Source organism: Sphaerisporangium flaviroseum (genome assembly GCF_039537005.1).
In the GTDB taxonomy this organism is placed as follows: Bacteria; Actinomycetota; Actinomycetes; order Streptosporangiales; family Streptosporangiaceae; genus Sphaerisporangium; species Sphaerisporangium flaviroseum.
Window position 1 is genome coordinate 1 of the sequence record NZ_BAAAZR010000040.1, and the last position, 115,343, is coordinate 115,343.

Consider the following 115,343-nt stretch of genomic DNA (forward strand, 5'->3'; position numbering starts at 1 on the left):
ACGGCTACGGGCGCAACTGGGCCCAGGCCACCTCCAGCGGCTGGGTCTACTGGATCTTCAGCTCGTTACGGTCGTGGCTGGACTACCAGTTCCAGGTGCTCGGATTCCACACCGGTCTCGACTCCACGCATCCCTACCAGTCGTGGCCCTGGCAGTGGCCACTGCTCATCCGGCCGGTCTTGTTCCACTACCCGGCGGAGGTCAAGGGATGCGGGTCCGACCGCTGCTCGGAGGCCGTGCTGGGGGTGGGCACGCCGGTGATCTGGTACGGCGCGGTGATCGCGCTGATCGCCCTGATCGCCTGGTACGTGGCCACCCGCGACTGGCGAGCCGGAGCGGTGCTGCTGGCCTACGCGGTGGGATGGCTGCCCTGGTTCTACTACGCCGTGGCCGACCACCGCACCATGTTCCTGTTCTACGCCGCCCCCATGCTGCCCTTCATGATCCTGGCGATCACCCTCGCGGCCGGGCTCCTCATCGGACCCGCGAAGGAGAACATGACACGCAGGGCGGTGGGCGCCGCGGTCGTGGGAGCGTTCATGCTGCTGGCCGTGGTCAACTTCGGCTGGCTGCACCCGGTGCTCTCGGCCGAGCTCATCCCGTTCGACGAGTGGAACCGGCGGATGCTCTTCCGCAGCTGGATCTAGGCGTCCCAGGCTCCGAACCGGCTCAGACGGCCGCCTTCTCGGCGGGCGCGGCGGCCGGCCGCCCGCGGCGCGGCGGCCGCACCCCGTGACGCAGGGCGATGGCGGCGGCGAGGAAGGCCAGCGGCGCGGCGGGCAGCAGGTAGCGGTAGTCGAACTCCGCGGTGGCCGCGGGGGCGACCACCAGGGCCGCCGCGGCCACCAGGGGCAGCAGCAGGGGGCCGCCCAGCCGGCGCCAGCGGACCACCGCGCCCACGATGCCCACCAGCAGGGCGATGCCCACGCCCAGGCCGGGCAGGTAGAAGATGCGCTGGTAGCGCTCCATGAAGGTGGCCCAGGGCCAGTAGATCTTGGTGCTGGCGCGCCCCTGCTCGTAGGTGACCAGGTCACGGTCGGTCGTGCCCTGGTAACTCGGCCACTTGGGCAGCGACGCGTACAGCCTTTCCGGATCGTTCTTGGTGACCCTTCCCTGGTTGTAGAACTGGTACTGCATCCAGGTGTCCGGGTTGGGGAAGACGGGCCGATCCCAGCGGAAGCTGCGCAGAAGGTCGCCGGTGACCGCCGACAGATAGTCGCCGGGCTGCGCCAGGATCGCCCGCTTGGCGAACCTGCCGGCCAGGTCGTTGATCGAGCTGTCGAACTTGTCGGTGCCCCAGCGGTGCAGGACCTCTCCCTCGCCCCTCCACCACAGGTAGAGCTGCGAGAACGGGTGGCGTTCGATGCTCGGGTTGTTGCAGAGCGGGATCAGGTCCTGCTCGCGCTGGAGGTCGGGTTTGATCTTCTTGCAGTCGGCGAACTTCGCGACGCGCATGTAGAGGATGAGCCCGTCGCTCTGGGTCATCGCGAACTGGCCGTTGGTGCCGGCGAACCACGCCATGTATGCCACGACCGGCACCGCACAGGCGGTCACGACCGCGCAGATCGGCTTCCACCCGGTCCTTTTGACCAGCAGGAAGGCCACGACCACGGCGAGGATGGGCAGGCCGATGCTGCGGGTGAGCGCCGTCAGGGCCAGCAGCAGGCCGATGACCGCGCCCGTCTTCCACGACATCCTCCTGTGCCAGAGGATCAGCGTGACCACGCCCACGATGAGCAGGGTGAACATGCTGTCCGACATGATCAGCTGCTCCAGCTGGATCTGGTAGGCGTCGAACAGCACGGGCAGGGCCGCCAGGGTCGCGCCCCAGTCGGGCAGGCCAAATTTGCGTCTCAGAAGCACATAGATCAGCACCGCCGTGGCCAGGCCCATGAGGTGCTGCGTAAAGACCACCAGCGCGAAGCTGTGAAAAGGCTTGAGGATCAGCAGCCAGAATCCGTACCCGTCGGGACGGATGGGGTGGGGGCGGGGGTGCAGCGCGACCGAGACGTACTCGTAGGAGTCGTTGAACCACATCGCCGGCCGGAAGCCGAGCATCGCGATCACTCGGAGCACCGCGCCGAGCACAAAGGCGATCACGAAGAGGCGGCGCCGCTTGAGGAACCCGAGAAGGCGCGCACCCTTACTGGGCGCGGGCACATCGGCCTGCGCCGGTTCGGCAACGGTCACCATGGTTTACAGGATGCCAGCCCTTTCGTGGACTTGACCCGAGCACCTGGGGGCAGAGGGCATCATGGTCTACCTACGCACCGGATGATCGAGGCGCAAACGAGGGGTTCGACGTGGAACTGACCGTGGTCATGCCATGCCTGAACGAGGCGGAGACGGTCGAAACGTGTGTCCGCAAGGCGCTGGCCTGCATGACGGAGCACGGCATCGAGGGCGAAGTGGTGATCGCCGACAACGGCAGCACCGACGGATCCCAGCAGCTCGCCCGTGACGCCGGCGCCCGGGTGGTCCATGTCGACGCGAAGGGGTACGGCAACGCCCTCATCGGCGGCATCCGCGCCGCGCGCGGCCGTTATGTGATCATGGGCGACGCCGACGACTCGTATGACTTCACCGCGCTGCTGCCCTTCGTCGAGGAGCTGCGTTCGGGCGCCGACCTGGTCATGGGCAACCGCTTCCGCGGCGGCATCAAGCCCGGCGCCATGCCGCCGCTGCACAGATACCTCGGCAACCCGGTGCTCTCCTTCATCGGCCGGTTGTTCTTCCCCAGCGCCATCCGCGACTTCCACTGCGGCCTGCGCGGGTTCCGCCGCGACTCGATCCTCAACCTGGGCCTGCAGACCGGTGGCATGGAGTTCGCCAGCGAGATGGTCGTCAAGGCCACGCTGCAGGGTCTCGACGTGCGCGAGGTGCCCACGGTCCTGAGCCCCGACGGCCGTTCCCGCCCGCCGCACCTCCGCTCGTGGAGGGACGGCTGGCGCCACCTGCGCTTCCTGCTGCTCTACAGCCCGCGCTGGCTGTTCATCATCCCCGGCATGGCGCTGATGATCCTCGGCCTGATAGCGGGCACCGCGCTGACCTTCGGCCCGGTCTACATCGGCAAGCTGGCCTTCGACGTCGACACGCTGGTGGGCGCCTCGGCCATGGTCGTGATCGGCTTCCAGGCGGTGCTGTTCGGCCTGTTCACCAAGGTTTACGCGGCCGAGGAGGGCTTCCTCCCCGAGGACAGGCGCATCGCCCGCCTCGTCGACGTGGTCACGCTGGAGAAGGGCCTGGTCGCCGGAGGCCTGCTCGCGGTCGCCGGTCTGGTCGGTCTGGTGGCGTCGCTGGCCCACTGGCAGGTGCGCAACTTCGGCGCGCTGATCCCCGCCGAGTCGCTGCGCCTGGTCGTGCCGTCCGCGACCGCCTTCATCATGAGCTTCCAGACCATCTTCGCGGCGCTGTTCATCAGCATCCTCGGCATCCGCCGCACCAAGGAGACTCCGGTCGACGTGGCCGCCTCGGCCGCGGAGGAGGCCGCCGAGGCCGTCAAGCGGCAGTCCACGGCCGCCTGACCCGCCGCCGGGCACTCGCGCAAGGGGCTGGGACGCGCCGCCGTCACGAGGCGCACCGGCCCGTGCGAGATCCGCGCAACCTTCGTAATGGGTTCGATACGCTGTGCCCGGCCCTCTAGGCTTGAGCCATGTCCCAGCACATTTTGACCGCCGTCGCCTGGCCCTATGCCAACGGCCCTCGCCACATCGGCCACGTCTCCGGGTTCGGCGTGCCGTCCGATGTCTTCAGCCGCTACCAGCGGATGGCGGGCAACAAGGTGCTGATGGTCAGCGGGACCGACGAGCACGGCACCCCGATCCAGGTGCAGGCCGACAAGGAGGGCGTGAGCGCCCGCGAGCTCGCCGACCGCTACAACCGGGTGATCGCGGAGGATCTCACCGCCCTCGGCCTGTCGTACGACCTGTTCACCCGGACCACGACGAACAACCACTACGCCGTCGCGCAGGAGATCTTCAAGGGTCTCTACGACAACGGCTACATCTTCCCGAAGACCACGCTGGGCGCGGTCTCGCCCACCACGGGCCGCACACTGCCCGACCGCTACATCGAGGGCACCTGTCCCATCTGCGGGTACGACGGCGCCCGGGGCGACCAGTGCGACAACTGCGGCAACCAGCTCGACCCGATCGACCTGATCAACCCCAAGAGCCGGGTCAACGGGGAGACGCCGAAGTTCATCGAGACCGAGCACTTCATGCTCGACCTGCCGGCCTTCACCGAGGCGCTGGGAAGCTGGTTGCAGTCCAAGCACGGCGAGTGGCGGCCCAACGTCCTGAAGTTCTCGCTCAACCTCCTCGGCGACATGCAGCCCCGGGCGATCAGCCGCGACCTCGACTGGGGCGTGCCGATCCCGCTCGACGGCTGGCGTGACCGCGGTGACAAGCGGCTCTACGTCTGGTTCGACGCGGTCATCGGCTACCTCAGCGCCTCCATCGAGTGGGCGCGCAGGTCAGGCGACCCCGACGCCTGGCGGCAGTGGTGGCAGAACCCCGACGCCCGCGGTCACTACTTCATGGGCAAGGACAACATCGTCTTCCACTCCGAGATCTGGCCCGCGATGCTGCTCGGCTACAACGGCGAGGGCGCGCGGGGCGGCAGGCCCGGGTCGCTCGGCAAGCTGGCGCTGCCGTCCGAGGTGGTCTCCAGCGAGTTCCTGACCATGGAGGGGCGCAAGTTCTCCTCCAGTCGCCAGGTGGTCATCTACGTGCGCGACTTCCTCCAGCGCTACGACGCCGACGCCCTGCGCTACTACATCTCGGTGGCCGGTCCGGAGAACCAGGACACCGACTTCACCTGGTCGGAGTTCGTCAACCGGAACAACGGCGAGCTGGTCGCCGCCTGGGGCAACCTGGTGAACCGGTCGATCTCCATGGCCGCGAAGAACTTCGGCGTGGTGCCCGCCGCGGGCGACCTGACCGACGCCGACCGGGCGCTCCTGCGGCGCAGCAGCGGCGCGTTCCCGGCCGTCGGCGCCGAGCTGGGCAGGTCCCGGTTCAAGAACGCCGTCACGGAGGCCTTCGACGTCGTGCGGGACGCCAACCGCTACCTCGCCGAGCAGGAGCCGTGGAAGCTCAAGGACGACCCCGAGCGGGTGAAGTCGATCCTGCACGTCGCCCTCCAGGTCGTCGACGACGCCAAGACGTTGCTCACCCCCTTCCTGCCGAGCTCCTCGAACAAGGTCTATTCCATGCTCGGCGGGAAGGGCGTCTGGTCGGGCATGCCGGAGATCCGCGAGGTCGACGAGGGCGGTGGCGCCCCCTACCCCGTGATCACCGGCGAGTACGACGGCGAGGCCACCTGGGAGTCCCGGCCCATCCAGGCGGGCACTCCCCTCGCGCCGCCGACGCCGCTGTTCGTCAAGCTCGACCCCAAGATGGTCGACGAGGAGCTCGCCCGCCTGGCCGACTGAGCCACTTCCACGGGCCGGCGGGCCGAGCCGCTCGCACACGTCATCGATAGGGGAAGCATCCAGTGACCACCGTTCCCGCCGCCCCGCCGCCGCTGGGCGCGGAGGTGTTCGACAGCCACTGCCATCTGGACATCATGGTCGGCGACCGCAAGGCGTCGTCCGGGGATCCGGTCGCGCTGGCCGCGCAGGCCGCCGCGGGCGGCGTCGAGCGCATCCTCGCCGAGGCGCGGGCGGTGGGCGTGACCCGGCTGGTCACGATCGGTTACGACCTGCGTTCCTCCCGGTGGAACGCCGAGACCGCCCGTGATCACGAGGGCATCTACGCAGGCGTGGCGATCCACCCCAACGAGGCGCACGCGGCGACGCCGGAGGTACTCGCCGAGATCGAGAAGCTCGCGCGGGAGCCGCACGTGCGGGCCGTGGGGGAGACCGGCCTCGACTACTACCGCGACTGGGCGTCCCGGGCCGACCAGGACGCCTCCTTCCGCGCGCACATCGAGATCGCGAAGCGCACGGGCAAGGCGCTGGTGATCCACGACCGGGAGGCCCACGACGACGTGCTCCGCGTCCTGGCCGAGGAGGGCGCGCCCGACGTGGTGGTGTTCCACAGCTTCTCCGGCGATGCCGGCATGGCCCGCCGCTGCGTCGACGCCGGATACTTCCTGTCGTTCTCCGGGCCCGTCACCTACAAGAACGCCGCCGATCTCCGCGAGGCGGCCCGGGTGACGCCGCCTGAGCTGGTCCTGGTCGAGACCGACGCCCCCTACCTGCCGCCCGTGCCCCACCGCGGCAAGCCCAACGCGCCCTACCTGATCCCGCTGACGATGCGCTGCCTCGCCCAGGTCAAGGACATGGACGTGGACGAGTTGTCCCGTGCCGTCAGCGCCAACGGCGAGCGCGTCTTCGGCGCCTGGTGACCATCGGCACGTGCCTTTCCCCTCCCCTCGCGGTCGTCACGCCGGTTACGCCAAGTGACCGTCAAGTGACAGGCTGGATTGGGTGATCCGGTTGAGGGGTCCGGAGGGCGGCGCTAGCGTCGGCAGCCGGTCTACCCCGAAGGACGCGTTGTGGACTCATCATCGGCATCCAGACCGGCCGCCCGGCGTGCCGGGTCGCGCCGTGCCCCGCGCCGCCCGACCTGGCTGGGCTCCGGCATTCGCTCCCCCTGGACGGGGGTGGGGTGCGCCGCCTTGGCGGGGGTCTCGCTCGGCGTGCTCACCGGCGTCGTGCTGACCAAGGAGGTGCGGCTGGCCGTCGACGGCGGCGAGACGACGGTACGCAGCTTCGGCGCGACCGTGGGCGACGTGCTCGCCGCCGTGAAGGTGGAGGTCGGCCCGCACGACGAGGTCCATCCCGCCCGGACCGACCAGGTGCGTGACGGCACCTCGATCGTCGTACGGCATGCCAGGCCGCTGGTCCTCACGCTGGACGGCAGGAAGAGCACGCACACCGTCACCGCGCTCAACGTGGGCGAGGCGCTCCAGCAGCTCAATCTGAGCGGGCGCATGGCGACGCTGTCGGCCTCCCGGATGCGGCAGATCCCGGTGTCCGGGTTCGCGCTCGACGTCCGCACCCACCGCCGGGTGACCGTCGTCCGGGGCGGGGTGCGGCTGGACGCGTTGACCACCGGGCGCACGGTGCGCGCCGTGCTCACCCAGCAGAAGATCACTCTGGCCAAGGGCGATCGGGTGCGCCCGCCGATGAGCACGTTCCCGGAGGACAGCGAGGTGATCCGCATCATCCCGGCGGCGCCACCGGCTCCGGTGCACACCGTGGCGGTCAGCCCGTCGGTGTCCTCGCTCAACTGGGCGGCCCTGGCGCGCTGCGAGACCTTCGCCAACCCCAAGTCGTTCAACCCGGACGGGCCGTACTACGGCATGTACCAGTTCAGCCTTCCGATGTGGCAGGCGGTCGGCGGCACGAGGACACCGCTCGACTGGCCGGCCACCGAGCAGACCTACCGTGCCCGGTTGCTCTACCAGCGGGTCGCGGGCCGGTGGCGCGCCCAGTGGCCGAACTGCGGCGCGCGCCTGTTCATCCGCTGACGGAGGCGCCGAAGTCGGCCGAGGAACCACCGGACACGACCGGCACGCCCTGGCGTCCGGGGGTGAGCAGGCGGGTCGGGTCCCCCTCCCGGATGAGGGCGACGGCGCCGCCCGGCGCGGAGGTCTCGTCCGGGACTCCGGCGAGCAGGCCCGTGCCGGCGCTGAACGAGTCGGCCGCGCCGAAGGTGGCGAGGGACCATCCGAGGTGGTCGTAGGCGTGCGGCTTCTCCAGCGTCAGCGACCGCCCGGCCTCGTCACCGCTCAGGGGCACCGCCCTGATCACCCCTGCCTCCACCGCGTTCCGGGAGTCGAACGGGCTGCCGATGGCCAGGTAGAGGGTCTTCTCCGTGCCGACCATGGCGAGCGACCAGCCGAGTGCGGCCTTCGGCTCGGCGGACTGGTCCTCCAGGCCGCCGGCCCCGAGCTGGATGGTCCTGACCGGCCGCAGGGTTCCCGACTTGTCCGGCTGGAACGTCTGCACCAGGCCGGAATCGGTCACGCTTCCCACGTCGGCGAGCGGGGCGCTCGACGCGAGGTAGGGTGTGCCGCCGAACTCCGCATAGGCGAGGGCGTATCCGTACCGGTCCCCGGCGTGTTCGGTGACGTTCTTCACCGATTCGGGGATGCCCCACTTCACGCTGGTGTAGGTCTTCCCCGCCTCGGCGGCGTCGAAGATCACCTCCACCGCTCCGGTGTCGGCCTTCCCCGCGTTCCCTCCTTGCTTGCCCACGCCGTCGTCGTTCTCGTAAGGGGTGCCGATCGCGAGGTCGACCGAGCCGGCCCGCCCGCCCATGCGTCCGAGCACGAGCGACCAGCCGAACATGTCCCCCTCCTCGCTGTTGCCCACGACCCCCTCGGACTGCTGGGTGATCCGGTGGGCGGCACCCGGCTCGCCGTCCGGCTTCGCGGCGTACACATAGACCGCGCCGGAGTCGGTGACACGGGTGTCGTCCTCGTACGGCGCCCCGACCGCGATCACTCCTGCCGGGCTGCCCGGGACTCTGGCGGCGGCCAGCGCCCAGCCGAAGTGGGCGTTGCGCTCCGGACGCGGCGGCGTGATCTTCCTGACCGCCTCGAGAGGGACCCGGCCGTCGTAGGCGCCGCCACGCACGACGTACACCGCTCCCGCGTCCGCGCCACCCTCGGCGTCGGCGTACGGGGCTCCCACGACGACGTCGAGGCATTTGTCCCCGTCGACGTGGGCCGTCCGCACCGTCCACCCGAAGGCGTCGCCCGCGCGGGCGTCCGCGGCGGTGACGGCCAGGCCGTTGCCGGTGCCGGTCCCGCCGGCAGGCAGGATGTGGACGGATCCCGCCCCTCGCACCCCCGCGGCGTCCGCGAGCGGATCGCCCACGGCCAGGTCGTCACGCCCGTCGCCGTCGAAGTCGTTCGCGCTCGCCTTGGAGCAGTCCGCCGCGGCCGCCTCGGCGGGTGCGGTGGCCACCGTCGCCAGGGACGCCAAGAGGAGACCGGCGAGCAGCGGGGTCATGAAGGAAGAACGCCGGGTCACAGCCGTACCTCGATCGTTTTGGTGTCGGAGACCCGCACCTTCAGCGTGGCCGCGCCGCGCGTGGGGGGAAGATCGTAGACGAAGACGCCGTCGGCCCGCTCGCCTGGCGCGATCGTGCCGGGCAACGGCGTGGAGCCCTGCGCGGTCTCGTGCTCGGCGCCGCGGTCGTCCACCAACGTCGGTGGCGTGGTGGCGGTCGAGGCCGGCGTGCCGCCGGGGTTGATCAGCGTCCATCCGATCACGCAGAATCGGCCGCGCTGCGATGTCGCGCCCTCGTACGAGCCGAGGTTGCACTGGGCCCGGCGCGGGATGACGAACTGCGGGTCCTCGAGATAGGAACCCATCGTGAACCGCCGTCCCACGTCGGTCGAGGGCGTGGCCGAGGGCGGCGCCGAGACGGCGGCCACGCCCGTCGCGCGGACCGGCGTGCGGTCGGGGAGCACCATCACCAGCACCCCGCCCGTGACGAGGAGCCCGGCGAGCACCGTCAGCGCCGGCACCAGCCACTTGCGAGAGCGTCGCGTTCGCTCCGCTTCCGGAGCGGGGGAGACGGACGGGATCGTGTGGGAGGCGGTGCCGGTCGGCGGCTGGGTGTCGTCCGTCCGCACCCTGGCGTGGCCGAGAGCGGGAACGGCGGCGGCCGGGTTGGCGGGAACGGGGTCGGGGGCGACCGGGTCCGGAACGGGCGCGGCGGTGGCCGGGACGGGAGCCGCGGGTGCCGGAGCCGCGGGTGCCGCGGGTGCCGGAGCCGCGGGTGCCGCGGGGGGCGGAGCGGCGGAGGCCGGAAGGGGCGCGGGCGGGGTGGAGGCCAGGCCGCCGATGGGGAAGGGGGTCCTCGGGAGTGACGCGCCCGGCTGGGTGTCGTCGGTGTCCGGATCGGTGGGGGCACTGGTTGCGGGGACGGCCGCGGCGACGTTGGCCGGGGGCTCCCAGGACTCGCTGAGCATCTCGGTGGCCACGAGCGTCGGAGGGTCGACCGGCACCAGTGCCGGCGTCCCCGCCGGCGCGGGCGCGGGCCTCGCGATGTCGCCGCCCACCAGCGCGATCAGCAGGTCCTGGGCGGAGGGCCTGCGCTGGGGATCGGCCTCGGTGGCCAGCCGTACGAGCCTGTCGAGCGGCGTGGGCAGCGTCCCCAGGTCGGGCTTGCCGGTCAGCACGCGGCCCGCCAGCGTCATCATGTCGCCGCGCCCGTACGGGTGCCGCCCGTTGCCCGCATAGGCGACCAGGCATCCCCAGGCGAAGACGTCGGCGGCGGGGGTGATCTCCTCGCCGCGCACCTGCTCCGGCGCCCACCAGCCCGGGCTGCCGAGCAGCTCGCCCGACTTCGTCACCCCTTGGGTCGCGTCGAGGGCGCGGGCGATGCCGAAGTCGATCACGCGCGGACCGGACATCGACAGGATCACGTTGGCGGGCTTGAGGTCGCGATGCACCAGGCCGGCGACGTGGATGGCCGCCAGGGCGGCGGCCACGCCAAGCGCGACACCGTGCAGCGTCCCGGCCTCCAGCGCTCCGTACCGGGTGATCTGCCGGGACAGCGGGGTACCGGGGATGTATTCGGTGACCATGTACGGCCGGCCGTCGTCGGCGTTGCCGTTGTCGAGCACCTGCGCGGTGCAGAACGACGCCACCCGGCGGGCGTTGGACACCTCGGCGTGGAAGCGTACGGCGAAGCCCTCGTCCACGGTGAACTCGGTCTTGACGACCTTGACGGCGACGGGCCTGCCGGTGGGGGCCTCGGCCAGGTACACCGTGCCCATGCCGCCCTGGCCGATCCGGCCGAGCAATCTGTAGGGCCCGATCCGCGGAGGGTCGTTCGGATGTAACGGCTCCGTACCGGCACGGTCCATTGACGACGCCTCCTCGCTTCCGGGCGCGGCCACGTTACCCATGCCCACTTTCCTCCCGCTTGAAGATCAGTTACCACTGCTAAAACGGTTGAGGTGTTTTGTCACCTTCCTCTGGAGACTGTTCGGTGCGGGACACTGGGTGGATGGGGAGTTCAATTGTTAACCTGCTTGGCCCGGTAGAAATACGTAATTTGGCGGACAAGCTCGATCTTCGCCCGACCAAACGGCTCGGGCAGAACTTCGTCATCGACGGCGGTACGGTCCGGCGCATCACCAGGGTGGCCGAGATATCACCCGACGACGTGGTGATCGAGGTCGGGCCGGGACTCGGATCGCTCACGCTCGCCCTGCTCCCCGAGGCGCGACGGGTGATCGCGGTCGAGATCGATCCGGTCCTCGCCGCCCAGCTCCCGCTGACGGTCGCCGACCGCGCTCCGTCCCTGGCCGACAGGCTCACCGTCGTCCAGGCGGACGCGATGCGCGTACGGCCGGAGGAGCTCGGCGAGGCGCCCACGGCACTGGTGGCGAACCTGCCCTACAACGTGGCCGTGCCCGTCGTGCTCCACCTGCTGGAGGTGCTTCCCTCGCTGCGCAAGGGGCTGGTGATGGTCCAGTCCGAGGTGGCCGACCGCATGGCCGCGGGCCCGGGTTCCAAGGTGTACGGAGTGCCGTCGGTCAAGGCGGCCTGGTACGCCGACGTGCGCCGCGCGGGACCGGTCGGCCGCACGGTCTTCTGGCCGGCGCCCAACGTCGACTCCGGGCTGGTGGCCATGTCCCGGCGCGACCATCCGGAGACCACGGCGACCCGCGAGGAGGTCTTCGCGGTCATCGACGCCGCGTTCGCCCAGCGCCGCAAGACCCTGAGGGCCGCGCTCGCCTCCTGGGCGGGCACGGCGGCCGCGGCCGAGACGGCGCTCCGGGCGGCGGGCATCGCCCCCTCCGAGCGGGGGGAGCAGCTCCGCGTCGAGGACTTCGCCAGGATCGCGGAGAACCGCCCCTGACCCCGCGCTACCCCGCGACGGTCGCGCCGAAGTCGATTCCCTGCACCGTGTTGTGACGGCTCTGGTTGAACAGGGCGACGCTCCCGTCGCCGGGGTGGAGCATCTGGGCGGCGCCACGTTCCGGCGGGGCGAGCGCGACCGCGCCGATCTTCTCGCGATCGGGCACGCCGATGACCAGCCATCCACCGCCCGCGCCGCTGACCGACCAGCCGAAGTGGTCGTACGTCTGCGGTGTCGCGGCCCTGATCAGGCGCCCGGGCCGCCAGGCGCGCATGTCGAGGCCGGCGGCCCCGCCCGTGCCGCCTCCCGGGCCGAAGACCGAGATCACGTGTACCGCGCCCGTCTCGGGGTGCGGGCCTTCGCCGTCGAACGGAGCGCCCACCACCAGGTCCGTACCGGAGAAGGCGAGCGAGAACCCGAACGCGTCGCGCGGCTCGGAGACATCCGCGACGGCGGCCGACCCCTGCCAGAGGGTCCCGCCCGCCACCGGCTGCGTGGCGGTTCGGCCACCCCGGATGAGCTGGACCACCCCGGCGTCGTCCACCTCGCCGGGGTCGGCGTGCGGAGCGCCGGCCGCGAGGTAGCTCGACTCGCCGCTCTCGCCGTAGGCCAGGGAGTGGCCGAACAGATCGCCCGCCTGGGACCGCACTGTGGTGGTGAGCTGGGAAAGGTTCCATCCAGTGCCGCGATAGGCGGTCGCCGGTCCCACCTTCGCCTCGTACAGGACCGTCACGGCTCCCGCGTCGAGCATGGGTGTGCCGGCGTCATCCCTGTCCTCGTACGGTGCGCCGACGGCGAGGTCCTGGCCCGGCCCGCCACCTATCGTGCCGAGGGCGACGGACCAGCCGAACAGGTCGCCGGCCTCGCCGCTGCCGGGGACGCCGGGCGTCTGCTGGGTGATCCGGCGGGGGGCGCCCGGCCGGCGCCCGTCGGGGCCGCCCAGGTCGTAGAGGTAGACCGCTCCGGAGTCGGGGATCCCGTCCGCGTCCTCATACGGCGCGCCGATCGCGATGGTGCCCGGCGAGACGGCCAGCGACCAGCCGAAGTGCGCGCCGTTGCGCTGCTCGGGGGCCCGTAGCTCGATGCGGCCGGCGTTCGAACCGCCGAAGTCGCTGCCGCCGAAGTAGACGTAGACGTTCCCGGCGCCGGGGACCGAGGTGACGCGGCCGTCGGCGCCCTGTGTCACGTGGCCCCACCAGTACGGGCTCCCGACCACGAGGTCGAGGCAGCGGTCGCCGTCGATGTGACCCGCACGGGCGATCCAGCCGCTCAGCCCGCCGTTGCGGATGAAGGGCACGCCCCGCACCTTGGGGAACCCCTCGCCGGTACCGCGAAGGAAGAACAGGTGCCCTCCTCCGGACCACCTGTCGGGGGGCTCCCCGAACGGATCGCCGACGACGACGTCGTTGAGGCCGTCCCCGTCGAAGTCGGCGGTGCCGGCGCGGGAGCAGTCGTCCGGGGCCGAGCCGTGGGCGGGAACGGCGCCGAGGGCGCAGCACAACACGATCAACGCGAGCAGGAGCCGTCTCACAGCCGTACCTCGATGCTCTCTCCGCCGCTGATGACCTGCCCGGCCAGCGCGACGGGGACCTGTCCCGCGGGCATGGCGTACTCGCCGCCGAAGGAGAGCACCTGGCCCGGCTGGATGTCGACGGCCCCGCTTCGCGCGACCGAGCCGGTGCCGGGGGGAAGGGCGTCGTCGGCGCGGATGACGCGGCTCACCTTGTACCGCCTGGACCGGTCGTCGACGAGGTCGAGGAATCCGGCGAGCCTGATCGGGGTCCCGCCCATGTTGAGGACGAACCAGTAGGCGTGACAGGACTGCTGGTCCGGGACCTCCTCGCCGTTCACCTGGCGCGGCCGGCCGCAGTCGGGCGGCTCGTGCAGGACGATCTGCAGGCCCTGGTCGCCGACGAGGATGTGCCGTCCGATGTCGTTCACCCGGGTCGGGCCGTCCGCCTCACGCGTCCACGTCCCGCCGTTGGCCGTGTAGACCCACCAGGCCGTCCCCACCAGGGCGGCGCCCACGGCCAGCGCGGAGACGAGCGCGAGGAGCGCCCGGGTCCTGCGCCGCCGGCTCCGGCCCGGCCCTCGTCCCGGCGGATCCGTGGCCTCGGGGGCGCGCAGATTGTCCGGGGGCTCCCACATCGCCTCCAGAACGCGCGTGGAGGGGCCGTCCGATACGGCGTCGCCCCCGATCAGGGCGAGCAGGAGTTCCTGTGCGGTGGGACGGGAGGCGGGGTCACGGTCGAGGGCACGGCGCACCAGATGGTCGAGCGGCTCGGGCAGGCCCCGGACGTCGGGTTTCTCGTTCAGGGTGCGGTAGGCGACCGTCATCGGGTCGCCGTCGCCGAAGGGATGGTGCCCGGTGCTCGCGAAGGTGACCAGGCATCCCCACGCGAAGACGTCCGTCGCGGGGGTGACCGGCCGCCCGTCGAGCTGCTCGGGGGCCCACCATCCAGGGGTGCCGACCACCTCGCCGGTCAGGGTCGGGCCGGTGCGCCCGTCCAGCGCACGGGCGATGCCGAAGTCGATGACCCGGGGCCCGGTCGTGGACAGGATCACGTTGCCGGGCTTGAGGTCGCGGTGGACCAGCCCGGCGGCGTGGATGGCGGCGAGAGCGGCGCAGACCCCGAAGGCCAGGCCGACCAGCGGGGACTCGTCCAGGGGGCCGTACTCGGCGATCTGCGTGGAGAGCGGAGTGCCCGCGATGTAGGCGGTGGCCATGTACGGCCGCCCGTCCTCGGCCACGCCGTCGTCGAGGACCCTGGCCGTGCAGAACGAGGCGACCTTGCGCGCGCTCGCGACCTCGGAACGGAACCGCTCGGCGAACCCCGCGTCCTCGGTGAACCGCCGCTTCACCACTTTGATCGCGACCTGCCGCCCGCTCGCGGAGGTGCCCAGGTAGACGGTGCCCATGCCGCCTTCGCCGAGCCTGCCGACCAGTTTGTACGGCCCGATCTCGGCGGGATCGCCCTTCTGCAGCGGGGAGGCGATGCTCTGGCCGTCGATGGATGTCTCCTTCACCGTCACCCCGTGGCCCCCGAATGGTCACCGTACAGACATTCAAACTCAGCTGCCCGATCGTTTGTCCCAGCGTTACGTACATGTCGTATATCGGAGGCATGTATCGCCGGAGCTGGGGAGTCGTTCGTGTGAGCCCGTGCGCCGGAGCGTTACCATCGGGTCCCGTGACTTCCGTGACCGTTCGGGTGCCGGCCAAGGTGAACCTCCAGCTCTCGGTGGGGCCGCCGCGCGACGACGGCTACCACGACCTGGTGAACGTCTTCCACGCCGTCTCCCTGTTCGACGAGGTCACCGCCTCCGATGCGCCCGCCGGCTCCGGTGGGGCGGCGGTCACGGTGAGCGTCGAGGGACAGTACGCCGGGCAGGTGCCCCTCGACGGGGAGAACCTCGCGGTCAAGGCCGCCCTCGCCCTCGCCGAGCGTGCGGGACGTCCGCTGGGCGCGCGCCTGCTGATCCGCAAGGCGATCCCGGTCGCCGGGGGCATGGCCGGCGGCAGCGCCGACGCCGCGGCCACGCTGGTGGCCTGTGACGAGCTCTGGGGGCTCGGCCTGCCGCGGCAGGAGCTTATGGAGATCGCCGCGGCCCTCGGGAGCGACGTGCCCTTCGCCCTGCTCGGCGGCACGGCTGTGGGCACCGGGCGGGGGGAGAAGCTGACCACGGTCTCGGTCACCGGTGACTTCCACTGGGTCTTCGCGCTCGCCGCAGGCGGCCTGTCGACCGCCGAGGTCTACGCCGAGTGCGACCGGATGCGCGAGGCTTCGGGGGAGCGGGCGGCCTGGCCACAGGCCTCACAGACCCTGATGACCGCGCTAGAGGCGGGAGACGCCGAGACGCTGGGCAAGGCGCTGCTGAACGACCTGCAGCCCGCCGCGCTGATGCTGTGCCGCCCGCTCGTCCGCACTCTGGAGGCGGGCCGGAACCACGGTGCCCTCGGTGCGCTGGTCTCCGGATCCGGCCCCACCTGTGCCTTCCTCGCCGGGTCCGAGGCCAAGGCGACCGCCCTGGCGGCGGCGCTGGACGCCGCGGGCGTCTGCCGGTCGGCCGTCACGGCCCGCGGCCCGGTGCCCGGGGCGACGATCGTGCGCGCCGATCGGTGAGTCGCCGTGTGGCACGGCGCCCATGGGCTGCGGATAGGCTTTGACAGCGATGAACCTCGTAAACCTCGAATCGGTGTTCCATGCCTACGGGCCGAATCCTCTGCTCGGTGAGGTGTCCCTCGGCATCGAGGCAGGCGACCGCATCGGCGTCGTCGGGCGCAACGGCGACGGCAAGACCACGCTCATCTCCGTGATCGCCGGCACGGTCAAACCCCATGGCGGCCGGGTCACGCACAACCGCGGCCTGCGCATCGGCTTCCTGTCCCAGCGCGACGACCTCGATCCTGAGCTGACCGTGCGCGAGGTGGTGCTCGGAGACCGGGCCGAGCACGAGTGGGCCGGCGACCAGGCGGTCAGGGAGATCCTGGCCAACCTCCTCGGCGACATCGAGCTGCCGGCCAAGATCGGTGAGCTGTCGGGCGGTGAGCGCCGCCGCACCGCCCTGGCCCGGTTGCTGATCGAGGAGCACGACCTCGTCATCCTCGACGAGCCCACCAACCACCTCGACATCGAGGCCATCGCCTGGCTGGCGGGCCACCTCTCCACGCGCAGGTCGGCTCTGCTCGTGGTCACCCACGACCGGTGGTTCCTCGACGCGGTGTCCACGCGCACCTGGGAGGTCGTGGACGGCACCGTCCAGCGCTACGAGGGCGGATACGCCGCGTATGTGCTGGCCAAGGCCGAGCGGGCCCGTATCGCCCAGGCCACCGAGGACCGCCGCCAGAACCTCATGCGCAAGGAGATCGCCTGGCTGCGCCGTGGCCCGCCCGCACGCACGTCCAAGCCCAAGTTCCGCATCGACGCGGCCCAGGCGCTGATCGCCAACGAGCCGCCCGCGCGGAACACCGTCGAGCTGGTCAAGTTCGCCTCCGCGCGGCTCGGCAAGACGGTCTACGACCTCGACCAGATCACCCTGCACGCCGGCGGCCCCGGCGAGGGGCCGCTGGTGCTCGACCGCTGCACATGGCAGTTCGGCCCCGGCGACCGCGTCGGGCTGATCGGGGTGAACGGCTCGGGCAAGTCGTCGGTACTGCGGCTGCTCGCCGACGCGGTCCGGCCCGACTCCGGAAAGATCGTCCGTGGCAAGACCGTGCGCCTGGCACACCTCTCCCAGGAGCTGGCGGAGCTCGATCCCACGCGGCGCGTCCTCGAGACCGTCGAGGAGATCCGCAAGTTCATCCAGGTCGGCAAGCGTGAGTGGACCGCCTCGCAGTTGCTGGAGCGTCTCGGTTTCCGTGGCGACGCCCAGTGGAAGGTCATCGGCGACCTGTCGGGCGGGGAGCGGCGGCGCCTGCAGCTTCTGCGGTTGCTGATGGACGACCCCAACGTGCTGCTGCTGGACGAGCCGACCAACGACCTCGACATCGAGACGCTGAACGAGCTGGAGGATCTGCTCGACGCCTGGCCGGGCACGCTGATCCTGGTCAGTCACGACCGCTACTTCCTCGAGCGGGTGACCGACCGCTGCGTGGCCCTGCTGGGCGACGGCAGCCTGTCTCTCCTGCCCGGCGGCGTCGACGAGTACCTCCAGCGCCGCTCCTCGGGCACCGCCCTCACCGCCCGCGCCGGCTCCTCGCCTTCTGGCGGGGCCCCCTCGGGGGAGGCGCCGCGACCCGAGCCGTCGGGGATGTCGACCAAGGAGCTCCGCGAGGCCCAGAAGGAGCTGTCGAAGCTGGAGCGTCAGCTCGACAAGATCAGCGGACGTGAGACGGTGCTGCACGCGGCCATGGCCGACGCGGCCTCCGACTACGCGAAGCTGGCCTCCCTCGACGCCGAGCTGAAGGAGCTGCGGTCGCAGAAGGAGTCCATTGAGGTCGAATGGATGGAGCTCGCCGAGAGGCTCGGCGAGTAGTCAGGCGCCGTTCTGGCCCGAGTCGAAGGGCACCAGGATCGTGCGCAGCAGGGCGGCCAGCGTCTGCTGGTCGCCCGCGCCGAGGCCCGCGAGCAGGTCGTGCTCGCGCCTGAGCAGGTCGGCGAAGGCCTCGTCCACCCGCGCCCGCCCGAGCTCGGTCAGCGACACCAGCACGCCGCGCCGGTCTTCCGGGTCGGGGCGCCGGCGCACCAGCCGGGCGGCGGCGAGCCGGTCGATGCGGTTGGTCATGGTGCCGGAGGTGACCAGGGTGGCGCGCAGGAGGGCTCCGGGGCTCAGCTCGTAAGGCTCGCCGGACCGGCGCAGCGTGGTGAGCACGTCGAACTCCCAGGGCTCCAGACCGTGCTCGGCGAACGCCGCCCGGCGGGCGCGGTCGAGATGCCGCGCGAGCCGGGAGACCCGGCTCAGCACCTGAAGGGGGGACACGTCGAGGTCGGGCCGCTCCTGCCGCCAGGACAGGACGAGCTGATCCACCTCGTCCCGCACGGACTCCTCGGCGGCCCCATCACTTCGGCGCGTCGTCATGCGGCCGAGTCTATCTCTCTTGACATCGAGACATCTCTCCCGATATGAGTTATCTCGATGTCAAGAGATATGTGGGACCCCACCGTGTACGGCCGGTACGCCGATGAGCGTGCCCGCCCGTTCTTCGAGCTGGTCGGACGGATACACGCCGAGGACCCCGGCCACGTCGTCGACCTCGGCTGCGGCACCGGGGAGCTGACCGCCGAGCTGAGCCGTCGCTGGCCGCGGGCCGACGTCCACGGCGTCGACTCCTCACCCGCGATGATCGCCAAGGCGCCGGAAGGCCCCACGTTCAGCGTGGGCGACGTCCGTTCCTGGAGCCCCGGCCGCCCGGTCGACGTGATCGTCTCCAACGCCCTCCTGCAGTGGGTCCCCGAGCACCGCGAGCTGCTGCCGCGCTGGGTGGCGGCCCTGCGCCCCGGGGGGTGGCTGGCCTTCCAGGTGCCGGGCAACTTCGACGCCCCGAGCCACGCGGTCGTCAGGCGGCTGTGCCGCACGGATCCCTGGAAGGACGACCTCGGCGACCTGGCCCGTTCCGAGCCCGTGGACGGCCCTGAGGGCTACCTGGCGCTGCTGGCCGGGCTGGGGTGCGAGGTCGACGCCTGGGAGACGACCTACATCCACCTGTTGCATGGGGAGGACGCGGTGCTCAATTGGATCTCGGGTACGGCCCTGCGGCCGATGCTCGACCGGCTCGGCGCGGGTGAGAGGCGCGAGGCGTTCCTCGCCGCCGTCGCCCGGGAACTGGACGAGGTCTATCCCCGCGAGCCGTATGGCACGCCCTTCCCGTTCCGCCGGATCTTCGTGGTCGCGCGGAAGCCGTCGTAGAAACCGCGTCCGTCCGGCTCGTGGAGAGGAGAACATCGATGATCACCGGACTGCACCACGTGCAGCTCGCCGCGCCGCCGGGCAGTGAGCCTCGCCTGCGCGGGTTCTACTCGGGAGCGCTGGGGCTCGACGAGGTGCCGAAACCGGCCGACCTGGCGAGGCGCGGAGGCGTGTGGTTCCGCGGCCCGGGGGTCGAGCTGCACCTCGGCATCGAGGAGGACTTCAGGCCCGCGCGCAAGGCGCACCCCGGCCTGCTGGTCGACGACCTTCCCGGCCTGGTGGCGCGGCTCGGCGAGGCCGGCGTCGACGCGCGTCCCGACGACCTGCTGCCCGGCTTCCTGCGCTGTTACGTGGACGATCCGGTGGGCAACCGCATCGAGCTCCTGGAACCCCTGGAGAGCCGGGAGCCCAACGGTTCCGGCTCCGGAAACGTCCCGTACACCTCTTGATCGTCTCGCGTTCCGCTGAAATTGACATAATGGTCGAAAGTCGCCTAGTAGCGGGGTGACCATGGCGATCGAGGTAGAAGACAAGTTCGATGTGCCGCCCGACTTCGAGATTCCCGACTTCGCCGATGTACGGGGATGCGCGGAGGCGGTCAGCCTGGTGAGCGACCGGCTGGTCGCCCTGTACTTCGACACGCCCGACCTGCGCCTGGCCGCCCATGGGATCACCCTGCGCAGGCGGCGTGGCGGCGCGGACGCCGGTTGGCATCTGAAGCTGCCGAAGGCCAAGGGCGTCCGCGAGGAGATCACCCATCCGCTGACCCGGAGCGCCAAGATCGTCCCACCCGTTCTGGCCGGTCTGGTCCACGCCTACACCCGGGGGCGGCAGCTCGTCCAGGTGGCGGAGCTGGAGACCGTCCGCACGGTGACGAGCCTGCGCGGCGCCGACGGGCGGCCACTGCTGGAGGTCGCCGACGATCGGGTCAAGGGCACGGTGTTCGCCACGGTGCCCTCCGGGGAGGACCGGCAGGTCACCCGCTGGCGCGAGGTCGAGGCCGAACTGGTCGGCGGGGACGCCGACCTGCTCAGGCGCGTGGGCAAGGTGCTGGGCAAGGCCGGCGCCACCCCGGCGGGCACCCAGAGCAAGCTCGCCCGCCTCCTTGGTTCCCGGATCCCGGTCCCCGAGCCCGCGGAAGCGGACGACAGCACCGCGGGGCGGGTCGTGGTCGACTACGTGAAGTCCCAGGTCGCCGCCCTGGTAGCCCAGGATCCCCAGGTGCGGCGGGGCGGGGAGGACGCCGTCCACCAGATGCGGGTGGCCGGCCGCCGCCTGCGCAGCGCGCTGAAGTCCTTCTCCGGAGTGGTCGCCGAGACCTCCGGGCTCCAGGACGAGCTGCGGTGGATCGCCGGCGTGCTCGGCGAGGTACGCGACCTGGAGGTCATCCGGGAGCGGTTCGCCGCCCATCTGGACACGCTCGATCCCGCCTCGATCGTCGGACCCGTGCGCACCCGCCTCGGCGACGACCTGGCGGCCCGCGAGCGGGAGGCGCTCGCGCGTGTCAACGAGGCGATGAGCGGCGAGCGCTACTTCGCCCTGCTCGACAGGCTCGACGCCCTGGTGGCGAGCCCGCCGCTCACCCCGCTGGCCATCAAGAAGGCGGCCAAGACGCTGGCGCCGGTCGCCGACAAGGGATGGCGGCGCGTGGTCAAGGCCTACGACAGGGCCCGGGCCATCGAGGACGACGAGCAGCGCGAGATCGCCATGCACGATGTGCGCAAGGCGGCCAAGCGCGCCCGCTACACCGCCGAAGCGCTGAAGCCCCTGCTCGGGGATTCCGCCGCCGACCTGGCGAAGCGGGCGAAGGTCGTGCAGGAGGCCCTCGGGCTGTACCAGGACGGCGTCGTCGCGCAGCAGATCCTGTTCGACGAGGCCGAGAGGGCACGCGAGGCGGGAGAGGACACCTTCACCTACGGGGTGCTCGCCGGCATCGAACGCGCCGCGGCCAAGCGCGCCCACGCCGAGTTCCCGGCGGTGTGGGCCGGCCTCGCCTCGGAGGGCCGGCCCTGACGACGCCCGCCGGTCAGGTGAGGTAACGGCTCCACGGCCACGACGCGCTGCCGGTCAGGTGGCTCCACGGCCGCGAAGCGCCGCCGGTCAGGTGAGGTAACGCTCCACGGCCACGATGCGCCCGCCGGTGTGGTGCAGGACCGCGACCGCGCCCTTGCGCAGGTGGGTGTCCTCCGCGTGGCCGTCGAAGCGATGCTCGCACAGGCCCGTGACCAGCTCGGGCAGTACCTTGCCGTGGCTGCAGAGCGCTGTGGGGCCACCCTGGTCCATCAGGGACAGCGCCAGCGCCGGCGACATCGAGGTGTCGTAGTGGGTCTCGGTCAGCAGCCGCTCCGTGCGGATCCTGAGCGCTTCCCTGGCCGCATACGGCAGCAGTGTCTGCACGCACCGCCTGCTCGGCGAGCTGACGAGCGACTCCGGCCGGTAGCCGCACAGGATGTCGGCGACGGTCCTGGCCTGCGTCTCGCCGTCCTCGTCCAGGGGCCGCAGGTCGTCGTCGCCTGACCAGTCCTGCCGCGAGCCCGCGAAACCATGCCTGACCAGGACGAACGGCGTCGTCTCCAGGGGCGCGGCGAGCAGGGCGCGGAGCAGCCCGGTGTCCCATTCGTAGGTCAGCCGGGCCCTGGCCTCGTCGATCGGCAGCCACTCCAGCACGTCCACCTCGTCGGAGGGCTCCTGGGCCACCTCCTCGATCACCCGCGCCGCCCAGTAGTCGACCCGCTTGAGCCGCCCGCCCTTCATGTAGTGGACGGGGGGCAGGTGGCGGCCGAGCGCGACGCTCAGCCCGGTCTCCTCGGCCACCTCCCGCATCGCGCCCGCGATGACGTGCTCGCCGGGCTTGAGCTTGCCCTTGGGGAAGGACCAGTCGTCGTACTTGGGCCGGTGGACCACCGCGACCTCGGGGCTCTCGGCGTCACCTCGCCACACGACCGCCCCGGCCGCCCGGATCGTGTCGGTTGGCAGGACATGGCATTCAGTCATCGATGGTCCTCCACCGTCGGGTTCCCACCAGGTGGTTTTGGAGGTCGAGGAACGGTTCGCCGTTCTCGCCGCGATGATGGCGCACCCAGGTGCCGTCGCCGTGCAGCCACCAACTGGCGGTGGTGTCGGCCATGGAGAGGTCGAGAATCTCCGAGAGGTACGCGCGGTGTTGCGCGCTGTTGACCTTCACCAGAGACTCCACGCGGCGCTCGATGTTACGACGCATCAGGTCGGCGCTCCCGATCCAGATCTCCGGCCGGCGGCCCGCGCCGAACTCGTAGATCCGCGAGTGCTCCAGGAAGCGTCCCAGGATGCTCCTGACCCTGATGTTCTCCGACAAACCCGGAATGCCAGGACGGAGGGTGCAGACGCCTCGGACGACGAGATCCACGGGGACCCCGGCCCTGGACGCGGTGTAGAGCGCGTCGATCAGTGGCTCGTCCACGAGCGAGTTGGTCTTGATCCGGATCCGGGCCGGGCGGCCCGCCACGTGGTGGGAGATCTCCCTGTCGATCCTGGCGAGCAGCCCGCTCCGCATCGAGTGCGGGGCGACCAGCAGCCGCCGGTAGGCCGAGTGGTGGGAGTAGCCGGTCAGGTGGACGAACAGGTCGGTGAGGTCCTCGCCCACCAGCGGGTCGGCGGTGAGCAGGCCGAAGTCCTCGTACTGCCGGGCGGTCTTGGGGTTGTAGTTGCCCGTGCCGATGTGGCAGTACTGGCGCAGCTCGCCGGACGGCTCCTGCCGTACGACCAGCGCGAGCTTGGCGTGGGTCTTCAGCCCGAGTACGCCGTAGACCACGTGGCAGCCGGCCCGCTCCAGCTTGCGCGCCCACGTGATGTTGGCGTGCTCGTCGAACCTCGCCTTGATCTCGACGACGACCACCACCTGTTTGCCCGCCTCGGCGGCGTCGATCAGCGCGTCGACGATCGGGGAGTCGCCGCTGGTGCGGTAGAGCGTCTGCTTGATGGCCAGCACGTTGGGGTCGGCCGCCGCCTGCTCGATGAACCGCTGCACGCTGGTCGAGAACGAGTCGTACGGATGGTGGACCAGCAGGTCGCGCTCCCGCAGGACCGAGAAGATGTCGTCCTCGGCGTGGACGGCCTCGGCGGGGACGAAGGGCGGGTAGCTCAGGTCGCCCCGGTCCAGGTCGGCGATCGCGTGCAGCCCCGTCAGGTCGAGCGGGCCGGGCAACCGGTAGATCTCGTGGTCGGAGACGTCGAGCTCGTCGACGAGCAGGTCCAGGACCGCCGGGCTGATCGTGTCCTCCACCTCGAGCCGGACCGGCGGCCCGAAGCGCCTCATCAGCAGTTCCTTCTCCAGCGCCTGCATGAGGTTCTCGGTGACGTCCTCGTCCACGTCGAGGTCCTCGTTGCGCGTCACGCGGAAGACGTGGTGCTCGACGATCTCCATGCCCTTGAACAGCTGGCCGAGATGGGCGGCGATGACGTCTTCCAGCGGGACGAAGCGGTCCTTGGAGGCGGCGACGAAGCGCGGGAGCTGGGAGGGCACCTTGACCCGCGCGAAGACGGTGTGCCCCGTGCTCGGGTTGCGCACGGTGACGGCGAGGTTGAGCGACAAGCCCGAAATGTACGGGAAGGGGTGGGCCGGGTCCACGGCCAGCGGGGTCAGCACCGGCCGGACCCGCTCGCGGAACAGCTTGCGCATCGCCGTGCGCTCGTCCCTGTCGAGATCCTCCCAGCGCACGATGTCGATCCCGGCGTTGGCGAGCTGGGGGCAGATCTGCTTGTGGTACGCGGTCGAGTGGCGCAGGGCGAGGTCGTCGGCGATGGCGGCGATCCGGGCCAGCTCCTCACGGGGTTTCAGTCCGCTCTTGGTGCGAAGCAGCAGTCCGGTCGCCATACGGCGTTTCAGCCCGGCGACGCGAACCCGGAAGAACTCGTCGAGGTTGCTGGCGAAGATGGCGAGGAAGCGCACCCGTTCCAGCAGCGGCAGGGAAGGGTCTTCGGCAAGCTCGAGCACCCGTTCGTTGAAGTGGAGCCAGCTCTCCTCCCGATTGAGGAAGCGCTCCTGGCTGGTGAGCAGGTCGGCGTGTCCTTCAGGGGTCGGCGGCACGATCTCGGCGGACATATGTCCAAAATGCCCTACTTAATTGAACGGCACGTTAACTTTCCAGCAACGAGGGTTTTACTTCCGCGCGGAGATGGATGTGCGCGGGTACCTACTGGCCTGGCGGGTGCCGAGTTACCGCTGTCCCGCCTCGCCGCCTTCCCCGCGCTCCGTGCCCTGGGCCAGTTCCGCGCGCTCCACGATGGGAACACGCTCCACGATGAGCTCCACATGGTCGGCCGCCGGCCGGGACTGCTTCTCGGCCAGCCTGGCCTGCTGCTCCGCCAGCTTGGCCTCCTGCACCCGCAGCCTCTCCTGGTCGCGCAGCTCCTGTGCCCGGAGCTTCTCCTGCTCCCTGAGCTGCTGTGCCAGCAGCCTCTCGTGCTCCCGCAGCTCGCGAATCCGGATCTTCTCCTGCTCGCGAAGGAGCTTCTCCTGCTCCCGCAGCTCGCGCGCGCGAAGCTTCTCCTGCTCCTTGAGGTCCTTCTCGCGGGCCTTCTCCTGCTCCTTGAGCTCCTTCTCGCGAGCCTTCTCCAGCTCCTTGAGCTCCTTCTCGGTGGGCCGGGTCAAGCTCCGGATCTCGATGACGGCCGGCACCTCGAAGCGGCCGCGCGTGGAGGCGGCGGTGAGGCCGGGGTGCGGCTCCAGCCCGGTCAGGCCGTTCCACGCGAGGTTGACCAGATGGGCGGCCACCTCTTCGCGGTCGGGCTTGCGGGCGTCCAGCCACCACTGGCCGGTGAGGGCCACCATGCCGACGAGCATCTGGGCGTACATCGGGGCGAGGGTCGGAGCGTAGCCGCGGTCGGCGAACTGGTCGGCGAGCACGTCCTCGACCTGGCTGGCGATGTCGCTGATGAGGCTGCCGAACGTGCCGGTGCCCGAGGCGGCGTGGGAGTCGCGCACAAGAATGCGGAAGCCCTCGCTGGACTCCTCGACGTACTGCAGCAGTGCCAGAGCGGCGCGTTCGAGCCGGATCCTCGGATGGCCCGCGTTGAGCGCGACGGCCACCAGGGCGAGCAGCCGCTGCATCTCTCTGTCGACGACGACGGCGTAGATGCCCTCTTTGCCGCCGAAGTGTTCGTACACGACCGGCTTGGAGACCTGGGCGGTGGCCGCGATCTCCTCGATGGAGGTGCCGTCGAACCCTTTCTCGGCGAACAGAGTGCGGCTGACGCGGATGAGTTGTTCCCTGCGCTCCTTACCGGTCATGCGTACGCGCGAGCGGGGTTCGGTCATGGGTCTAATAATGGCTGGCCCCGCCGACACAGCAACCGCCAACGTCCCAGTTTGGGCAGTTATACCGGGATTTAAACGTTCAACCTCGGCGGGGCCGGGGATTCGGGCCGCCAGCTGGCGGCCCGACAGAGGGGCTGAGTCAGCCAAGCCGCTTCGCCGCCAGACGCTCAGGGGTCGGCCACCGGACGTCGGTCGCCCAACCGGCCTGCTCGAACCAGCGGATCACTCGGGCGCTCGGGTCGAGTTGCCCCTTGAGGGCGCCGTGACGGGCCGAGGTGGGGTCGCAGTGGTGCAGGTTGTGCCAGGACTCGCCGAAGGACGGGATGGCCAGCCACCACACGTTGCGGGACTTGTCGCGCACTTCGAAGGCCTCGTCGCCGAACACGTGGCACACCGAGTTGATCGACCAGGTGACGTGGTGGAGCAGGGCGATGCGCACCAGGCTGCCCCAGAAGAACGCGGTCAGAGCGCCGGTGAAGGACCAGGTCACGAGGCCACCGATCACGGCGGGCAGCACCAGGGACGCGAACACGAGCCACGGGAAGGCCTTGTGGATGCGGTAGACGTCCTTGTCGTTCATGAGGTCCTTGGCGAAACGCTCCTGGTTGGTGCGCTCGGAGGAGAACATCCAGCCGATGTGGGCGAAGATGAGGCCCTTGGTCAGCGCCTTCCAGTCGTTGCCGAAGCGCCACGGGGAGTGCGGGTCGCCCTCCTTGTCGGAGTACTTGTGGTGGCGGCGGTGCGTGGCCACCCAGTCGATGACGCCCATCTCCAGCGACATGCTTCCGGCGATGGCGAGCACGATCTTCAGCGGGCGGTTCGCCTTGAACGAACCGTGAGTGAAGTAACGGTGCAGCCCGACGGTGACGCCGAGTCCGGTGAACACGTAGAAGAACGAGGCGATCGCCACGTCGCTCCAGCTGAGGAAGCTTCCCCAGGCCATGGGCACGGCGGCGACCAGGGCGAGGAACGGGAGCGTGACGAAGATGACCAGCAGGACGCGCTCGAAGTTGCTCTTGGGCTCGGGCTCGAGATCGGGCCGGGGGGGCGGCGGAGTCGATCGGTCTACGACGACGGTCATTGGCTACCTCACGTGATTGTTGAAGAAGTACGGACGATCTGGAGCTACGTAACCGTAACCTACGCCATCGTAAGTTAGGAATCCCTAAGTTAGTAATGTGGAGAAGATGACGCTTCGGCCGCCATCCGGTGGCGCATCCGCGCCTTGCGCATTCATGCCCGTATCTGTTATGGGAACGCCTCTCGCAGACCAAAAGGGGCGCCCGAGATGCCCCAAGGATGCGCCCTCTCGTTGCCGTGCCACGCCTGTGATCAGCGGAAATGACCTCAGTGACCCGTAGGACGGATGTCCGTGAGACATGCGGCCCCTCCGCCGTGCCGGGGTGTCCGTAAGCGCGGTCCTCGGCGGGGCGGCCCTAGTGGGAGCGCGGTAATGCGTTGAGCGGTGGGGGGCTCTGGTGGGTATCCTTGTCACCGCGGTTTGCGGAAGGCCGCGAATCCATCCGGCGTGGGGTAATTGGCAGCCCACCTGCCTTTGGAGCAGGGTTGTCCTGGTTCGAGTCCAGGCGCCGGAACTTTTCCTGTCTTGGCCGAGACAGGCCAACCACTTCGCCGAGGGGGCTGGATCCCGCCCCGGAGGTGCCAGGTATTCTCACGGTGTCGAGTGGGTGGCCGTGGGGTGCCTGTGGGGTAGCCGTGCGTCATCCCGCTCCGTCATGTCTCAGCCGCGATGCCGAGGGAGCCTCAGTCCGTGAGTGTGCCGCGCCCGGCAGCCGTCATCGTCCTCGCCGCCGGCGAGGGCACCCGGATGAAGTCCAGCAAACCCAAAGTCCTGCATGAGCTATGCGGTCGCGCACTGGTCGACCACATGCTCACCGCGGCCAGGGGCCTCACGCCCGAGCGGCTGATCATCGTGATCGGCCATGCTCGCGAGCGGGTCCAGGCCCACCTCGCCACCAGCGGTCCCGACGCCCATGCGGTCGTGCAGACCGAGCAGAACGGCACGGGCCACGCCGTCCGCACCGTCCTCGAATCGGTCGGCACGATCAACGGCACGATCCTGGTGACCTACGGCGACACCCCGCTGCTGCGCACCGAGACCCTGGCCGAACTGCTCGCCACCCACGGGGCCGAGGGCAACGCCGTCACCGTGCTCACCGCCGAGGTGCCCGACCCAACGGGGTACGGCCGCATCATCCGTGACACGACCGGCGCCGTCCTCGAGATCGTCGAGGAGAAGGACGCCTCACCCGAGCAGCGGGTGATCAGGGAGATGAACTCCGGCGTCTACGCCTTCGACGGGCTGCTGCTCGGCGACGCCGTCAAGCGGGTCTCGACCGCCAACTCCCAGGGTGAGGAGTACCTCACCGACGTGCTGTCCATCCTCAGGGAGGACGGCCACCGCGTCGGCGCGTACGTCGCCGCCGACCACGTCGAGGTCGAGGGCGTCAACGACAGGGTCCAGCTCGCCTTCGCCCGCACGGTCCTCAACGCCCGCATCCTCGAGCGCCACATGCGCGCCGGGGTCACGATCATCGACCCCGCCACCACCTGGATCGATGTGAGCGTGACCATCGAGCCCGACGTGGTGATCCATCCAGGCACGCAGCTCCACGGACGTACATCGATCGCCACCGAGGCGGAGGTCGGTCCCGCGACCACGCTCACCGACACGGTGGTGGGCGCGGGAGCCGTGGTGCGCAACGCCGTGTGCGAGGGCGCCGAGGTCGGCTCCGGCGCCTCGGTGGGCCCGTTCGCCTACCTCAGACCCGGCACCGTGCTCGGCCGCAAGGCCAAGGCGGGCAGCTACGTCGAGATGAAGAACGCCAGGGTCGGCGACGGCTCCAAGGTGCCGCACCTCACCTACGTGGGCGACGCGACCATCGGCGAGGGCACCAACATCGGCGCCGCCAGCGTCTTCGTCAACTACGACGGCGTCGAGAAGCACCACACCACGGTCGGCGACCACGTCCGTGTCGGCAGCGACAACATGCTGGTGGCGCCGCTCACGATCGGAGACGGCGCGTACACCGCGGCGGGCTCGGTCATCACCAACGACGTTCCGCCGGGGGCGATGGCCGTGGGCCGGGCACGCCAGCGCAATATCGAAGGGTGGGTCGAGCGCAGACGCGCGGACACCGCTTCGGCGGAGGCCGCGCGGCAGGCGACGGCCGAACGGGCGGGCCGGGACGGCCAGGTCGATCATGGCGAGCGGGGCAAGCAGGCCGATCAGGTCGCGCAGGCCGGAGAACAACATCGGGGGAGCACCAAATGAACCAGCGCGGCGAGCGAACCGAAAGGCACGACGGTTCCGCATCGGCGTGTCCGGCGAACCCCCCGGTGAGGAGGGGAGCATGAGCGGCAAGAAGACCACCGGTGAGAAGCATCTGATGTTCATCTCCGGCCGGGCGTATCCCGAGCTCGCGGAGGAGGTGGCGCAGCACCTCGGCATGGACATCACCCCGACGAAGTTGCACGACTTCGCCAACGGTGAGATCTACGCCCGCTACCTCGAATCCGTCCGCGGCAGCGACGCGTTCGTCATGCAGAGCCACACCGAGCCGATCAACAAGTGGATCATGGAGCAGCTGATCATGGTGGACGCCCTGAAGCGGGCGTCGGCCAAGCGCATCACCGTGGTCCTGCCGTTCTTCGGCTACTCCCGCCAGGACAAGAAGGGCCGGGGCCGCGAGCCGATCACCGCACGGCTGATGGCCGACCTGTTCAAGACCGCGGGCGCCGACCGGCTGATGTCGGTCGACCTGCACACGCCGCAGATCCAGGGCTTCTTCGACGGGCCCGTCGACCACCTGTTCGCCCTGCCGGTGCTCCACCGCTACCTCAGCGGCAAGCTCGACCCGGCGAACACCACGATCGTGTCGCCCGACACCGGCCGGGTGCGCCTGGCGGAGCGCTGGGCCGACCAGCTCGGCACGGCGGTGGCGTTCATCCACAAGCGCCGCGATCTCGACGTCGCCAACCAGGTCAAGGTGCACGAGGTGGTCGGCCAGGTCAAGGGCCGCACCTGTGTGCTGATCGACGACATGATCGACACCGGTGGCTCGATCTGCAAGGCGGCCGACGCGCTGTACGAGCAGGGCGCCACCAACATCATCGTGGCGGCCACTCACGCGATCTTCTCCGAACCCGCCGTCGACCGGTTGAAGAACTCGCGCATCTCCGAGGTGGTCGTCACCAACACGCTGCCGATCCCCGAGGAGAAGCGGTTCGACAAGCTGACCGTGCTGTCGATCGCCCCGCTGATCGCCCGCGCCATCACCGAGGTGTTCAGCGACGGCTCCGTCACCAGCCTCTTCGAGGGCGACAGCTGAGGAGTTTCATCGGCGTCACAGGTGCCTCACCGGAGGGGCCCGCGACGCCGATGCGCCACTCCGGCCAGGTTCGGGTAGTCTCTGAGGGTTGTCCGCGCTCGTAACGCCTCCCGCTAGGGCGGACGAGGGAGAGCGCCTCCAGCACCCGATTCCCTAGGAGATACGCCGTGTCCGAGGTACGCATCGCCGCCGAGCCCCGCTCCGAGTTCGGCAAGGGCGCCGCACGCAAGATCCGCCGCGTCGGCAAGGTTCCCGCCGTCCTATACGGCCACGGCACCGACACCAAGCACCTGACCCTTCCCGGTCACGAGCTGATGATCGCGCTGCGCACGCCGAACGTGCTCATCCGCCTCGAGGGCGAGGGCATCAACGAGCTCGCGCTGCCGAAGGGCGTCCAGCGGGACCCGATCAAGGGGTTCTACGAGCACGTCGACCTCCTGCTCGTGAAGAGCGGCGAGAAGGTCACCGTCGACATCCCGGTCACCACGACCGGTGACATCGCCCCGGGCGGCCTGCTCGACCAGCAGCTCATCACCGTCTCCGTCGAGTCGGAGGCCACGCACATCCCCACGGGCGTCGAGGTCGACATCGAGGGCCTGGAGATCGGCGCCGTCGTCACCGCCGGCGACCTCAAGCTGCCCAAGGGCACCTCCCTGGTGGCCGAGCCCGAGACCGTCGTGCTGCAGGTCATCAACGTCCCGACCGCCCCCGCCGAGGGCGAAGAGGGCGGCGTCGAGGGCGAGCCCACCGAGTCCGCGGAGTAGATTCCGTATCGTCGGCAGGGCAGCCAGGAGGCCGGTCACCGGTCGCCCGGCTGCCCTGTTCGGTATGTGACGGTGTAGAGATGTGGCGGCGCTTCAGGCGCCGAGTGGAACGGAGAGGCCTGTCGTGGACCGCTGGTTGATCGTCGGACTGGGCAACCCCGGCCCCGACTACGCCGGTAACCGGCACAACGCCGGCTTCATGGTGCTGGACGAGCTCGCCGCCCGAGTCGGCGGCCGTTTCAAGACGCACAGAGCCCATGCCGAGGTCGTGGAAGGCCGGCTCGTGGGCGCGCCGGTCGTGCTCGCCAAGCCGCGGTCCTTCATGAACCTCTCCGGCGGGCCGGTCAAGGCCCTGGCCGACTTCTACAAGGTCGCCCCGGCGAACGTCATCGTGGTCCACGACGAGCTCGACATTCCGTACGGCGCGCTGCGCGTCAAGCTCGGCGGTGGCGACAACGGGCACAACGGCCTGCGGTCGATCACCAAATCGCTCGCCACCAAGGACTACCTGCGGGTGCGCTTCGGCGTCGGCCGTCCCCCCGGGCGCATGGACGCGGCCGACTACGTGCTGCGCGACTTCGCCACGGCCGAGCGCAAGGAGCTGCCGCTGCTGGTCGACCGGGCGGCGGATGTCGCGGAGTCGCTGATGGTGTCGGGCCTGGAGGCCACCCAGAACACCTTCCACCCCTCCGACCTGAAGCCCGTCAAGCCGCCGCGCTAGACGCCCGGCCGGCACGGCGCGCCGGTCAAGGGACTTTCCCGATTCCCCCAAGAGCCGCCCACGTCGGCGCTAGCATCCCTCACGGACAGTGTCCAATCGGTTACGTGGAGGATGTGTGGGGGTGGGCGAGATGTCGGGGGTCACCGTCCAGAGCGCGTCGGAGGCTCGCTTACCGGCCTTCTCCCGCGCTCGTCCGTGCCTGCCGGGATGGGCGCGGCGCTACCGCCTCCAAGCCATGGCGGGCGATCTGTTGTGCGGCTTCCTCGCCGGGGCCGCCGCCGTCGTCGTGCGCTTCGGCGAGGTCACGCCGTACGTCACGCCGTATCTCGTGCTGAGCTCGGTGCTTCCGGTGGTGTGGGTCGGCATGGTCGGCCTCAACCGGGCGTACGAGGCCCGCCTGGTGGGGGTCGGATCCGAGGAGTTCCGCCGCATCACCCAGTGCGGGTTCCTGCTCACCGCCGGAGTGGCGATCACCGCGTATGTGACCAAGACCGACCTCGCCCGTGGATACGTCGTGCTCGCCCTGCCGCTGATGACGGTCCTCACCCTCTCCTGCCGCTACGGCCTGCGCTGGAGGCTCCACGTGATGCGGGCCAGGGGCAGGTGCATGCGTCGCGTGGTCGCCGTCGGTCACCGGGCGGCGATCGCCGACCTGATCCACCGCTTCCGTCGCCAGCCGTACCACGGCATGGAGATCGTCGGCGTGTGCCTGCCGCGTGAGGACGCCGCGGGCGATGTGGAGGGAGTGCCGGTCCTGGGGGACTTCACCGACGTCCCTCTGGTGGTCGGCCAGGCCGCGGCCGACACCGTGGCCGTGCTCGCCTGCCCCGAGCTCGACGGCACCGCACTGCGCCGCCTGGCCTGGCGGCTGGAGAAGACCCGCACCGATCTCGTCGTCGCCCCGGCGCTGATGGAGGTCGCCGGGCCGCGCACGACGATCAGGCCGGTCGCGGGGCTGCCGCTGCTGCATGTGGAGCATCCCGAGCTGTCCGGGGTGCGCCAGCTCCTCAAGAACCTCTTCGACCGCACGCTCGCCGCCCTCGCGCTCGCGGCCCTGGCCCCCGTCCTCGCCGCACTGGCGGTCGCCGTACGGACCACCAGCCCCGGGCCGGCGCTGTTCCGCCAGACGCGGGTCGGCAGGGACGGGGTGGAGTTCACGATCCTGAAGCTTCGGACCATGCGATCGGACGCCGAGCAGTGCAAGATCGCCCTCGTCAGCGACGGGGACGGCGTGCTGTTCAAGATCAAGGACGACCCGCGGATCACCCCGCTGGGCGGCTGGTTGCGCCGCCATTCCCTCGACGAGCTGCCGCAGTTGTTCAACGTCCTGCTCGGGCACATGTCCCTGGTCGGGCCGAGACCCCCGCTTGCGGATGAGGTCGCCGGGTATGGTGACGACGTCCGGCGGCGGCTCGTGGTGCGCCCCGGCATGACCGGACTGTGGCAGGTGAACGGCAGATCCGACCTCTCATGGGAGGAATCGGTACGGTTGGACCTGCGTTATGTCGAGAACTGGTCTCTCACACTCGATCTTCAGATTTTGTGGAAGACCTGGTCCGCGGTGGCACGCGGCTCGGGTGCTTACTAGCCCGAGGACTCGGGCGCGGCTTCAGGAAGGGCATCGTGACGATACGCGACGACCACGCACTGGCGAGGGACCTCGCGGCCGAGGCGGGCGAGAGGCTCCTGGCATTGCGCTCCCGCGAGGGGTTCGGCGATCCGGTGGCCTTGCGCCAGATCGGTGACCAGGAGTCCCATGCCTACCTCACCGAGTCCCTGTCGCGTCTGCGGCCCAGTGACTGCGTGCTGTCCGAGGAGGGCACGCGCGAGGAGCGCCTCGACCCGCGCCGCCAGTCCGCCGACCGCGTATGGATCATCGACCCGCTCGACGGCACGCGTGAGTTCGGCGACGAGGGCCGGTCCGACTGGGCCGTCCACGTGGCCCTGTGGCAGCGAGCACCCCGCTCGCCTTCCAGCGGTGGCCGGGCAGAGGGTGGGAGGGCGCCGGGGGCCGGCTCCGCGCGGGGAGAGCTGATCGCGGGCGCCGTGGCACTGCCCGCCCAGGGCCTGACGCTCAGCACCGCCTCGCCTCCCACGCTCGCGGCTCCGGCCAGACCGCCCGCTCAGGGTGCGGCGCCCACTGCGTCGCCCGCTCAGGGTCCGGTGGCGTCGCCCGCCGCCCGTGAGGGCAGGATCCGCATCGCCGTCAGCCGCACCCGGCCGCCCGAGTTCGTCAGGAAGCTGGCCTACCTGGTCGGCGCCGACCTGGTGCCGATCGGCTCGGCCGGTGCGAAGATCGCGGCGGTGCTCACCGGCCAGGTCGAGGCGTACGTCCACGCCGGCGGCCAGTACGAGTGGGACTCGGCCGCTCCCGTGGCCGTCGCGCAGGCCGCCGGCGCCCACGCGAGCAGGATCGACGGCACCCCACTGATCTACAACCAGGAGAACCCCTCACTGCCGGATATCCTGGTCTCCCTACCGGATCTGGCGCCAACGTTGCTCGCCGGCATCCGCGACGTGCACCGTTAGGGCAACACTCCCGGAGGAAGACCCGATGCTTCAGAGCGACTACACGACGTCGCAGCTCGACGTCCTGGAAGCCGAGGCGATCCACATCATGCGTGAGGTCGCGGCCGAGTTCGAGCGCCCCTGTCTTCTGTTCTCCGGTGGCAAGGACTCGATCGTCATGTTGCGGATCGCCGAGAAGGCCTTCTGGCCCGCTCCGATCCCCTTTCCCCTCATGCATGTCGACACCGGCCACAACTTCGCCGAGGTCATCGAGTTCCGCGACCGGCGGGCCGCCGAGCTGAGCGCCCGCCTCGTCGTCGCCTCCGTCCAGGACTCGATCGACGCGGGGCGCGTCGCCGAGGAGACCGGCCGGCGTGCCAGCCGCAACCGCCTCCAGACCACGACGCTGCTCGACGCCATCGAGGAGCACGAGTTCGACGCCGTGTTCGGCGGCGCACGCCGCGACGAGGAGAAGGCCCGCGCCAAGGAGCGGGTCTTCTCGTTCCGCGACGACTTCGGCCAGTGGGACCCGAAGAACCAGCGGCCCGAGCTGTGGAACGTCTACAACGCGCGCATCCGCAAGGGCGAGCACATCCGGGTCTTCCCGCTGTCCAACTGGACCGAGCTCGACATCTGGGACTACATCCGGCGCGAGGGCATCGAGATCCCGTCCATCTACTTCGCGCACACCCGCAAGGTGTTCGAGCGCGACGGCATGCTGCTCGCCGACGCCGACGTGGTCAACCGCGACGAGGACGAGCCGGTCTTCGAGACGGTGGTGCGCTACCGCACCGTGGGCGACATGACCTGCACCGGCGCCGTGCAGTCCAACGCCGCAACGGTGGAGGAGATCATCGCCGAGATCGCCGTCACCCGCATCACCGAGCGCGGCGCCACCCGGGCCGACGACCGCTCCTCGGAGGCCGCCATGGAAGACCGCAAGAAGGAGGGGTACTTCTGATGCCCCTCGCCGTCATGCCCTGGGGTCCGCATCCTCGCCGCGCCGGTCGTACAACTCATGGAGAGCAGTTCTGATGGACATCCTGCGTTTCGCCACGGCGGGCTCGGTCGACGACGGCAAGTCGACCCTCATCGGACGCCTGCTCTTCGACTCCAAGGCGATCTTCGAGGACCAGCTTGAGGCCGTCGAGCGTACGAGCCGTGACCGCGGCACGGAGTACACCGACCTGTCGCTGCTGACCGACGGCCTCCGGGCCGAGCGCGAGCAGGGCATCACCATCGACGTGGCCTACCGCTACTTCGCCACGCCCAAGCGCAAGTTCATCATCGCCGACACCCCCGGCCACATCCAGTACACCCGGAACATGGTCACCGGCGCGTCCACGGCCGATCTGGCGATCGTGCTCATCGACGCGCGCAAGGGCGTGGTGGAGCAGTCGCGCCGCCACGCGTTCCTCACCACGCTGCTGCGGGTGCCCCACCTGGTGCTCGCGGTCAACAAGATGGACCTGGTCGACTACTCCAAGGACCGGTTCGAGGAGATCCGCGAGGAGTTCACGGCCTTCGCGGCGAAGCTGAACGTCGCCGACCTGACGTTCATCCCCATCTCGGCGCTGCACGGCGACAACGTCGTGTCCCGGTCGGAGAACATGCCGTGGTACCAGGGCACCTCGCTGCTGCACCACCTGGAGAACCTCCACATCGCCTCCGACCGCAACCTCGTCGACGTGCGCTTTCCCGTGCAGTACGTCATCCGTCCCCAGCGGGCCACCGATCCGGCCTTCCACGACTACCGGGGGTACGCCGGGCAGGTGGCGGGCGGGGTGCTCAAGCCCGGCGACGAGGTGATGCACCTGCCGTCCGGGCTGACCACTCGCGTGGCCGCGATCGACACCTTCAACGGGCCGGTCGAGGAGGCGTTCGCGCCGATGTCGGTCACGCTCCGCCTGGAGGACGACATCGACATCTCGCGCGGTGACATGATCTGCCGTCCCAACAACAGGCCGCAGGTCGCCCAGGACCTCCAGGCGATGGTCTGCTGGATGACCGACGGCCTGAAGCTCGGCCCCCGCTCGAAGCTGGTCATCAAGCACACCACCCGCACGGCTCGCGCGCTCGTACGCGACCTGCACTACCGGCTCGACGTGAACACCCTGCACCGCGACGAGTCGGCGGTGTCCCTCGGCCTGAACGAGATCGGCCGGGTCTCGCTGCGGGTCACCCAACCGCTGTTCGTCGACGACTACTCAAGGAACCGCCTCACCGGCGGTTTCATTCTGATCGACGAGTCCACCAACGGCACCGTCGGCGCCGGCATGATCGTCGACGCCCGCTGACATGCTCCTCGCCTTCGGCCACGGATGACCTGACCTGGTGGTCAGATTTCAGCCGCCGCTACGGGGTCAGGATTCAGCGTCGTTGAGACCTGTCGACGACGCGTTGAATGTTGACCCCCTGGCGACGTGACGACTTTGGTTGGCCGGGCCGCCTTCCCGTCCCGGTCGAGGTCGACGACGCGTGAATGTTGGCTCTGGCACTGATTTCGTGAGGTTGACTCTCGTCAGTCGGCGAGGAGGATGCGTTTGCGCAGGAGGTCGGGGTTGGCTCGGCCGTACATCTGACGTTTGAGCATCTTGATGCGGTTGACGTGGCCTTCGACCTTTCCTGAGCTGTGGGGCAGGGTCAGGCCGGCTTTGGCAGCGTAGAAGTCGCGGCGTAAGCCGGTGACGAAGGAGTGCAGTTCCGGTAGGTCATCGGCCTGAACCCGGTTCATCCACTGCTCAAGGTGGCCGCCACGAAGGTTCATCATCATGTCAGCGAAGGCCCGGACGTGGTCGCGGACGGCGGCGAGGGCTGGGCAGGTCGCGGTCAGCGTCCGCAGGTACTGTTGCTCGTCGGTGTCGAGGTCATCGGGATTGCGAAGGAACCAGCCGGTGGCTTGGCGGACGGTGGGCGGCGGAGAGGGTGGCAGGTTCACCGTGGCCTGAGCCCTCCACGGCTGCAGATACTGGCGCACCGTGGTGCCCTTGCCGCGATAGCCCATGGCTTTGATCTCGTGGTAGAGCTGTTCGGCGTTGGTGCAGCCCTGCTCCCAGCGGTGTCGCAGGTGGTCGGCGAACTCCTCCACCGCCCGAGGACGCTTGCCGGTGCCGTCGTTCACCAGCAACTCCTCCGGGCTGCTCGCGCGGGCGAAACGCCGGACGGTATTGCGGGCCAGCCCTAGGTCGCGGGCGATCGTTCGCAGGTCATGGCCTTGGGCGATCAGCTGGTGGACCAGGGTGTGCCGGTGCCGGGTCCGTTCAGCCAGACGGCCGGCCCGCGGCTCGGTGCGATCGGCCTTGGCCGGCAGTTGCACGGCGGTCAATGCGGGTGAGGAAATACCAGCGGGCCGGACTGCGGGGGTGAGGTCCCGTAGGTGGGTGCGGTGCCTGGTGATGGTGCGCTCGACGGCGTCGCCGAGGTTGCGCCACATGTGCCAGCGGTCGGCGACCTGGATTGCTTGCGGTGCACCGCGGGTGGCGCCGTCGGCGTAGCAGCCGGCGCGGTCCCGGCAGACGACCTGGACACCGGGCCGTTGGCCGAGCCAGGTGGCCAGCGCGTCCGATGATCGTTCCGGGAGCATGTCGATCGGTCGGCTGGTGGTGATGTCGATCAGGATCGTGCCGTAGGTGTGGCCGCGACGCAGGGCGAAGTCATCCACTCCGAGCACCTCCGGGCCGTCTGCCGGTTGGGGGTCGGGCAGGGATCGGATCAGTCTGATCAGCGTCATGCGGTTCACCGCTGCGGCCAGGTGGTGGGTGAGCCGGGCACCGGCCCTGCCGCCCAGCGCCAAGCCGATTGTTTGCAGCAGGCTACGCAGCGGGACGCTATAACGTCCGTAGCGGATGGTCAGCCCGGATATCTGCTCGGCGAAGGTTCGCTTGCCGCAGTCGTCGTTGCCGCACCGAAACCGTTGCACCCGCAGGTGCAGCACCGTCTCCTGGCCGCTGACCGCGGTGTCGCACACTCGCCGCTCATAGCTGCTGTGCACGCGCTGGGAAACCATCCCGCACTGCGGGCAAGCGGCCTGAGACGTCCGGGTCCTGGCCCGGATCCGTACCGATCTCCCCGACCGGCCCACCTGGTCGATCTGCAGGCAGGCCAGATGAGGGAATAGGACCTTCAGCAACCCCGAGATCATCACCCAGCATGATCAGCAAGACAGGGCGCCGGCCGTCGGAAGATCACGAAATTAGTGCCAGAGCCTGAATGTTGACCCCCTGGCGACGTGACGACTTTGGTTGGCGGGGCTGCCTTCCCGTCCCGGTCGAGGTGGTGCTGTATGTTCGGCGCCGTGACGGCGGGACGAGGTATGGCGAGGTCGGCGCCGCCGTACGGCGTCCGGCCGGGATCTCGTGTCGTCAAATATCGCGGCCAAGGACGACGGAGGCCTCATCGCGCGATCCGTCGAGGGCCGAGGGTACGGCCCGGATCTCACACCACACGGTCCGGCCGGGGCCGTCGCAGTTCGGATGGAAGCCCCAGTGTCCGGCTGAGAGCATGTCGACGATGGCCAATCCCCGGCCGCCCTCCGGGAGGACGATGGCCAGCTCTCGGCCGTCCTGCGCCACCAGGAATGCGGGATCCGGCAGCACGTGCGGGCCTTCCACGGCCGATCCCGTGTCGGTGACCTCGATGCGCAGGCGGTCGTCACGTGCTGACAACCTAAGGATCAGCGACTCCTCGGCGGCACCTCCACCGGCCCCGACGGCTGGGACGGTCGCCGTGGCGGCGGTTGCGGTGGCTCCAACGGTCTCGAGGGAGGCTCCGGTGACGCCGTGCCGGACCGCGTTGGTGACCAGCTCGGAGACGGCGAGCCGTACGGGTTCGTAGGCCGGGTGGTCTTCGCCGAGCCAGTCGCGGACCTCGATGCGGGCCCGTACCGCGGATTCGGGGCTGCTGGGCAGACAGAGCTCTCTGAGCGTATCCGGCGCCATTGATATGCCTTCCCAGTCGGTTCCCGCTGAATCGCTGTTTCACTCGGCTCGTCGGCCGAGGCGCCGCCGTGACATCGGCGTGGCTCTCAATACGGTCGCAAAGAACCCGGGACAGGAATGGCGATTGGCGTTCGCTGTGCGTTCACAATCGTGTGAACCCTCTCGCGCGACTTCGCGAACGCCCAGGATAATCGGCCGAACAAGAAGTCAGGCGGCGAGAGAGGAGCCGGGAGATGACCGTCCCCCTGGAGCCGGATCCATCCATTTCCCCGCGTATTCAGTTCGGTACGGAACTACGCAAATTCCGACTTTCTGCGGGATTCAGTCAGCGGAAACTCTGTGCCGCAATCCACATGTCGATCAGCCAGCTCAGCATGATCGAGAATGGCCACCGGGCGCCGACCATGGACCTGGCACGCCGGGTGGACGAAGCCCTGGGGCTCGGGACGACGCTCACCGGCCTGCTCGACCGTCTCAACCGCGCCGCGGCCCAGCTTCCCCGCTGGTTCCGCCCCTGGCTCGACTTCGAACGCGAAGCCGAAGCGTTGCGCATGTGGGAGCCCTTGATGGTTCCCGGACTCCTCCAGACCGAGGATTACGCGCGGGCCATCCTGAGTCGTAAACCGGGTATCACCGTCGAGCAGGCGGAGCAGCACGTAGCGGCCAGAATGGACCGCCAGAGCATTCTGAAACGGCCGATGCCGCCGATGCTCTGGATCATCCTGGATGAAGGCATACTCCACCGTCCGATCGCTGGACCCGAGGTGATGCAGGGCCAATTCAAGCGCCTTCTTGAGATCGGGGAAAATCCCCGTATATCCCTTCAGATGCTTCCCTACCGGTCATGCAGCGTGGTTGGGTTGATGGGTGGGTTCGTTGTCGCGGACATGCCCAAAGGTGCACCACCGGCCGCCTACATCGAATCCCAGACTACGGAAGACCGAGTGAGCGATCGATCGGAAGAGGTCAAAGGCCTGGTGCTCAGGTACGACATGATTCGGGTGGACTCCCTACCACGATATGAATCATTGAACATGATCAAGGAGACGATGCAGAGATGGACGGCGTGACCCAGGAACTCGCCAACGCCCAGTGGCGCAAGTCCACGCTCTCCGGCGACGACGGAAGCAACTGCGTCGAGGTCGCTCACCTGTCCGGCAGGCGCCGGGCCGTACGCGACAGCAAGGACCGCGACCGCCCCGCCCTGGTCTTTCCCCTCACCGAGTGGACCACCTTCCTCGACCACGTGAAGACCGATCACCCCGCTTGACCCCGACATCCCGTGGATGTCCACCAGAGCCCTCCAGCCACGCCACCTGGAGGGCTCCTCATTTCGCACGGATCACCAGGCTAGATGCCGACGCCGGTCGGCGAACCGGAGAGGTGATGGACACGTACGGCGTTGCGGACGGTGTTCTCGCCTTGGTCGTCGTCGTATTCCGCCACCTTGACGTAGCCCCGCCTGTCGTAGACGCGGGCCAGTTCAGAGCTTCCCGCCCAGTGGTCCAGGGCCAGCGCCGGAGCCTTCAGCGTCCTGGCACGGTGCTCGGCTTCGTCCAGGAGCGTCGAACCGACGTCCCGGCCGTCGGGACCACGGTCGGACATGACGGTATGGACGAACATCGATCCCTCCGGAACCAGGCCGGTGGGGATGCGTGGCGGGACCAACGGCGCCAGGGCGAGAAGCCCTACACACTTGCCGTTCCGCTCGGCGAGTGTGATGACGCCCTGGGACGCCCAGTCGGTGACCCGCTCGGGGAAGCCCGGAATCTGGGAGAACGGGACTGTTCCCCACTGTTCTGGTCGGCCACACGCGACGAGCCATTCGAGAACCGAGTCCATGAGTGCGAGCAGGGCCGGAGTGTCGGCGGCTGTCGCTGGGCGCAGGGTGATGTGGCGGTGTGGCACGATCGCCTCCGTAGGTCTAAACTTCACGAGTCGAAATAATCTAATTTTCTAAGGGTTAGATTGTCAAAGGAAATGAAGATCCGCGCCCTGACCGGGGCCGTGCAGGATCTCCAGGACGCCACCGATCTCATCGACGAGCTGGCGGCCCGGCGCCTGGGCATCAACCGCACCGACATGCGGTGTCTGAGCCGGTTGAGCGCACGAGGCGCGCTGACCGCAAGCGAGTTGGCGGCGGCCGCCGGGCTGACCGGGGGTGCCACGACGACCGTCATCGACCGGTTGGAGCGGGCCGGCCTGGCCCAACGGGTCCGCGACGGCGGCGACCGGCGCCGCGTCCTCGTCCACCTGACCGAACGCGCCGAGCAGCTCAGCACGGAAATCTGGGGACCTATCGTCGACGATGCCCAGGCCGAACTACGCCAGTTCAGCTTGCCTGAGTTGGAACTGATCGAAAGGTTCCTGTCGTGCGCCCTGGACAACCAGAAGCGTCACGCGAGCCGGCTGCGGAGCGGGCCAGCGTGACGGGCCGGATTCGTGGACATCGACCATGCTTGTCGGTCAACCGGATCCCACAGCATGATCTTGCCACGCGGAACTGTCGGTGCCTGGTGCCAGACTCGTTCGTCATGAGCAGCGATGTGCGGCTGAGGAACGTCGAGCAAGCCGATCTGGAGGTGTTCCTCGAGCAGGAGCACGACCCCGAGGCGGTCCGGCGGTCCAAGTTCACTCCCCGTGATCGAGAAGCCTTCATGACCCACTGGCAGACGAAGATCCTTGGAAATCCCACCGGCCTGGTGCAGACGGTCGTCGTGGACGGCGAGCCGGCGGGCCACCTCCTGTCCTGGTGGAAGGAGGAAAGGCGCTTCATCGGATACTGGTTCGGTCGCCGGTTCTGGGGCCGAGGCATCGGCACCGAGGCGCTGACGCTCTTCCTGCGGCAGGAGAAGACTCGCCCGCTCTACGCCGATCCCTACATCGGGAACACCGGCTCCGTGCGACTGCTGGAGAAATGCGGCTTCCAGCGCACCGGGGAGATCGAGCACGACGAACACGACTACGTCCTGCTCAGGCTGTCCGGTGACTCTGCAACGGCCTCTGACTAGCTTCTTCCCCTTTTGTGGCCATTCAGGAGATCGCCGTGATACGACCTGGATTCGGAGCTGATCGCCGAGTCCAGAGGGCGACCGCGAGGTCCTGCTGCTGATCGCCTGGGGCGACCTTTCGTACGAGGAGGAGCATGTGTGCCCACTCGCCTGTCCACAGGCTGTGGACAGCTCAGGCCGGAGGTTCGAAGAGTTCGTGGAACTCCCGCGCTCCGAGGTCTTGGAAGGTCTTGCGCGCCTCCGCATCGGCGGCCTCCGCCCGCTCGTGTTCCCCGCGGCGCCGGTACAGTAGCGCCAGATCATGAAGCGTGCGTGCCCGCCACAGCGGCGTCTGCATGGTGTCCCACAGAGCCAGAGACTCCAGCAGGCAGCTTTCGGCCTCGCAGAGACGACCGCAGACCAGGTGCGCCTGACCGAGCACACGCAACGTCAAGGCCTCTCCCCACCGGTCCCGTGCCGCGCGAACCACGCCCAGCGACCAGGACAGCCGCTCCAACGCTTCGGCGTGCCGGCCCAGGCGCAGTTCCGTCTTGGCCAGCGCCCGGACCGCGTACGAGTGCATCACAACGTCACCGAGCTTGCGGAAGGTGTCGGCGGCCCGCTCGAAACTCTGAAGGGCCGCGTCGTATTCGCCCCGCGCACGGTAGTAGAGACCAAGGCTCCGCATCGCATAGGCCACGCCGCGATGGCTGCCGACGCTGTGGTACGCCTCAAGTGACTCTTGCAGGTCAGCGTAGGCGCCGGGGTAGTCGCCCTGTTCCAGGCGCACCGAGCCGGACAGCCGCCGGGCGTAGCCGACGCCGCCACGGTCGCCCAGCGCATCGAGCAGGGCCGCGGCCTGATCGAGAAAGTGCACGGCCTCGGTCAGGTGTCCAGGTTCACGGCAGGCGATCCCCAGACCGGCCAGCGCCGTGGCCTGGCCGTGGGCATCGCCCAGATCCCGGAACAGGCTCAGCGCCTCACCGAAGTGCTGCCGTGACTCCGCGAACAGGTCCTGGTCGTAGCGGAGCTGGGCCAGCTCGGCCAGCATCGTCGCGGTGCCATACCGATGGCCGGCGAGACGGGAGGCCGCCAGCGCGGCGCTGATGATACGGGCGCGGAACTCGAACCGGTTGGCGCCTTCGAACTCGACCAGCTTGCGCGCGGAGGTGAACCGGTAGGCCAGCTCGTGCAGTCCCAGCGTGGCGGCTCGTTCCACCCCGACGACCAGAGCGGCGGCCTCGATGTCCAGCCAGCGCTGAGGTTCGGCGAGGACCCGTGCCACGACCGGCTCCGGAAGGGTCACCGCGGGGACCGGCGTCTGACGCCAACGGATCACGGCCGGTGGGGATTTGGCGGCGATGCTTTCCACCAGGGCCAGCCAGTGTGTGAGTACCCGCGAAACCGCGGCGCAGAGCTCCTCGGCGGACTCCTCCAGCTCGGCCCGTTCGCGGCCGAACAGGGCCACCAGATCGTGGCGCCGGTAGCGAAGCCGGCCCAGCGCGTCCACGCCGGCGAAATCCACCAGTTGCTCGTCGACCAGCCGCTCCAGCGCGTCTTCGGCCTCGGGCAGGCTGACGTCCATCAGCCAGCTGACCGACCACGCCGAGAAGTCGGGCACGCCCAGGTAGGCCACGCGCCGCAGCGCCATTCGCGCAGGCGGGTCCAACGCCTGATAGCTCAGGCTGATGGTGGACCGGACGGCGAGGTCTCCGATGCTGAGCTCGTCAAGGCGGCGGCGCTCGTCGGAGAGCCGGTCGGCCAGCACGGCCAGTGGAAGCCGGCGGCGTGCGGCCAGGCGCCCGCCGGCCACCCTGATCGCCAGGGGGAGGTTGCCGCAGGCGGCGGTGATCCGGGCGGCCGCCTCGGGATCGGCGGCGATCCGCTCCTGCCCGACGATGTGTTCGAGCAGCTGGTGAGCCTCCTGGTCGGGCAGCATGGTCAGCTCCACCAGGGCCGCCCCGGGCAGGGAGGCAAGCCGGTTACGGGACGTCACCAGCACCGCGCTGTCCGGGGCGCCGGGCAGCAGCGGGCGGACCTGCCGCTCGTCGGCGGCGTCGTCGAGCACCACCAGCATCCGCCGGTTGGCCACCAGGCTGCGGTAAAGCTCCGCCCGTTCCTCGTCCGAGCCGGGCAGGTGCTCGGTTTCGACATGCAGCGCCTTGAGGAAACGCGCCAGCACGTCGCCCACGGGAGCAGGGGATGGGCTCATGCCTCTCAGCTCGGCGAAGAGCTGCCCGTCCGGGAACCGCGGTGCCGTACGATGCGCGGCGCTGAGCGCCAGAGCCGTCTTGCCGCTGCCGCCCTGCCCGGAGACCACCTGAATGCCGCCGCCGCCCAGTGCCGTGGCGAGCGCGTCCAGCTCGGCGCGACGGCCGGTGAAGTCCGCGGGGGCCGACGGCAACTGGGCCGGGGTCACCGGCTGATGGGGTTGTTCGCGCGGCGCCGCGGCGGCGGCCTTCAGCAGTTTCGGGTCATTGCGCAGGATCGCGGTGTGGATCGACGCCAGGTCCGCGCCGGGCTCGACCCCGATCTGGTCGATGAGCAACTGCCGGCCCTGGCGGAAGCATTCCAGGGCATCCGCCTGCCGGTTGAGGCGGTAAAGGGTGATCATCAGCTGGCCCCGAAGCCGTTCGTTGGCAGGGTGCAGGTCGACCAACCGGCTCAGCTCGTCGGCGTGGTCGAGCCCGCCGGACGCGAGGCAGGCGGCCATGCGGTCCTCGGCGGCCGAGACCCTCAGCTGTTGAAGGTGCCGTGCCTCGACGGCATGGGTGTCCAGCCCGTCGAGAGCCGGTCCGTGCCACAGCGCCTCGGCCTGCCGCCACAACGTGCTTGCCCGTTCGAAGTCACCGCGCTCGGCCCGCGACTTGGCTTCGGCGCTCAGCCGCTGGAACAGCGTGGCGTCAAGTGTGCCGGCGTCGGCTGCGATGACGTAACCCCGGTGGCGGGACTCGATCACCTCGGGGTATCCGTGTTCGGCGAATGCTTTGCGCAGCATGGACACGTAGGTCTGGATCAGGCCTCGTGCCGCCTCGGGCGGGTCGTCGCCCCACACGGCGTCTACCAGCCGGCTCGCGGTGACCACCTTGCCGATCGACAGCAGCAGTGTCACCAGCAACGTCCGGGGTTTACGCCCGCCGAGGGCCACTGGTCCGGTGGAGGTGACGACCTCCACCGGCCCGAGTAATCGGAATTGCAACACCGGTGGCCTCCGTCAGGAACCGCTGTCGATGCCGCGACGCACTGCCTGTCAGCGTGCCACAGCTCGCCTCATTGGTGAATGAACGGACCGTAACGAGCGGCTGCGGCACCCGTGCTGTAGGCCCAGTAGCGGTCACCGTAGGACCAGTGCCACCACTCGGTCGGATAGTTGACCAGGCCGGCGCCGTTCAAGGCCTGTCCCATGAGGTCGCGGCGTAGGCGGGCGTCGGCGCCGATGTCGTGCGCGGCGGTGAAGCAGGCCGGCGTGTCGGTGTCGTTGACCTTCGAGCCCATCCACAGCTCGACGCCGTCCACAGTGCTCAGCGTGAGGTCGACAGCCGCCCCCGCCACGTGCGGGGCGACCTCCGGCGGTGAGACGAATCGGCTGGCCAGGCGGCGCAACTCGGCCTCCTCGGCGTCCGGTGACTGCAGGCGCATCCGTTCCACACACTGCTCGAAGATGTGCGTCTGCAGAGCCATCGGCCGGTAGCCCTCGATGACGAGGAACTTGTACTCGGACGGCAGCAACGTCTGTGCCAGCACCAGACGATCCACGACGCCGGCGCGCAGGTGCGCGTAGTCGCCCTGCGGCGCGGCGTACCGGCCGTCGACCCGCAACGCTGAGATCTCACGCAGGTCGACAAGCGGCTCGCCACACTCGATCGATGGCGTCGCGACGATGCGCGAATCCGACAGCAGCACCATTTCTCCCATGGCGTCCAATTTGCATGGACCCGCTTGAAAAATCCTTCAGCTCTTCTGTACGCCACGGCGGCCCATCTGTACGCCGCGGCGGCCCGCGCCGACCACAGCGATGGAGTACGACGGCGGAGCGGGGGCGAACTTGGCCCACCGGCCCTGTGCGGCACCGGAGGACCCCCGAACTCCCGACTTCGACTCCATACGCGGGGTGCCGGGCGTCCGTCGGGTGGCATGGCAGGTAGATCCTTTACTGTTTCGGCACGCGATGATTACTGAGCGCGATATCGTCACCACGTTTCGTGTTGGCTTGTTTGTCGGGGGTCCGTGCCAGTGGCTGTTCGGGTGGTCTTCGTAGGTGGACTGGGGCGCAGCGGGACGACCCTGCTGGAGCGGCTGCTCGGAGAGGTCCCCGGCATCGCGCCCCTCGGTGAGGTCGTTCACCTGTGGGAGCGCGGGGTCAACGCCCACGAGCCGTGCGGTTGCGGAGAGCGGTTCACCACCTGCCCTTTCTGGCGCAGGGTGGGCATCCGGGCGTTCGGCGGATGGTCGCCCGGCCTGGCCGACCGCGTGCTGACCCTGCGGCACAGGATCGACCGCACCCGCCACATCCCCGCCCTGGCCCGCCGGCAGTGCCGCGTCGGCCTCAGCGGGTACACCCGCGCCTACTCCCGGGTCTACGAGGCGGCGGCGCAGGTCGCCGGGTGCCCCGTGGTGGTCGACTCCAGCAAGCACGCCTCCCTGGCGTTCTGCCTCAGCACCTCGCCGGTGGTCGATCTGAGCGTCGTCCACCTGGTGCGTGACCCCCGCGCGGTCGCCTACTCCTGGCGCCGCCGGGTCAGACGTCCCGAGGACGGCACAGCCATGACCCGATGGCGGCCCATCCGGACCTCCCTCCACTGGATGGTGCAGAACCTCGCCTTCGAGTTGCTCGCCCGCCGGGGCGCATCCGTCATCCGCATCCGGTACGAAGACCTGCTGGCCGACCCCCGCACGGTCCTGTCCACCCTGCTGGCCCGCCTCGGGTACCGCGACGTCGCAGGGGGCGCCAGCGCTGGGGGCGGCGGCGAAGGAGGCGGCGGCGCTGGGGGTGGCGGGCTGACGTTCCTGCGTCCCGGCCAGGCCGAGCTTTCGGTGGCGCACACCTGCGCGGGCAATCCGATGCGGTTCAGGGCCGGGCCGGTGGAGCTCTCCAGGGACGACTCCTGGCGCGACCGCCTGTCCTACCGCCACAAATGGCTGGTCACGGCACTGACCTGGCCCTTGATGATCCAGTACGGCTACCGCGTCCGCGACCGCCGAACACCCGAAGCCGCCCCCACCCCCTGGCTCACCACCGGAGTCCCCGCCTCGGAGTGCCGATGAACCTCGCCGCCGGATCGACGGACGTCCGGACGGGGCCGGTGTCCAGCGCCGGGGAAGGTCCGCGCGTCGGGGTGCCGACGCATCCCACCGTGGGCGTGGTCGTTCCTACCCGGGGAGACCGCCCCGACCTGCTTCGGGACGCGCTGCTCGCGGTGCTGGGCCAGCGACATCCCGGGGGAGTCGATGTCGTCGTGGTCGTCGACGGCGGCCACGTGGACACGGTCCTGGCGCAGGTGGCCGAGGCCGTCGCGGCGGCACCGGGACGGGTCCGCGTGCTCGCCAACCGCTTCAGTCCCGGCCTGCCGGGAGCCCGCAACACCGGCATCGCGGCGCTCGACACCGACCTGGTGGCCTTCTGCGACGACGACGACCTGTGGCTGCCCGGCAAGCTCAGCGCCCAGATCGCCGCGCTGGCCGCGGACCCGGCGGCCGAGTTCGCCGGTTGCGCCATCGAGGTCGAGTACGGCGCGCAGCGGGTCACCCGTCTCGCCGGGACCAGCCAGGTGACCAGTCACCATCTCACCCGCTCCCGCATGGTGATGGTCCACTCCTCCACGTTCCTGTTCAGGCGCGGATCCATCTGGCCGGACGAGAGTGCCCCCGCCGGGCAGAACGAAGACTGGGACCTGGCGCTTCGTGCCGCGTTGCGCCATCCCCTCGCCTACGTCGACCGGCCGCTGGTGCGGGTCCGCTGGGGCGCGTCCGCCTACGTGGCCCGCTGGGCCGACCGCATCGCGGGCCTCGAATGGATGCTCGCCCGCCATCCCTACCTGGCCGCCGATCCGCGTGGCGCCGCCCGGATCTACGGCCAACTCGCCTTCCACAACGCCGCGCTGGGACGTCGCCGCGAGGCGGGCCGCTGGGCCCTTCGGGCGTTCGCCGCCCGCTGGGGCGAGCCACGTGTCCCCATCGCCTTGGCGGTCGCACTCGGCGTCGTCCCGGCACACGTGGTGGTCAGCGCCCTGCACACCCGAGGGCGCGGCATCTGATGACATCTCGTACCGCGCAGAGCCGCGAGGACGCCGCACCCGCGACCACCGAGAGCCCCTTGGCCTCGGGCGTCGCTGCGGCTTGGAGTCGCACCCGGGTCACGGTCGCGGGGGTTGCGGTCGATGCCCTTACGGAGGGGCAGGTGGTGGGTCGCGTCGTCGCCGCTCTCGAACGGGGGGAAGGCGGGCACGTCGTCACCCCCAACGTCGACATCTGCCGCGCCTGCTCCCGCGATCCGGAAGTGCGCGCGCTCGTGGAGGGGGCCGACATCGCCGTTCCCGACGGCATGCCGCTGGTGTGGGCATCCGCGTTGCTCGGCACGCCCGTCCCCGAGCGCATCACCGGCGCCGACCTGATCTGGTCGCTGTCGGAGGCGGCGGCGGCGAAGGGCCTGTCGATCTACCTTCTCGGTGGGCCGCCGGGCGTGGCGGTCCGGGCCGCCGAGGTGCTGTCCGATCGCTATCCCGGCCTGCGTGTCGCCGGGGTGGCGGCCCCACCATACGGCTTCGACACCACGGCCGAGGGGCTCGCGGCCGTACGGGAATCGCTGCGGGCGGCGGCTCCCCGGTTGGTCTTCGTGGGGCTGGGGTTCCCCAAGCAGGATCGCCTGATCGCCGCTCTCCGCGCCGACCTGCCCGGTGCCTGGTTCGTCGGCTGCGGCTCGGCGATCGCCTTCACCGCCGGGTCGGTGCGCCGGGCGCCCGAGTGGATGCGACGCTCCGGCCTCGAATGGCTGTTCCGCCTGGCCGGCGAGCCCGGCAGGCTCGCGCGCCGCTACCTCGTCGACGACCTGCCCTTCGCCCTGCGCCTGCTCACCACCTGCTACCTGAAGCGCCTGATCAAGAGAGACCGCTAGAAACGATCAGCGCCGACTCTTGCCCTGAGTGATCGCCATTACTGGAAACGATCACTGTGACAGTTCGCGTATCCGGGTGATCTCCTCTGGGGTGAGCCGGTCGTGGTGGCGGGTGAGGGCCTGGCGTGAGTCCATGGGTCGGTAGGCCGTGCGTGACAGGCCGGTCCAGGTGAAGCCGCCGTCGGTCGTACCGGCTGTCGTGGTGCAGGCTCGCGCGATGCGGCGCGCGGCTCGCGGGGACCAGGTCAGCCCGCACCAGGCGTACAGGTCCTGGTACCCGCTGATCGGATCGGTGGCGAGGTCCTCGTACGTGACCAGGCGGATTGCCGGATGGCGGCCGGCCAGGCACTCGGCGACGGTGCGGCCGACGCGCCACAGGGCGGCGGCCTTGGCCACGCGGTCCTGGGAGCCGACGAGCGGGCGCAGGCTCTCGACGCAGGGGTGATCGCGGAGTAGCAGCGGCTGTTCGAGCAGTTCGTGGAAGTAGACGGTCCAGCCGAGCCGCTGCCAGCTCGCCACGAACGACACCGGGTCGCGGATCAGCACGACCACGCGGCAACCCAGACGTTCGGCGAACCAGCCCGCCGAGAACAGCGCGAACGGATCGTCCAGCAGTGTCCTGCGATCATGCAGCCTGCCCAGAGCGAAGGCGCAGCCGTTTCTCACGAGGCGGGCCAGATCGCCGGGCGAGCGGTTGCGGCGCAGCTCGGCGGCGTACCGGTAGCGGAGGGCCACGGTGTCGGTGAAGGCCCGCAGCCACGGATCCTCGTCGTCGCGGCAGATGTACTGGAACCGGTGGCCGACGGTGGCGTTCAGCACCCCGGGGGACCGGCCGGGCGGGCGCTGAGGGTTGAGCGGCTCGTTCACGTACACCACCTCGCCACCGGCGGCGAGCATCTTGCCGGCCCAGCTCGTGCCGCTCCTCGGAAGCCCGGTGACCAGGATGGGCGCGCCCTTCATACGGCCTCCCCGGCACACGGCGGGCCAGTGACGGCCGCGCCGCTCATGTCGCCTCTCCGGCGCGCCACGGGCGTGGGGATGGTTGTGCCGTCTATGTGGCCTCTCCGGCGTGCCACGGGCGCGGGGATGGCTGTGGCGCTCATGTCGCATCTCTGGCGTGCCACGGGCGCAGGGACGGGAGGCTGTGGGCGCCGAAGGGCCGTAGGTCGTACAGGCGGGCGATCTGGAGCAGGGGGAGCAGGTTCTTGGCCAGGACCCCACCCGACCAGCCCAGCGCGGCGCCGAGCGCGCCGTGGGAGGGGACCAAGGCGACATCGAGGGCGACGGTCACCGCGATCGCGCCGAGGATGTTCATCATGCTGGAGGTGGTGTGCCCGGCGGCGATGAGCACGACGTCGACCATGCCGCATGCGGTCGCCGCCATCATGGTGACGGCGAGTACGGCCGCGACCGTCGCCCCATCGGAGTAGCGCTCGCCGAAAACCCCGAGCAGCCACGGCGCGAGCGCGGCGTACCCGAGCCACACCGGCCAGGTCAGGACGACCAGCCACATCGTGGCCGCCTGGTAGATCCGGCGGGCGAGGGGAAGGTCGCCTTCGGCCATGGCGCGGACCAGCCGGGGTTGCACGGCCTGGGCGAGCCCCTGGTTGATCAGCTGGCCGACCACCTTGAAGCGGGTGGCGGCGGTGTACAGGGCGGCTTCCTCCGGCCCGGCGAGCACGGCCACGATCACGATGTCGAGCCTCTGGAACACGGCCTGGACCGCGCCGCCCAGGGCGCGGGGCGCCGTGTGGCGCCAGAACTCCCGTGCCGTTCCCGGGATGTACGGCCCCGAGGGCACGCGCCGGCGTAACCAGATCGCGGCCAGCACCAGCACGGGCAGAGCGGGCACGGCCCAGGCGGCAGGGAGGACCCATCCGAGACTCGCGGCGACCCCGGTGGAGGCCACGGTCCCTACCAGCACGAGCTGTGCCCCGGGTTGGAGCACCCCGCCGAGCAGCGCGGTGGGGCGCATCACGCCGAAGCCCCGCGTGGCGGAGATCAGCACGTCGGCGCAGGCGATGACGGGAAGCGCGACGGCCAGCGTGTGGAGTGCCGGGCCGAGCGCGGCAGCGGCCGGGCCGGAGATCAGTGCCGTCGTGATCGTGTCCCCCCAGACGAACACGACGACCGCCGTGGCGGTGGACAACATGATCACCGGGGCCAGCGCGACCTGGAAATACCTGGATATGTCGTGGTATGTGCGCTCCCGGGACCGGGCGATGAAGTAGATCAGACCGTTGCCGCAGTCCAGGCGGAGAATCCCCGCGATCATCAGGCAGAGCGTCGTGGCCGTGAAGAAGGCGCCGGCCGTGCCGGCATCGAGCCCACGGGTCACGGCCACCACGATGAGGAACTGCGACCCCGCACTGACCCCCGCCCCGACGAGCCCGGCCATGCCCCCTCTGGCCAGCTCCGCCATGCCTCCCCTGACCGGTCGAGCCATGCCGCTCTCGTCCGGCGACGCCATGTCTGCGCCGGCCGGTGCCGGCGGTGGAGCCGTGCCGCTTTCGTCCGGCGACGCCACGGCTGCGCCGGCCGGTACTGGGGGTGGAGCCGTGCCGCTTTCGTCCCGCGATGCCACGGCTGCGTTCGACTGCGTCGGCCCCCCGGCGGGTGGGGTCGTGCCGTCGTCGGTCAGCGGCGCCATGACGGCGTGCCGCCGAGCCAGGGTTCGAGCTCGCGGTCCCAGGGATCGAAGTGGTCTGACAGAGCGTGCCGCAGTGACTCAGGCATCTCCGACGGGCGTGGCCGCGCGTTGTGCCGCTCGAAGACCGGATCGCCGAGGCGGGGCAACCCGAGGAACTCCAGCACCTGGTCGTACACGGGCTCGGGCGAGGTGAAGAACCGGCCGCTGTCGATCACCAGCATCCGGCCCGTGCCGACCAGCGGTTCGAGCCGTGCGAGCTGCTCGGCGTACTGGCCGCGGGTGACGTAGGCGTGGTGCCGGTGGGCGTGGCTGACCAGGTACGGCTGCCGGCACAGCCGCTCCGTCTCCCCGGCGAGCCGGTGGGGTTCCAGCTCGACGGCGGCCTCGAACGACGGCTCGGTCTCGAATCCGCGTGCCACCTCGTGCGCGTGGGCGGAGTACGCGCGCTCGACCGGGTCGCGGACCAGCACGATCAGCTTCACTCCAGGCAGGTCACGCGCGATCCGGGGCCCGGCCAGCGGGTGGAACAGGTAGTAGGGCGAGGACTCGAAGGCCAGGGGGCGGATGCCGTACCTGCGCTCCAGGCGATGAGCGGTGGCCTTCAGCGGGAAGTGCGCGCGATACCACGACAGCCCTTTCCCGTACGCCGCGTCGAAGTAGTGGACACCCTTGCGGAGCACCGGCTTGAGCACGAGCGGATGCTGGGCCAGGGCGCGATACAGCGACGTCGTGCCGCACCGCTGCGCTCCGACGATCAGGAAGGACGGCAGCAGACGCCCGCTGACGGTCAGCCGCCCGGCCGTATGGGAGACGGCGTGGGCGGATCTCTTCATGGTGCGGTTCACAGCAGGACCTCCAGGTGGTCGGCAAGAGGATTGAGCCACTCGGACGCGGGCCCGAGCGGATGGTGGCCGTCCCTCTCATACCGGCCGGCCAAGGCGATCAGGTAGCGGACGGCCGTCTCGCGCGACTCGCCCGCCGACGATCCGAAGGGCGCGAGCGTCCGTACGGCCTGCGCCAGGCACGCCTCGGCGGCGAGGCGGGGAGGCATGCGGCGTAGCGCCCGCTGGAAGAAGTGGTGGAGGGCGTCGAAGCCCAGGGGCACGCCGGTGGCGAACCGCTCCCAGTCCCACACCAGAAGGCGGCCGTCCGGGGAGGGTGCCATGTTCCACGGAGAGAAGTCCCCGTGCCAGGCATACGACCCACCGTGCCCGCTCTGGTCACCGTGCCCACCGTGCCCGCTCTGGTCACCGTGCTGGCCGTGCCCGCCGTGCCCGTGCCCTCTCTGGTCGCGGTGCCCGCTGTGCCCGCCGTGCCCGCTCTGGTCACTGTGCCCGCCGTGCCCGGCGCGTCTGTCGTGGTGGCCGGTCGCGGTGTGGAGAGGTGCGGGCGCCGGGGACGGATCAGCGGTCGACCGCAGGGCCGGTTCCGTGTGGTCGGCCGGTGCCAAGTCGAGTGTGGCGATCTCTTGGACGGCCTGGTGGAGCAGGGATGGGCGGATCCGGCCGCGGCGTACGGGCAGGGGGGAGAGGGCCAGCACCTCCAGCCCGTTCCACACCCCGTCATGCAGAACCGTGGGGACCACGATCGCCTTCAGGGACGTGGCCGCGAGCAGGCGCAGGACCGCGGCCTCGTGCCGGACCAGTTCCCGTGAGCGCTCGGACTCGCCGATCTTGACGAAGGCGAGCAACTCTCCGGAGGAGCCGTGGATCTCCAGGATGGGTTTGCGGTTGGCGCGCCTGGCCGGCCGTACGTGCGCGGTGGCCCTGACCGGCTGCCCGAACACCTCGCCGAGGTGGGCCTCGATCGTGCCGGGCCCCTGGGGCAGGCGCCGCCGTCCCGGCAGCCAGCGGGCGCGGGGAGCCAGCCGGCGAGGCATGAACCTGCTCGGCACCAGGGCGTACGCGGCGCCTGCGGGGCGCTTCGCCGGAGGCTCCGGCGAGGACGGAGGGGGGTAGAGCAATGTGATCACCTCGTCGAGGTAGCGGAGTCGCGCCTGGAAGTCCCTCACGGCCACACCCGCGCCATCGCGCCGGTCACCGCTGTCGTGGCGCGGCCCCTTGAGGTGGCGACGCCGGCCCTTGAGGCGGCTACGCCGGTCCCTGACGTGGCGACGCCGGCCCTTGAGGCGGCCACGCCGGTCCCTGAAGTGGCGACGCCGGCCCTAGAGGTGGTGGTCCCGGTCCCTGAGGGGGCGACCCTGGTGAGCGGAGTGGCGGTGCCCTCCTTCGAGGCGGTGGCGTCCTGGGCATTGCGCCAGAGCAGGGCGAAGGAGATCAGGTAGAGGCTCAGTGCGGTCACCAGGCCGTCGTAGACGAACATGTAGAGCAGCACGAGGATCATGACGAGCGTTCCGGCCTGGCCGATCGGGGTGCGGTCGCGCCAGTGGCGGCGGATCGCGCCCGTGAAGAACGCGACATACAGCAGCGCCCCGGTGAAGCCCTGAGTGATCAGGAGCAGCCATAACTGGCCGTCGCTCCCGAGCGGCGGATGGCCGCACTCCGCGCACCACCCCGTCTTCCCCGTGGTGATCGTCTGGTAGTTGCCGAAAGCGTTGCGGGTGTTGCCGTACCCGATGACCGGCGAGTGGGCGGCCGCCTCCAGCGTGCTCGTGACGGTGAAGGTCCTGATGCGGTTGCTGTGCGGGTTGTCGAGACGCTGGCCGACGATGGCGGTCAGCGGCCCGGCCGCGAACACCAGCGCCACCGCCGCGATCGCCGCGCCGATCATCGGCCCTGTGCGCGGGCGCGCACGCACGAGGACGTACCCAACGGCGACGGCCAGGCCGATCCACAGGCCGCGGTTGAGCGAGTAGACGATCGGGATCGTCGCCACCCCGGCGAGCACCACGCACAGGAGCCGGCGCACCATCCCGCCATAGCTCCACCAGCCGACGACGAACCAGACGAGCAGCACCGAGACGTTGCTCCCCCACGCGTTGGCCCACTCGAAGGGGGCCTCCGGGCGGGGCGAGGCGTGCCCGAGGACGTGCTGCATCTGGGCCGCCGTCGGATGGATCAGGTTCCGTACGAAGGAGTTGCCGCTGATCCACTCCGGCAGGAGCATCTCCACCGGCGAGGTGAACTCGAACGACGGCGCCAGCACGCCGAGCAGTCCTCCGGCCACGGTCGTGACGAACAGCACGCCGAGCATGCGGACCAAGGTGCGCTGCGGCAGCTCCTCGGCGGTCAGGTTGCCCAGGTAGAGCACCATGACCAGCAGGGCGAGGTAGAGGGCGAGCCGCATGACGTAGCCGAGGACGCGGCCGGTGCCGAGCTCGCCGTACGTGCCGGGAGGCGTGTCGGCCAGCATGAGCCCGCTCACGAGATATCCCGCGATCAGCAGCATCCACAGGCCCATGCCCTTGGGGACGGTGATCGGCCGGCGTCGCCAGAGCACGACCGCCATAGGACACGCGACGACGATGATCGAAAGACCGCCGAAGCCGAGGGCCCACCAGAGGGGGTATCCGACGAGGAAGGCGGCGATCGGCCAGGTGGCGGGGGCGGGCAGCCTCACGAGGCCCGTGCCGCGGGGTCGTTCGGATGACGGTGGCCTGGATAGGAGTCGCCTCGGGGCAGCATGGCGGGGGAGGGCAGCAGGATCACCCCGAGCGCCGCCGTGTCCGTACGCCGGAGCTGCCGCACCACCTGGGCGAGCTGCTTGGATCGGGCCGCGTGGCTCTCGACCACCAGCAGGGCCGCGTCGGCGTGCGCCGCCTGGTCGGTGCGAACCCAGATCGGCGCGAGCCCGGTCAGCGCCACGCGCAGGTCGTCGGCGATGGGCTCGGGGTCGGTCTCGGGTGACACGCCGCGGACGAGGAGTTCGCCGCCGTCTCGCAGGTGCCGCGCGACGGCGATGGCCAGCTCGCGCAGCTCGCGGGCGTTCTCGCCCTCGCACAGCACAGGGAGCCCGGTGAGCCGCTCGACGTCGGCGGCGGTCCTGAGCCGCGTGTCGAAACGATCGCGGACCATGGCGGCTCCGGCTCCGGCGAGCAGGCCGAGGAACAGCCCGCTGCCGAGGTAGAGCGGCGGGCTCGGCGCGGAGGGCGAGGTGGGCGGGCGGGCGTCGCTGATGACGGCGCCCGGGGTGACCGCGACGGTCTTGAGGGCGTCGTACTTCAGGGTGAGGTTGTAGATCTGCCTGCTCAGGACGTTCTGCCGCTGGGTGGCGATAGTGCGGGCCGCTGAGCCGGGCGCCATGCGCGGCAGGCCTGCCACGGTGGTCGCCAGTGCGGTGTCGACCTCGCGGAGCTTCCCGGTCAGCGCCTTGAGCTGGGCGCCGAGCACCCGCGTGGCCGTCGCCTGGCGGTTGGCGAGGTAGGCCTTGGCGAACGCCTGGGCGCCGCCGGCGGCGGTGACGGGGTCGCCGGCGGTGTAGGACACGGCCAGCACCGCCGAGTTGGGCGGCACGGTGACCGTCACTTGGTCTCTGAGCGTGTCGGGGTCCTTGACCTTGAGGGTGCGCGCGGCCCGGGAGGCGACCACGGCGGAGCGGGCGATCTGGGCCTCGGTGTCGAGGTTGAGCGGTTCGCGCTGGCGCGGGGTGGTCTGGTTGGTCTGGTCCTGCACGCCCGTCGGAGAGACGAGCACTTCGGCGGTCGCCGTGTAGGACGGCGGGGTCGTGGCGAGCACGATGCCGCCGAAGCAGACGCCGGCGAGCAGGAAGCCGGCGAGCGCGACCCGGCGGCGCAGCAGCATCGAGCCGAACTCGGCGAGCTCCCGCCCGGTGGCGGGGCCGGGGACTGAGGACGCCGGATGGCTCATGGAAACGGCAGGCCTCTCGGTGCGGAGTTGTCATGCATATCTGCCCCTCGTTGTTTCTCGGAGTGGCCCGCGACGAAGGGATACTCCAGGAACAGATCCAAAGAACTATAGGCACAACCCGAGATTCGCCGACCGCATACAGGGGTTTTTCTGGGCGGTGAACCCGTCCACCCGACGGGAAAAGTCGGATATTTCCATACTGGGGAAGTCGCAGGTCGGTGAGGGGTGCCGAGTTTCCGGCGGTCCGGCCACGATTAATGGGAAGGTGAATACCAGCCTTCTGGGGAATCGGCAAAAGGGGGTTTGACCGCCATGCGCAGAGTGACGGGAATATGGGTTTTCGGCGTTGGGGTCGTGGCCGGTTGCGGGCTCATCGTCTACGCCGTGGCGTCGGTGCGGCCGCAGCCGGACATCGTGGCAGGGGACCGCGCGTCCGGCGTCGAGGTGACGGCCCCGAGCGGCGCGCCGGGCTGCGCCGCCACGGCCAAGCTGATCCCGAGCTGCGGCGCGTGGTGGGGTGTGGCGCCCGACGTCTTCGGCGGCCGGCCCCCGTCGCAGGCCATCGCCGCCGCCGAGGACCGCATGGGCCGCAGGGCCGACATCGTCCACGTGTACCACCGGGGCGGAGATCCGTTCCCCACCCCCGAGGAGCGACACCTCGCCAGGAAACGGTTGCTGCTGATCAACTGGAAACCGTCCGTCCGTCACACCTGGGCCGACATCGCCGACGGCGCGATCGACGACCGCATCGACCGTGTCGCCAAGCGCATCAGGCACAGGCTCCAGGGGCGGTTCTTCCTCACCATTCACCACGAGCCGGAGAACGACGTGCGCCCGCGCCAGGGGTCGGGGATGACCGCCGAGGACTATGCCGCGATGTACCGCCACGTGGTGCTGCGCCTGCGCGAGCGCGGGGTGCGGAACGCCGTCACGGTGATGACCTACATGGGCGCGCCCAACTGGGCCACCAAGCCGTGGTTCGAGCGCCTCTACCCCGGAGACGACGTGGTCGACTGGATCGGCCTCGACCCCTACGCCGACCGCCGGGTGAACGACTTCGCCAACCTGGTCGACAAGACCCGCGCGGACCACGCGAGCTGGCCGGGCTTCTACCGCTGGACCCAGACCAGGTTCCCCGGCAAGCCGATCATGGTGGCCGAGTGGGGGGCGTTCGAGCGGCACGACGACCCGGCCTTCAAGGTGGCGTTCTTCAACTCGGTGCGTCGTCAGATCCGCGGATACCCGCAGATCAAGGCCCTGGTCTACTTCGACTCACCGATCGCCCCCCGAGGCGACACGCGTTTCGACACCACCGTCGCCGCCGGGCGCGCCTTCACCGAGCTGGCGCGCGCCCCGTACTTCAGCTCGACTCCGGTGCCCGACCACTGACAGGCCTCACCCGGTGCCGGACCGCTGACCAGGCCTCACCCCGTGCCGGACCGCTGACCAGGCCGGGTCGTCGTCAGCGGATCCAGCCGCCTGAGTTGAGCACGCCCACCACCGATTCGACGGCCCGGTCGACCGTCATGCCGGTCGTGTCCAGGGTGAGGTCGGCGTCCTCGGGCTCCTCGTAAGGGTCGGAGATGCCGGTGAACTCCGGGATGAGCCCGGCCCTGGCCTTGGCGTACAGGCCCTTGCGGTCGCGCCGCTCACACTCCTCGAGGGGCGTGGCCACATGGACCAGGACGAAGTCGGCACCGACCGCCTCGGCCATGTGGCGCACCTCGTCGCGCGTCGCGGCGTACGGGGCGATGGGCGCGCAGATGGCCAGGCCGCCGTGCCTGGCGACCTCGGCGGCGACGAAGCCGATCCTGCGGATGTTCAGGTCGCGGTCCTGCTTGGAGAACGTCAGGCCCGCCGAGAGCAGCCGCCGCGCCACGTCGCCGTCCAGGTAGGTGACGGTACGGGTGCCGCGTTCGAGCAGCGCGTCGCGCAGGCCGCGGGCGATCGTCGACTTGCCGGAGCCGGACAGGCCGGTGAAGAAGACCACCAGGCCACGCCGGTGCGGCGGGCCGGGGAGGGTGACGGGCTCGGGCCCGGCCAGGTGCTCGTCGGCGCCGTAGGCGGTGGCGAGGTGCTCGCGGAGCTCCAGGTCGATCTCCGGCTCGCGGGGCGCGAGGGGGACCACGACGACCTGGGTGCCGGGCGGAAGCCTGTCGCGGGCCTTGAGCGCCGCACGTACGACCGCGGGACCGCCCTCGCCGAAGGCCAGGGGCAGCAGCAGGACGGCCGCGTCCAGCTCGCGGGCCGTGGCGGTGATCTCGTCCAGGTCGTCCAGGGGCCCGCGCATGGTGACGGCGAGTACGGAACGCCCGCCCAGCTCGGCGCGCACCTCCGCCGGGGAACGGCGGAGCCGCGCGAAGGGACCGTGCTCGGGGGCGCCGAGGGATTTCACCGGGCCGGCCACCAGGCCGTCGTCGGTCCGCTCGGTCACGGACAGGACGGCGATCGCCGCGCCTTCCGGATCGCGGAGCGTGAGGTCCTGGCCGGCGGAGACGGGATGGTGGTGCGGGAGGGTCAGCGTGACGGGGTCGGGCCAGCGGGTGCCGTCGGCGAGCCGCCCGGTCTCCTCCACCGCGACGACATCGGCCGAGCCGAGGAAGCCCGTCAGGGGCTCGAAGGCGCCGGAGAGCAGCAACTCCAGGTCGGCGAGCTCGCGGGCGTCCGGCACCCAATCAAGGGTCGGCTCGGTGGTCTCCGTCATCTGTTCCACATTTCCCACTAGGCCAGGATATTTACGGTTTGGTGGTATGCCGTCACGTCATCCCGGCCTACCTCGTCCGCGCGGCACCCTACCTGCCCGCCACCCGCGCCGCCGGTGAGAGGCGCGGACGGGCACAGCGGGTTGGGGAGACAGGCATAGCGGAGGGGGGTCGCCCGCGTCCAAGAGACTGACATCGACCCTCTGGAGGTGATCGTGGACGTTGCCGAGGAGCGACGTTTCCGCGAGTTCGTGTCGGCGCGCTCTCCCGCGCTGATGAGGCTGGGATATCTGCTTACCGGTGGCGACCAGCACGCGGCCGAGGACCTGCTGCAGACGGTTCTGGCCAAGGCCGCCGTCCGATGGTCCCGCATCGACGAACCGGAGGCGTACGTGCGGCGGGCGATGTACCGCCAGCAGGTGAGCTGGTGGCGCCTCGCGTCCTCGCGGCGGGAGACGGTGGTGGCCGAGGCGCCCGACGCGCCCGGCCGCGACGACACGCACACGGCCGATCTGAAGCTGGTGCTGCACCACGCGCTGGCCCGGCTGACCTCGCGGCAGCGTGCCGTGCTCGTGCTGCGGTACTTCGAAGATCTGCCGGAGGCGGAGGTGGCCCAGATCATGGGCTGCTCGGTCGGGACGGTGCGGAGCACGGCTCACCGCTCGCTCGCCCGCCTGCGCACCCTCTCGCCCGAACTCTCCGACCTCCGCTCGCCCCACCACCCCTTTGAGGAGGTCACCTCATGAAGCTGGAAACCCTGCTCAGGGAGACGCTGCGTGATTGGTCCACGGAGGCCGTGGTGCCCCATGACCTCGCCGACCGTGCTCTTCGCGGCCGGTCCCGGTTTCGCCCGAACTTCATCGCGTCGGCCGCGGTGGTGACGGCGGCCGTGGTCGCCGCAAGCGTGCTCGTCCCAAGAGTGCTGCCGACCATCGGACAGGACGACGGGCCCGCCGCCGCGGTGGCCACCGGGTCTCCGAAGTCGTCCTCGGAAGCCACGACGCGACCCGTCGCGGCGCCAACTCCTGTGTCGCCCGACGCGCTGCCGCGGTCACTTGCGATACACGCCGACACGGAGGGCTCCCGGCCGAAGAAACTGATCGCGGCAGGCAGGGTCGTCGTCTCGGCCTACAAGGTCTGGGAACAGGAGAAGATCGGCGACAAGAGCGATCGCCGCCACGACACCTGGTTCCTCTACAACTCCGAGACAGGTACGTACGAGCAGACCGGCTGGGGAGTGCTCGACGTGGCTCCCGGTATGAAGCTCGCGGCCGTGCTGGAGCGCGACCTGCCCGCTCGCCGGATCGGAGTGCTGGACATGGCCACTCGCGAGGTCGTCAAGTGGATCGACCTCGATCACCCCGTGGCCGACGTCGCCTGGTCTCCCGACGGCACCAAGGTGCTCGCCACCTCCTACGAGAAGGATCCCACGATCCGTACCCATCTCTCCGCCGACGGGAACAGCTGGACGCAACCCGACGATGGGCGCACTGGCTTCAACGTCATCGACGTGACGTCGGGCTCGGCTTCGTTCCATCCCGTGCCGAGGGATGCCAAGAGGGGTCCGGCGTGGTCGGGAAACCCATTCAGATGGTTCGACGATGGCACGCTGATCTGGGAGATCAACGGCATGAGGGCCACTGCTAACGATCCGCAGAAGCTGTTCTACGATCTTGAGGGGCGCCGGCACGACGCGCCCGAGGGCCTGCTCGAGACCTACACGGAGGCGGGCACCTCGCCGAACGGGGCGCTGTACGCCGGCCGGCCCGCTCTTCCCGACCGCGGTGGTGAGGCGGTTCGGGTGGATGTGGACAAGCTCACCAGAGAACTGGCGGCTGCCCCGAAGGGCCCGGAGACCGCCGTCACGGACGTCGCCACCGGAAAGGTCGTCGGCCGGCAGCAGATGCTCCAGCTCCGGGCATGGGCGGACGACGAGCACCTGATCGCGCTCCAGTGCGTGGGGAAGTGTGAGGACGAGTTCGACTCCTACCTGGTGCTGGTCACCGTCGACGGAACCAAGAGCGTCCGGCTCTCGGGCGCCATGGAGAACTTCCAGCACCCGGGGAGCTGGTACCCACTTCTCACCCGCAGATGACCCCTAGATCAGCCGGGCGAAGTGGTTCTGCGGCTTGCGGATCACCAGGGTGACCTCGTCGCGGGTCGCGGGCAGGCGGTCGCCGGAGAGCCTTTCGACGACCCGGCACGCGACCCGTACGAGCTTGGCGTGCGGGCCGCGCAGGGCGGGCCCGGAGAACCCCGAGTAGTCCTCGGCGATCATCAGCCCGCGCATCAGGCAGTATGAGTGGATGCCCTCGCGGGACGCCACCTGCTCGTATATCGCCGGCAGGGGCCCCACGGCGCCCTCGGGGGCGAACCTCGGCCACAGGGGCCGGCGCAGCCATCCCGGCAGGAACCGGTCGCAGAACCCGTACGCCGAGGTGCGGTCACGCATTCTGATCAGCAGCAGGCCCCCCGGGCGCAGGGCGTTGACCATGCGGTCGAGCACGAGCTCGGCGTGCCGGACGCGTTCGAGCAGGAAGGCCACGTGCACGACGTCGAAGGTGCGGGGCAGTAGCGGCGCGGCGCGGAGATCGCCGAGGAACCGCCCATCGAGGTCGGTGCGGCGCTGGATCGAGGCCCTCACCACGGGAAGATCCTCGTCGATGCCCGTGATGCGGGTCTCGACGCGATCGATGTCGATGGTGTCACCGCGCCCGCATCCGGCGATCAGGACGTCGAGCCGCCGGCCGAGCTGCTCTGTCCACAGCTCACGGATGCGGTGGCTGAACACGTCGCCTTGGGTAGCCGGCCACCATCGAACCTCTGACATGTGACTCAGCGTAGTCATCATCTGCCCTTCTGTAGTCCATTCACTTTACGAAAGGGCCGTACTTCGCAGCCAGAGGCTCGCTGTCACCGCGCGGTTGGCGCTGCCGCCACCCCGACGGTTTGTGACGAACCCGGTCTGATCGGGCGGACAGGTGGTTCTCGGCATGGCAGGCCCGGGGGGGAAGTAGCCTTGGGGTGACCCCGGTGATCCGACGAACCCGGGGTCGCGCGTGTCGCCGTACACAACCGCGTACGAACGTAGGCGGTATACGGAGCGGTCCGCGGCCGTGTACCGGCGCGCGCGGTAGTGGGTCGCCACGTGGGATGTTCGAAAGCCGGGCAGGCGGTCCGCGAGGCGAACCAGAAGGCGGGCATGACCATGTGGGGGCATTTCTAATGAGTCTTTCCGGACTGCTCGACCTTGTCGTCGCCGAACCACAGCTGGCCGGGGCCCTGGAACGCGCGGGTGAGGACGTCAACCTGGTCGCGCCGCCCGCGCTGCGGCCGTTCGCGGTCGCCGCCCTCGCGCGAAACCGCCCCGTGCTCGCCGTCACGGCGACGGCGCGGGAGGCGGAGGACCTCGCCGCGGCCCTCACCGGCCTCGTCGGCGAGCACTCCGTCGCCGTCTTCCCCGCCTGGGAGACGCTGCCGCACGAGCGCCTCTCACCACGCAGCGACACGGTGGGCCAGCGCCTGGCCGTGCTGCGCAGGCTGGCCCACCCCGTCGCCGGCGACGAGGCCGCGGGCCCGCTGAGCGTCGTCGTGGCCCCGATCCGTGCGGTGCTCCAGCCGCTCGTCACCGGGCTCGGCGACCTGGAGCCGGTACGGCTGCGCTCGGGGGACGACGCCGACCTCGAAGAGGTGGTCGAACGCCTCGTGGGCAACGGCTATCACCGGGTCGACATGGTGGAGAAGCGCGGCGAGGTGGCGGTGCGAGGCGGCCTGCTCGACGTGTTCCCGCCCACCGAGGAGCACCCCCTGCGCCTGGAGTTCTGGGGCGACACCATCGAGGAGATCCGCTGGTTCAAGGTCGCCGACCAGCGCTCGCTCGAAGTGGCCGAGGGCGGCCTGTTCGCCGCCCCGTGCCGGGAGCTTCTTCTCGACGAGCAGGTCAGGCAGCGGGCCGCCGACCTCGCCGAAGAGCATCCGGCGTTGAGGGAGATCCTCGACCAGATGGCCGATGGCATCCCGGTCGAGGGCATGGAGGCGTTCGCGCCCGTGCTCGTCGACGGCATGGACCTGCTGCTCGACCATCTTCCGGCCCGCGCGTCGGTGTTCGTCTGCGATCCCGAGCGGATCCGCACCCGCGCGATCGAGTTGGTGCACACGAGCCAGGAGTTCCTCGAAGCATCGTGGATCAACGCGGCGGCCGGAGGCGAGGCCCCGATCGATCTCGGGGCCGCGGCCTTCCGCAGCCTCCCGGAGATCCGCCACCAGGCCCGCGAGCTCGGCCAGTCGTGGTGGACCATCGCGCCGTTCGCCACCACCGACCGGGCCGATGAGGCCGACCGGACCGGCGGCCCGGGCGGCATCCAGGACGGCGACGTGTACGGCGAGAGCGAGATCGTCGAGCTCACGGCCCGCGAGGCGGAGTCGTACCGCGGGGACACCCAGCGCGCCCTCGGCGACATCAAGGGGTGGCTCGGCGACGGGCGCGCGGTCGTGCTGCTCAGCGAGGGCCACGGCCCCGCAGAGCGCATCGTCGAGCTGCTCAAAGGCGTCGACGTCGCCGCCCGGCTCGTGCCCGCCCTCGACGCCGCTCCCGTCAAGGACGTCGTGCACGTCACCACCGGCCGTGTGGAGCACGGCTTCGTCAGCGACACCGTGGCCGTTCTCACCCATCTCGACCTGGTCGGGCAGAAGGCCTCCACCAAGGACATGCGCCGGCTGCCGTCCCGCCGAAGGAACATGGTCGACCCGCTGCAGCTCAAGGTCGGCGACTACGTCGTCCACGGCCAGCACGGCGTCGGGCGGTATGTCGAGATGGTCCAGCGGTCGGTCCAGGGCGCCACGCGCGAGTACCTCGTGATCGAGTACGCCAAGGGCGACCGGCTGTACGTGCCGACCGACCAGCTCGACGAGGTCACGCGGTACGTCGGCGGCGAGTCGCCCACGCTCAACCGCATGGGCGGCGCCGACTGGGCCAAGGCCAAATCGCGGGCCAAGAAGGCCGTCAAGGAGATCGCGGGCGAGCTGATCCGTCTCTACAGCGCCCGTATGGCCTCGCCCGGCCACCCCTTCTCCTCCGACACCCCGTGGCAGCGGGAGATGGAGGACGCCTTCCCCTACGCCGAGACCGGTGACCAGCTCGAGGCCATCGACGAGGTCAAGCGCGACATGGAGCGCCCGGTCCCGATGGACCGCCTGATCTGCGGCGACGTCGGCTACGGCAAGACGGAGATCGCCGTGCGCGCGGCGTTCAAGGCCGTCCAGGACGGCAAGCAGGTCGCGGTGCTCGTCCCGACCACGCTGCTCGTCCAGCAGCACCTGTCGACCTTCGGCGAGCGGTTCGCGAGCTTCCCCGTGGTGGTCAAGCCGGTCTCGCGGTTCCAGAACGACGGCGAGGTCAAGGCGACCCTCGAAGGACTCAAGGACGGCACCGTCGACATCGTGATCGGCACGCACCGGCTGCTCAACCCGGACATCCGGTTCAAGCAGCTCGGCCTGATCATCGTCGACGAGGAGCAGCGCTTCGGCGTCGAGCACAAAGAGGCCATGAAGCACATGCGGACGCAGGTGGACGTGCTCGCCATGTCCGCGACGCCGATCCCGCGCACGCTGGAGATGGGCCTCACCGGCATCCGCGAGATGTCGACCATCCTGACCCCGCCGGAGGAACGGCACCCCATCCTCACCTTCGTCGGCCCCTACGACGAGAAGCAGATCGCCGCGGCGGTACGTCGCGAGCTGATGCGCGACGGCCAGGTGTTCTTCGTGCACAACCGGGTGTCCTCGATCAACAAGGTGGCCGCCCGCCTGCGCGAGCTGATCCCCGAGGCCCGCGTGGCGGTGGCGCACGGGCAGATGAACGAGCAGCAGCTAGAGAAGATCATGGTCGGCTTCTGGGAGCGCGAGTTCGACGTGCTGGTCAGCACGACCATCGTCGAGTCGGGCCTGGACATCCCCAACGCCAACACCCTGATCGTCGACCGCGCGGACAACTACGGCCTGTCGCAGCTGCACCAGCTCCGCGGCCGGGTCGGCCGGGGCCGCGAGCGCGGCTACGCCTACTTCCTGTACCCCCCGGAGGCGCCGCTCACCGAGACGGCCCACGAGCGCCTGGCGACCATCGCCCAGCACACCGAGATGGGCGCGGGCATGTACGTCGCCATGAAGGACCTGGAGATCCGCGGCGCGGGCAACATCCTCGGCGCGGAGCAGTCGGGGCACATCGCGGGCGTCGGCTTCGACCTGTACGTCCGGATGATGGCCGAGGCCGTGCAGGAGCAGAAGGCCAAGCTCGCAGGCGAGGAGCTCGTCGAGCAGCGTGCGGACGTGAAGGTCGAGCTGCCCATCAACGCGCACATCCCGCACGACTACGTGACCTCCGAGCGGCTGCGCCTGGAGGCGTACAAGCGTCTCGCCGCCGTGGGCAGCGGCGCCGACATCGTCGCCGTCCGCGAGGAGCTGGTCGACCGGTACGGACGGCCGCCGCAGGAGGTGGACAACCTGCTGGAGGTCGCCCGCTTCCGCGTGCACGCGCGCAAGGCGGGGTTGACCGACGTCGCCCTGCAGGGACAGCACGTCAGGATCGCCCCGGTGTCGCTCCGGGAGTCGCAGCAGGTGCGCCTCGACCGGCTGTATCCCAAGGCGCTCTACAAGGTGGCCGCGCAGACGCTGCTCGTGCCGGTCCCCAAGACCAAGCCCATGGGAGGGCAGCCGCTGCGCGACCTTGAGCTGCTGAAGTGGTGCACCGACCTGGTCGAGGCGATGTTCCTCGAACCCGCCAGAGCGGCAGGAGCTCGATGACCGATCTCGCGTGCGGTTTGAGTAGAGTAGCCCGCGTCTGTTGAAGGGACCGCTAGTGAAGTCGAATCGTGTGCGCGTGCTGCCGGTCGTGGCGGCCGCCGTGCTCGCCGGAGCCGCGCTGACCGCCTGCTCCTCGCCGGTGGAGATCGGCACGGCGGCCACCGTGGGCGGCGAGCGCATCAGCTCCGGCCGGCTGGACTCCGAGGTCAGGGAGTACCAGTCGGCGCTGAAGCAAGCCAAGATCACAGAGGCGCAGCTCCAGATACCGTCGGTTCCCCGGGCCGTGCTGCTCCAGCTGATCTCCATCCGCCAGTTCGAGCAGTTCGCCAAGCGCAACGGTGTCACGGTCACCCAGCGCGAGGTCGCCGACTTCCTCGCGGAGCAGGGCGGCATCGAGAAGATCGGCCCGGCGGCGCTCACCAAGGGCGTGCCCCCGTCGGAGACCATCCCGTGGGTGCGCACCGCGCTGCTCTACCAGAAGTCGCTGCAGCGCTTCGGCGCCAACCTGGCCGACCAGCAGTCCGTCCAGGCCGCCCAGGTGAAGCTGTTCGGGCAGATGGAGACCATCCCGGTCAAGGTCTCGCATCGCTACGGCACCTGGGACCCGCAGCAGGGCCTGATCGAGGAGGCCCGGTTCGGCAAGCCCGCTGAAGCGGCCGACACCGCGAGCCAGCCGGATCCCGCCGCCGGCCAGTGAGATGACCCTCGTCGTCGTCACGACCTCGCCGAGGGTCGCCCCCGGCCTGCTGAGCGGGCGGGCATGGGCGGTCCTCGGGTCCGGCCGGGTGCTGACCGGTTCCGGAGACCACCCCCTCCTGCCCTATCTCGCGGACGAGGGGATCCCGGTCGAGGTGGTGACCCCCGACCCGGTCGCCGTGGCGCGCGAGAGCCTCGAAGGCACGGTGGTCTGGCTCGCCGCGCAGGACGGCGACGAGCCGTTCATGCGCGCCGTGGGCCGTGCCGCGCTCGACATGGAGGACGCGCCGGTCATCGAGCTGGTCCCCGGCTCGTACGACCTGCCGGGCGCTCGCCTCATCGACCTCGTCACCGTCATGGACCGGCTGCGCCGCGACTGCCCGTGGGACGCCAAGCAGACCCACGAATCCCTCGTGCCCTACCTCCTCGAGGAGTCGTACGAGGTCCTTGAGACCATCGAGGACGGCGACTACGCCGCCCTGCGCGAGGAGCTGGGCGACCTGCTCCTGCAGGTGATGTTCCATTCCCGCCTGGCCCAGGAGCGCTCGCCGGACGACGGCGGCTTCGACGTGGACGACGTCGCGGGAGGCATCGTCGACAAGCTGGTCCGGCGCCATCCCCACGTGTTCTCCGACACGGTGGTGAGCGGCGCCGACGAGGTCAACGACAACTGGGACGCCATCAAGGCGGCCGAACGGGCGGCGAAGGGCTGGGAGTCGCTGCTCGACGGCGTCCCGATGGGCCAGCCGGCGCTCTCCCTCGCCCAGGGGCTGCAGAGCCGCGCCGAGCGCGCGGGTGTCCCCGACTCCCTCGCCCGCGCCGTCGGCCAGGGCATCGGGCGCGAGCTCTTCGACCTCGTACGGCGTGCCCGCGCGGCCGGCCTCGACCCCGAGGCCGAGCTCCGCGCCGCCGCCCGCACCTATCGCGACCGCGTCCGCGCCTGGGAACAGTCGACGCAGCCGCCGCAGTAGCTTGAGCCGCGGCAGTGGCCGAAGCTGCGCGGCAGTGGCCGGACGGGGCGACGGGCGTCCGCGGGCCGGGGCGGCACGCGGGCGCAGGTGTGTCGGCGGGGAGCGGTAGCCGTACTGGCCGGTAGAGCCCGATAAGCTCATGAGGCAAACCGTCCGCAACCACACCGCGCACGACGGCGCGGTGATGGTTCCGGGGGTTCGTCCCCGGGCTGACAGATCTAGGAGCGCTTCGTGGCTGCCATCGAGGCCGTTACCGCCCGAGAGATCCTCGACTCCCGGGGCAACCCGACGGTCGAGGTAGAGATCCTCCTCGACGACTACAGCACCGGCCGCGCGGCGGTCCCGAGCGGTGCCTCCACCGGCCAGTTCGAGGCCGTGGAGCTTCGTGACGGCGACGAGCGCTATGGGGGCAAGGGCGTCCAGAAGGCCGTTCTCAACGTCACGGACGAGATCGCCGACGAGATCATCGGCTTCGACGCCGAGGAGCAGCGCCTCGTCGACCAGACCATGATCGACCTGGACGGCACGCCCAACAAGGGCCGGCTCGGCGCGAACGCCATCCTCGGCGTGTCCCTGGCCCTCGCCAAGGCCGCGGCCGACAGCGCCGACCTGCCGCTGTTCCGCTACGTCGGCGGGCCCAACGCCCACGTGCTGCCCGTCCCGATGATGAACATCCTCAACGGGGGCGCGCACGCCGACAGCAATGTCGACATCCAGGAGTTCATGATCGCGCCGATCGGCGCCGAGACGTTCTCCGACGCCCTCCGCATCGGCACCGAGACCTACCACGCGCTCAAGGGTGTGCTCAAGGAGAAGGGCTACTCCACCGGCCTCGGCGACGAGGGCGGGTTCGCGCCCAACCTGCCGAGCAACCGCGACGCGCTCGACCTGATCCTGGTGGCGATCGAGAAGGCCGGCTACGTGCCCGGCGACGACATCGCGCTCGCGCTCGACGTGGCCGCGAGCGAGTTCCACTCCGGTGGCGTCTACACCCTCGACGGCAAGGGCCACGGCTCCGACGAGCTGATCGCCTTCTACGAGGACCTGGTCCGCTCCTACCCGCTGGTCTCGATCGAGGACCCGCTCGACGAGGAGGACTGGGAGGGCTGGAAGGCGATCAACGCCGCCCTCGGCGCCAAGGTCCAGCTTGTGGGCGACGACCTGTTCGTCACCAACCCCGAGCGTCTCGAGCGGGGCATCCGCGAGGGCTCCGCCAACGCCCTGCTGGTCAAGGTCAACCAGATCGGCACGCTGTCGGAGACCCTCGACGCCGTCGACATGGCCCACCGCAACGGCTACCGCTGCATGATGAGCCACCGTTCCGGTGAGACCGAGGACACCACGATCGCCGACCTGGCCGTGGCCACCAACTGCGGCCAGATCAAGACCGGCGCTCCGGCGCGGTCCGACCGCGTCGCGAAGTACAACCAGCTTCTCCGCATCGAGGAGTTGCTCGACGATGTCGCCCGCTACGCGGGTCGCGCAGCTTTTCCGCGTTTCCGGGGCTAGCTTTCTCCGTACGGCTTGCCCGGTTTGCGGGCAAGCCGTACGAACCTGGGAGGATCATGAGGAAACGACCGCAACTGACGGGACGGGCCGCCATCCTCGCGGTCGTCGTGTGCGCGATCGCCATGAGCCTTGCCTATCCTGTGCGGGAGTACGTCGCACAGCGGCGCCAGATCGCCCAACTGGAGAGGCAGCAGGCTCAGGCGCTCAAGGACCTTCAGAAGCTCGGAGAGCGCAGCAAGCGGCTCGACGATCCCGCCTACATCCGGCAGCAGGCCAGGGCCCGGCTGCACTACTGCGGGGTCGGCGAGAAGTGCTATGTCGTACTCGACACTTCCAAGAAGGCGAAGCAGCCCAAGGCCGGATCACCGCCCCAGGCCAAGGCGCCCTGGTACCAAACGCTGTGGGAATCGATCGAGGCGGCCGACCGAGGCACCGGCCAACGCCTCGAAGCAGGCCGCACCCCTGCTCCGTAGCGTTCACGACGGCTGGGCTGGCGAGGACGTGGGCCCCCGGCCGGGTGGACGTGGCGCACGGTCGGGTGAGGGCTTGTTGGTCTGACCCGGTTGGGCGAGGTTCGGTGGGTTCTGACCCGGTTGGGTGAGGCTTGCGGGGTCTGAGCCTGGTTGGGTGAGGGCTTGTTGGGTCTGTGCACGGTTGGGTGAGGTTCGGTGGGGCCTCGGCCCATGGTTGGGTGTGAGCTTCACGGGGCCGGGCACCGGCTTCGTACGTACGGTTTCAGGGGAGTGACGATGGTGGATCCGGCCGATGTGGCTGCGGTGGAACGGCAGCTTGGCCGGCCACCCCGGGGCCTGCGGGCGGTGGCTCACCGGTGCCCGTGCGGGCTGCCGGATGTCGTGGAGACGGCTCCGCGGCTGGCCGACGGCTCGCCGTTCCCGACCCTGTTCTACCTGACGTGCCCCAAGGCCGCCTCCGCCATCGGCACGCTGGAGTCGTCGGGGCTGATGCGGCGCATGCAGGCCCGGCTCGCGGAGGACCCGGTTCTGGCGGAGGCGTACGCCCGGGCACACGCTGATTACGTCGAGCGGCGCGACAAGGTCGCCTCCGACGACGGGCTCGAGCCGCTTCCCCGCGACATGCAGAGCGCAGGCGGCATGCCGAACCGGGTGAAGTGCCTGCACGCGCTGGTAGGCCACGAGCTCGCCGTACCAGGAAGCAACCCCCTCGGCCGCGAGGCCCTCGACGCCCTTCCCGACTGGTGGTGCGACGGCCCCTGCGTGACCCCCACCGACGACACCGAGGGTTCGACCGCGCCGACGGGTTCCCTCGGCGCCGAGGCTGCCGGCGGCTCAGCAGGACGTCCCGGCGGCTCAGGAGGACGTCCCGATGACTCCGAGGAGGGCGTATGACCCGGGTGGCGGCCATTGATTGTGGGACGAACTCGGTCCGTCTCCTCATCGCCGATATTTCCGGCGCCGAGCTGTCCGATGTCGAGCGGCTCATGGAGATCGTCCGGTTGGGCGAGGGCGTCGACAAGACGGGGCGACTCGCGCCCGAGGCACTGGAGCGCACCTTCACCGCGATGCGCGGCTACGCCAAGCTGATCAAGGATCATGCCGCTGCACGGGTGCGGGTTGTGGCCACCAGCGCCACTCGGGACGCCGCCAACCGCGAGGACTTCGTGAACGGCGTCCGGGAGATCTTCGGTGTCGAGCCCGAGGTGATCACCGGCTCGGAGGAAGCGCACCTGTCGTTCCTAGGAGCCACGGCCGGGCTCACGGGCGTTCCCGCTCCGGTCCTCGTGGTCGACATCGGCGGTGGGTCGACCGAGTTCGTGCTCGGCTCCGCCGACGTGGAGAGCTCGATCTCCGTCGATATCGGCTGCGTGCGCCTGACGGAGCGGCACCTGTCGTCTGGCGCGACCCCCGAGTCCGTCGCTGCGGCCTCGGGCGCGACCCCCGAGTCCGTCGCTGCGGCCTCGGGCGCGACCCCCGAGTCCGTCGCTGCGGCCTCGGGCGCGACCTTTGAGTCCGTCGCTGCGGCTGTCGCGGACATCGAGGCCGCCCTTGATCGGGTGGCCGCGGAGGTCCCGGTGTCGCGGGCGCGCGCCCTGATCGGCCTGGCGGGCTCGGTGACGACGGTCGCGGGCATCGCTCTCGACTTGCCCGCCTACGACCCGGAGCGGATCCACGGCTCCAGGATCCCGGCCGAGCAGGTTCACCAGGTGTCCCAGCGGCTGCTCGCCATGACCCACGACGAGCGGGCGGCCATCCCGGTCATGCACCCCGGCCGGGTGGACGTGATCGGCGCGGGATCACTCATCCTCGACCGCATCGTCAACCGGTTCGGCTTCCAAGAGGTGATCGTCAGCGAGCACGACATCCTCGACGGCATCGCCCGCAGCCTCGAACCCTGAACCCCGATCCCGGGACAGAGACCCGACGGCGTCGGCTCTCCATCCCGGGTGCCGATCCGCTCGGGTACGCCCCGGGCTGCTCGACTCGGGTATGGCGCCCCGGGCTGCTTAGCCTGGGATAGGCCCCGGGCTGATCTGTCCCGGTACACCCCGGGCTGTTCCGGTTGGGGTGGTTTTGGGCTGGGTGGGGGTCAAGTGGGTGCCCCGGTCAAGTGGGTGCCGGGAGGGTCTTTTGATCGTCTCGGAACTGCTCGCCGTTGTTGCTTCCCGGTGTCGCACGGCATCGTGGTTCGAAACCGTCCACAGAGGTTGCGGGCTTCTCGGTGACGGATGACCCCAGGGTGTCTCTTGCACTGCCTCGGAGCTGGCACGATCGACGGTATGAGTTTCGTTCCCCCTGGTAGCGGATGGCCGGAAGATCCGGCCGAGCCGGACACTCCGGTGGCGCACACCCCTGAGGACGTCCGTGAACTCGCGAAGTCGAGTCGCACGCTCCCAGAGCTGACCGCGAGGCAGTCGGTGTGCCGGGCGTGCCCGCGTCTTGTGGAGTGGCGCGAGGAGGTCGCGAAGGTCAAGCGCCGGGCCTTCATCGATGAGACGTACTGGGGCAGACCCATCGCGGGGTGGGGTGAGGAGAAGCCACGCGTCCTGATCGTCGGGCTGGCTCCTGCGGCACACGGGGGCAACCGCACCGGTCGCGTCTTCACCGGGGACCGCAGCGGCGACTGGCTGTACGCGTCGCTGCACCGCACAGGGTTCGCGGCCCTCCCGACCAGCACACATGCGGGCGACGGCCAGCGGTTGATCGGCGCGCGCATGGTGGCCGCGGTACGGTGCGCTCCTCCGGCCAACAAGCCGTCGATCGACGAGCGGGCCACGTGCTTCCCCTGGCTGGTCAGGGAGTTGGAGCTGATCGCCGACCCGGTGCGTGTGATCGTCGCCCTGGGCGGGTACGCGTGGCAGGCCATCTGGCCGGCGCTGAAGGAGGCGGGCTACACCCTGCCCCGCAGCAGGCCGCCGTTCGGCCACGGCGCCGAGGTGGAGATCGCGTACGGCGTCGCGCCGATCCATCTGCTGGGCTGCTACCACCCGAGCCAGCAGAACACGTTCACCGGTAGGGTCACCGCGGAGATGCTCGACACGATCTTCACCCGCGCCACCGAACTGGCCGGCTGACCGACAGATCCTCCGAGCGGTGGCGCCATCGCTTCACACCACGATGAGGACCGCGATGCCGGTGAACGCCCCGGGCGGCCGGGACTCAAGCCCGAACCGCCGCAGCGGGCCGGCGATAAGAGGGCGCCAGGTCGGCCAGGGGCGCCGCTCGGCCACCCCTGTCATCACCTCGCCGGCGTCGACGCGGGCGAGGCCGCCCTCAGCCTCCACCTCCCCGCTGCTGGCCATGACACAGAGGCGTGAAGTAGGTCACTTGAGGAAAGAAATGGAGATTTTTCAGGGAGAAAGCGTGGATCTGTAGCCTAAGCAGGAAATTTTGGCCTAGTTCGCCGATAAAGGATTGGCGTCGTCGCGGCTTGTGACGTAGCCTTGTGAATGGTTTCACAAGCGACCATGCCACGAAGGGGCACTCAGGTGGACCAGAAGGCCAAGCACATCCTCATCGTCGGCGGAGGGTACGTCGGCCTCTATACAGGGCTCCGGCTCCAGCGCACCCTGCGTCGGGAGCTGAAGTCGGGACGCGTCCGGATCACGGTCATCGACCCACAGTCCTACATGACCTACCAGCCCTTCCTCCCGGAGGCCGCGGCGGGGAACCTGTCGCCGCGTCACGTCGTGACCCCGCTGCGCCGGGTGCTCTCCCGGGTGCGGATCCTCAACGGCAAGGTCACCAAGGTCCACCATTCCAACAGGTCCGTCACGTTCCAGCCCGGTTCGGGCCCGAGCGAGGAGATCGAGTACGACGTCATCGTCATGGCGGCCGGCTCCATCTCGCGCACGCTGCCCATCCCCGGGCTCGCGGACGCCGCGATCGGCTTCAAGACGGTCGGCGAGGCCATCGCGCTCCGCAACCGCGTCCTCGCCCTGTTCGATCGGGCGGACTCCACCGACGACGAGCAGGTGCGCCGGCGGGCGCTCAACTTCGTCGTCGTCGGCGCCGGCTTCGCGGGCGTCGAGGCCCTGGCCGAGCTTGAGGACATGGCCAGGGACGCGGTGAAGTACTACGACACCCTGAGCGAGGACGACCTGCGCTGGGTGCTCGTCGAGGCCAGCGACCGCATCCTGCCCGAGGTCGGCCCCGAGATGGGCAAGTGGACCCTCGAGGAACTCCGCAAGCGGGGCATCGAGGTGAAGATGCGGACCCTGCTGAAGTCCTGCGAGGGCGGCCATGTGGTGCTCTCGGACGGCGACTCCTTCGAGTCCGCCACGATCGTGTGGACCGCCGGGGTGAAGGCCAGCCCGGTCGTGAACGCCGGGGACCTGCCGCTCGACGAACGCGGGCGGATCAAGGCCACCTCCAAGCTGACGGTCGCCGGGCTCAAGGGCGCGTTCGCGGCCGGTGACGTGGCGGGCGTGCCCGACGTGACCAACCCCGGCGAGTACTGCGCGCCCAACGCGCAGCACGCCGTGCGCCAGGCCAAGGTCCTCGCCGACAACATCGTCCGGTACCTCCAGGGCCGTCCCCTGCAGGAATACCGGCACAAGTACGTCGGGTCGGTCGCGGGGCTCGGCCTCCACAAGGGCGTGGCGAACGTCTACGGCGTCAAGCTTCACGGATTGCCTGCGTGGTTCATGCACCGCACTTACCATCTGTCCCGGGTGCCTACGTTGAACCGCAAGGTCCGCGTAGTGGCCGACTGGACACTCGCCCTCTTCTTCAAGCGGGAGACCGTCTCACTCGGTGAGATCGAGTCCCCTCGCGACGAGTTCAGGGCCGCCGCGGCCACAGGCTGACAGCTTCGGGGTACGGCTCGCGCCGCAACAGCTTCGGCGCGGGCCGTACTGTTCTCTGAAGGCATAACAAGGATGCGTGGTGAAATTGGACTACTTGAGCGGTCTGTTGTTCATTGCCCGAGTCACGGGGGCGCGCGACGTATACCGTTATCTTGCGCAGTACGGAAGGAAGAGCGGAGACGTGGGCTCTGACCCGTTACGCAAGTGTGGTCCGTTACGTATGATTACGGCGCCCCCGTAGCCCAATGGCAGAGGCAAACCCCTTAAAAGGGTTCCAGTGTGGGTTCGAGTCCCACCGGGGGCACGCCTGCCGGCTATATGAAACGACCCGCTGACAGTAACGCGGAGGCCCCGCTATACCCTTGTCGGTTTGCCTCAGCCCTTGGCTGTTTACCGCGACGGCGGCAATAGGGTCAAGCGCTGGATGACTTCGGTGACCCGGCCGAATCGTTACCATTCTGTGCCGCATTGCCGTCATCGTTCAATCACCATGCGTTTTCCCCGCTGGTCGCGGCCTTCGTGATCGTCCCTGCCGGTCAGCAGCGACGCCGTGGCCTGGTCCGCGGGAAGGAAGGCGTCCAGTTTCAGCTCCGCGATCGTGACGTCCACGGCGGTGGCGAAGGTGGTGATCGTGGTCATGAGCCGCATCTCACCCCGCTCCGACCGGAGGCGCAGCGGCACCGCGAATCCGAGGTGGTCGGCCGTCACCAGCGGTCGCGGGACGTACCGCACAAGCTCGGCGTGCAGGCCGGCCAGCCGCTCGTCGGGATTGCGCAGGTTTTCCTGGTGCAGCCTTTCGAGGATGTGCCCGGCCCATTCGGAGAAGTTGACGATGCGAGGCGCCATGCCTTCGGGGTGCAGGGCCGGCCGGTAGGCGTTCGCCGGCGGCGCCGGCAACTCGGGCGCGACGCCCTCGACGAGCACGCCGAACGCGGCGTTGGTGGCCACCAGGTGACCGTGCCGGTCGACGACGATCGCGGGATAGGGCAGGTGTCCGGCGAGGCTCCAGGTTGCGCAGCATGGATGACGACATTCGCCTGCTGCCGAACGGACAGACCCCCGCCGGCTGGTCGACTTCGCGGTACGGGCCGAGGCGCTCGGCTACGCGTCGGTGGGGGTCGACGACTCCCCGCTCCAGCCTCGTATCGAGGCGCTGACGATGCCGGCCACCGTCACCTCGGTGACCGGGCGGGCGACGATCGGCACGGCCGCGCTGATCCCGGTGCTCCGCCGGTGCACGCCCTCGAGGCGCTCGCGTCCCGTCCGAGGCGCTCGCGTCCCGTCCGAGGCGCTCGCGTCCCGTCCGAGGTGCCGTGGGAGCGGGGTTTCGCCCGGCTCGACGACACCGTCGCGTGAACGCCGAACGGGTCTGACCGAGGATTAGGCCGAAGCCTCCGCCTATCGCCCCGGCGCGAATCATTTGAATACCGTTCTAACCCGACAATCATGTTAATTAGCAACACCGATGGAAAAATCAGTCTAAGAGTAGGGTTATAGACGGCACAGAACCCCCGGCCGCGCCTGATAAGCCGAGAACTCCGGAAAGTCCCTCGCCGACGGCCTCTCCGGTTCCCATGTGCCCGCGTGAACCGAACCAGGCCCACCCACGTACCCGCGTGAACCGAGCCAGGCCCACCCACGTGCCTGCGTATACGCACCAGGCCCGCCAGAAGCCCTTCCCGCACGATGCCGCCCATGCGTACGAGACCCTCGGCCACCGGGGCAGGGCGGGAACCGGTCAGAGGAGTGATCGAATCGCGATCCAGGGGCCGGAACTCGGGCGCGGGACCGTTCGTTGTACCCGTTGCCGCTGGAAGTCGGTGTGCCGGCGTCTTGCGGTGGAACACGGCAGGGGCCATCCTGACCGCCATAAGAGATGTAAAAGCTATGTGCTACAGGCGGCACTCCCTGTGAGGCTCGACCGAACAGGCTGATCGCAGGTCGCAGTGGAGGCAGTGATGCAGAGCAGGAACCCGGTCCTGAACAAACTGGGACGGCAGGACAATCGCCAGGCGTGGGGCGGCCCCACGGCGAGCCCTCAGCACTTGCAAGATATGTACAACGCTCCGTCGTACGCTCCGCCCACCGCGGCGCGGCCGATGACGATCGACGACGTGGTGGTCCGCGGCTTCATCACGCTCGGCACCCTCGTGGTGTCCGCCGCGCTCGCCTGGTACCTCAACGTGGGCTGGGCCGTCGCGGCCCCGGCGGTGATCGTGGGCCTGGTGCTCGGGCTCATCGTCTCGTTCAAGCAGAGCACCAACCCCGCGCTGATCCTCGGCTACTCCGTCGCGTACGGCATCGCCATCGGCGTGATCAGCAGGATGTACAACGACCTGTACAGCGGCGTCGTCTTCTCGGCCGTCCTCGGCACCATGGTCGCGTTCGGCGGCGTGCTGGCGGTGTACGCACTCAAGATCTTCCGGCCGACGCCGAAGTTCACCAAGTTCGTCGTGGCGGCCGGCTTCGCCGCCGTCGGGCTGATGCTCCTCAACTGGCTCGTCGGCATGTTCACGGCCGGCGGCCTCGGCCTGCGCTCCGACAGCCCCATCGGCTGGATCTTCAGCGTGGCGATGATCCTGCTCGGGTGCTTCTTCCTGCTGCTCGACTTCGACTCGATCGAGCAGGGTGTGCGCGCGGGCGTCCCCGAGAAGTACTCCTGGCTGATGGCCTTCGGGCTCACGGTCAGCCTCGTATGGATCTACCTGGAGATCCTCCGCTTCGTCAGCATCTTCTTCCGCAACGACTAGCTCCTGTTCCCAAGGACGCCCCGCCGGGTTCCGGCGGGGCGTTTCTGTATGGCATGGCCGCCTCACCGTTGGGTAAGCCCACATACAGCGACTAATGATCTACCTCGTGTAAGAGAAGGCTGGCCATTGGGGTCTTGCCATCGCGGGGCTGGTGATGCAGTGTCAAGCAAAAGAGGCTTCACTCATGGAGGTGCCCATGTCGTTGAACCACTCACCGGAGACGCAGAACAAGCTGATTGCCAGGGTTCCGGACATCACCGGACGCGCACTCCCAGAGTGGTTCCAAGCCCTCAACAACGGCCCGGCTTTCCTACGCTGCGACGAGCGGGCCAACTGGCTCGCCGACGAGCACGGGCTGACCCACGGCTACGCCGCGGCGATCGTGATCGAGCACGAGCGGCAGCGCCGTTCCCGCATGGGCTTCATGTAAGCCCCTGCACGACCCCAGTGCGCCCATGCCATCTGATGGTGTGGGCGCTGGTCTTGCCGCGGATAAGCCATCATTGCCCTATGGATCTCGACAAGGCCCGTGACTTCATCCGCAACAACCATCGTGCCGTGATACAGACCTGGCGCGCCGACGGCCACCCGCAGATGTCACCCGTGCTCGTGGGGATGGACTCCGAGGGCCGCGCGATCGTCAGCACCCGCGAGACCGCCGCCAAGACCCGCCAGCTCCGCGCGAACCCCGACGTCTCGCTGTGCGTGTTCGTCGACGAGTTCATCGGCGAGTGGATCCAGGTCGAGGGCACCGCCGAGGTGATCGCCCTCCCCGAGGCCATGGAGCCTCTGGTGGAGTATTTCCGCAGCGTCTCCGGCGAGCACTCCGACTGGGACGAATACCGCGCCGCCATGACGCAGCAGCGCAATGTCCTGGTCCGCATCGACCTGAAGCGGGCCGGCCCCGATTACATGGGCTAGGAGCCGGCCCCGCCTGCTAGCTCAGCCGCTCCAGCACCATGGCCATGCCCTGGCCGCCGCCGACGCACATCGTCTCGAGGCCGATGGCCTTGTCGTGGAAGCGCAGGCTGTTGATCAGGGTGGAGGTGATGCGGGCGCCCGTCATCCCGAACGGGTGCCCGACGGCGATGGCGCCGCCGTTGACGTTGAGCCGGTCGATGTCGATGCCCAGCTCCTGGTAGGACGGGATCACCTGGGCGGCGAAGGCCTCGTTGATCTCGACGAGGTCGACGTCGCCGATCGACATGCCGGCCCGGCCCAGCGCCTGCTTGGACGCCTCGACCGGCCCAAGGCCCATGATCTCGGGGGACAGGCCGGTGACGCCGGTCGACACGATCCTGGCCAGCGGCGTGATGCCCAGCTCCGCGGCCTTCACGTCGCTCATGACGATCACCGCGGCGCCGCCGTCGTTCAGCGGGCAGCAGTTGCCCGCCGTGACCGTGCCGTCGGGCCGGAACACCGGCTTGAGCTGGGAGACGGCCTCGTAGGTGGTGCCGGGCCTTGGACCGTCGTCCTTGGCGACCACGGTGCCATCGGGCAGCGTCACGGGGGTGATGTCCTGCTCCCAGAACCCGTTGGCGAGGGCCTTCTCCGCGAGGTTCTGCGACCGGACGCCGAACTCGTCCTGCTCCTGGCGGCTCACGCCTCTGATCCCGGCGACGTTCTCGGCGGTCTGCCCCATGGCGATGTAGACGTCGGGCAGCATGCCGTCCTGGCGCGGGTCGCGCCACTGCGCCCCGCCGCCCTCGGCGCTCTTGTCGGTGCGCGCCTTGCCCTCGAGGAAGAGCGGGTTGGTCGTCTCGGGCAGCGAGTCGGAGTTGCCCTTGACGAAGCGGGAGACCATCTCGACCCCCGCCGAGATGAAGACGTCGCCCTCGCCCGCCTTGATGGCGTGGAAGGCCATGCGGGTGGTCTGCAGCGAGGACGAGCAGTAACGGGTGACCGTGGTGCCGGGCACACCGTCGAGGCCGAGCAGCACCGAGACCACGCGGGCCATGTTGAAGCCCTGCTCGCCGCCCGGCAGGCCGCAGCCCAGCATCAGGTCGTTGACGTCGTTGGGGTCGAGCTGCGGGACCTTGTCCAGCGCAGCCTTGATCATCTGAACGGTCAGGTCGTCGGGACGGATGTCCTTGAGCGACCCCTTGAAGGCTCGGCCGATCGGCGAACGTGCCGTCGCGACGATTACTGCCTCGGGCATCTGGCTCTCCTGGGTTCGTGGCAGGGCTCCCTCCAGCGGAGGTTACCGTCTGGTAGTCCGGAAGCCACGTGCCGGGGCACCAAGAAACAGAACTATGTACGGCAAGCACACCGAAAGCCCCGTGAGCCTGTTACGGGGCCTCGGCGTCGGGTGGCATGTCGTTATATGTGCCGGCCTTCCACAACCCGGGAGCCGCGTCCAGAGGCCGTCTGAGCCGTACATGCCCGGGGTGGTGGAGCGCGCGGACCGCGCCTGTCGGAGCCGCGTCAGCCGTACATGCCCGGGATCGTGCCGGTGGTGTCCTTGACGGCGTGGACGGCGCCCTTCTCGTCGCGCCAGAGGCGCCAGCCCTCCTGGCTGCCGGTGAACCACGGGGGTGGGACACCCGCTCCGGTCACCCGCTTGCCCGTCGCCAGGTCGAACTCGCACAGCGACGCCACGGAGTAGAAGCCCGGCGCCTGCCCGGCCAGCGGCAGTGGCTTGGGATCGGTGACGCAGAACGACCAGCCGCGCTGGCCCTTGACCGGGGCGGCCTGGCCGGAGGAGAGATCGAAGGCGGCGCCGGTGCTGTTGGGCTTGAGGAAGTCGAGCTTGCCCAGGTCGGGCGGGAACGCGAGCCACCAGCCCGTGCCGGGCACCTGGTCGGCGGTGATCTGGCCGACCACGCGCCCGGAGCCGGGGTCGAGCCGGGCGAAGCCGCCGTACTGCCCCTCCTCGTCGATGGGCCGCACGACCGGTGCGAAGCCGGGGCTCCCGCTCGGATAGACCCGTACGACCGAGGGGCGCAGCCAGTTGACCGTGCCGTCCGCGAGCTTGACCGAGAAGAGGCCGAAGGCCGAGGTCCTGTTCTTCTTGGGATTGGTGTACGGGGCGACGTAGCCGACGAGGTTCCCCCCGGCGGTGCCGAAGGACCAGCCGCCCGACAGGTCGATGCCCGGGCTGAGCGCCTGCTCCACCGGGAGTTGCCAGGCGGGCTTGCCGGTCTTCAGATCATGGGCCGACAGCGCGGGATGCTTGGCCATGTGGAGCATGACGACCCTGGACGCGTCGGACCACTCGACCTCGGCGATGCCGGGAAGCTTCCACGCGAGCTTGCCGGTGAGCGGGTCGAGTACGACCATGCGGGCCGAGGCCAGCGCCGTGTTCTCCGACATGCAGAGGTAGGCGCCGCAGCGCTGCGGGCCGAAGGTCGACTGGACGGGGCGGGTCCACTTGCGCTGCCCGGTGCGCGCGTCGCGGGCGACCAGCGTCGCGTTCCACCTGCCCTGCTTGGCGGGGTCGAGCGCCGCGATGATCCCCTGTCCGGGGCCGGTCTCGACGGCGGCGGGCGGCTGCACCCCCATGCCGGGAAGACGTCCGGCGATCGTCGCGGGCGCGGTCCACAGGCGCCTGCCGCCGGCCAGGTCGAGGGCGGCGGTCTCCAGCGTGCCGTCGGGCCTCATCGAGGTGACCGCGGCCACGCCGGCCGCGACGGTGGCCCGGCTGACGGCGTTCACCTCGGCGTTGTGCCAGGTCGGATGCGTCTCCTCGATGGCGGCCTTGCTGCTGGAACAGCCAGCCAGGGCCAGGACCCCGGCAAGCGCCAAGGCCGGTTTCGCGATCGGCCGGATCACGGGCATTCCACTCCAATGCGGACAGAGTGACGGCCATGTCGCGGAGGGTGACCGGATTCAGGCGCTGCGAGGCATCGCCCCCGGCCGACGGCGAAGTATCGTGGCCCACCTTCCCTGGGGGCCGGTCGCTCGGCCGGCGACGCGGGTCGCGGTGACCTCGGTGCCGGACTCCTCCGCGGCGATGGCCGCCGCGAGGTAAATCGATTGCGATCCCTCGCCACGCTCAGGCTCGGCCGGTGGCCAGAACCCCAACGCAGCGCATACAGAAGGTAGCACTACGTAAGCGCACTGTTGGTAGCCTCGGGCAGATGGGTGGTATCGGTCGGGTCCGAACATCTCGCCCGGATATGAGGCGAATTCCGGGCCGAGGACGTCCGCGAACGCCACCGTGCGACCGCCCTCCTCGATCACGGCCACCGTCTGGGCCGCCGCGAGCTGGCGGCTCCACCGCTGCGTGACCCAGCGGAGCGGCTGCGCGATCGGCCTGATGGTGCCGAGGTCGGGACAGGTGCCCACGACCACCTGGGCGCCCGCCTCGCGGAACCGGCGTACCGCCTTCTGCAGGTGCCGCACGGCCTCCGCGGGCTTGGCCTGGCTGGTGACGTCGTTGGCGCCGACGAAGATGACCGCGATATCGGGATGGACCTTGAGCGCCCGGTCGACCTGGAGGGTGAGGTCGGCCGACACCGCGCCGGACCGGCCGAAGACGTTGAGCCGCACGGGCCGCTCGGCCGCGGCGGCCAGGCCGTTGGCGAGGAGCACGGCGGGGGTCGTGGAGGGCTCGGTCATGCCCAGCCCGACGGAGGTCGAGTCACCGAGCATCACGAGGCTGATCGGCTCGGCGGGCGCGTCGCCTCCCTGGCCGCGCCAGTCACCGTAGATACCGTCGGCCGCGGGCCCCACCATGCCGTGGGGACGACCGACGATCTTACGGGCGAGCATCGCCTCGGCCATGAGAAGGCCGTACACGGCCGCTCCCAGTGCTGTGACGCCCCCGCTGCCGACGGCGGCGGCGGTAGCGATACGGCGGGCTGCCCGTGCCGTTCCCGGCGTCCATATCACTTCAGGTGTTCCTTCCTGATCCTCGTACCTTCGTGGTGGTTTCCCGTCGTGGTTTCAGTGGGGTAAGAGCTGGTTCGATGGCCTTGTCATAGAGCTGAGCACTATGATCGCGCCCGTTCTGGCCCGCCGGGGCGCGACTCGCGGATGCCTGTCCGTTGGAGTCGTAGTCGTGACGGTACGGTGAGGAGTTGAAACCCGCCGGAGACCAGATCACCCATCGAGAATCCGGCATCCGCAAGCTGACAAAGCTTTGGCAAATGAGGTGTTATTCCCGGTGCGCGTACACGACTCGCTTATCGAGCTCATGGGCGACACCCCGCTCGTACGGCTGCGCAAGGTCACGGCCGGCATATCCGCACAGGTATTGGCGAAGGTCGAGTACTTCAACCCGGGTGGCTCGGTGAAGGACCGCATCGCCCTGCGCATGATCGAGGCGGCCGAGCGCTCCGGAGAGCTGCGGCCGGGTGGCACGATCGTGGAGCCCACGTCGGGTAACACGGGCGTCGGGCTGGCGATCGTGGCCCAGGACAGGGGTTACCACTGCCTGTTCGTCGTGCCCGACAAGGTGGCGCAGGACAAGATCGCTGTGCTGCGGGCGTACGGCGCCGAGGTGGTCGTGTGTCCCACGGCGGTCTCGCCGGACCATCCGGAGTCCTACTACTCGGTCTCCGACCGGCTGGCGCGTGAGACCCCGAACGCCTGGAAGCCCGACCAGTACTCCAATCCCGAGAACCCCAACAGCCACTACCACTCGACCGGTCCGGAGATCTGGGAGCAGACCGACGGACGGATCACCCATTTCGTGGCCGGCGTCGGCACCGGCGGCACGATCAGCGGTACGGGGCGCTATCTGAAGGAGGTCTCCGGGGGCCGGGTCCAGATCATCGGCGCCGATCCGGAGGGCTCGGTCTACTCCGGCGGCTCTGGACGGCCGTACCTGGTGGAGGGCGTCGGCGAGGACATCTGGCCGGCCACCTACGACACCACGGTCGCCGACCGGATCATCGCGGTCTCCGACAAGGACTCCTTCGGGATGACCCGCCGTCTGGCGCGCGAGGAGGCCCTGCTCGTCGGCGGCTCCTGCGGCATGGCGGTCGTGGCGGCCCTCAAGGTGGCCGCCGAGGCGGGGCCCGACGACGTCGTCGTGGTCCTGCTGCCCGATGGCGGCCGGGGCTACCTGTCGAAGATCTTCAACGACGACTGGATGGCCGACTACGGCTTCCTGACCTCCACCAGCGAGGAAGGGCTGGTCGGCGACGTGCTCGGCCGCAAGTCGCCCGGCCTTCCCGAGTTCGTGCACACCCACCCGCACGAGTCGGTCAGCACGGCGATCGCCATCATGCGGGAGTACAGCGTGTCGCAGCTCCCCGTCATGAAGGAGGAGCCTCCGGTCATGGCCGCCGAGGTCGTCGGCTCGATCGTGGAGCGCGACCTGCTCGAGGCGCTCTACCGGGGCAAGGTGCGTGGTGAGGACCCCATCGAGGAGCACATGTCGGCTCCGCTCCCCATGATCGGCTCGGGGGAGCCGGTCTCGGTGGCGATCGAGGCCCTGGAGAAGGCCGACGCCACGGTGGTGCTCGACGACGGCAAGCCGATCGGCCTCATCACCAGGCAGGACCTGCTCGGCTTCCTGGCCAGCGCCGCGAACCTCTGAACGCGGCACGGCGTCACGGCTGAGCCGGGCGCGGTGCCCCCGAGGGCGCCGCGCCCGGCTCAGAGGCCGGCCGCCTCGTATTCAAGGGGAAACCACGCGCGCACCTCCCACGCCCCTTCCGAGGTCGGCCCGGCGACCAGGGTGCCGCCGAGGGCGTTGACCCGCTCGGCCATCCCGACCAGGCCGAACCCTCCGCCGAGCTTGGAGACGCGGGGGTCGGAGGACGATCGGCGGTTGCGGATGCGCAGCAGCACCCCCTGGTCGGCCGGTCGCAGGTCCGCCTCGACCCAGCCCGTGCCCGGCGCGTGCCGGCGTACGTTCGTCAGTGACTCCTGCAGGACGCGGTGCAGGGTGGTGACCACCTCCGGCGCCAGCGTGGACTCGGTGAGGCCCTGACCGATGTCGAAGGTGACCGGCGGGCCGCCGGCCGAGAACCTCTCGACCAGCACGCGCAGGTCGGCGATCGTGGCACCGGCGGTGCGCGACGCGTCGTCGTCGGCCCGGAGCACCCCGACCAGGCGGCGCATGGAGGCCAGTGCCTCCGCTCCCGCGTTGGCGATCGCCTCCAGCGAGGGCACGACGGCCTCAGGGCTGCCGGCCGCGACGGTCCTGGCCGCCTGGGCCTGCACCACGATGCCGGTGATGTGGTGCGCGACCAGGTCGTGCAGCTCCCGTGCCAGCTCCAGGCGTTCGGCCCTCCGTACGGCGTTCACGGTCTCCTGGCGGCGTTCGTGCTGGTAGCGCAGGTAGCTGCCGATGCCCACCGCCGTCGCCCAGGCGACGAAGAACAGGAAGCCGAAGCCGACGGCCGCCGGCGCCGAGTTGCGGAGGCCGGCGGACAGTTCGAGGGTGACCATCGACAGCAGCGAGAGCGACACGGCGACCCGCAGGGGCGTGACCCAGCGCAGGACTCCGACGGTGAGCAGCAGGAGGACGCCGGCCTCTGCGAAACCTGGCGAGCCGGTCCAGTGGAACACGGCGGTGAACAGCGACACCCCGCCGGACATCGCCATCAGCAGGACCATGCCCTGCACCCGGAACCGGCCGCGCAGCAGGTAGGCGCCGATGCCGATGAGCCCGCACAGCGGCACCGCGGCCTGCGCGCCGCCCAGAGAGATCGCCATGGCGATGTCGGCGAGCAGGAGCAACCCAAGCCAGCAAATCAGTGCAAACTCACTGAGTCGCTGAACCAAGGTGGCCAGCCGGTGGGGGTTCCTCACGGACATCGAGCGTATTCCGTGCGGCGGAGTGCGGGATCGGCCGTTCGGACGAGCCACCGTCGTCCCGGGGCGCTCCGTCGACGGCCGGGTCCGGGGCGACGTCGGGCCACCATGCGCGGGCGCCGAGCATCGCGGTGAGGCCGGGGACGACCACGAGAGACAGGGCGCCGCCGCCGACTACCAGGAAGATTCCGGACAGCGGGTCGTGGACGATCCCGATGAGCGTTCCCGCGACCAGCAAGGCGGCGACGGCGGGTGGCGCGGCGTACTTGACCGCCAGGGCCGAGGAGGTCCGGGGATCACGGCCGGTACGGGAGGTCTCTCTCACCCGCGCGAGCACGAGCAGGGCGGTGGAGACGTTGACGACCAGCACGAGCATGAAGACGGACATCTGGTCCGCCGGCCGAACGGCGGCCGTGCCGGAGGCCCACGCCACCAGGAGCGCCCCTGCCGTGAGGTAGACGGGAGAGATCAGGCTCCGGAGCACCAGCGCGAGGACGAGCGCGACCAGCACCCCGGCCACGGCCACGACGGCGACGGGCAGCGGGGAGGGCACGAGCACCGGCCCGGACGCCCCCATCGCGATGATGAGCCCCGCCGTCACCGCCGTCCACGTGCCCGGGTGAGCCGAGACGGCCCGGCCGAACCGCGCGGCGGCCGGGGGAGCGCCGGTGCGCCGACGGCGCCGCGCGGGCCACGACAGCCGGGTGCCCAGCACCGCCAGCGCCGCGGGGAGCAATGTGAGGACGACCAGCATCTCGACCGACGCCGTCACCGCCAGGGCCGGGCCGAGACCGCGGGTCCAGGCGCCGAGCGGCAGCGCGCCGCAGGCGGCCATCCAGGCCGCGCCCGCTGTCGCGATCACCGTTCCCGTCTGCTCCAGCGAGGTGCACACGGCGTGCGCCGGCCCGTCCCCCGAGGCCAGGCGCTCCCTGAACCGGTGGATCAGCATGGTCGCGCAGCCCAGGGCCGTGCCGTACGCGAACAGGCCGGGCGTCGGCGGCAGGCCCAGGGCCGAGACCAGCGCGGCCGAGAGATGGTCGGCGGCGACCGCCACCAGTACGGCCGCCAGCGTCGCGGCGGGCGAGCGGAGAAAGACCAGCAGCGTCAGGAGCACGGCGCCCGTTCCGAACGCTCCTGAGGCGCCGGCCGGCAGCGGGCCGTATGTGCCGGAGGCCCAGGGAAGCGGGCCGGGCAGGAGCGGCACGGCGGCGGCGAGCAGGGCCGCCCAGCAGGCGAGCACCCACCACGCATGGCGGGTGGTGAGCCTGCCGATGACGTCGAGCATTCGCCTTGGTCCCGTCGTGAGCCCGCTCCTGAGCCGACCGTAGGCGCCGCGGGGTACCGCCGCCATCGGACGCCGGGCTGATCCCGGCCTCGTCCTTTAGCCGTAGTCCCGCCGGGAGGTTTCGTCCTCCGGGAGGGCGATAGCGTGGACCCATGATTGAAGGCTTCGAGACGTTGGCCGTTCACGCAGGCCAGGAGGCCGACCCGCACACCGGTGCGGTCGTGCCCCCGATCTACGCCGTTTCCACCTACAAACAGGATGGGGTCGGCGGCCTGCGGGCGGGATATGAGTACAGCCGGTCGGCCAATCCCACCAGGACCGCCCTGGAGGAGTGCCTGGCCGCGATCGAGGGCGGGACACGCGGGCTGGCCTTCGCGTCCGGCCTGGCCGCCGAGGACACGCTGCTCCGCGCGGTGTGCAATCCCGGCGATCACGTCATCATCCCCGACGACGCCTACGGCGGCACCTATCGGCTGTTCGCCAAGGTCCTCGCGCGGTGGGGCCTGCACTACGATCCGGTGCCGCTCGGTGACATCGAGGCGGTGCGCGCGGCCGTCCGTCCCGACACCAAGGCGATCTGGGTCGAGACCCCCACCAACCCGCTGCTGGGCATCGCCGACATCGAGGCGCTCGCCTCCATCGCCCACCAGGCGGACGCCCTCCTGCTGGTGGACAACACCTTCGCCTCGCCGTACCTCCAGCAGCCGCTGGGGCTGGGCGCCGACGTGGTGGTCCACTCCACCACCAAGTACGTCGGCGGGCACTCCGACGTGGTCGGCGGCGCGCTGGTCACCCGTGACCGGCAGCTCGGCGACGACCTGGCCTACCACCAGAACGCGATGGGCGCCGTGGCGGGCCCGTTCGACGCCTGGCTGACGCTGCGGGGCATCAAGACGCTCGCCCTGCGCATGGAGCGCCACTGCGACAACGCCGAGCATGTGGTCGACCTGCTGCTGTCGCACCCCCGGGTCACCGAGGTGTTCTATCCGGGGCTCGCCTCGCACCCCGGCCACGAGGTGGCCGCCAAGCAGATGAGGCGGTTCGGCGGCATGGTGTCGTTCCGCGTCGCAGGCGGCGAGGCCGAGGCCGTCGCGATCTGCGACCGGACCAAGCTCTTCACCCTTGGCGAGTCGCTCGGCGGCGTCGAGTCGCTGATCGAGCACCCCGGACGCATGACCCACGCCTCGGTCGCCGGCTCGGCCCTGGAGGTGCCCGCCGACCTGGTGCGCCTGTCGGTCGGCGTCGAGACGGTCAGCGACCTGCTCGCCGACCTCAGGCAGGCGCTGGACTCCTAGCGGAGGTCGAACCAGACCATCAGCACCAAGATCACGAGCCAGATGAGGGCCGTGACCGCGGACAGGGTGGCGATGCGGCCGGTCTGCACCTTGGCGTCGTCTTCCGGCGTCTCGTTGGACAGCACGCGGACGGCGGTGCGCTGGTCACGATCGATGATGACCAGCAGCACCGCCGCCACGATGAACAGCGTCATCGAGACCGACAGATAGGGCTTGCCGATGTTCTTGCCGGCCAGGGCGAGGCCGAACAGGAACACGCCAAGGGTGAGAATGCCGAAGATGCGCGTCGTGCGGTGCAGAAAGTTCAGCACGCCGGCGTCTCGGGCCCGGATATATCGCGGAGTGAAGCTGGTGGCGACGGTCAGCGGCCCGATCGCGAAGATCGCGAAGCCGATGTGCAGCCAGAGCAGAAGCTTGTCGAGGAACGACATGCCGCTGAGGCTACCGTCTCCGTGATCAGCGCGGAACGCTTCCCCGTCGACCGCTTGAAATCATGAGAGCTGGCTCATGATTTCGGGACGTCCGGCGTGTCCGGTGCGACCTCGGGAAGCGTGGTGCCTCCGGCCACGGGCGGCCGGGGATGCCGGGGGCGGTTGTTCACGGTGACCTCGAACATCATCACCGTGATGACCATCAGCACCAGGAGAGCGACTGCCGCGAACATCGCACTCTCCTTTCGTGGCGGGCGTTGGGGGGCCGCTTCGGACACCCCTAATGAATATCCTCCGAGATCGCATATCGATCAGCAAGCGATTAACGCGCCACCGGGAAGCGTATTCGCGAGATGGCCCGGAAACGCGCCGTGGAACAACGACATACCCCTGCGGACAGGAATTCAGACCACGGCAGCCCACCATTTACACGCATAAATCCCGGTAAATGGTACGACCGAACCCTTCCGGCCGCCGGTCAGCGGTCAGCGGCTGCGGCGCGCCCGCAGGAAGTCGCTGACGACATACTCGCCGAGGCGGTCGGCGCTGGGGGAGAAGACCCGGCCGCCGTTGCGCCGGGCGACCTCGTCCACGAACTCCTTGAGCCGCTCGTCGGTGGCCAGCATGAACACGTTGAGCGTGGCCCGGCGCCGGGTCATCTTGTCGACCTCCGCCAGCGTGAGCTCCAGCGTCTCGCGGGACGGCGGCCATTCGAACCAGTAGCGGCCGTTCCGCATCAGGTGGGCGGTCGGCTCGCCGTCGGTGACGACGAGCACCACGGGCTCGAAGTCGGGATGCCGGTCGAGGTGGCGGCCGGCGATCAGCAGGGCGTGGTGGAGGTTGGTGCCCTGGACCATGTCCCATTCGAGCCCGGCCAGCTCCTCGGCCTGGAGCACCCGGGCGTAGTTCGAGAAGCCGATGATCTGCACGGCGTCCCCGGGGAACTTGGACGCGACCAGCGCCTGCAGCGCCAGCGCCGTCTGCTTGGCCGGTGCCCAGGTGCCCCGCAGGGCCATGGAGTACGACAGGTCGACCAGCAGGCACACCGCGGCCGCGGTGCGCCGCTCGGTCTCCGCCACCTCGAAGTCGTCCACCGACAGGGACACCCGGCCGTGGCCGTCGGCGTCCGGGCCACTGCCGCGGCGCACGCCGTTGACCAGAGTGCGCACCACGTCGATGGGCTGCTCGTCCCCGAACCGCCACGGGCGCGAGGAGCCGGTGAGCTCGCCGGCGGATCCCGCGTCACGCTGGTCGTGGTCGCCGCGGCGTCCGGCGTCCAGCGAGTCGAAGACCCGGCGCAGGGCGGTCTCCCCGAGCCGGCGTACGGCCTTGGGGGTGAGCTCCAGCTTGCCACGTTGCCGTCGCAGGTACCCCTGCTGCTCCAGCTCGCGCTCGATCTGCTTGAGCGTCTCCAGGTCGTCGACCGCCGAACGGCCGAGGGCGCGACGGATCGCGGCCTCGTCGACATCGTCGAGCCGGGCACCGGGGTAGTCCTGGCGGAGCGCCTCCTCAAGCTGGTTCAGGTCGGCGAGCTCTTCCAGGACGCTGACGGCGTCGCCCATGCCAAGAGACTGCTCGCCGTCCATCCGCTCGGGGGTGTCCCAGGCCAGGTCGGGACGGCGGGCGTACAGGGCCTCCCCGAGGCGGGACATCTGCTCGCCCAGCCCCGCCTGCCGCAGCGTCTGGTCGATCAGGGCCTGGAGCTCCTCCCGCTGCTCGGGGGTCATGGAGGCGAGCATCCGCTGGGCCGCGGCGGCCCGGCGGGCCAGGATGTCGACCAGCTCTTCGAGGTTGCGGGGGTTCTCCGGGAAGAAGTCCCCATATTTCTGCATAAATTGGTCGAAATCATCTTGAGTGTGCTGGCCACGGGCATCCCGGTCCAACATGTCGTTCAAATCCGACATCATCTGCCGGACCCGTTCCATCATTTCCGGATCGGGATTGGCCAGGGCTTCCCGCATGCCGCGGAACCGGCTGTCGAGGACCTCCCTGCGCAGCAGGTCGCGGAGCTCCTCGAAGGTCTCCCGCGCGGCCGCGGAGCGCCACTCGTAGGAGTTGAGCTGCTGGACCGCGCTCGCGGTGTCGCTCGGCACCGCGTCCAGCTCCGCCTCGCGCATCCGCGCCTCGTCGGAGGGGTCGGGGAACAGCTCGGCCCGCTCCTGGCCGATGGCCTTGTCGAGCAGGGCTCGGGCGCGTTCCAGCGTGCCGTCGAGGCTGCCGCGCTCGCGCAGCTCACGGCGGCGCTCGCGCACCTCGCGGAGCAGCTCGTCGAGGCCGCGCCGGTCCGGAGCGCCGGGCAGGCCGCGTCTGAGCAGGTCACGGAGGGAGTCGAGGGGAGTTGACCCCGAGAGGATCGCGTCGCCCATCTCATCGAGCGCGGCGCGGACGTCGTACGGCGGCGCCAGCGGATCGGGCCCGTCGTGGTACTCGCCGTATCGGTAGCCACTCATCTTTTGTGAGCCTAATCGTTGTGGTTCCGGTGTGCGGGTAAAGCGGGGGCCGTGTCCGGTGCCGTGCGCCGGGCACGGCAGGGCTGAAGGCGGCCCACCGGCCAGGAGAGGCCGCCTTCGGCGAACCGGGGTCAGGTGCGGTAGACCGCGCCCCCGTCCACTTCGTCCTTGGACAGGCGCCGCATGAGGTAGAGCCCTTCGAGGGCGAACTCCAGCGCCGCGGCGGCGTGCCCGGGGGACTCGTCGCCCTCGCCCATGCCCACCGCGGACATGATCTTGGCGAGGCCGGTGATGGGCCCGATGCGGTGCAGGAGGTCGGTGGCCGGCGTCATCTCACCGGACTCGATCTGGAGACCCTCGGTGAACTTGTCGAGCAGCGCTGACAGGTCCATGCCGCCCAGCGTGCCGCGGAACGTCTCGGCGGTCGCCCGGCGCAGCAGGTGGGAGAGCACCTCGACCTCGCGGCCCTCCTCGCTCACCTCGAACTCCACCTTGCCGCGCAGCGTGGGGACGATCCCCGGCAGGTCGCACACCCGGGTCACCGGGCGCTCCTCGCCGGTGAGCGCCGCCCTGCGCACGGCCGAGGCGGCGGCCGACTCGGCGGCGGCGATCGCGAAGCGGGCGGAGACGCCGGAGCGGGAGTCCACCGCCGTCGACTCGCGCACCAGGCGTGTGAAGCGGGCGATGACCTCCATGAGGTGCTCGGGCAGTTCGGCGCTCAGCCCCGACGGCTCGCCCGCCACGCCGCCGGTGACGGCGCCGCTCGCCGGATCGTCGCCTCGCCAGTTGAGCGCGGCCTCCTGGCGGATCAGCGCGAGCTCGTCCTCCAGGCTCTGGGGGTAGTGCGTGCGGATCTCGGCGCCGAAGCGGTCCTTCAGCGGGGTGATGATCCGGCCGCGGTTGGTGTAGTCCTCGGGATTGGCGCTGGCGATCAGCAGGAGGTCCAGGGGCAGGCGCAGGTTGTAGCCGCGCACCTGGATGTCGCGCTCCTCCAGCACGTTGAGCAGCGACACCTGGATGCGCTCGGCCAGGTCGGGAAGCTCGTTGACCGAGAAGACGCCCCGGTTGGTGCGGGGCACCAGGCCGTAGTGGACGGTCTCCGGGTCGCCGAGCGTGCGCCCTTCGGCGATCTTGATCGGGTCGACGTCGCCGATCAGGTCGCCGACGGAGGTGTCGGGGGTGGCGAGCTTCTCGCCGTATCGGTCGTCCCGGTGCTTCCAGGCGATAGGCAGGTCGTGGCCCTGTTCGGCGGCGAGCCTCACGCAGCGGACGCAGGCGGGGGCGTATGGATGGTCGTTGATCTCGCAGCCGTCGATGACAGGGGTCCACTCGTCGAGCAGACCGGTGACCGTACGGATGAGCCGCGTCTTGCCCTGGCCACGCTCGCCCAGCAGCACCAGGTCGTGGCCCGCCAGCAGGGCCCGCTCCAGGTGGGGGAGCACGGTGTCGTCGAATCCGACGATGCCCGGGAATCTCGGCGCGCCTGAGCGTAATCTGGCCAGCAGGTTCTCGCGGATCTCCGCCTTGACCGTGCGGTAGGTGTGGCCACTTTCGCGCAGGTCATGCAGAGTGCGAGCTTGCGGCGTTTCAGTTCGCGGTGTGGGCGATTCATGCACGGGATCGAGACTACGTCGCCCGTGGAGGTTGCGGCAGCTTATACACATTTCGGATCTTGACCATTGCGTGACGCTACGCGCGCGTTGTTATCGCCGTAGTGGGGAGAATCCGGCCAAGAGGGGCAAATGTACGACGCACGACGACTCGCGAGACAAGAGGAGGCGAGGCGTGTGGCAGTGCTGACGAGCCGGTTCGCGGACGGTCTCGCCGTGGGGCCGGACCTGGTGGGGGCCGCCGAGACCGCGGTACGCCAAGCGCTCTCGGGCCTGTCAGGGCCACCCGACCTCGTCTGTTTCTTCATCTGCGGCGACGACCCCGAGGACGTGGCCCGCGCCGGGCTGCGGGCCATGCGCATGGCGCCCGGGGCCCAGGTGATCGGCTGCAGCGCCACCGGCGTCATCGGCGACAGCCAGGGAGTCGAGCTGACCTCGGCGGTCAGCGCCTGGGCGGGGAGCCTCGGCGGAGGCCGGGTGACCACCTTCGCGCTGGAGACCCTGCGCATGGAGGACCGTTTCGTCATCATCGGGCTCCCCGACCGGGGTGCCGACGACCAGGTGGCCATCCTGCTCGCCGATCCGTACAGCTTCCCCACCGACGCCTTCGTGGAGCACTCCGCCGAGGTCCTCGGGAACCTCCCGCTCGTGGGCGGGCTGGCCAACGGGATGCGAGGGCAGGGATCGGTGCGCCTGTTCGCGGGTGGCGAGATGTACACCGAAGGGGCCATCGGCGTCATCCTCAGCGGCCCGGTCAACGTCAGCACCGTCGTCAGCCAGGGCTGCCGCCCCATCGGCCCCACCATGGTCGTCACCCGGTCCGAGGAGAACCTCCTGCTGGAGCTGGCCGGGCAGCCCGCGCTCGCCCGCCTCGAGGACATCGTCAGCGGCCTCGACGAGGAGGACAGGGAACTGGTCGCCTCCGGCCTGCAGATCGGCGTCGCGATGGACGAGTACGCCGAGAGCCACGAGCGGGGGGACTTCCTGATCCGCGGCATCCTCGGCATCGACCCCGAGAGGGAGGCCGTGGCCGTCGGCGACGTGCTCGACATCGGCCAGAGCGTCCGGTTCCAGGTGCGGGACGCCGCCACCGCCGACGAGGACCTGTACGCGCTGCTGGACGCCCACGTCGAGGAGCGCGGACGGATCGACGGCGCGCTGCTGTTCTCCTGCAACGGCAGGGGCTCGGCGATGTTCGGCAGCCCCGATCATGACGCGCTCGCGCTCCACGACACCCTCGGCCCGATCGGCATGGCGGGGTTCTTCGCCCTCGGCGAGGTGGGCCCGGTGGCGGGGCACAACCACGTGCACGGGTTCTCCGCTTCGATCCTCGTCTTCTCCAGCGGCGCGGGCCAGAAAGGCTCCGACGGAGGTAACAAGGCCGCCCACGGGGTCTGAAGCCCCCGCACGGCGATGACGCCCCATCCGCCCCGCATCGGGACGCGTGCGGCATGTGATCCTAGGAGGCGTGGGCCGCCTCTCTCGGGCGCCCGCGTTCCTGTGATCGTTCGGGAAGACCTGGGAGGCGTGATCAGTGGCGCGTGACTCGGACGTCGTGGTGGCGGTCGACGTCGGTGGCACCAAGCTGGCTGCCGCACTGGTCGACCGTGCCGGGGAGATCGTCGTCGCCGACCGCGTGGCCACCCCGCCCGGGGGCGACGCGCCCACGCTGTGGAAGGCCCTGGCCGGGCTGGTCGACTCCGTGCTCGAAGGGCAGCCCGGACGTGAGGTGATCGGCGTCGGGGCCGGGTGCGGCGGCCCGATGGCCTGGCCCGAGGGCGTCGTCTCCCCGCTGAACATGCCGGGCTGGCGCGATTTCCCCCTGCGTGAGCGGCTGGCCGGGCGGTTTCCCGGCCTGCCCGCGCGCGTACACAACGACGCGATCTGCGTGGCCGTGGCCGAGCACTGGCGCGGCGCGGGCCAGGAAAGCGACGACATGCTCGGCATGGTCGTCTCGACGGGCGTCGGCGGCGGGCTCATCCTCGGCGGCAGGCTGATCGACGGCGGCACGGGCAACGCCGGGCACATCGGCCACGTCGCGGTGGACCCGGACGGCCCCGCGTGCGGGTGCGGGGGGCGAGGATGCCTGGAGGCCGTCGCCCGGGGCCCCGGCCTCGCCGCCTGGGCCCTCGAACAGGGCTGGATCCCCGGCCGCCTCTCCGGTACGAACGCCGAGGCCCCCACCACGGCCGCGGGGGCCTCCACCACGGGCACCGGGGCCTCTACCACGGGCGCGGAGGCAGGGGACTTCCGGACGGGCGCCCGCCCGGCCGGGACGTACGTCGAGGCCGCCGAGGCGACCGGACGGCAGCTGTCGGCGGACGCCGCCGCCGGGGATGAGATCGCCCTCGGCGCGATGACCCGCGCGGGCACGGCGCTCGGCATCGCCATCGCGTCGGCCACCCATATGTGCGACCTCGACATCGTGACCATCGGCGGCGGCCTGTCGCAGGCGGGGCCGCTGCTGTTCGAGCCGCTCGAAGCGGCGCTGCGGGCGCACGCCCGAATGGACTTCGCCAAGCGTGTCCGCGTCGTCCCCGCCCACCTGGGGCAGGACGCCGGCCTCATCGGCGCCGCCGCCCTCGTCCTCGCCCCCGACCGCTACTGGACCGCTCACTGAAATCGCCGAAATCGCTCACAGCACAGCAAGCCCTGATGTAACGCTTTGTGGCTCTTCGTCCAAGCAGGGAGGTAAGCACTCGGACGACGAAGGGAGCGAAGCAGGTGCGCCTCAGACAACCGGGGTTGGCGGAGATCGCCGACGATCCCGACGCCTTCGAAGCCTTCTACCGGCGCCACTTCGACCAGATGACGCGTTTCCTGGCACGCCGGGTCGACGACCCCCACACGGTCGCGGACCTCGTCGCGGAGGTCTTCCTCGCCGTGCTGGACTCGGCGCACACCTACCGGCCGGGCCGGGGAAGCGAGGTCGCGTGGCTGTACGGCGTGGCGCGCAACACCGTCCTCGCCGAACGGCGGCGGGCGGCACGCGAGCTCCGGGCGGGCAGCCGGATCGCGGGCCGCAGGCTGCTGGAAGGCGACGACCTGGCACGCCTGGAAGACCGGATAGACGCGGAGAGCCCGGCGCGGCGAGCTCTCCAGGCCATGACCGGACTCCCGGAGAGCGAACGGGCGCTGCTGGAGCTGGTCGTGGTCGACCAGCTCACCGTGCCCGAGGCCGCCGCCGCCCTCGGCATCCGGCAGGGCACCGCGCGCGTCAGGCTCCACCGGGCGAGGCGCTCACTGCTGCGGGTTCCCGGCGTCGTACCGCCCCTCGTGATGGAAGGACTCAAGTGAACGACACATTCGAGGACAGACTGCTCGCGGAGCTCAAGGCCGAGATGGCCGTCCGGGCACCACAGGGGCGTGCCCCCGCTCCGCGCCGGACCCGCGTCCGCAGGCTCCTGGGGGTGACCGCGGTCGCCGGCACCGCCGCCGCGGCGGCCATCGCCGTGCCGCTGGTGACCGGGACCGGCACCCCGGCCTACGCGGTGACCAGGAATCCGGACGGCACGGTCACCCTCACGATCCACGAGCTCCGCGACCCGGAAGGTGTCGAGAAGGATCTCGCGGCCGAGGGCGTGCGCGCCGACGTCACGTACATGCCGCTGGGCAAGCGGTGTGAGAGGCCCGGGTTCCGTCCCCTGGAGGCGGACCAGGCGAGCATCCCGACCGCTGAGGAGCTCGGGAGCGAGGATCCCGCCGTACGGGCGAAGGTCCGCGAGAAGCTGGCCGGCTCGCCCTCCGGCAAGGCCATACGGATGCGTAACGGCATCACGATCTATCCGCAGTACGTCCGGCGCGGCCAGACCGTGGTGATCGAGGTGGCGGAGAACCAGAAGGAGCCGACGGTGGACGAGCCCGGCGTCGCCTGGAGCTTCAGTGGCAGGCTGACCGATGGGCCTGTCAACCCGTGCAGGCTCGTGGACGACCCGGGGGCGTTCGACATCGGGGACGCCACGCCGCCGCCGGGGAGCTGACCGGTCCCGGCCGAGCGCCGCGTCCATCGCCCGGTAGGGGCATCCCCCAGCCGCCGGACTGATGGCGGGCCGGTGAGGGCGAGGGGAGGCGATGAGTGGGAGACTTCGGGCATGGCGTACCCAGAGGTGACCTATGACGATGTGGTCGCCGCCCGTGAGCTGCTCAACGACGTGGTCATACGTACGCCGTTGCTGCATTCGCGGGTCCTGTCCGAGCTGATCGGCGGCCCGGTCTACCTCAAGTGCGAGAACCTCCAGCGGGCCGGCTCGTTCAAGGTCAGGGGCGCGTACGTCCGCATCGCGCGGCTGACCGACGAGGAACGTTCCCGGGGCGTGGTCGCGGCGAGCGCGGGGAACCACGCCCAGGGGGTGGCTCTGGCGTCGGGCCTGCTGGGCTGCAAGGCCACGGTGTTCATGCCGCAGGGCGCGCCGCTGCCCAAGGTCGAGGCGACGCGTGCGTACGGCGCCGACGTGATCTTCGCTGGGGTGACAGTCGACCAGGCGCTGGCGGCGGCCAAGGAGCACGCCGACCTGACCGGCGCCGTCTTCATCCACCCCTTCGACCACCCCGACGTCGTGGCCGGTCAGGGCAGTCTGGGGCTGGAGATCCTCGAACAGCTCCCCGAGGTCGGCACGATCGCGCTCGCGGTCGGCGGAGGCGGGCTCGCGGCCGGGGTCGCCTTGGCGGTGAAGTCGATGCGACCGGGCGTCCGCATCGTGGGCGTCCAGGCCGAGCGGGCCGCCGCCTACCCGGCCTCGCTCGCCGCGGGACATCCCGTCGTGGTGGAGCCCGTCTCGACCATGGCGGACGGCATCGCCGTCGGCCGGCCCGGCGACATCACCTTCGAGATGATCCACTACCTGGTCGACAGCGTGGTGACGGTCTCCGAGGAGACCCTGTCGCGGGCCCTGCTGCTCTGCCTCGAACGCACCAAGCTGGTGGTGGAGCCGGCGGGGGTGGCCGGTGTGGCGGCGCTGCTCGACTGGCCGCACGCCTTCGAGCCGCCGGTCGTGGTGGTGCTCTCCGGGGGCAACATCGACCCGCTGCTGCTGTCGAAGGTGCTGCGCCACGGGCTGTCGGTCGCGGGACGCTATCAGGCCTTCCGGATCAGGCTCCCCGACCGCCCCGGGGCGCTCGCCACGCTTCTCGGCCGCCTGGCCGATCTCGGAGCCAACGTGCTCGACGTCGGCCACGAGCGGGTGGACCCCCGGCTGCACCTCGACGAGGCAGAGGTGCTGCTGCACCTGGAGACCAAGGGCCCCCTCCACTGCGAAGAGGTGCTCAGCGGCCTCCGGCGCTACGGCTACAAGCTGATCTTCAACTGACCGGCCGTCAGCTGCTGATCTCCGGGCGCTGCGGCTGGTACAGCCAGGCGTCGAACAGGTCGCCCAGCGGACGGCCGGACAGCTTCTCCGAGAGCTTGATGAAGTCGTCGGTCGTGACGTTGCCGTACTTGTGCTGGTCGGTCCAGGTGCGCAGGAGCTTGAAGAACGTCTCGTCGCCGATCCGCTTGCGCAGGACGTGCAGCGTCATGCCGCCCCTGAGGTAGACCGAGGTGTTGAACAGGTCCTGCCGCTGGGCCACGCCCGGTGGGTATCTCCAGATGGGGGCGTGCTTGGCCGAGTAGTAGTCCTGGAAGGTCTTCTCGGCGGTGAGGCCGCCGTTGTGCTCGGCCCAGAGCCACTCGGCGTAGGTCGCGAAGCCCTCGTTGAGCCACAGGTCCTTCCACCGGGTGACGCTCAGGCTGTCGCCGAACCACTGGTGGGCGAGCTCGTGGGCGATGATGCCCGTGTCGGGCTCGAACCCGCCGTACATCGGCTTGGTCTGGTTCTCCAGTGCGTACCCGGCGGAGAAGTCGTCGATCACGCCGCCGGTGGAGGAGAACGGGTAGGGCCCGAAGACCGTCGACCAGTAGTCGGTCACCTTGGCGGAGGTGGTGTAGAGGAAGTCGAGGTTGTGGCGGAACGCCGGGTCGGTCGCGGCGTACATCGGGATGCCGCCGGGGGTTCTGCCGGTGCGGACGTCGAACTTCCCGAGCGTGATCGTCGCGAGGTAGGTCGCCATCGGATGGGTCTCGCGCCAGGCGAAGGTCGAGCGCCCGCCGGAGGTGACCGGGGCGCCGCGCAGCTCGCCGTTGGCGATGACCGTCGTACCCGCGGGGACCGTGACGTCGAAGTCGAACGTCGCCTTGTCGGCCGGGTGGTCGTTGCCGGGGAACCAGGTCTTGGCGCCGTTGGGCTCGCTGGTGACGAACGCGCCGTCCTTGGTGGGGATGAAGCCGTAGGTGCCGAGGTTGGAGGAGTTGCGGACGGGGTCCGGCTTGCCGGCGTAGTCGACGGTGACCTTGAAGCCCGAGCTCCTGCGGATCACCGCGGGCGGGTTGACCGTGAGCTCGTCGCCCTCCCGGGTGAACTTCGCCGCCTTGCCGTCGACGCTCACCCGGCGCACGGTGAAGCCGTGCAGGTCGAGGTTGAACCGCGAGAGGTTCTGGACGGCCTGCGCCGTGACGGTCGCGGTGCCGGAAAGGGTCTTGGTCGGCGGGTCGTAGGCGAGCTTCAGCGCGTAGTGGCCGACGTCGTACCCGCCGTTGCCGTCGGTGGGGAAGTCGGGGTCGCCGATGCCGGCCGCGCCGGGCGTGCCGCTCTTGGCCTCGGCGGACTGGGCGTTGCCGTCGCCGGGCGCCGCGCTTGGTGCCGCCGCTCCGCTCGACGCGGTACAAGCGTTCAGTCCGAGTAGCGTCGCGGACAGGACGGCGGTCGTCACCCGCTTGGGCGCCTTGAGCTGCATGTCGAGCAGCTTACGCGAGAAAGCCCAGGTCATCAGGTATCTGCCGCAATGGTGGAAGCGGCTTTGTCAGGCAATGCCCGCCTCTTTCCGTCCAACAGATCCCGGGTCAGGCCGGCCAGGCCCGAGGCGGCGAGGAAGCGGACCGCCGTACGGAGGAGAACCGCCTTCGTACGGCGGGCCGCTCGATGATCACAGGTTGCCGCGCCGCTCCTGCTCCCGCTCGATCGCCTCGAACAGCGCCTTGAAGTTGCCCTTGCCGAAGCCGAGCGAGCCGTGCCGCTCGATGAACTCGAAGAACACCGTCGGCCGGTCCTGCACGGGCTTGGTGAAGATCTGCAGCAGGTAGCCGTCCTCGTCGCGGTCCACCAGGATGCGGTGCTTCTTCAGCTCCTCGATGGGGGCGCGCACCTGGCCGATCCGCTCGCGCAGCGCCGGGTCGTCGTAGTAGGAGTCGGGCGTGTCGAGGAACTCCACCCCGGCCGCCCGCATCTGCTGGACCGTACGCAGGATGTCGTTGGTGGCGAGCGCGATGTGCTGCACGCCGGGGCCGCCGTAGAACTCCAGGTACTCGTCGATCTGCGACTTCTTGCGGCTGACGGCCGGCTCGTTCAGCGGGAACTTCACCTTGCGCGTGCCGTTGGCGACGACCTTCGACATGAGAGCGGAGTACTCGGTGGCGATGTCGTCGCCGATGAACTCGGCCATGTTGGTGAAGCCCATGACCCGCTTGTAGAAGTCCACCCACTCGTCCATCTTGCCGAGCTCGACATTGCCCACGCAGTGGTCGATGGCCTGGAAGTACCTCTTGGCCGGCGGCTCGATCAAGGGCTGGACCGGCACGTAGCCCGGCAGGTAGTGGCCGCTGTAGTTGGCCCGGCCGACCAGGGTGTGCCGGGTCTCGCCGTAGGTCGCGATGGCCGCGAGCACCACCTTGCCGTGCTCGTCCTCGGCCGTGTACGGCTCCTCCAGCCCGCGCGCGCCCGCCTTCACCGCGTGCGCGTAGGCGGCCTCCACGTCGGGCACGTCCAGGGCCAGGTCGATCACGCCGTCGCCGTGCTCGGCCACGTGGCGGGCGATCTCGGTGCCCGGTCGTACCGAGCCACGTAGCTCGAAGCGCGCGCTTCCGGAGGTGAGCACGTAGGCCACCTCGTCGCGGCTTCCCGTCTCCGGCCCCTTGTACGCGACCAGGCGCATGCCGAAGGCCGAGGAGTAGTAGTGCGCCGCCTGCTTGGCGTTGCCTACCGCGAAGACCACCGAATCCATGCCGTGTACGGGAAATACATCGCTCATGGGGTCACTCTCAGACGATGTGGCCTATCTGTGCAAGTGTTACCCAAACTAGTAGGCATATTGCCTAGTGGAATGCGGACATCAACGGTAATCCTGTACAGCATGATGATTGACGAGCTGGACGCACGGCTCATCACCCTGCTCGCCGCCGAGCCGCGGGTGGGCATCCTGGAGGCGTCCCGGCGGCTCGGTGTGGCCCGGGGCACGGTCCAGGCGCGGCTCGACCGGCTCGTGGAGAGCGGGGTGATCACCGGGTTCGGCCCCGATGTCGACCCGGCCGCCCTGGGGTACCAGGTAACCGCCTTCGTCACCCTGCAGATCCGGCAGGTGAGCGGCCATGATCCGGTCGCGAGCCTCCTCGCCTCCATTCCGGAAGTGCTGGAGGTCCACACGATCACCGGTGGCGGTGACATGCTGTGCAGGGTGGTCGCGCGGAGCAACGCCGACCTGCAACGGGTGATCGACGTCATCGTGGACGTCGAGGGGGTGGTGCGCACGTCGTCGGTGATCGCGCTGGACACACCGGTGGCCTACCGGGTCCTGCCTCTGGTGGCCGACACGCCTCGCCATCGCGGCCGCTGAGGCCTCGCTTTTCTCGCGAGAACCCGCCCCCCGTTTCGTACGAAAACGTGGCGATCAGCGGGTCTGTCCCGTACGTGAACCAGGGAACTCGCGAGCATGTCCCATAGAAGGAACGGGAAATCTGCGAGCCTGGGCCATGCGGAGAATGAGAGCCCACTCGACGAGCGGAGCACCGCTATCTATCGTTTACTGTGGACGATCCGCCCAGCTTACGGGGGTTTGCTGAGTAGTAGATCGGGGGTAACGCCGTGCGGGACGTAGAGAAGAAGCGCAGGTCGAGGCGCCGTCTTCTCCGCCGGTTTCTCATCGCCGGTGGCATCGCCGTTCTGGGCCTCGCCGCGATGGTGGCCCTGGTGTGGGTTCTCACCCCGATCCCCGACACCACGCAGAAGCTCGCGACCGCGCAGGGCTCGCTCATCTACTACCGAGACGGCAAGACGGTGCTCGCCAGGCAAGGCGTGAACCGCAAGGCCGTGCCGCTCGAAAAGGTGCCCCAGGTGGTGCGCGACGCGGTCATCTCCGTCGAGAACCGCACGTTCTACCAGGATCAGGGCGTGTCTTTGCAAGGTACAGCCCGTGCGATGTGGTCGACCGTCACCGGCAACCAGGTCCAGGGCGGCTCGACGATCACCCAGCAGCTCGTGCGCAACTACTACAGCGGACTCAGCCAGGAGCGGTCGGCCACGCGCAAGTTCAAAGAGATCATGATCTCGCTGAAGGTGGACCGATCCAAGTCCAAGTCCTGGGTGCTGGAGCAGTATCTCAACACCATCTACTTCGGCCGGGGCGCGTACGGGATCCACGCCGCCGCCCAGGCGTACTTCGGCAAGGACGTGTCCAAGCTGACCGCGTCCCAGGGCGCCTACCTCGCCGCGGTGATCCAGCAGCCGTCGCGGTTCGCCGCCCCCAAGGGCGCCGACCTGGACGCCGCCAAGGCCCGCTGGCAGACCGTGGTGAACGCCATGGTCAAGACGCGCTCGCTCGACCCCTCAGAGGCCGCGGCGCTGACCTTCCCCGAGCTGGCCAAGCTCAAGAACCCGCTGTCGCTCAGCGGGCAGAAGGGCTACATCCTCGCCCAGGTGCGAGCCGAGCTGAACAGCCGCGGCTACACCGACGAGGACATCTACCAGGCCGGCCTGAAGATCACGACGACGTTCGACAAGAGCCTGATGGCCGCCGCCGAGCGCGCGGTCGAGGAGACGCTGCCGGCGGGCACCTCCGGCAAGGTGCGCACGGGCCTGGCCGCGGTCGATCCCGCCACCGGCGAGGTCATGGCCTTCTACGGTGGCAAGGACTACGCGAGCAACCAGTACGACAACGCCTTCTCCGCCAAGGTCCAGGCCGGGTCCACGTTCAAGCCCTACACGCTGGCCGCCGCGCTGGAGAACGGCTTCGACCTCAACACCCGGGTCAACGGCAACTCGCCGATACAGGTGGCCTCCGCCAAGGACCCGATCCCCAACGCGGGCGGCACCTCGTACGGGTCCGCGATCGACCTGGTCGAGGCCACGCGCAACTCCGTGAACACCGCGTTCGTCGACCTGGCGCAGAAGGTCGGGCTGAAGAAGGTCGCCAAGGCGGCGGAGGCCGCGGGCATCCCGGCGGACCAGATCGCCAAGCAGAAGGACTACCCGACCTTCCCGCTCGGCACGGCGTCGGTCAGCGCCGTCCAGCAGGCCTCCGGGTTCGCCACGTTCGCGGCGAACGGCATCCACAGGGCGGCGCACTCCATCCGCTCGGTGACCGACTCCCAGGGGCACACCAGGAAGTTCACCGCGGAGGGCGTCCGGGCGTACAGCGAGGCAACGGCCGCCGACGCGACCTACGCCATGGAGCAGGTCGTGGAGGGCGGCACCGGCACGGCCGCCCGGCTGTACGACCGTCCGGTGGCGGGCAAGACCGGCACCAGCGACTCCGCAGGCTCCGTCTGGTTCGTGGGCTTCACCCCGCAGCTGTCGACGGCCGTGAACATGTTCCGCGACGACAACAAGACCGTGACGGTCCCCGGGTACGGAGCCCTGTTCGGCGGGTCACTGCCCGCGCAGATCTGGCGGGCGTTCATGTCCGAGGCGATGTCGGGCAGGCCGGTGAAGGACTTCCCCGGGGCCACGTCGTACAACCCGTACTACGACCGCTGGAACGGCGGCTTCGACGGGAACGGCTGGGGCGACAACGGCGACCGCTGGGGTAACGGCGGCTTCGGCGACGGGCCGCCGCAGGACGACCGCCCCGCTTCGCCGGACCCGTCGCCCAGCGAGGGCCTGCCGACGGAGGACCCGGGCCCCACCGGCGGCCCGGACCCGGATCCCGAGCCCGACCCCACCGGCACCCTCGTGCCGGAGACCCGCCAACCCGTCGAGACCCCACCCCCACCGGCCTGACGGCGGCCGGCGGCGGGACGGGTGGCCTGACGACGGCCTCAGCGGCGGGACGGGTGGCCTGACGACGGCCTCAGCGGTGGGACGAGTCGGTCAGCTCCCGTGTCAGGTCGGCGGGGGAGGTCACGGGGGCACGGCAGGTGAAGCGCCGGCAGACATAGGCGGCGGGCTCCCCGCCGACCAGGCCCCGCCCTTCCATCAACGGCACGTCGCCGTCGCCGACCGCGATCACCGTGCCGGGGACGCCGGCCATGAGCGCGGCCCGGTGCAGCGCGGTGGTACGCGGATCGTCCAGCGGGCCGGTGATCGCGACCTCCACGGGCCCGGCCAGCGCGGCCTCGGCCACCGCGAGGCCCCATCCGGCGAACCGGGCATGCTTGCCGGCGAGCGTCGACACCGTGCCGATGGCGGCCTCGGCGGCCTCCCGATGACGCGCCGACCCGGTCAGGGCGCCGTACGCCAGCAGCGCCCCCGCCGCCGCGAACTGCCCCGACGGCGTGGCGTTGTCGGTCGGGTCCTGGGGCCGCTGGAACAGCCGCTCGCCGTCGTCGGGGGTGTCGAAGAACCCTCCGGCCCCGTCGGGGAACCGGTCGAGCACCGTGCCGAGCAGGGCTCCCGCCCGGTCGAACCAGCGTGCCTCCCCGGTGACCCCGTACAGCGTCAGGAACCCCTCGGCGACGTCGGCGTAGTCCTCCAGCACCCCCGCGTTGGCTCCCGCGCGGCCGTCCCGCGACGTGCGCGACAGGCGGGCTCCGTCGAGATGCACCTGGTCGAGCACCTCCGCGGCCGTGCGAGCCGCCTCCACCAGGTCGCGGCGGCCGAACAGCGCACCGGTCTCGGCCAGCGCCGCGATGGCGAGGCCGTTCCACGCGGCCACCACCTTGTCGTCCCTGCCGGGGCGTACCCGGGACGCACGGGCGGTCAGCAGTTCCGCGCGCACGTCGTCCAGCATGGCGCGGTCGGGCGGGTCGGAGAGCAACTGGAGCACCGAGGCGCCGTGCTCGAAGGTGCCCTCCTCCGTCACCTCGAAGACCGTGGCGGCCCAGGCGCCGCGCTCCTCGCCGAGCACCTCGCGCAGCTGAGCGGGCGTCCAGACGTAGAACTTGCCCTCCACGCCCTCGCTGTCGGCGTCCAGCGCGGAGGCGAAGCCGCCCTCGGGGGTGCGCATCTCGCGGAGCAGCCAGTCGGCGGTCTCCAGGGCCACGCGCCTGGCCGTCGGAGACCCGGTGGACCGCCACCAGTGGGTGTAGACCCGCAGCAACAGCGCGTTGTCGTACAGCATCTTCTCGAAGTGGGGCACCACCCAGCCGGCGTCGACGCTGTAGCGGGCGAAGCCCCCGCCGAGCTGGTCGTACATGCCGCCGCGCGCCATGGCGTCCAGGGTCTTCTCCGCCATGGTCATCGCCTCGGGCGTGCCGTGCCTGAGCAGGAACTCGAGGACCATGGACGGCGGGAACTTGGGCGCGCCGCCGAACCCGCCGCGGACGGGGTCGAAGGTCCGTGCGAGGTCGCGCACGGCCTGTTCCGTCGTCTCGGCCGTCGGCAGGAGCCCGCCAGAGAGCGCGGCCCCCTGGCCCAGCGCCTCCACGACCTTGGAGCCCTGGGAGACCACCGCTTCCCGGTCTTGGGTCCACGCCTGTGAGACCCCGGCGAGGAGCCGCTGGAACTGGGGCCGGGGGAAGTAGGTGCCGGTGTAGAAGGGATGGCCCTCGGGCGTGGCGAACACGGTCATCGGCCAGCCGCCGTGCCCGTTCATCGCCGTGGTGGCGTTCATGTAGACGGCGTCCACGTCGGGCCGCTCCTCGCGGTCGACCTTGACGTTGACGAACCGTTCGTTCATCATCCGCGCCGTCTCGGCGTCCTCGAAGGACTCGTGGGCCATGACATGGCACCAGTGGCATGCGGAGTACCCGACGGAGACGAGCAGCGGCACATCTCTCCGCCGCGCCTCCGCGAACGCCTCCTCACCCCATTCGAACCACTCGACGGGGTTGTCGGCGTGCTGCAGCAGATAGGGGCTCGTCGCGTCCTTCAAGCGGTTCATCAAGACCCTCTCCTGCGTATCGGTTCTCGAGTGGGCGCATCGGCCGCGCCACCCTTGTACCCCCACGGTCCTTCTCACACTAGGCGAGGAGCCGGTGACGGCGATCAGGTGGTCAGGGCGGCGAGAACGCGAAGACGGCGCCCGCCCGATGGCGCGCGCCGTCTCCGGAACGTCGTGTGGCCGAGTGATCTTCAGGCCGTGGCCGTGACCAGCCAGGCTATGCCGAGCAGCACGACGACGGGAATCAGCCACACTACGGCCTCGATCGCGAACTCCTTGTACACCGTCAACTTCTCCCTCTATGTCGTGTGGCGCGGTGACTCGTGCGCCATGCAGCTTAACGGGCCTACGCACCGAACAGACGCACGTTGACCTCCCGGGCACGCGCGGCGAGCTCGGGGATCTCCACGACCTCGACACCCGCGGCACGCAGGGTCTCCGCGCCGACGCAGTCGACGAACAGGTCCGGCTCGCGCCAGGCGAACACGACGCGCCGGATGCCGGAGGCGAGGATGAGCTCGGTGCAGCTGCGAGGTCGCGACGATCGCGTGCTGCACGGTTCGAGCGAGCTGTACAGCGTCGCCGACGCGAGCCGCGGGTCATCGCGGGCGATCTTGGCCAGGACCGCCTCCTCGGCGTGGTCGAGCGGATGGGACTCGCGGGAGTAGCCGGTGGCGACGACCTGGCCGTCACCGCCGACGACGACGGCTCCGACGGCGAACGCGGTGGCCGAGGGGGGACACTCGCGCGAGAGCTCGACCGTCCTCTCCAGCCACCGCCGGTCGGTCCGCCCCGAGGGAAACGCGGCACCTTCCGGGCCTTCGGCCGTGGTGTCAGCCATCGGACCGCTCATGGTCGCCGGACTCGGGAGGGAGGTAGCGCAGGAGTACCACGTCGCCCATCGGACGGGCTTCGGCCAGGCGCATCCTGTTCGCCGGGCCGTACGGGAAGGCGCCGGCCCCGACGAATCGGGGAGCGGCCGGGTCTCCGACGAAGAAGGGGGCGACCACGAGGTGGATCTCGTCGACGAACCCCGAGGAGAGGAAGAGCGTATGGATCGCGGTGCCGCCCTCCACCATGAGCCGTCCCACCCCGCGCGCGGCGAGATCGGCGAGGACGCCGGTGAGGTCGAGCGGATCACCGGCGTCCACCACGGTGGCCACCTCCGACAGGGACTTACGAGCCCTGCCGGCGCAGGCGCCGGTCGCGTACACGATCTTCTCGACCTCGCCCCAGGCGAAGAAGCGCGCCTGCGGATCGAGGTCGGCGTGGCCGGTCAGCGTGACCTTGAGCGGGGTCTCGCCGAGCCCGCGCCGCACGCGCTCGGCGCGGCGGGCGGGCGAGCGGACCAGGAGCCGCGGGTCGTCGGCGCGAATGGTGCTCGCGCCGACCAGGACGGCGTCGCAGCCGGCGCGCACCTCGTCGACCCGATCGAAGTCGGCCGCGTTGGACAGGGCCAGCGGGCCGCCGGAGGAGTCGTCGATATAACCGTCGATCGACGTCGCGACCGACAGCAGGATGTAGGGGCGCTCAGCCACCGAGGGACCTCCATGACGGATGCTTCCAATCATGGACCCCGCGAGGTCCGAGCGCCGACATCACGTGGCGGCCTCCGCCCGGAGCGAACGGGGCCGCCGTGGCGGCGTCAGGCCGCCTGGGGCGCGTACCTTTCGACGCAGACCTGCACGAGGCGCACGATCAGCGCCTCGACCAACATCACGGCCGCCTTGGCGAGAACAGAGGCAAGGAAGTTGTACACCGGGACCTCACAGTAGGGTTTTGGTTGCTCCATACAGTTTTATGGATGTATGTAGCGTTTTGTCCCATTTGAGATGTCCGTTTGGTGAACGTCTAGTGACCGGTGTCGTGAGCTGGGGTGATCAACCGGCTCGCCAGGGCGGCCACGCCCCCGCTGCCGAGCCCGATGGTCCAGCCGACGGGGCCGACCGGACGGCATCCGAAGAGCTGGCTGAGCCCGGGAACCGAGACCGCCACGAAGAGGCTCGCAAGGGAGACCGAGGCGGCGACCACGACCGTACGGTCCGTCGCGCCCACCGCGAGGGTCTGCGCGAGCTGGGCCGACACCAGGCCGATCAGGCCGACGGTGTCGGCCCGCGCCTGCGTGCCCGTGGGGCGCGCGAGCATCCAGGCGATGGAGGCGGCCGCCGCCGTCGTGGCCGCGCGTGTGTAGATGTCCCGGGTGAGGGCCGCGCCCAGTGAGGCTTCGGGCCCTTCCATGAGCAGCCTCTCCGGGCTCGTGGCGCTCGGCGGCCGGACGGCGATCGCCAGGGCCGGCAGCATGTCGGTGAGCAGGTTGACCAGCAGGAGCTGCCGGGCGTTCAGGGTGTTGCGGCCGGCGATCAGGTTCGAGCCGACCGTGAAGACGATCTCCCCGAGGTTGCCGCCGAGCAGGATGCCGAGCGAGTCGCGGACCGAGCTCCACATCGCCCGGCCCTCGACGATCGCGTCCACGATGGTCTCGATGCGGTCGTCGGTGACCACCACGTCGGCCGAGGCCCGCGCGGCCGGGGTGGCACGCGAGCCGAGCGCCACGCCCACGTCGGCGAGCCGGATGGCCGGGGCGTCGTTGGCGCCGTCGCCGGTCACCGCCACGACCTTGCCCGCCCGCTGCAGCCCGGCGACGATCCGCGCCTTGTGCGCCGGAGTGACGCGCGCGAAGACCGACACCTGCGGGAGCACCTCGGCCAGGATCGAGTCGTCGATGGCGTCCAGCTCCGCCCCCGTCATGACCCGCAGGCCGTTCAGCACGTTCAGCTCGGCGGCGATGGCCTCGGCCGTGCTCGGATGGTCACCGGTGATCATGACGACCCGGACGCCCGCCCGCACGAGCCGGTCCACGCTGCTCGCCGCGGTGGGCCGCACCGGATCGGCCAGGCCGAGGAAGCCCAGGAAGCACAGCTCCTCAAGACGGGACTCGTCGAGGTCGCGGCGGCTCGACGCGGCACGCTCGGCGACGGCGAGCACGCGGTAACCCTGCTGGGCGAGCCGGTCGACCTCCTTGGCCAGCGAGTGGCCGGCCTCCCCGTCCAGGGGCGTCACCTCGCCCTCGCTCAACATGGTGGTGCAACGGGTGAGCACCACCTCCGGAGCCCCCTTCACGCTGAGCAGGTGGCCGCCCCCGTCGTCGGCTCCCGCCTTTCCCAGCACGGCGTGATAGCCCCGTGCCGACTCGAAGGGCAACTCGTCGACCCGGTGCCAGCCGTCCAGACCTTCCGAAGGGACCACCCCGAGCTTCTCCGCCCCCTCCACCACCGCGCGGTCGGTGAGGTGCGGGACGGCACGCTCGCCGTCGAGCCGGGGTCCCGCCCTGAGGGCTGCGGCCAGGATGCGCCGGTATTCCTGGGGCAACTCCTCGACACGATGCTCCGAGCGGCCATCGGAGATCTGGCGCAGGCTGATGTGGCCTTCGGTGAGGGTGCCGGTCTTGTCGAAGCACAGCACGTCGACCCGCCCGAGTGCCTCGATGGTCGAGGGGTTGCGCACGAGCGTCTCACGGGTCGACAGGCGCCTGGCCGCCGCCAGCTCGGCGACGGTGGCGACGAACGGCAGACCCTCGGGCACGGCCGCCACCGCCAGGCTGACCGCGGGGGCGAGCGCTTCGGCGAGTGTGGAGTGCCGGAGCAGGTTGGCGCCCATGAGCACGACGCCCGAGCCGATGGCGGCCGGCATGATCTGGCGGCTCAGGGCGCGCAGCCGCAGCTCCACGCCGGTCGGCGGCGCCTCCATCCGTCCAAGCTCGGCCGTACGGCCCGCCTCGGTCGTCGTACCGGTGGACACCACAACGGCCAGGCAGGTGCCCGCCGCGATCGTGGTGCCCTGGTAGACCATGGAGTTGCGGTCGGCCACCGCGAGGGCGGCGGTGGGCGCGGGCGACTTGGCGACGAGCTGCGACTCTCCGGTCAGAGGCGACTCGTCGACCTCCAGGCCGCGGGCCTTGAGCACCCGGCAGTCGGCGGGCACGGCGTCACCCGCCCGCAGCTCGATCACGTCCCCTCGCACGAGGTCGTCGGCGGTGGCGTCGATGGACCCGCTCGGCCGGCGCAGCCGTACGGGGACGGCGGTGGCGTCGGTGAGCCGGGTGAGCGCCTGGTCGGCGTTGGTGCGCTGCACTCCGCCGATGAGCCCGTTGACGGCCAGCACCCCGCCGATGAGCACGGCGTCCAGAGCCGATCCCACGGCCGCGGACACCCCGGCGGCCACGGCCAGCAGCGGCGTCAGCGGGTTGGCGAGCTCCTCGGCGGTCGCGCGCAGCAACGAGGTGGGCCGCCCGATCTCCTGCCGGATCGGCGCGGCCCTGCGGCGCGCGGCCTCCGCCTCCGAGAGCCCGGCCGCCGTCGAGGAGACGCGGGCCAGGACGTCCTGCGCCGGCAGGGCGTGCCAGGGGGTGCGGTCGACGTGCTGCGGCAGCGTTTCGCGGCCGAGGTCGCGTCCCGTCCAGGCGCCGGTCACCAGCGTGACCAAGGAGGTGGCGTCGCTGAGCAACTGCACCCGGCTCACGGAACCCGCGGCCGGGCCGAGGACGGTCAGCGCGCCCCCGAGGGCGGCCCCGGCGGCCGACACCTTGGTGCTGCGCTCGCTCGTGGCCCGTGCCAGGGAGAGGGACCTCAGCAGAAGGTGCGCCGCGTCGGGCCCGCCGATGACGTCCGCGTCCCACGGCGGGCGGCCCGCCCGGGTCAGCACGCCGATCCCCAGATCCGACTCGCTCAGCCCGCGCCGGGTGCGCTGCGTCACCAGCGCCACGCCGTGCCCGTCCGCCTGCAGGGCACGGATGGACATGGGCAGCCGGCTGCCTCCGTCGACGAGCCTGCCGGCTCCGAACCGCCAGCCGAGGCTCGGATCGCCCCCGGCGATGGCCACCTCGCACATGTCACCGGCGGCGGAGACGAGCGCCTCGGCGAACGGATGCACCTCGGGGACCACGCCGACCAGGGCGACGTTCTCGCCTCGATACGTCACGGCGGTGGGCCGCACCCCCTTCTCCCGCCAGTGCGAGGCAACGTCGGGTACGGCCGCCAGCGCCTCGGCCGCCCAGTCGCCCTGCTCGCGGCGTACGGTCGCGTCCGCGCCCTCGATGAGCGTGTAGATGCGGGCGTGCAGCTCGTCGGCGTCCACATCGGCGCCCGAGGCGAGCCTGATGACCTCGTGCACGGTCCAGGAGCCCATGGTGAGGGTCTCGGCGTCGAAGACGACGGTGTCGATGCGATCCATGCCGCGCACCGCGTCGCGGTCCAGGATCAGCGCGCCCCGGTGCGCCGCGGCGCGCCCCACCGCGCTGACGAAGGCGTCCCGGCCGAGCCGGGCGGCCTTGGGCGTCCCGGCGACGAGCATCGCGAGCGCTCGTTGCTGGTCGGAGCTGACGGCCGAGGTGAGGCCGTACGAGGCGAGCGCCCCGACGCTGAGGGTGTCCGCGTAACGCTCGATAGGGCCGTAGGGCAGCGGAACCGGGCGGGGAGTGACGGCGGTCCTGATGTAACGGTAGCCACCCTTCCTCGCGGCGAACTCCTCTTCCCTGACCCGCCACGCGTGGCGCCCGGCGGCGGCCTCGACACAGCGGCCGGCCGCCGCCAGCGAGTCGATGAACAGCGCGACAGGGCGCAGCGCGAGGGTCTGCGCGGTGAAGCGCGTGCCGGCGAACACCATGTTCGCGGTCGGCCGCCCGAGACGACGCTCCAATTCGTGGCGCACCCGGGGCGTGGACTCCGCCAGCTGCAGCAGCGCGGGCAACGCGGCCGGCGCCTTGGCGACGTGGGTCACCTGGCCGACCAGGGTCACGCCCACGCCGAGGAGCCCGGCGCCCAGCTCCACGATCGCGCGGGCGTGGTGCTCCACCGCGTGGCGGGCCGTCCGGCCGTCGCCGTCCGGCTCGGCCACGTCGAACTTCTCCACGATCGACAGCAGCTCGCCGACGTCGACGGCATCTCTGTCGCATCCGACGAAGACGAAGCGGAGGGCGCCGTTGACCTCCGCCCGGTCCACCCCGCCGACCTCGCACAGGCGCTTTTCGAGGGCGCTCGCCTCGCGCGAGGTGCCCGGGCCGCCGACGTTCCGCACCTCGATGCGCATGCCTCCCACGCACTCATGGACCTGCCGGGGACAGGGAAGCAGCGCCCGCACGGTCTCGGGTAGAAGAGACGCCAGCAGCCCTGCCGTACCCCTGATTTCACGAAGCAGGAACACAACGCCTCCACGACCCGGTGCCGACATGCCGATCAGACCGCGTGGCAGGCGGTCTGATCATTCGACCCTAAGTATTCCCAGGTCAGGCGGTTGAACGCCTCTCCGTCTCATTCGCCGTTCTCGATGCGGCGCTGGTCCGCGCCGAAGTGGCGCGGGAGGCGGCGCCGGTCGTACGCGAGCCGGTCGCCCGGGAGGTCGAACGCGTGGCACGCGCGGTCTCACCGGTGGCACGCGAGGCGGTGCCGGTCGCACGCGAGGCGGCGCCGGTGGCACGCGAGGCGGCGCCGGTGGCACGCGAGGCGGTCGCCCGGGAGGTCGAACGCGTGGCACGTGCGGTCTCACCGGTGGCACGCGAGGCGGCGCCCGCGGCACGGGATGCCCGCGTGGGCGTCTCGGAGGCCGTCCGGGCCCTGGACGCCCTCGCCCGTGTCGCCGGCTGCTCGGACGCCGGAGTGGCCGCCCTGGACGTCCGAGGAGTGGCGGACCGCCTGGCCGGCGTGGGAGCCGGCTCGGCCTGCTGTCCTTGCTGGGCGCAGGCGCGCGCCGCCAGCATGGTCCCTGCGCCGATGGCGGCCGCGACGGGCCATTCCATCAGCCCGAAAGCCGCGAGCAGCCCGAGCCCGCCGTAGTACGCGATGCGCTCCGGCGGTGGCAGGAACGTCCTTGCGGTCTCCACCGCGCGGCCCATCTCCTGCCCTCGGGGCATCTGCATCGTGCCGGTCTCGCCGGTCGTGCCGGAGGTACGGCCGCCGGGCATGCGCGGCGTCCGGAACCTCGGCATCTGCGGCATGTGCGGACGGTGGACGTGGAGGCTGACGACAGGAGTGTCCAGCTGGATCAGATCGCCGTTGGAGGCGGATGTCGATTGTGTACGATCACGGTTCACGCGCGACGTCTGGGTCACGGTCATGGCCCCTCCTCGGGTGCGATGCAATCTCCTCATTTCACCCTTTGCCCAGTTCAGCGGTCACCGCTAGGGCCTTTCGTCCTGTCCTGTCATGGCGTCTTCCCGCGGCCGGACCGGTCTGTCCGGCCGATGACCGCGTGAGCCGGATGGTCGCGCTGTCACCATCCGGCGCATGGGCGTAGGCTCACGGGGCGTGAACGTGGATCTGGACTTCGTCAGCGAGCACGCAGGTCGGCCCGTGGCCGACCTCACCCGGCGCGATGTCGCGCGCGCGTTGCTCGCCGTGCCGAGCGGTCAGGCGCTGGTGGCGATGCCCGATCTCCGCCGGGCGATGCTGGCGGCGGGCAACCCTCTGTCGGCCGCCTTCTGGGACTCGGCCAAGGCCACGCTGACCGGCATCGAGGCCGGCGTGGCGACGGTGGGGGACGTCCAGCGATGGCTGGAGGCCACCGGCACCGAGCCGATCCTCATCACCCGCAGCTACTTCGTCTGGCCCGAGGAGGGCGACCGCGGCCCGGTGGCCGAGGAGCTGTACGAACAGCTCGTGGCCCACCTTGAGGAGCACGTCGCGATCGGCGAGATCGACCCCGACCGCCTCGTCTCCGGTGACTCCGACGCCCGCGAGGTCTACGAGGGCATCCAGGACCGATGGCTCTCCACGGCCCTCCCGGACGGCCGGGTGCCCAGCATCGCCGTCGGCGACGAGCTCGACGACGGGTTGTTCGCCTCCTGGGACGAGGAGGAGGCGTTCGCGCTCAGCGAGCTGCACCGCGTGCTCGCCGACCTGCCCGAGCCACCGCGCCCCGACGGCGACCTGGAAACGGCGGCCCGGCGGCTCCGCGCGGTCCTCGCCGAGCCGGGATACCCGGGTTCGGTGCTCAAGGCGTGCGCGGGTCTCGACGGCGAGCCGCTTCCCGAGAGCGACACCGAGCTCTGGCTCATGGTGGCGGCCGGCATCGCCTCGCCGGTCTCCGACCTCCAGGACGAGGACGAGCACCAGTTCTGGGACCTGGAAGGCGAGCTCAGCCAGGAGGACTCGGCGCTCGCCGCGATCTGCACCATCCACCACGCCGACTGGCTGGCGGCCGTGATAGCGCTGGCCCGTCGCGGCCCCGGCGTGCTGGCCTCACCCGAGCGCATCGCCAGGTTCGTCGCCGAATCCGAGGACATCGACGTCGAGATGGACGACCCCGAGGACCTGGAGACGACCGAGGCGCTGTTCAGCTCCGTCACGCCCCTGTGGGAGAGGCTCGGCATCGTCGACGACAAGACGATCCTCACCCCGCTGGGCTGGTGGGGCCTGCCCAAGGCGCTGGAGCGGGCGTGGACCCCCGAGTGACCGCGCCGCCCTCGACGACGACCTGAGGCCCCGACGGGCCTGGCCGGGTCTTCCAGCCGGTTCTCCCCGGCGTCGCCTCAGGTCGCGTCGGGGCTGCCGGCGTGCTCGGTCTCCGGGTCGTGTGCGGCGAGAAGGTCGCCGTACTCGGGGTGGCGCTTGATGTAGCTCGCGACGAAGGGACACCGGGGCACGACCGTGACGCCTGCCTCGCGGGCCGAGTCGAGGGCGCCGCGGACCAGGGTGCTTCCGAACCCATGGCCCTCGAACTCCTGGTCCACCTCGGTGTGGGTGAAGACGAGCCGCCCGGGCAGCGCACGGTAGGCCGCGAACCCGGCGAGCCGGCCGTCGACCGTGATCTCGTAGCGGGCGGCGCCCGGGTTGTCGGCCACCTTGATCGCGTGGTCCATGGGGGAGTTCCTCTCGTGGGCCACGGTGCTCAATGGGTCCCGTTGGGGCGTGGTCGGGCTTCCTGCTCGTCGTTCGCCGGCTGCTCCAGATCGGCCTCGTGCGGAACCTCGATCTTGGAGATATGCCTGTTCATCGACTTCACCAGCAAGTACAGCGCGACACCGATGGCGGCGACCACCAGGAAGCCGATGAGGCCGGGGCCGACCGGGGTGGCCGGGGCGGCGGCGATCTGTGCGGTCAAATCAGTCACCTGTCAAGTCTGCCACCCGGGGTCCGCGGCTCGGTCGGCGGCGGGCCGGTGACCCGCCGCCGACGCCCGCGCCGGGGCCGGTGGCCGGCCCGTGACCCGCCACCGTCGGCCCCTCCGTCAGTGGCCGGCGCGTGACACCTCGCCCGCGTGGATGCCGGTGAACAGGTCGGCCTCGGGCAACTCGGTGTCGACGAGCGACCGGGCCAGGTGGAAGTCCTCGGTCGGCCAGATCTCCCGCTGCAGGTCGCGGGGGCAGACGAACCAGAAGCCGTCCGGGTCGACCTGGGTGGCGTGGGCGAGCAGCGCCAGGTCGCGGGTCTCGAAGTAGTCGCCGCACGGCACCCGCGTGGTGACCTCCCACTTCTGCGGGCGGTCCTCCCAGCGGGCGATCCAGTCTCCGTACGGGGAGCCGATGCCGCGGTCGGTCATGGCCTGGTGCAGGGCCTCGAAGCGCTCACGCGTGAACCCCATGTGGTAGTAGAGCTTGAGCGGCTGCCACGGATCGCCAAGGCCGACGTAGCGGTCGGGATCGCCCGCCGCCTCGAAGGCCTCCACCGAGATCTTGTTCGTCATGATGTGGTCGGGGTGGGGATAGCCGCCGTCGTCGTCGTAGGTCAAGATCACGTGTGGCCGGAACTCGCGCATGGCGGCGACCAGCGGGGCCGCCGCCGTCTCCAGCGGCTGGAGCGCGAAGCAGCCCTCGGGCAGCGGCTCGTTCTCGTCCTCGGGCAGGCCCGAGTCGACGAAGCCGAGGAAGGTCTGCCCGACCCCCAGGATCTCGCGGGCCTTCTCCATCTCCTGGCGCCGCACCTCGGTCATGTTCTCCAGGATGTCGGGCCGATCCATCTTGGGGTTCAGGATCGAGCCGCGTTCACCACCGGTACACGTACAGACCAGCACGTCGACGCCTTCGGCCGCGTAGCGCGCCATGGTGGCGGCTCCCTTGCTCGACTCGTCGTCAGGGTGCGCGTGTACGGCCATCAGCCTCAGCGGTGCACTCACGGCTCGGGTTCTCCTCAGGGTGTCCAGGACAGCTCCCCAGAGAGGTTAGTTTCTCTTGGGGCGGCGCGAGGGCCGAAGCCCTCGCAGGGGACAATCGTCTCGTGCAACATCGAAGGACCGCTGGGAGATTCCGCCATGGCCGATAGTGCTGCCGGTTCGACCGCTGGGGCGCCGGTTCTGGGCACCCCCGAGTCCTTTCCGGAGCGTCCAGGACGCTTGGGGCGTAGCGGGCGAGCCATTGCACTCGTCATCATCGGGATCTTTATCGCGATCGCGATGGGCGGTTGGGGCTACGTGATGATGACCGCCAAGGGAAATCCCGACGTGCTGACCGAAGTGATCGCTTTCGAGGTGGGCGGAACGAACTCGATCACGATAACCTTCCAGACGCACAAGCCCGCCGATCGC

Annotated in this window: 96 protein-coding genes, 2 tRNA genes and 1 pseudogene (1 of these 99 running past the window's edge); 54 read left to right on the forward strand and 45 right to left on the reverse strand. The window is 70.2% G+C overall.

Features of this window, described 5'->3' with window-relative positions; all coding sequences use genetic code 11:
- Window positions 1–647, forward strand: a 647-nt coding sequence (locus ABD810_RS33865) for a dolichyl-phosphate-mannose--protein mannosyltransferase (RefSeq protein ID WP_486387631.1), incomplete at its 5' end; no start/stop codon positions are given.
- Between the two features lie 22 nt (window positions 648–669).
- Here the strand turns inward: ABD810_RS33865 and ABD810_RS33870 are convergent.
- Window positions 670–2,193, reverse strand: a complete 1,524-nt coding sequence (locus ABD810_RS33870) for a hypothetical protein (protein ID WP_344950359.1) — start codon at window positions 2,191–2,193, stop codon at window positions 670–672.
- A gap of 110 nt (window positions 2,194–2,303) precedes the next feature.
- On the opposite strand from ABD810_RS33870, the gene ABD810_RS33875 reads away from it, so the two are divergent.
- The 4 genes from ABD810_RS33875 to ABD810_RS33890 all read left to right on the forward strand — a co-directional run bounded on the left by ABD810_RS33875 (window position 2,304) and on the right by ABD810_RS33890 (window position 7,479).
- A complete protein-coding gene (locus ABD810_RS33875) occupies window positions 2,304–3,524 on the forward strand; it encodes a glycosyltransferase family 2 protein (RefSeq protein ID WP_344950361.1) in 1,221 nt (406 codons plus the stop codon).
- A gap of 128 nt (window positions 3,525–3,652) precedes the next feature.
- The gene (gene metG, locus ABD810_RS33880) at window positions 3,653–5,434 is read left to right on the forward strand and encodes a methionine--tRNA ligase (protein WP_344950364.1); all 1,782 of its coding nucleotides are present in this window, start codon (window positions 3,653–3,655) and stop codon (window positions 5,432–5,434) included.
- Window positions 5,435–5,496: 62 nt separating this feature from the next.
- Complete coding sequence (locus tag ABD810_RS33885; protein ID WP_344950367.1) at window positions 5,497–6,351, forward strand: TatD family hydrolase; 855 nt, start codon at window positions 5,497–5,499, stop codon at window positions 6,349–6,351.
- A 273-nt stretch (window positions 6,352–6,624) separates the two neighbouring features.
- The gene (locus ABD810_RS33890) at window positions 6,625–7,479 is read left to right on the forward strand and encodes a resuscitation-promoting factor (protein ID WP_344950370.1); all 855 of its coding nucleotides are present in this window, start codon (window positions 6,625–6,627) and stop codon (window positions 7,477–7,479) included.
- Here ABD810_RS33890 and ABD810_RS33895 read toward each other — a convergent pair.
- The gene (locus ABD810_RS33895; RefSeq protein ID WP_344950373.1) at window positions 7,469–8,989 is read right to left on the reverse strand and encodes a VCBS repeat-containing protein; all 1,521 of its coding nucleotides are present in this window, start codon (window positions 8,987–8,989) and stop codon (window positions 7,469–7,471) included. The two genes, ABD810_RS33890 and ABD810_RS33895, sit on opposite strands and share 11 nt — an antisense overlap.
- Entirely contained in the window at window positions 8,986–10,878 is a 1,893-nt protein-coding gene (locus ABD810_RS33900) for a serine/threonine-protein kinase (protein ID WP_344950376.1), read from the reverse strand. Before ABD810_RS33900 ends, ABD810_RS33895 begins: the two co-directional genes overlap by 4 nt.
- A gap of 101 nt (window positions 10,879–10,979) precedes the next feature.
- Between ABD810_RS33900 and rsmA the strand changes: the two genes are divergently transcribed.
- Complete coding sequence (gene rsmA, locus ABD810_RS33905; protein WP_344950813.1) at window positions 10,980–11,837, forward strand: 16S rRNA (adenine(1518)-N(6)/adenine(1519)-N(6))-dimethyltransferase RsmA; 858 nt, start codon at window positions 10,980–10,982, stop codon at window positions 11,835–11,837.
- 7 nt (window positions 11,838–11,844) lie between these two features.
- Here rsmA and ABD810_RS33910 read toward each other — a convergent pair whose 3' ends face one another.
- On the reverse strand, window positions 11,845–13,368 hold the full coding sequence (locus ABD810_RS33910; protein ID WP_344950379.1) for a hypothetical protein: 1,524 nt from the start codon (window positions 13,366–13,368) through the stop codon (window positions 11,845–11,847).
- Window positions 13,365–14,864, reverse strand: a complete 1,500-nt coding sequence (locus tag ABD810_RS33915; protein WP_344950382.1) for a serine/threonine-protein kinase — start codon at window positions 14,862–14,864, stop codon at window positions 13,365–13,367. The genes ABD810_RS33910 and ABD810_RS33915 overlap by 4 nt, the downstream gene beginning before the upstream one ends.
- A 173-nt stretch (window positions 14,865–15,037) precedes the next feature.
- Here ABD810_RS33915 and ABD810_RS33920 point away from each other — a divergent pair, with 173 nt between their 5' ends.
- Window positions 15,038–15,961, forward strand: coding sequence for a 4-(cytidine 5'-diphospho)-2-C-methyl-D-erythritol kinase (locus ABD810_RS33920; protein ID WP_344950385.1), 924 nt, complete (start codon window positions 15,038–15,040; stop codon window positions 15,959–15,961).
- 49 nt (window positions 15,962–16,010) lie between these two features.
- The gene (locus ABD810_RS33925; RefSeq protein WP_344950389.1) at window positions 16,011–17,813 is read left to right on the forward strand and encodes an ABC-F family ATP-binding cassette domain-containing protein; all 1,803 of its coding nucleotides are present in this window, start codon (window positions 16,011–16,013) and stop codon (window positions 17,811–17,813) included.
- Here the strand turns inward: ABD810_RS33925 and ABD810_RS33930 are convergent, their stop codons facing one another.
- On the reverse strand, window positions 17,814–18,317 hold the full coding sequence (locus ABD810_RS33930; RefSeq protein ID WP_344950816.1) for a MarR family winged helix-turn-helix transcriptional regulator: 504 nt from the start codon (window positions 18,315–18,317) through the stop codon (window positions 17,814–17,816).
- Window positions 18,318–18,413: 96 nt separating this feature from the next.
- Between ABD810_RS33930 and ABD810_RS33935 the strand changes: the two genes are divergently transcribed.
- From ABD810_RS33935 to ABD810_RS33945, 3 genes are all read left to right on the forward strand, one after another.
- A complete protein-coding gene (locus tag ABD810_RS33935; RefSeq protein ID WP_344950392.1) occupies window positions 18,414–19,184 on the forward strand; it encodes a trans-aconitate 2-methyltransferase in 771 nt (256 codons plus the stop codon).
- A 38-nt stretch (window positions 19,185–19,222) separates the two neighbouring features.
- Window positions 19,223–19,633, forward strand: coding sequence for a VOC family protein (locus ABD810_RS33940; protein WP_344950395.1), 411 nt, complete (start codon window positions 19,223–19,225; stop codon window positions 19,631–19,633).
- 61 nt (window positions 19,634–19,694) lie between these two features.
- Complete coding sequence (locus ABD810_RS33945; protein WP_344950398.1) at window positions 19,695–21,197, forward strand: CYTH and CHAD domain-containing protein; 1,503 nt, start codon at window positions 19,695–19,697, stop codon at window positions 21,195–21,197.
- 87 nt (window positions 21,198–21,284) lie between these two features.
- Here the strand turns inward: ABD810_RS33945 and ABD810_RS33950 are convergent, their stop codons facing one another.
- The 4 genes from ABD810_RS33950 to ABD810_RS33965 all read right to left on the reverse strand — a co-directional run bounded on the left by ABD810_RS33950 (window position 21,285) and on the right by ABD810_RS33965 (window position 26,560).
- Complete coding sequence (locus ABD810_RS33950) at window positions 21,285–22,178, reverse strand: NUDIX hydrolase (RefSeq protein WP_344950401.1); 894 nt, start codon at window positions 22,176–22,178, stop codon at window positions 21,285–21,287.
- Complete coding sequence (locus ABD810_RS33955; protein WP_344950404.1) at window positions 22,171–24,264, reverse strand: RNA degradosome polyphosphate kinase; 2,094 nt, start codon at window positions 24,262–24,264, stop codon at window positions 22,171–22,173. The genes ABD810_RS33950 and ABD810_RS33955 overlap by 8 nt, the downstream gene beginning before the upstream one ends.
- A 114-nt stretch (window positions 24,265–24,378) precedes the next feature.
- A complete protein-coding gene (locus tag ABD810_RS33960) occupies window positions 24,379–25,479 on the reverse strand; it encodes a TetR/AcrR family transcriptional regulator (RefSeq protein WP_344950407.1) in 1,101 nt (366 codons plus the stop codon).
- A gap of 139 nt (window positions 25,480–25,618) precedes the next feature.
- Window positions 25,619–26,560 (reverse strand): acyl-CoA desaturase, encoded by a 942-nt coding sequence (locus ABD810_RS33965; RefSeq protein WP_344950410.1) that lies wholly within the window; start codon window positions 26,558–26,560, stop codon window positions 25,619–25,621.
- Window positions 26,561–27,001: 441 nt separating this feature from the next.
- On the opposite strand from ABD810_RS33965, the gene ABD810_RS33970 reads away from it, so the two are divergent.
- The 9 genes from ABD810_RS33970 to cysN all read left to right on the forward strand — a co-directional run bounded on the left by ABD810_RS33970 (window position 27,002) and on the right by cysN (window position 36,121).
- Window positions 27,002–27,074: transfer RNA gene (locus tag ABD810_RS33970), tRNA-Gln, on the forward strand.
- A 176-nt stretch (window positions 27,075–27,250) separates the two neighbouring features.
- The gene (gene glmU, locus ABD810_RS33975) at window positions 27,251–28,774 is read left to right on the forward strand and encodes a bifunctional UDP-N-acetylglucosamine diphosphorylase/glucosamine-1-phosphate N-acetyltransferase GlmU (RefSeq protein WP_344950413.1); all 1,524 of its coding nucleotides are present in this window, start codon (window positions 27,251–27,253) and stop codon (window positions 28,772–28,774) included.
- 79 nt (window positions 28,775–28,853) lie between these two features.
- Window positions 28,854–29,831 (forward strand): ribose-phosphate diphosphokinase, encoded by a 978-nt coding sequence (locus ABD810_RS33980; protein WP_344950416.1) that lies wholly within the window; start codon window positions 28,854–28,856, stop codon window positions 29,829–29,831.
- Between the two features lie 167 nt (window positions 29,832–29,998).
- Window positions 29,999–30,595 (forward strand): 50S ribosomal protein L25/general stress protein Ctc, encoded by a 597-nt coding sequence (locus ABD810_RS33985; protein WP_344950420.1) that lies wholly within the window; start codon window positions 29,999–30,001, stop codon window positions 30,593–30,595.
- Between the two features lie 124 nt (window positions 30,596–30,719).
- Entirely contained in the window at window positions 30,720–31,316 is a 597-nt protein-coding gene (pth, locus tag ABD810_RS33990; RefSeq protein WP_344950423.1) for an aminoacyl-tRNA hydrolase, read from the forward strand.
- Window positions 31,317–31,446: 130 nt separating this feature from the next.
- Window positions 31,447–32,904 carry a sugar transferase gene (locus ABD810_RS33995; RefSeq protein WP_344950819.1) on the forward strand — a complete coding sequence of 486 codons (1,458 nt, stop codon included), beginning with the start codon at window positions 31,447–31,449 and terminating at the stop codon, window positions 32,902–32,904.
- A gap of 35 nt (window positions 32,905–32,939) precedes the next feature.
- Window positions 32,940–33,845 carry a 3'(2'),5'-bisphosphate nucleotidase CysQ gene (locus ABD810_RS34000; protein ID WP_425567003.1) on the forward strand — a complete coding sequence of 302 codons (906 nt, stop codon included), beginning with the start codon at window positions 32,940–32,942 and terminating at the stop codon, window positions 33,843–33,845.
- 25 nt (window positions 33,846–33,870) lie between these two features.
- On the forward strand, window positions 33,871–34,785 hold the full coding sequence (gene cysD, locus ABD810_RS34005; protein WP_344950425.1) for a sulfate adenylyltransferase subunit CysD: 915 nt from the start codon (window positions 33,871–33,873) through the stop codon (window positions 34,783–34,785).
- Between the two features lie 73 nt (window positions 34,786–34,858).
- A complete protein-coding gene (gene cysN / locus ABD810_RS34010) occupies window positions 34,859–36,121 on the forward strand; it encodes a sulfate adenylyltransferase subunit CysN (protein WP_344950427.1) in 1,263 nt (420 codons plus the stop codon).
- A gap of 224 nt (window positions 36,122–36,345) precedes the next feature.
- Here the strand turns inward: cysN and ABD810_RS34015 are convergent, their stop codons facing one another.
- Together ABD810_RS34015 and ABD810_RS34020 are read right to left on the reverse strand one after the other, a co-directional pair.
- The gene (locus ABD810_RS34015; RefSeq protein ID WP_344950429.1) at window positions 36,346–37,965 is read right to left on the reverse strand and encodes an ISL3 family transposase; all 1,620 of its coding nucleotides are present in this window, start codon (window positions 37,963–37,965) and stop codon (window positions 36,346–36,348) included.
- A 220-nt stretch (window positions 37,966–38,185) separates the two neighbouring features.
- Window positions 38,186–38,761 carry an ATP-binding protein gene (locus ABD810_RS34020; protein WP_344950431.1) on the reverse strand — a complete coding sequence of 192 codons (576 nt, stop codon included), beginning with the start codon at window positions 38,759–38,761 and terminating at the stop codon, window positions 38,186–38,188.
- Window positions 38,762–38,994: 233 nt separating this feature from the next.
- Here ABD810_RS34020 and ABD810_RS34025 point away from each other — a divergent pair, with 233 nt between their 5' ends.
- A complete protein-coding gene (locus ABD810_RS34025; protein ID WP_344950434.1) occupies window positions 38,995–39,831 on the forward strand; it encodes a helix-turn-helix domain-containing protein in 837 nt (278 codons plus the stop codon).
- Window positions 39,819–40,031: a DUF397 domain-containing protein gene (locus tag ABD810_RS34030; RefSeq protein ID WP_344950437.1), complete on the forward strand. Its 213-nt coding sequence runs from the start codon at window positions 39,819–39,821 to the stop codon at window positions 40,029–40,031. Before ABD810_RS34025 ends, ABD810_RS34030 begins: the two co-directional genes overlap by 13 nt.
- Window positions 40,032–40,111: 80 nt before the next feature.
- Here ABD810_RS34030 and ABD810_RS34035 read toward each other — a convergent pair whose 3' ends face one another.
- Window positions 40,112–40,669, reverse strand: coding sequence for a GNAT family N-acetyltransferase (locus ABD810_RS34035; RefSeq protein WP_344950439.1), 558 nt, complete (start codon window positions 40,667–40,669; stop codon window positions 40,112–40,114).
- A 72-nt stretch (window positions 40,670–40,741) separates the two neighbouring features.
- Here ABD810_RS34035 and ABD810_RS34040 point away from each other — a divergent pair, with 72 nt between their 5' ends.
- Entirely contained in the window at window positions 40,742–41,191 is a 450-nt protein-coding gene (locus ABD810_RS34040) for a MarR family transcriptional regulator (RefSeq protein ID WP_344950442.1), read from the forward strand.
- 86 nt (window positions 41,192–41,277) lie between these two features.
- A complete protein-coding gene (locus ABD810_RS34045; protein WP_344950445.1) occupies window positions 41,278–41,772 on the forward strand; it encodes a GNAT family N-acetyltransferase in 495 nt (164 codons plus the stop codon).
- A 172-nt stretch (window positions 41,773–41,944) separates the two neighbouring features.
- Here ABD810_RS34045 and ABD810_RS34050 read toward each other — a convergent pair whose 3' ends face one another.
- Together ABD810_RS34050 and ABD810_RS34055 are read right to left on the reverse strand one after the other, a co-directional pair.
- Window positions 41,945–44,953 carry an AfsR/SARP family transcriptional regulator gene (locus ABD810_RS34050; RefSeq protein WP_344950448.1) on the reverse strand — a complete coding sequence of 1,003 codons (3,009 nt, stop codon included), beginning with the start codon at window positions 44,951–44,953 and terminating at the stop codon, window positions 41,945–41,947.
- A 68-nt stretch (window positions 44,954–45,021) separates the two neighbouring features.
- Window positions 45,022–45,666 carry a M15 family metallopeptidase gene (locus ABD810_RS34055; RefSeq protein ID WP_344950450.1) on the reverse strand — a complete coding sequence of 215 codons (645 nt, stop codon included), beginning with the start codon at window positions 45,664–45,666 and terminating at the stop codon, window positions 45,022–45,024.
- A gap of 318 nt (window positions 45,667–45,984) precedes the next feature.
- Here ABD810_RS34055 and ABD810_RS34060 point away from each other — a divergent pair, with 318 nt between their 5' ends.
- From ABD810_RS34060 to ABD810_RS34070, 3 genes are all read left to right on the forward strand, one after another.
- Entirely contained in the window at window positions 45,985–47,016 is a 1,032-nt protein-coding gene (locus ABD810_RS34060) for a sulfotransferase family protein (protein ID WP_344950452.1), read from the forward strand.
- Window positions 47,013–48,005 (forward strand): glycosyltransferase, encoded by a 993-nt coding sequence (locus ABD810_RS34065; RefSeq protein ID WP_344950455.1) that lies wholly within the window; start codon window positions 47,013–47,015, stop codon window positions 48,003–48,005. Before ABD810_RS34060 ends, ABD810_RS34065 begins: the two co-directional genes overlap by 4 nt.
- Before the next feature lie 143 nt (window positions 48,006–48,148).
- The gene (locus ABD810_RS34070) at window positions 48,149–48,862 is read left to right on the forward strand and encodes a WecB/TagA/CpsF family glycosyltransferase (RefSeq protein ID WP_344950458.1); all 714 of its coding nucleotides are present in this window, start codon (window positions 48,149–48,151) and stop codon (window positions 48,860–48,862) included.
- A 51-nt stretch (window positions 48,863–48,913) separates the two neighbouring features.
- Here the strand turns inward: ABD810_RS34070 and ABD810_RS34075 are convergent, their stop codons facing one another.
- From ABD810_RS34075 to ABD810_RS34100, 6 genes are all read right to left on the reverse strand, one after another.
- On the reverse strand, window positions 48,914–49,822 hold the full coding sequence (locus ABD810_RS34075; RefSeq protein WP_344950461.1) for a sulfotransferase: 909 nt from the start codon (window positions 49,820–49,822) through the stop codon (window positions 48,914–48,916).
- A gap of 139 nt (window positions 49,823–49,961) precedes the next feature.
- Window positions 49,962–51,308: a lipopolysaccharide biosynthesis protein gene (locus ABD810_RS34080; RefSeq protein WP_344950464.1), complete on the reverse strand. Its 1,347-nt coding sequence runs from the start codon at window positions 51,306–51,308 to the stop codon at window positions 49,962–49,964.
- A 191-nt stretch (window positions 51,309–51,499) separates the two neighbouring features.
- Window positions 51,500–52,345: a sulfotransferase domain-containing protein gene (locus ABD810_RS34085; protein ID WP_344950466.1), complete on the reverse strand. Its 846-nt coding sequence runs from the start codon at window positions 52,343–52,345 to the stop codon at window positions 51,500–51,502.
- Window positions 52,346–52,353: 8 nt separating this feature from the next.
- Window positions 52,354–53,523 (reverse strand): hypothetical protein, encoded by a 1,170-nt coding sequence (locus ABD810_RS34090; protein ID WP_344950469.1) that lies wholly within the window; start codon window positions 53,521–53,523, stop codon window positions 52,354–52,356.
- Window positions 53,520–55,031 (reverse strand): O-antigen ligase family protein, encoded by a 1,512-nt coding sequence (locus ABD810_RS34095; RefSeq protein ID WP_344950472.1) that lies wholly within the window; start codon window positions 55,029–55,031, stop codon window positions 53,520–53,522. The genes ABD810_RS34090 and ABD810_RS34095 overlap by 4 nt, the downstream gene beginning before the upstream one ends.
- Window positions 55,028–56,278: a Wzz/FepE/Etk N-terminal domain-containing protein gene (locus tag ABD810_RS34100; protein WP_344950474.1), complete on the reverse strand. Its 1,251-nt coding sequence runs from the start codon at window positions 56,276–56,278 to the stop codon at window positions 55,028–55,030. The genes ABD810_RS34095 and ABD810_RS34100 overlap by 4 nt, the downstream gene beginning before the upstream one ends.
- A gap of 312 nt (window positions 56,279–56,590) precedes the next feature.
- Between ABD810_RS34100 and ABD810_RS34105 the strand changes: the two genes are divergently transcribed.
- A complete protein-coding gene (locus ABD810_RS34105) occupies window positions 56,591–57,667 on the forward strand; it encodes a glycoside hydrolase family 26 protein (protein ID WP_344950477.1) in 1,077 nt (358 codons plus the stop codon).
- A 73-nt stretch (window positions 57,668–57,740) separates the two neighbouring features.
- On the opposite strand, the gene cysC is transcribed toward ABD810_RS34105, so the two are convergent.
- Entirely contained in the window at window positions 57,741–58,982 is a 1,242-nt protein-coding gene (gene cysC, locus ABD810_RS34110; RefSeq protein WP_344950480.1) for an adenylyl-sulfate kinase, read from the reverse strand.
- A gap of 213 nt (window positions 58,983–59,195) precedes the next feature.
- Here cysC and ABD810_RS34115 point away from each other — a divergent pair, with 213 nt between their 5' ends.
- Together ABD810_RS34115 and ABD810_RS34120 are read left to right on the forward strand one after the other, a co-directional pair.
- Window positions 59,196–59,726 carry a SigE family RNA polymerase sigma factor gene (locus ABD810_RS34115; protein WP_344950483.1) on the forward strand — a complete coding sequence of 177 codons (531 nt, stop codon included), beginning with the start codon at window positions 59,196–59,198 and terminating at the stop codon, window positions 59,724–59,726.
- Complete coding sequence (locus ABD810_RS34120; RefSeq protein WP_344950486.1) at window positions 59,723–61,075, forward strand: hypothetical protein; 1,353 nt, start codon at window positions 59,723–59,725, stop codon at window positions 61,073–61,075. The genes ABD810_RS34115 and ABD810_RS34120 overlap by 4 nt, the downstream gene beginning before the upstream one ends.
- 3 nt (window positions 61,076–61,078) lie before the next feature.
- Here ABD810_RS34120 and ABD810_RS34125 read toward each other — a convergent pair whose 3' ends face one another.
- On the reverse strand, window positions 61,079–61,810 hold the full coding sequence (locus ABD810_RS34125) for a class I SAM-dependent methyltransferase (RefSeq protein ID WP_344950489.1): 732 nt from the start codon (window positions 61,808–61,810) through the stop codon (window positions 61,079–61,081).
- A 395-nt stretch (window positions 61,811–62,205) separates the two neighbouring features.
- On the opposite strand from ABD810_RS34125, the gene mfd reads away from it, so the two are divergent.
- The 8 genes from mfd to ABD810_RS34165 all read left to right on the forward strand — a co-directional run bounded on the left by mfd (window position 62,206) and on the right by ABD810_RS34165 (window position 72,504).
- A complete protein-coding gene (gene mfd, locus ABD810_RS34130; RefSeq protein WP_344950492.1) occupies window positions 62,206–65,778 on the forward strand; it encodes a transcription-repair coupling factor in 3,573 nt (1,190 codons plus the stop codon).
- A gap of 55 nt (window positions 65,779–65,833) precedes the next feature.
- Entirely contained in the window at window positions 65,834–66,475 is a 642-nt protein-coding gene (locus tag ABD810_RS34135; RefSeq protein ID WP_344950495.1) for a SurA N-terminal domain-containing protein, read from the forward strand.
- 1 nt (window position 66,476) lies between these two features.
- On the forward strand, window positions 66,477–67,445 hold the full coding sequence (locus tag ABD810_RS34140; protein WP_344950498.1) for a nucleoside triphosphate pyrophosphohydrolase: 969 nt from the start codon (window positions 66,477–66,479) through the stop codon (window positions 67,443–67,445).
- Window positions 67,446–67,676: 231 nt separating this feature from the next.
- Window positions 67,677–68,954, forward strand: a complete 1,278-nt coding sequence (gene eno / locus ABD810_RS34145) for a phosphopyruvate hydratase (RefSeq protein WP_344950501.1) — start codon at window positions 67,677–67,679, stop codon at window positions 68,952–68,954.
- Between the two features lie 56 nt (window positions 68,955–69,010).
- Complete coding sequence (locus tag ABD810_RS34150; protein ID WP_344950504.1) at window positions 69,011–69,427, forward strand: FtsB family cell division protein; 417 nt, start codon at window positions 69,011–69,013, stop codon at window positions 69,425–69,427.
- Window positions 69,428–69,703: 276 nt separating this feature from the next.
- Window positions 69,704–70,321: a DUF501 domain-containing protein gene (locus ABD810_RS34155; protein WP_344950507.1), complete on the forward strand. Its 618-nt coding sequence runs from the start codon at window positions 69,704–69,706 to the stop codon at window positions 70,319–70,321.
- Entirely contained in the window at window positions 70,318–71,328 is a 1,011-nt protein-coding gene (locus ABD810_RS34160; RefSeq protein ID WP_344950510.1) for a Ppx/GppA phosphatase family protein, read from the forward strand. Before ABD810_RS34155 ends, ABD810_RS34160 begins: the two co-directional genes overlap by 4 nt.
- A 381-nt stretch (window positions 71,329–71,709) precedes the next feature.
- Window positions 71,710–72,504 carry a uracil-DNA glycosylase gene (locus tag ABD810_RS34165; protein ID WP_344950513.1) on the forward strand — a complete coding sequence of 265 codons (795 nt, stop codon included), beginning with the start codon at window positions 71,710–71,712 and terminating at the stop codon, window positions 72,502–72,504.
- A 33-nt stretch (window positions 72,505–72,537) separates the two neighbouring features.
- Here ABD810_RS34165 and ABD810_RS34170 read toward each other — a convergent pair whose 3' ends face one another.
- Complete coding sequence (locus ABD810_RS34170) at window positions 72,538–72,714, reverse strand: hypothetical protein (RefSeq protein WP_344950516.1); 177 nt, start codon at window positions 72,712–72,714, stop codon at window positions 72,538–72,540.
- Window positions 72,715–72,879: 165 nt separating this feature from the next.
- Between ABD810_RS34170 and ABD810_RS34175 the strand changes: the two genes are divergently transcribed.
- Both ABD810_RS34175 and ABD810_RS34180 read left to right on the forward strand, forming a co-directional pair.
- Entirely contained in the window at window positions 72,880–74,238 is a 1,359-nt protein-coding gene (locus tag ABD810_RS34175; protein ID WP_344950519.1) for an NAD(P)/FAD-dependent oxidoreductase, read from the forward strand.
- A 231-nt stretch (window positions 74,239–74,469) separates the two neighbouring features.
- Window positions 74,470–74,542 (forward strand) — tRNA-Leu (locus ABD810_RS34180).
- A gap of 170 nt (window positions 74,543–74,712) precedes the next feature.
- Here ABD810_RS34180 and ABD810_RS34185 read toward each other — a convergent pair.
- Window positions 74,713–75,231, reverse strand: a pseudogene (locus tag ABD810_RS34185) (MmyB family transcriptional regulator); the annotation flags it as partial.
- 108 nt (window positions 75,232–75,339) lie between these two features.
- Window positions 75,340–75,477, reverse strand: coding sequence for a hypothetical protein (locus ABD810_RS34190; protein WP_344950521.1), 138 nt, complete (start codon window positions 75,475–75,477; stop codon window positions 75,340–75,342).
- Between the two features lie 719 nt (window positions 75,478–76,196).
- Between ABD810_RS34190 and ABD810_RS34195 the strand changes: the two genes are divergently transcribed.
- The 3 genes from ABD810_RS34195 to ABD810_RS34205 all read left to right on the forward strand — a co-directional run bounded on the left by ABD810_RS34195 (window position 76,197) and on the right by ABD810_RS34205 (window position 77,909).
- Window positions 76,197–76,988, forward strand: a complete 792-nt coding sequence (locus tag ABD810_RS34195; protein ID WP_344950523.1) for a Bax inhibitor-1/YccA family protein — start codon at window positions 76,197–76,199, stop codon at window positions 76,986–76,988.
- A gap of 196 nt (window positions 76,989–77,184) precedes the next feature.
- A complete protein-coding gene (locus ABD810_RS34200) occupies window positions 77,185–77,418 on the forward strand; it encodes a DUF4287 domain-containing protein (RefSeq protein WP_344950526.1) in 234 nt (77 codons plus the stop codon).
- An 80-nt stretch (window positions 77,419–77,498) separates the two neighbouring features.
- Window positions 77,499–77,909: a PPOX class F420-dependent oxidoreductase gene (locus tag ABD810_RS34205; RefSeq protein ID WP_344950529.1), complete on the forward strand. Its 411-nt coding sequence runs from the start codon at window positions 77,499–77,501 to the stop codon at window positions 77,907–77,909.
- A gap of 16 nt (window positions 77,910–77,925) precedes the next feature.
- Here ABD810_RS34205 and ABD810_RS34210 read toward each other — a convergent pair whose 3' ends face one another.
- The 3 genes from ABD810_RS34210 to ABD810_RS34220 all read right to left on the reverse strand — a co-directional run bounded on the left by ABD810_RS34210 (window position 77,926) and on the right by ABD810_RS34220 (window position 81,728).
- Window positions 77,926–79,146, reverse strand: coding sequence for an acetyl-CoA C-acetyltransferase (locus ABD810_RS34210; protein ID WP_344950532.1), 1,221 nt, complete (start codon window positions 79,144–79,146; stop codon window positions 77,926–77,928).
- Between the two features lie 266 nt (window positions 79,147–79,412).
- Window positions 79,413–80,765 carry a PQQ-binding-like beta-propeller repeat protein gene (locus tag ABD810_RS34215; RefSeq protein ID WP_344950535.1) on the reverse strand — a complete coding sequence of 451 codons (1,353 nt, stop codon included), beginning with the start codon at window positions 80,763–80,765 and terminating at the stop codon, window positions 79,413–79,415.
- 51 nt (window positions 80,766–80,816) lie between these two features.
- Entirely contained in the window at window positions 80,817–81,728 is a 912-nt protein-coding gene (locus ABD810_RS34220; RefSeq protein ID WP_344950538.1) for an SGNH/GDSL hydrolase family protein, read from the reverse strand.
- Between the two features lie 367 nt (window positions 81,729–82,095).
- Here ABD810_RS34220 and ABD810_RS34225 point away from each other — a divergent pair, with 367 nt between their 5' ends.
- Window positions 82,096–83,475 (forward strand): cystathionine beta-synthase, encoded by a 1,380-nt coding sequence (locus tag ABD810_RS34225; protein ID WP_344950541.1) that lies wholly within the window; start codon window positions 82,096–82,098, stop codon window positions 83,473–83,475.
- Between the two features lie 59 nt (window positions 83,476–83,534).
- On the opposite strand, the gene ABD810_RS34230 is transcribed toward ABD810_RS34225, so the two are convergent.
- Together ABD810_RS34230 and ABD810_RS34235 are read right to left on the reverse strand one after the other, a co-directional pair.
- Window positions 83,535–84,623 (reverse strand): sensor histidine kinase, encoded by a 1,089-nt coding sequence (locus ABD810_RS34230; RefSeq protein ID WP_344950543.1) that lies wholly within the window; start codon window positions 84,621–84,623, stop codon window positions 83,535–83,537.
- 25 nt (window positions 84,624–84,648) lie between these two features.
- The gene (locus tag ABD810_RS34235) at window positions 84,649–85,983 is read right to left on the reverse strand and encodes an MMPL family transporter (RefSeq protein WP_344950546.1); all 1,335 of its coding nucleotides are present in this window, start codon (window positions 85,981–85,983) and stop codon (window positions 84,649–84,651) included.
- 152 nt (window positions 85,984–86,135) lie between these two features.
- Here ABD810_RS34235 and ABD810_RS34240 point away from each other — a divergent pair, with 152 nt between their 5' ends.
- Window positions 86,136–87,278 carry a cystathionine gamma-synthase gene (locus ABD810_RS34240; protein ID WP_344950549.1) on the forward strand — a complete coding sequence of 381 codons (1,143 nt, stop codon included), beginning with the start codon at window positions 86,136–86,138 and terminating at the stop codon, window positions 87,276–87,278.
- Here the strand turns inward: ABD810_RS34240 and ABD810_RS34245 are convergent.
- From ABD810_RS34245 to ABD810_RS34260, 4 genes are all read right to left on the reverse strand, one after another.
- Window positions 87,275–87,709, reverse strand: a complete 435-nt coding sequence (locus tag ABD810_RS34245; RefSeq protein ID WP_344950552.1) for a hypothetical protein — start codon at window positions 87,707–87,709, stop codon at window positions 87,275–87,277. The two genes, ABD810_RS34240 and ABD810_RS34245, sit on opposite strands and share 4 nt — an antisense overlap.
- 74 nt (window positions 87,710–87,783) lie before the next feature.
- Entirely contained in the window at window positions 87,784–87,942 is a 159-nt protein-coding gene (locus tag ABD810_RS34250) for a hypothetical protein (protein ID WP_344950555.1), read from the reverse strand.
- 252 nt (window positions 87,943–88,194) lie between these two features.
- Complete coding sequence (locus ABD810_RS34255) at window positions 88,195–90,159, reverse strand: vWA domain-containing protein (RefSeq protein WP_344950558.1); 1,965 nt, start codon at window positions 90,157–90,159, stop codon at window positions 88,195–88,197.
- 131 nt (window positions 90,160–90,290) lie between these two features.
- On the reverse strand, window positions 90,291–91,775 hold the full coding sequence (locus ABD810_RS34260; protein ID WP_425567004.1) for a sigma 54-interacting transcriptional regulator: 1,485 nt from the start codon (window positions 91,773–91,775) through the stop codon (window positions 90,291–90,293).
- 171 nt (window positions 91,776–91,946) lie between these two features.
- On the opposite strand from ABD810_RS34260, the gene ABD810_RS34265 reads away from it, so the two are divergent.
- The 5 genes from ABD810_RS34265 (at window position 91,947) to ilvA (ending at window position 97,075) form a co-directional block, all read left to right on the forward strand.
- Window positions 91,947–93,167: an FIST signal transduction protein gene (locus ABD810_RS34265; protein WP_344950564.1), complete on the forward strand. Its 1,221-nt coding sequence runs from the start codon at window positions 91,947–91,949 to the stop codon at window positions 93,165–93,167.
- 136 nt (window positions 93,168–93,303) lie between these two features.
- Window positions 93,304–94,389, forward strand: a complete 1,086-nt coding sequence (locus tag ABD810_RS34270) for an ROK family protein (protein ID WP_344950566.1) — start codon at window positions 93,304–93,306, stop codon at window positions 94,387–94,389.
- A 104-nt stretch (window positions 94,390–94,493) separates the two neighbouring features.
- A complete protein-coding gene (locus ABD810_RS34275; RefSeq protein WP_344950569.1) occupies window positions 94,494–95,066 on the forward strand; it encodes an RNA polymerase sigma factor in 573 nt (190 codons plus the stop codon).
- Window positions 95,063–95,749 (forward strand): hypothetical protein, encoded by a 687-nt coding sequence (locus ABD810_RS34280; protein ID WP_344950572.1) that lies wholly within the window; start codon window positions 95,063–95,065, stop codon window positions 95,747–95,749. Before ABD810_RS34275 ends, ABD810_RS34280 begins: the two co-directional genes overlap by 4 nt.
- Window positions 95,750–95,860: 111 nt before the next feature.
- The gene (gene ilvA / locus ABD810_RS34285) at window positions 95,861–97,075 is read left to right on the forward strand and encodes a threonine ammonia-lyase (protein WP_344950575.1); all 1,215 of its coding nucleotides are present in this window, start codon (window positions 95,861–95,863) and stop codon (window positions 97,073–97,075) included.
- A 7-nt stretch (window positions 97,076–97,082) separates the two neighbouring features.
- On the opposite strand, the gene ABD810_RS34290 is transcribed toward ilvA, so the two are convergent.
- Both ABD810_RS34290 and hppD read right to left on the reverse strand, forming a co-directional pair.
- A complete protein-coding gene (locus ABD810_RS34290; protein WP_344950578.1) occupies window positions 97,083–98,570 on the reverse strand; it encodes a M1 family metallopeptidase in 1,488 nt (495 codons plus the stop codon).
- A 156-nt stretch (window positions 98,571–98,726) separates the two neighbouring features.
- Window positions 98,727–99,827 carry a 4-hydroxyphenylpyruvate dioxygenase gene (gene hppD, locus ABD810_RS34295; protein WP_344950581.1) on the reverse strand — a complete coding sequence of 367 codons (1,101 nt, stop codon included), beginning with the start codon at window positions 99,825–99,827 and terminating at the stop codon, window positions 98,727–98,729.
- Window positions 99,828–99,929: 102 nt separating this feature from the next.
- On the opposite strand from hppD, the gene ABD810_RS34300 reads away from it, so the two are divergent.
- Entirely contained in the window at window positions 99,930–100,409 is a 480-nt protein-coding gene (locus ABD810_RS34300; RefSeq protein ID WP_344950584.1) for an Lrp/AsnC family transcriptional regulator, read from the forward strand.
- A 248-nt stretch (window positions 100,410–100,657) separates the two neighbouring features.
- On the forward strand, window positions 100,658–102,790 hold the full coding sequence (locus tag ABD810_RS34305) for a transglycosylase domain-containing protein (protein ID WP_344950586.1): 2,133 nt from the start codon (window positions 100,658–100,660) through the stop codon (window positions 102,788–102,790).
- Window positions 102,791–102,860: 70 nt separating this feature from the next.
- On the opposite strand, the gene ABD810_RS34310 is transcribed toward ABD810_RS34305, so the two are convergent.
- The 5 genes from ABD810_RS34310 to ABD810_RS34330 form a co-directional block, all read right to left on the reverse strand.
- Window positions 102,861–104,831: a thioredoxin domain-containing protein gene (locus ABD810_RS34310; RefSeq protein ID WP_344950589.1), complete on the reverse strand. Its 1,971-nt coding sequence runs from the start codon at window positions 104,829–104,831 to the stop codon at window positions 102,861–102,863.
- 346 nt (window positions 104,832–105,177) lie between these two features.
- Window positions 105,178–105,672 carry a deaminase gene (locus ABD810_RS34315; protein WP_344950592.1) on the reverse strand — a complete coding sequence of 165 codons (495 nt, stop codon included), beginning with the start codon at window positions 105,670–105,672 and terminating at the stop codon, window positions 105,178–105,180.
- Window positions 105,665–106,369, reverse strand: coding sequence for a RibD family protein (locus ABD810_RS34320; protein ID WP_344950595.1), 705 nt, complete (start codon window positions 106,367–106,369; stop codon window positions 105,665–105,667). Before ABD810_RS34320 ends, ABD810_RS34315 begins: the two co-directional genes overlap by 8 nt.
- A gap of 313 nt (window positions 106,370–106,682) precedes the next feature.
- Window positions 106,683–111,029 (reverse strand): cation-translocating P-type ATPase, encoded by a 4,347-nt coding sequence (locus tag ABD810_RS34325; RefSeq protein ID WP_344950597.1) that lies wholly within the window; start codon window positions 111,027–111,029, stop codon window positions 106,683–106,685.
- A gap of 82 nt (window positions 111,030–111,111) precedes the next feature.
- Window positions 111,112–111,939, reverse strand: a complete 828-nt coding sequence (locus ABD810_RS34330; protein ID WP_344950600.1) for a hypothetical protein — start codon at window positions 111,937–111,939, stop codon at window positions 111,112–111,114.
- Window positions 111,940–112,129: 190 nt separating this feature from the next.
- On the opposite strand from ABD810_RS34330, the gene ABD810_RS34335 reads away from it, so the two are divergent.
- The gene (locus tag ABD810_RS34335; RefSeq protein WP_344950603.1) at window positions 112,130–113,275 is read left to right on the forward strand and encodes a hypothetical protein; all 1,146 of its coding nucleotides are present in this window, start codon (window positions 112,130–112,132) and stop codon (window positions 113,273–113,275) included.
- Between the two features lie 77 nt (window positions 113,276–113,352).
- Here the strand turns inward: ABD810_RS34335 and ABD810_RS34340 are convergent, their stop codons facing one another.
- The 3 genes from ABD810_RS34340 to mca form a co-directional block, all read right to left on the reverse strand.
- A complete protein-coding gene (locus tag ABD810_RS34340; protein WP_344950606.1) occupies window positions 113,353–113,682 on the reverse strand; it encodes a GNAT family N-acetyltransferase in 330 nt (109 codons plus the stop codon).
- Window positions 113,683–113,711: 29 nt separating this feature from the next.
- Entirely contained in the window at window positions 113,712–113,924 is a 213-nt protein-coding gene (locus ABD810_RS34345; RefSeq protein ID WP_344950609.1) for a hypothetical protein, read from the reverse strand.
- A 126-nt stretch (window positions 113,925–114,050) separates the two neighbouring features.
- Window positions 114,051–114,935: a mycothiol conjugate amidase Mca gene (gene mca / locus ABD810_RS34350; protein WP_344950613.1), complete on the reverse strand. Its 885-nt coding sequence runs from the start codon at window positions 114,933–114,935 to the stop codon at window positions 114,051–114,053.
- A gap of 135 nt (window positions 114,936–115,070) precedes the next feature.
- Between mca and ABD810_RS34355 the strand changes: the two genes are divergently transcribed.
- Window positions 115,071–115,343, forward strand: partial view of a DUF4307 domain-containing protein gene (locus ABD810_RS34355; RefSeq protein WP_344950616.1) — the 5' portion only. 165 nt of this gene lie beyond the right edge of the window; 273 of the gene's 438 nt are visible here — the first part of the coding sequence; it begins with the start codon at window positions 115,071–115,073; its stop codon lies beyond the right edge, outside the window.

Bases quoted from the DNA above. Each gene is read 5' to 3' on its own strand.
- ABD810_RS33870 (WP_344950359.1), bottom strand. From the start codon at position 2,193: ATGGTGACCGTTGCCGAACCGGCGCAGGCCGATGTGCCCGCGCCCAGT.
- metG (WP_344950364.1), top strand. From the start codon at position 3,653: ATGTCCCAGCACATTTTGACCGCCGTCGCCTGGCCCTATGCCAACGGC.
- ABD810_RS33900 (WP_344950376.1), bottom strand. From the start codon at position 10,878: ATGGGTAACGTGGCCGCGCCCGGAAGCGAGGAGGCGTCGTCAATGGAC.
- rsmA (WP_344950813.1), top strand. From the start codon at position 10,980: ATGGGGAGTTCAATTGTTAACCTGCTTGGCCCGGTAGAAATACGTAAT.
- ABD810_RS33925 (WP_344950389.1), top strand. From the start codon at position 16,011: ATGAACCTCGTAAACCTCGAATCGGTGTTCCATGCCTACGGGCCGAAT.
- ABD810_RS33935 (WP_344950392.1), top strand. From the start codon at position 18,414: ATGTCAAGAGATATGTGGGACCCCACCGTGTACGGCCGGTACGCCGAT.
- ABD810_RS33940 (WP_344950395.1), top strand. From the start codon at position 19,223: ATGATCACCGGACTGCACCACGTGCAGCTCGCCGCGCCGCCGGGCAGT.
- ABD810_RS33945 (WP_344950398.1), top strand. From the start codon at position 19,695: ATGGCGATCGAGGTAGAAGACAAGTTCGATGTGCCGCCCGACTTCGAG.
- ABD810_RS33950 (WP_344950401.1), bottom strand. From the start codon at position 22,178: ATGACTGAATGCCATGTCCTGCCAACCGACACGATCCGGGCGGCCGGG.
- ABD810_RS33955 (WP_344950404.1), bottom strand. From the start codon at position 24,264: ATGTCCGCCGAGATCGTGCCGCCGACCCCTGAAGGACACGCCGACCTG.
- ABD810_RS33960 (WP_344950407.1), bottom strand. From the start codon at position 25,479: ATGACCGAACCCCGCTCGCGCGTACGCATGACCGGTAAGGAGCGCAGG.
- ABD810_RS33965 (WP_344950410.1), bottom strand. From the start codon at position 26,560: ATGACCGTCGTCGTAGACCGATCGACTCCGCCGCCCCCCCGGCCCGAT.
- ABD810_RS33980 (WP_344950416.1), top strand. From the start codon at position 28,854: ATGAGCGGCAAGAAGACCACCGGTGAGAAGCATCTGATGTTCATCTCC.
- ABD810_RS33995 (WP_344950819.1), top strand. From the start codon at position 31,447: ATGTCGGGGGTCACCGTCCAGAGCGCGTCGGAGGCTCGCTTACCGGCC.
- cysD (WP_344950425.1), top strand. From the start codon at position 33,871: ATGCTTCAGAGCGACTACACGACGTCGCAGCTCGACGTCCTGGAAGCC.
- cysN (WP_344950427.1), top strand. From the start codon at position 34,859: ATGGACATCCTGCGTTTCGCCACGGCGGGCTCGGTCGACGACGGCAAG.
- ABD810_RS34015 (WP_344950429.1), bottom strand. From the start codon at position 37,965: ATGATCTCGGGGTTGCTGAAGGTCCTATTCCCTCATCTGGCCTGCCTG.
- ABD810_RS34020 (WP_344950431.1), bottom strand. From the start codon at position 38,761: ATGGCGCCGGATACGCTCAGAGAGCTCTGTCTGCCCAGCAGCCCCGAA.
- ABD810_RS34025 (WP_344950434.1), top strand. From the start codon at position 38,995: ATGACCGTCCCCCTGGAGCCGGATCCATCCATTTCCCCGCGTATTCAG.
- ABD810_RS34030 (WP_344950437.1), top strand. From the start codon at position 39,819: ATGGACGGCGTGACCCAGGAACTCGCCAACGCCCAGTGGCGCAAGTCC.
- ABD810_RS34040 (WP_344950442.1), top strand. From the start codon at position 40,742: ATGAAGATCCGCGCCCTGACCGGGGCCGTGCAGGATCTCCAGGACGCC.
- ABD810_RS34055 (WP_344950450.1), bottom strand. From the start codon at position 45,666: ATGGGAGAAATGGTGCTGCTGTCGGATTCGCGCATCGTCGCGACGCCA.
- ABD810_RS34065 (WP_344950455.1), top strand. From the start codon at position 47,013: ATGAACCTCGCCGCCGGATCGACGGACGTCCGGACGGGGCCGGTGTCC.
- ABD810_RS34075 (WP_344950461.1), bottom strand. From the start codon at position 49,822: ATGAAGGGCGCGCCCATCCTGGTCACCGGGCTTCCGAGGAGCGGCACG.
- ABD810_RS34080 (WP_344950464.1), bottom strand. From the start codon at position 51,308: ATGGCTCGACCGGTCAGGGGAGGCATGGCGGAGCTGGCCAGAGGGGGC.
- ABD810_RS34085 (WP_344950466.1), bottom strand. From the start codon at position 52,345: ATGAAGAGATCCGCCCACGCCGTCTCCCATACGGCCGGGCGGCTGACC.
- ABD810_RS34100 (WP_344950474.1), bottom strand. From the start codon at position 56,278: ATGAGCCATCCGGCGTCCTCAGTCCCCGGCCCCGCCACCGGGCGGGAG.
- ABD810_RS34105 (WP_344950477.1), top strand. From the start codon at position 56,591: ATGCGCAGAGTGACGGGAATATGGGTTTTCGGCGTTGGGGTCGTGGCC.
- cysC (WP_344950480.1), bottom strand. From the start codon at position 58,982: ATGACGGAGACCACCGAGCCGACCCTTGATTGGGTGCCGGACGCCCGC.
- ABD810_RS34120 (WP_344950486.1), top strand. From the start codon at position 59,723: ATGAAGCTGGAAACCCTGCTCAGGGAGACGCTGCGTGATTGGTCCACG.
- ABD810_RS34125 (WP_344950489.1), bottom strand. From the start codon at position 61,810: ATGTCAGAGGTTCGATGGTGGCCGGCTACCCAAGGCGACGTGTTCAGC.
- mfd (WP_344950492.1), top strand. From the start codon at position 62,206: ATGAGTCTTTCCGGACTGCTCGACCTTGTCGTCGCCGAACCACAGCTG.
- ABD810_RS34140 (WP_344950498.1), top strand. From the start codon at position 66,477: ATGACCCTCGTCGTCGTCACGACCTCGCCGAGGGTCGCCCCCGGCCTG.
- ABD810_RS34150 (WP_344950504.1), top strand. From the start codon at position 69,011: ATGAGGAAACGACCGCAACTGACGGGACGGGCCGCCATCCTCGCGGTC.
- ABD810_RS34155 (WP_344950507.1), top strand. From the start codon at position 69,704: ATGGTGGATCCGGCCGATGTGGCTGCGGTGGAACGGCAGCTTGGCCGG.
- ABD810_RS34160 (WP_344950510.1), top strand. From the start codon at position 70,318: ATGACCCGGGTGGCGGCCATTGATTGTGGGACGAACTCGGTCCGTCTC.
- ABD810_RS34165 (WP_344950513.1), top strand. From the start codon at position 71,710: ATGAGTTTCGTTCCCCCTGGTAGCGGATGGCCGGAAGATCCGGCCGAG.
- ABD810_RS34175 (WP_344950519.1), top strand. From the start codon at position 72,880: ATGGTTTCACAAGCGACCATGCCACGAAGGGGCACTCAGGTGGACCAG.
- ABD810_RS34195 (WP_344950523.1), top strand. From the start codon at position 76,197: ATGCAGAGCAGGAACCCGGTCCTGAACAAACTGGGACGGCAGGACAAT.
- ABD810_RS34200 (WP_344950526.1), top strand. From the start codon at position 77,185: ATGTCGTTGAACCACTCACCGGAGACGCAGAACAAGCTGATTGCCAGG.
- ABD810_RS34205 (WP_344950529.1), top strand. From the start codon at position 77,499: ATGGATCTCGACAAGGCCCGTGACTTCATCCGCAACAACCATCGTGCC.
- ABD810_RS34210 (WP_344950532.1), bottom strand. From the start codon at position 79,146: ATGCCCGAGGCAGTAATCGTCGCGACGGCACGTTCGCCGATCGGCCGA.
- ABD810_RS34215 (WP_344950535.1), bottom strand. From the start codon at position 80,765: ATGCCCGTGATCCGGCCGATCGCGAAACCGGCCTTGGCGCTTGCCGGG.
- ABD810_RS34235 (WP_344950546.1), bottom strand. From the start codon at position 85,983: ATGCTCGACGTCATCGGCAGGCTCACCACCCGCCATGCGTGGTGGGTG.
- ABD810_RS34240 (WP_344950549.1), top strand. From the start codon at position 86,136: ATGATTGAAGGCTTCGAGACGTTGGCCGTTCACGCAGGCCAGGAGGCC.
- ABD810_RS34245 (WP_344950552.1), bottom strand. From the start codon at position 87,709: ATGTCGTTCCTCGACAAGCTTCTGCTCTGGCTGCACATCGGCTTCGCG.
- ABD810_RS34250 (WP_344950555.1), bottom strand. From the start codon at position 87,942: ATGTTCGCGGCAGTCGCTCTCCTGGTGCTGATGGTCATCACGGTGATG.
- ABD810_RS34255 (WP_344950558.1), bottom strand. From the start codon at position 90,159: ATGAGTGGCTACCGATACGGCGAGTACCACGACGGGCCCGATCCGCTG.
- ilvA (WP_344950575.1), top strand. From the start codon at position 95,861: ATGGCGTACCCAGAGGTGACCTATGACGATGTGGTCGCCGCCCGTGAG.
- ABD810_RS34290 (WP_344950578.1), bottom strand. From the start codon at position 98,570: ATGACCTGGGCTTTCTCGCGTAAGCTGCTCGACATGCAGCTCAAGGCG.
- hppD (WP_344950581.1), bottom strand. From the start codon at position 99,827: ATGAGCGATGTATTTCCCGTACACGGCATGGATTCGGTGGTCTTCGCG.
- ABD810_RS34300 (WP_344950584.1), top strand. From the start codon at position 99,930: ATGATGATTGACGAGCTGGACGCACGGCTCATCACCCTGCTCGCCGCC.
- ABD810_RS34310 (WP_344950589.1), bottom strand. From the start codon at position 104,831: ATGAACCGCTTGAAGGACGCGACGAGCCCCTATCTGCTGCAGCACGCC.
- ABD810_RS34315 (WP_344950592.1), bottom strand. From the start codon at position 105,672: ATGGCTGACACCACGGCCGAAGGCCCGGAAGGTGCCGCGTTTCCCTCG.
- ABD810_RS34330 (WP_344950600.1), bottom strand. From the start codon at position 111,939: ATGACCGTGACCCAGACGTCGCGCGTGAACCGTGATCGTACACAATCG.
- ABD810_RS34340 (WP_344950606.1), bottom strand. From the start codon at position 113,682: ATGGACCACGCGATCAAGGTGGCCGACAACCCGGGCGCCGCCCGCTAC.